The following is a 115343-nucleotide window of genomic DNA, read 5'->3' on the forward strand; positions in this document are numbered from 1 at the left end:
GCGGTATTCGCCAAAGTCGTTGCCGGCACCGACGTCGTCGACAAGATCAAAGGTGTTTCCACCACCATGAAGTCCGGCCACCAGGACGTGCCAGCAGAAGACGTGATCATCGAGAAAGCCGAGATCATTGAGTGATACTGCTGATTTCAGACTTGCATCTGGAAGAGGAGCGCCCGGACATTACCCGGGCGTTTCTGGATTTGCTTGCCGGGCGTGCCCGCTCGGCGAGTGCGTTGTACATCCTGGGCGATTTTTTCGAGGCGTGGATTGGCGACGATGCCATGACCGCCTTCCAGCGTTCCATCTGCCAGGCCCTGCGCGACCTCAGCGACAGCGGCACGGCGATTTTTCTGATGCACGGCAATCGCGACTTCATGCTCGGCCAGGCCTTCTGTAGACAGGCCGGCTGTACGCTGCTGAAGGACCCGAGTGTCGTGCAGCTTGCAGGCGAGCCGGTGCTGTTGATGCACGGCGACAGCCTGTGCACCCGTGACGAAGCCTATATGAAGCTGCGTCGTTATCTGCGCAATCCCGTTACCTTGTTCATCCTGCGGCATCTGCCCTTGGGCACCCGGCAGAAACTGGCGCGCAAGCTGCGCAGTGAAAGCCGTGCGCAGACGCGAATGAAGGCCAACGACATCGTCGATGTCACGCCAGACGAGGTGCCGCGGGTGATGCAGGCCCATGGCGTGAAGACCTTGATCCATGGCCATACCCATCGCCCCGCCATCCACAAGTTGCAGATTGGCGAGCAGGCGGCCAGGCGCATTGTGTTGGGGGATTGGGATCGTCAGGGTTGGGCGTTGCAGGTGGATGAGAATGGGTTTGCGTTGGCGCCGTTCGACTTTGCCCCGCCACCACAATTGGCAGCACCCGCGAACTAACTACCGAACACAGCCCCCCCTGTAGGAGCTCGGCTTGCCAGCGAAGGCGTCTCCATGGGCGATGCATGGCTTGAGGCCGCCTTCGCTGGCAAGCCAGCTCCTACATGATCAGCGGTGTACAGAAGAATGGCCTGTCACCGATGTACAGGCCTATTGCGAAAAACGCCAAACCCTGTAGGAGCCGGCTTGCCGGCGAAGGCGTCTTCATGGGTGATGCATGGCTTGAAGCCGCCTTCGCTGGCAAGCCAGCTCCTACAGTGGGATTGTCGGCAATCCTGGCTTAATGACCGGCGGCCGCAGGCCCCGCCTTCGCCGCAAACGGCGGTTTCGCCAGCCACACCAGCAGGATCAAGCCCATGAACCCCCACCCCAGCAACGTGAAGTAATCCACGGTGGAGAGCATGTACGCCTGGCTGGTCAGCACATGGTCCAGCTGCGCATAGGCCTGATTGCTCGCCCCGCCCAGCGCATTCAACGCATCCCGTGTCGCCGGCTCGTAGGTGCTGATGCTTTCGCTCATATAGGCATGATGCTGGTCCGCCCGGCGAATCCAGATCCAGGTGGTCAGCGACGCTGCAAAACTGCCGCCCAGGGTCCGCAGGAAGGTCGCCAGGCCGGCGCCGTCGGCGATCTGGCTCGGCGGCAGGTCCGACATCAGAATGCTCAAGGTCGGCATGAAGAACAGCGCCACGCCAATGCCCATGAACAGTTGCACCAGGGCGATGTGCTGGAAGTCCACTTCATTGGTGAACCCGGCCCGCATGAAGCAACTCAGGCCGATGCACAGGAACGCGCCGCCGGCCAGCAGCCGCAGGTCGAACTTGTGCGCGTACTTGCCGACAAACGGCGACATCAGCACCGGCAGAATGCCGATCGGTGCCACCGCCAGACCGGCCCAGGTCGCCGTATAGCCCATCTGGGTCTGCAGCCATTGCGGCAGGATCAGGTTGATGCCGAAAAACCCGGCATAGCCGAGCACCAGCACAATGGTGCCGATACGAAAATTGCGATACGCAAACAACCGCAGGTTGACCACCGGGTGCTTGTCGGTCATTTCCCAGATCACGAACACCGCCAGCGCAATCACCGAAATGGCCGCGCCGACGATGATGAAATTCGACTCGAACCAGTCCAGGTCGTTGCCTTTGTCGAGGATCACCTGCAACGCACCGACGCCGATGATCAAGGTGATCAACCCGACGTAATCCATCGGCTGATAACTGGTCACCACCGGCCGCGCCTTGAGTTGCGCACGCACCACCATTACCGCAAAAAACCCGATCGGCACGTTGATGAAGAAGATCCACGGCCAGCTATAGCTGTCGGTGATCCAGCCGCCAAGGATGGGACCTGCAATCGGCGCCACCACCGTGACCATCGCCAGCAGCGCCAGGGCCATGCCGCGCCTGGCGGGCGGATAGACTGCGATCAGCAGCGTCTGGGTCATCGGGTACAACGGACCGGCCACCAGGCCTTGCAGTACCCGAAAGCCGATCAACTCAGGCATGGAAGTCGAAATGCCGCAGAGAAACGAGGCCAGCACAAACAGAATGGTCGCCCAGAGAAACAGCTTCACTTCCCCGAAACGCCGGCTGAGCCAACCGGTCAACGGCAGCGCGATCGCGTTGCTCACCGCGAACGAGGTGATGACCCAGGTGCCCTGCTCCGAACTCACGCCGAGGTTGCCGGAGATCGTCGGCAGCGCCACGTTGGCGATGGTGGTGTCGAGCACCTGCATGAAGGTCGCCAGCGACAGGCCGATGGTGCTGAGCAGCAGGCTGGGCGGCGTGAAAGACGCGTTATTGCTCATCGCGAATCCTTTGAAACCTGATGGGCGCAGCGCCCGTTACGGACGCAGCTGCCCTTGTGGGAGCGGGCTTGCTCGCGAAGGCGGTTCTCTATTCAGCATCTCTGTTGACTGAACCACCGCCTTCGCGAGCAAGCCCGCTCCCACAGGGTAGGGTGTCAGCGTTGCACGGTCTTGCTGACCGCGGCGCTGTTGTCGTGGATCAACTGAGTGATCATCGCGTCGGCCTCGACCAACTGACGGTCGTAGACGCTGGTGCTGAACGAAGCCTTTTGCGGCGGCTGTTGTGCCAATACCGGGCCGCTCTGGTCATGCAGGTTCACATTGACCTGGGTCGACAGGCCGACCCGCAATGGATGTTTTGCGAGCTCTTCGGCGTTGATGTGGATCCGCACCGGCACCCGCTGGACGATCTTGATCCAGTTGCCGGTAGCGTTTTGCGCCGGCAACAGGGCAAAGGCGCTGCCGGTGCCGGCACCGAGGCTGTCGATGGTGCCGCTGTATTTCACGTCGCTGCCGTACAGGTCGGCTTCGATGTCCACCGGCTGGCCGATGCGCATGTCACGCAGCTGGGTCTCCTTGAAGTTGGCGTCGATCCACAGTTGATCCAGTGGAATCACCGCCATCAACGCCGTGCCCGGCTGCACGCGCTGACCGAGTTGCACTGTGCGCTTGGCGACATAACCGGTGACCGGCGCGATCAAGGTGCTGCGTGCATTGTTCAGATAAGCCTGACGCAATTGCGCGGCAGCAGACATCACATCCGGATGCGACGACACCACGGTGTCATCCACCAGGGCGCTGGTGGTTTTCAGCTGCTGCCGGGCGTTGGCCAGGGCGTTTTGCGCCGAGGTCAGGTCGTCGCGAGCGTGGGACAGTTCTTCCTGGGAGATCGCGCCGCCGGCCGCCAGGTTCTTGCGGCGATTGAAGTTGTCCTGGGCCTTTTGCACCTCCGCCTGCTGCGCATTGACCTGGGCTTTCATGCCGTCGACGTTGCTGTACAAGCCGCGCACCTGGCGCACGGTGCGAGCGAGGTTGGCCTGGGCACTCTGCAAACCGACCTGGGCGTCGTTCGGGTCGAAGTTGATCAGCACCTGGCCTTCATGGACCAGGTCGCCATCGTCGGCGCCGATGCTGACGACGGTGCCGGTGACCAGCGGGGTGATTTCCACCACGTTGCCGTTCACATAGGCGTCATCGGTGCTTTCGTTCCAGCGCCCGTAGAGTTCGTGATAACCCCAGACACCCAGAGCGGTGAGTATCACCAGCAGCGCCAGGACCACCAGCATGACTTTGCGCTTGCGCTGATTGCTCGCGTCTTGTGGGGTGTCAGGGGCTTGGGTTGTATCGGCAGTAGCCATGACGAATACCTTGAATTAGTTGTGCTGCGTGGCTGGGATTGGATTGGCTGCGGTCAGGGTGTCGCCCTGAAAACCGCCTCCCAGCGCCTGCATCAGTTGAATCGACAGATCGATCTGCTCGGCATTCAGGCTTGCCAGCTGGCGCTGGGCCTGGAGCAATTGCTGCTCGATGCTGAGCACGTCGAGGTAGTTGCCGATCCCGGAACCGTAGCGCTGGACCACGGTGTCGTATGACTGCTGGGCAATGTCGGTGGCGTGTTGCTGGGCACCGATCTGCCGGCCGATATCGCGCAGCTGGTTAATGGTGTCGCTGACATCGGCCAGGGCATTGACCAGGCTTTTGTTGTACTGCGCCACCGCGAGGTCGTAATCGGCGTCGCGGGCATCGAGGTCGGCACGCAGGCGGCCGCCGTCGAAAATCGGCACGGAAATCGTCGGCGCAATGTTGAAGAAACGACTCGCGGAACCAAACATCGCATCGCCCAGCAACGACTCGGCACCGGCCGCGGCGCTCAGGTTGAGGTTGGGGTAGAAGCGGGTTTTGCCGGCGTCGATGTTCTTGCTCGCCGCCTCGACCCGCCAGCGCGCCGCCACCAGGTCCGGACGCCGCCCGAGCAGCTCGGCCGGCAGCACCGATGGCAGTGCCACGGCACTGGCCTGGAGGATGTTCGGCCGGGCGATGTCATTCCCGCGATCAGGCCCTTTGCCGAGCAACACGGCCAAGGCGATTTTCGCGCTTTGCAGGCGTTTTTCGGCGTCGATCAGGCTGGCTTGGGAGGTGGCCTCCAGGCTTTCGGTCTGCTGGAACTGGTACTGGCTGTCGATCCCCGAACTCAAGCGCCGCTGGCTCAGGTCTAGCATTTGTCGGGTGCGCTTGAGGTCTTCGCTGGCCAGGTCATGGACGATGTGCGCCTGCCCCAGATCGCTGTAGGCGCGGGCGACGTCGGCCGCCAGCGTCAACTGCGCCGCCTGCCGGTCGACTTCGGCGGCACGGGCCTGGCCCAAGGCGGCTTCCCAGGCGTCGCGCTGGCCGCCCCAGAGGTCGAAGTTGTAATTGAAACTGGCGCCGATGTTGCGCACGGTGGAGTAGGCATCACCCTGCCCCTGCGGGTCTTGATCGCGGGCCAGACGCGAACGGCTGACGCCGGCGCTGGCATCCAGCGTCGGCATCCGCTCGGCGTCGGCGGCGTAAGCGGCGGCGCTGGCCTGATGGGCGCGGGCGGCGGCGATTTGCATGTCCGGGCTGTCGTGCAGGGCTTCGCGGATCAGGCCGTCGAGCTGCGGGTCGCCGAGGCTTTTCCACCAGTTGCTTTTCGGCCAGGCCGCCGGCGACAGGATCACGCCGCTGAGGGATTGTCCGGCCTTGAGGTTTTTCGCCTCGAGGCTGACGCCTTCGGTGTCCAGGCCGCTGTAGCTGGCGCAACCGGCCAGGGTCATGGCCAACAGCACCAGGCTGAGGCCGGTGCGCAAGGTTCTACTGTTCATTTGTCACCTACCCGCAGCAGGGTGATCGAGTCACCGGCGGCCACCAGGATTTTCTTGAGGATCTGTTCCAGGGTGTTCAGTTCTTCCGGGGTGATGGCCCCGGCCAGCTCATTCATGGCGTCGGCGCCGATATGTGGCAGGCGGTCGGCGAGCTTCAGCCCCTCTTCAGTCAGCACCAGCTGCACCTGACGGCGGTCCGCCGCGGAGCGTTGGCGGGCGAGGAAGCCTTTCTGTTCCAGACGGTCGAGCATGCGGGTCATCGAACCGCTGTCCAGGGACAGGTGGCGACAGAGCTCGGCCGGGGTATCGACGCCGAACTGGGCCATGATGATCAAGACCTTGAACTGTGCGGACGTGATGCCATGGGGTTCCATATGGGTGTCGATGATCCGGTCCTTGAGCAGCGCCGCGCGCCCGAGCAGGAGGCCGAGATGGCACGTGTGGAATTCGTCCGGGGTGAAATGTTTCATCTGACCACCAATTAGCTGCCTAGGCAGAGAATGTATGTCGAGATGTTACTGCCTAGGCAGCGAATGTCAATGAAATAGTTAGGCTGCTTTCTATTTCACAGATAAATGGAGTTTTGCTGTTGTGTTTGGCGGGGCTGATAAATGGGGTTTTGCAGGTGGGTTGGGGGGGTTGATAGATTGCTTTCGCTGGCAAGCCAGCTCCTACAGGGGATCGTGTCGATCACATGGATCGCGCGACACACACCTGTAGGAGCTGGCTTGCCAGCGAAGGAAGCGACTCGGTATCGAGGGAACGCGGGCCTAGAAATCCCGCTTGTAGAAGATATCCAGCGAACTGGCCACACCACCTGCAGCCTCGAGGTAGACCTTCTTGCTCAGCTTGTAGCGCAAGGCAATGGTGTTGGCCGGCTCAAACACGCCAACCCCGTAACGCAGGCTGAGTTTCTCGGAGATATTGCCGCTGGCCACCACACTGGTTTCGTTGCCGCTGCCCTCGGTATCGAGCTGGAAGTCTTGAATACCCAGGCTCTTGGCCAAGCCGCTGGTCACCCCCGAACTGCCCATCAGGCCCAGCCCGAGCGCCGCTTGAGCCAGCATGTTGTTGTCCTCGCCGGTGGTGCTCAGCGGACGGCCCAGCACCAGATAGGACAACGCCTGTTCCTGGCTCATGGCCGGCTCTGAGAAGATTTGCGTGGTCGGCTGCTCGGCGCTGCCGCTCAGGCGAATCCCGGCGATCACGTCATCGGTCTGGCGAATCGCTTCGATGTCCAGGTAGGGCTGGTCAATGGGCCCGGCAAACAGCAGACGTGCGCGGCGCACTGTCAGCCGCTGGCCGTAGGCGCGGTAACGCCCGTCGTTGAGCCAGAGCTCGCCGCGGGTGTCCATGTTGTCGCCGATGTGCACATGCCCTTGCAGGTTGGCGGTCAGGCCAAACCCGGCAAAGCTGAGTTTTTCTTCGCCGACCACCACATCGATGTCCATCGCCATGGCCATCGGCGGTTTGCCCTCTTCGGTCTGTTGGCCGATGATCACCGTGTCATCGGAGACCTTGACCGTCGACGGCGGCAACTCGCGCACGGTGATTTCACCCTTGGGCACCCGCACTTTGCCGGCAACCGACAGTTTGTCGTCCTTCATCGAGATCTTCAGGTCTGGCGCCATTTCCAGCTTGGCATACGGCTCGACGTTCACCGGCAACTGCGAGCCCTTGAGCACCAGGTCCACCACCAGCGCCTGGCCCCAGGCGATGTCGCCATTCAAGCTGCCCTGTCCGGCCTTGCCGCTTTTCCAGCTGCCCTCCAATTGCACGGTTTCGCCGGCAATCAGCGCCCGCACCTGCAAGGCTTCAAGGTCCATCGGCAGTTCAGCCCCGGAAATCTCACCGTCGCTGAGCAGCACACTGCCATTGACCTGAGGGGCCAGCAGTGCGCCGGAAATCGTGCCGCTGCCATTCAAGCGCCCGGTGATTTTCTCGACCATCGGCACAAACGGCCGGGCCACGGACAGGTCCAGCCCGCTCAAACGGAAAGACCCGGTCAGCGGCTTGTCCTTGGGCAACGGATTGATCTGGGCCTGCACCATCAGTTCGCCGAGCTTGCCGCCCACGAAGTTGAGGTCGGTGTCGATGCGCTTGGGCGTGAGTTTGCTGGTCAGTTTCAGGGTCTGGTACGGGAAGTCCAGCCACTGGTCTTTCTCGCGCACGCGCAGGGTGCCGCCGCTGGCATCGATGCTGATCTGACCGTTCGGGCCGCTGGCGGGCATGTCCAGTTGCAGGTCAGCATTGAGCCGGCCCTTCCAGGCGAAATCCTTGGGCAACCACTGCGCCAGGCTGTCGATCGGGAATTGCTTGAGGTGATAACGCAGCTTCGGCTCCGGCATCAGGCGCTGGTCTTCACCGCACAGGCTGGCCGGGCCGGACATCCAGCAATGGGCGCCGAAGTTGACCTTGCCGTCCGCCAGCCGCTCGAGCTTCGCCGGGCCTTGCAGCTTCCAGTCCTGGCCACCGGCCTGGATATCGCCGCTGGCCAGGCGTCCGCGCCAGTTGCCTTGGTCCAGCGCACCGTCAAAGCCCAGCGCCAGTTTCAGCTGGGGTCCTTGCAGATCCAAGGTCAGCTTCTGCTTCTTGATATCGCCCTGGCCACTGGCGGTCAAGGTCCCCAACGAGGTGTCGCCGGCCTGGATGCCGCGGCCCTTGAGATCGATTTTCGCCCGTTGCGCGCTGTCGAGCGTCGCATCCAGGTTCAGGCTTTGCAGACGATTGTCTTCGAACGCCAGCTGCGTACCTTGCAGCCCGAGCTTGCCTTGCGGTGCCTTGAGCGTGCCGGCGACATCGACCCGGCCGTTGAGCTGCCCGCGCAATTGCGGCCAGAGCTGCGCCAGGCGCGTCAACTTGATGTCGATCTGGCCGGTCAGTTTCTGTTGCAGGCTGCCCTTGCCATTGATGCTGTTGTCGCCCAGGCGAATCTGCAGGGCGCTGAGGTTCCATTGCTCGCCGCCGCCGTCGGCCTTGGCCTGGATCACTGCCGGTTGGCCGCGCAGCTTGCCCTTCAGGTCCAGGTCGGCATTCAGGCTGAGTGTTTCATTCTTCAGCTCGCCTTTGCTGCGTAACGGTCCGGCCAGGGTGCCCGGCAACTCTGCGACCCAGTACGCCGGATTGATGGCCGACAGGTCCAGCGCGGTGTCCCAGGCAATGCCATCGGCGAATTGCAGGTTCAGGTGACCCTGGGCTTTGCCCTGCCCGGCTTCGAGCTGGATTTGTTGCAGGTAGATTTTCGTCAGGTCGCCGGCGAACGGGCTGTTCAGGCTGAAGGCCCCGGCCGGGCCATCCAGCGCGGCCTTGAAGTTGCCGAGGTACTTGCCGTCGGTGTAGGAGACTTCACCGTTGAAACTGCGCAAGGCCACTTCCGGTTCGTCGATCAGCGGATAGAGACGGTGCCAGGGGAAATCCAGCCAGTCGATTTTCGCCTCGGCACTCAGGCCTTTGCTCCAGTCCAGGTGCCCGGTGAGTTTGAGGCTTTGCTTGTCGTTGGCCGTCAGGTCCAGCCCGGCGATCTGCGCGCCATTGGCGTCGACCTTGCCTTGCAGCAACAATGCGACCGGGCCTTGCTCGGCGGGCAGCGTGGCCTTGCCGAGCAGTTGGTAACCCTGTTTCAGGTCGCCGTCGCCGGTGAGCTCCAGCTGGTCGAGTTGCAGGGTGTCCGGCAGGTCGGCGCTGGCCTTGAAGCCATCGGCGGTGATGCGCACCTTGGCCGGCAGGTTTTCCACCAGGGGTTGCAGTTCGCCAGTCAGTTGTCCGTTCAGATAGCCGCTGCTGGCGGCTTTCAGGTTCAGGGTCTTCAGCAGGTCGCCGTCGACCTTCAGCGCCAGCGCCCACGGCTCGGTGCCCGGCGATGGCAGGGTCAGTCTACCCTCGGCCTTGAGCGGCCAGTTGCCGCTGGGTTGCAGCAGGCCGGACAGGTTCAGGCTCAGCTCGTCACGCTGCAACTGCACGGAATCAATCTGCAAACCTTTATCGGTCCAGTGCGCCGCCAGTTGCAGGCCCTTGAGCGCTTCGCTGCCGTTGAACAAAAGGCTGCCGACCTTGATGTCACCCAACTCTATTGCCAGGGGCAATTGCACGTCCGGCAGGGTGATCGGCCCGCTGCTCTCTTCTTCCGCGCCCGGCGGGAATTGCAAGCTGACCTGGTCGGCCTGCAATTGCTCGATGCACAGGGTCATGCGCGTCAGGCACAGCGGCGACCAGGCAAAAATCACTTTGCTCAGCTCGACCTGGCTGCTGTCCTGCTGCCACAACAGATGGTCGGCGCTCCACTGCCCGCCCAGGCGCCCCTGGAAATTCTCCACGGTCAGGCCCGGGACAAACCCGAGAGCCCAGCGACTGCCCGTCACCGTGCCCAATACCGTGGCCAGGGTCAGGACGACCAGCATCAACAGCGCCAGGATCGCCAGCAGCGTTACTTTCAAACCACGCTTCACAGCTCAGGCCCCATGGAAAAGTGCAGTCGAATGCCGCCGTCGTCGTCCATCGCGTGAGCCAGGTCGAGGCGGATCGGCCCCACCGGCGACACCCAGCGCACGCCGATGCCGACGCCGGTCTTGAGGTTCGGCAATTCAAGTGTATTAAAGGAGTTGCCCTGGTCGATGAAGGTCGCCACCCGCCATTTTTCGGCGACGGCGTACTGATACTCGACGCTGCCGGCCACCATGTAACGACCGCCGATGCGGTCGCCGTTGGAGTTTTCCGGGGACAGGCTCTGATAATCGTAACCGCGCACGCTCTGATCGCCACCGGCGAAGAACCGCAACGACGGCGGCACCGATTTGTAGCCGTTGGTCGCGCTGCCGCCGACCTGTACCCGACCGAGCAATCGGTGTTTGTCGAAGACCGTGGTCAAGCCCTTCACCAGTGCCGTGCCATAGAGCAGATTGTTGTCGGACCCCAACCCTTCCTTGGCGACCTTGGTTTCGAAGGCCAGGCGATAACCATTGTGCGGGTCGATACGGTTGTCGCTTTTCAGATAGGAATAACTGACGCCGGGCATGAGCAAGGTGCTGAGCCCCGAGTCGTCGCCGAGTCGGTACTCTTCCCGTTGCCATTTGAGCGACACCACCCGTTGCCAGCCGCTGGGCAACTTGCTGTGCCACTCGGGACCGAGGGTCAACAGCTTGCTCAGGCTGTCCTTATCGGCGATTTCTTCATACTGATAGCCGCCGGCGAAACGCAGTTTGTCGGTCAGCGGCGGGTCCAGCGGAATGTCGTAGAACAGCCCGACGTTTTGCCGTGGCACCGAGACTTCGGTTTCCCAGCCGTAGCTGTGCCCCTGGGGATTGACCCAATGCCGGGTCCAGTTGGCCTTGACCCGTGGGCCGACGTCGGTCGAGTAACCCACGCCCAGGCCCATGGTTCGCGGCTTGCGGGTGTCGAGCTTGACGTCCACCGGGATCACATTGGCCTTGGACGCGGTCGGTGCCGCATCGACCCGCACCCCCTCGAAATAGCCGCTCGATTGCAGCGCCTGGTTGAGTTCGGCGATCAGTTCGGAGTCATAGGGTGCGCCCGCCTTGAACGGCACCATGCGTTGCAACAAGTCTTCGTCGAAGGGCGTGTCGCCTTCAAAGCTGACCTTGCCCAGGGCATAACGCGGGCCGCTGTTGTAGACCAATTCGATGTCGGCCACGCCGGCCCGCGGGTCTACCGCCAGCTTCTGGCTGGTAAAGCGCCCGCTGAAGAAGCCATAGCGCGAGGCCTGGTTCTGGATCAGGCGCTTGGCATCTTCGTAGTGACCATGATTGAGCACCGCGCCGGTCTTGAGTGCGGCGCCCTTGGGCACGCGAAAGGATTTCAGGGAGGCTGCGGGCCCCTCGACGCGAATGGTGACGTTGCGCAAATGCACCGGCTCGCCGGGATCGATATTCAGCACCAGGCGCGGCGTCTTGCCGCCCTTCACGTCGCTGTCGATCTGCGGCTGGTAATAGCCCAGGGCCTGGGCGGCCTTGCGCGCCTGCTCCTCGGCGCCACGACTGAAGCGCAGCAAGGCTTCCTCATCGCGATCGCCGAGGCTGCCGATATAGCCCTCTATATTGGCTTTGAGTTCATCGTTGGACGGTTTGATCCGCACATCCAATTCACTTTGCGCCAGCGCCGCGCAGCTGGTAATCAGCATCAGCATGGCGCTGGTAAATCTTCCTGAAAACTTCATAGGCGCGGATGCTATCACGAGCTTGGGAGCGTGATAGAGCCTCGCTATGAAAGAAAGTTCTACCGTTAAGCCGTTGCTGTTTGTAACACCTGAGGATTGGCGTGGAAAAACACGTGTTCGCGGATCGGTCCTACGGCCACCTCGCCGATTTCCTCATAGCCTTGACGCTTATAGAACTCCAGATAACGAGGATTCCCGGTATCGAGGACCACGCCCTGGGAGTGTTCATCCACCGCGCACCAGTTATGCACCGCTTGCAGCAGCTGTTCGCCGAAGTGCTTGCCTTGAAATTGTGGATGAATTCCCAGCAAAGGCAGCAGGTGCACCTCGTCGGACGGCACGCACGCCATCACCGCATCGTGATATTCGAGGTAGCGGCGGGTGCAGCGAAAGCCGGTGCTGAGCACCATGCGCAGGCGCCAGGCCCAGCTGTCGGTGATGCCCAGACGCCGTTGCGGCGGCGCGATCAGGGCGATGCCGATCAACCGGTCGTTGACCAGCAGGCCGATGGCCGGCAAGTCCTGCAGAAAATGTTGCTTGACCAGTTCGCGCACGGTGGCGCGGACCCGTTGTTCGTAACCGGGGCGTTCCGCTTCGAACAGGTAACCGAAGGTCGGTTCGTGCCGATAAGCCTGGTACAGCAAGGAGCGGGCTTCGCGGGAATAGCCGCTGTCGAGCATGTGGATATCGGCGATGGCGGTCGAGGTTTCGGGCATAACGGCTGATCTCTCCGGGGCGCAGCTCAAAAGGCCGCGTTCTTATGGGTACGAACCTGGCAGCGCAGGCACAGTTCCGTGCTGATCCGAAATCAGTGGCGGTGCATGAGCCGTCTTCGCGAGCAAGCCCGCTCCCACAAGGTATAGACCAGACTGGAGAAATCATTGGGTCCATGTACAAACCCCCTGTGGAGAAACTACTGGGTCCATGCACAAACCCACCGTGAGAGAAAATACTGGATCCATGCACAAACCCACTGTGGGAGCGGGCTTGCTCGCGAAGAGGCCGGAACAGACGACACAGGACAAACAAGGAAGACGAATAGCCTCCCCAAGCTAGCCCCATTCCTCCATGTCAGCTAGCATCGCCCTTTTGCCAGGACTGCCGACCATGAAGATCGTCTCCTTCAACATCAACGGGCTGCGCGCTCGCCCGCATCAGCTGGCGGCGCTGATCGAGAAGCACCAGCCTGACGTGATCGGGCTGCAGGAAACCAAGGTCCACGACGAACAATTCCCCCTGGCCGAGGTTCAGGCCCTGGGCTATCACGTGTATTTCCATGGGCAAAAAGGCCACTACGGTGTCGCCCTGCTCTCGCGCAAAGAACCGCTGGCGCTGCACAAAGGTTTCGCCACCGATGACGAAGACGCCCAGCGCCGCTTCATCTGGGGCACGTTCGCCGACGCCAATGGCGTGCCGGTAACCATCATGAACGGCTATTTCCCCCAGGGCGAAAGCCGTGACCACCCGACCAAATTCCCGGCCAAGGAGCGTTTCTACGGCGACTTGCAGCAGTTGCTGGAAAGTCAGTTCAGCAATGATCAGCCGCTGGTGGTGATGGGCGACGTGAACATTTCGCCGGAAGACTGCGACATCGGCATTGGGGCGGACAACATGAAACGCTGGCTGAAAACCGGCAAATGCAGCTTCCTGCCCGAAGAACGCGAGTGGATGGCGCGCCTGAAGAACTGGGGCCTGGTGGACAGCTTCCGTCACCTGAACCCGGACGTGGCCGACCGCTTCAGCTGGTTCGACTACCGTAGCCGTGGCTTTGAAGACGAGCCCAAGCGCGGGCTGCGGATCGATTTGATCATGGCGTCCCACGGCTTGTTGCCGCGGGTGAAGGATGCGGGCGTGGATTATGAACTGCGCGGGATGGAAAAACCCTCGGACCATGCACCGATCTGGCTGGAGTTGAGCTAAAAGCAAACGACAGCCCAGGAAAAACCGCCGAATGGCGTTTTTTGCGTGCTATCTGCCGCTTTCCGCCTTGCTCTGCGCGCCCGGGTCTACGATTCTTCAAGAACAACGACAACACCTGAGAAACCGCCATGAAAACCGTCGCCCAACTGCTCAAGTTAAAGGCCCAGCAAAATCAGGAAGTCCATACCATTGCGCCTCATCAAATGGTGCTGGAAGCGCTGATGGTCATGGCCGCGAAAAACGTCGGCGCATTGCCGGTGGTGAAGAACGGCGAGGTCATCGGCATCATCAGCGAGCGTGACTATGCGCGCAAACTGGTGCTCAAGGGCCGTTCGTCCGTCGGTACGCCGGTCGAGGACATCATGGTCTCGCCGGTCATCACCGTGGACACCCATCAGACCGTGGAAACCTGCATGGGTATCATGTCCGACAAACGCCTGCGGCACCTGCCGGTGGTGGAAGGCGGTGTGCTGATCGGCTTGCTGTCGATCGGCGACCTGGTCAAGGAAGCCATTGCCGAACAGGCCGAACTGATTCGGCAGCTGGAGCAGTACATTCGCGGGGAATAACTCACTGACACCGCATTCCCCATGTAGGAGCTGGCTTGCCAGCGAAGACGATACATCAGCTAATACATGTGTCGGCTGACACGCCGCCTTCGCTGGCAAGCCAGCTCCTACAGGGGGATAGCAGTGTTCTCAGGCTGGCCAATGCCGGGCGAAGACCGGTGCCAGCGTCGGGTGCCGGTCGATGCGTTCCAGCCACGTGAAAAACCCTGGCCGGGTACTGCGCAAATGCTCCCGGCTGCCCGCCCACCGACTGACCACCGCCGCCAGCACATCCAGGGCTCTGGGGGTTTCATCGCCCAGGTACAACTCGCCCGAGAACTGATCGGCAAACACCTCCCAACTCCAATGCAGGCGCTTGCGCGCGCCGGCCATGAGGTTGTGCCTGGACGCTTCATCCGCCTGGGCCAACCAGCGTTCGGGGTAATCGATGATGCCGATGGCCGCGTAGCAATTGGTGACGATAAACGCCAGGCCGCGGATGGCCTGATCGCGCTCCGCAGCCTTTTCCGGCAGCAGCTTCGAATGGGGAAAGGTGAGCCCCAGGTGAATCAGGATCGCCGCACTCTCGGTGAGAATGCTGCCGTCGGGCAGTTGCAAGGTCGGGATCTGTTTCAGCGGGTTGAGTTTCTCCAGCGCCATGGCGTCCTGCGGGGACGACTCGACATCGATGAAGCGGTAAGGGATCTCGCAAAGTTCGAGTGCTGCTTCGATCGCAGCGGCGCCGGAGTTCTGGTGTCCGTAGAGCTGGTACATGGTGCGGCTCCCCTGGCGAGACAGGAATATAGTCAGTAGAGGCGCGCTCACCCGCCCTCGTTCCACTGCATTGAGCAAACAATGCCCGCTGACAGTGTAGAAGTGCCCGGGGATGCCGGCAATAAACCGGGACTCGGGCGGTGATCCCCTGTAGGAGCTGGCTTGCCAGCGAAGGCGGCCTAAAGCCATCCAGCACCCTTGAAGACGCCTTCGCCAGCAAGCCGGCTCCTACATGGGGATTTGGCGCTGACCACAATTCATCGGTACGCAGGTGATTCCCTGTAGGAGCTGGCTTGCCAGCGAAGGCGGCCTAAAGCCATCCAGCGCCCTTGAAGAAGCCTTCGCCAGCAAGCCGGCGCCTACCGCCGCGCCATACACCGCTGATAACGTTCATCGACCCGTTTGGCGAACCACGCTGTGGTGAGTTTGCGGGTGATCTTCGGGCTCTGCAGCACGATCCCCGGCAACACCGCCCGTGGCAATGAACGCCCCTCGGCCTGTTCGGCCAGTTCGAAGACTCGCCGATAGAGTTCGCTGTCCTCGAACTCGAGGCTTTTACCCTCCTCCAGCTGATTACGGATAGTCGGATTACGCATGCCCAGTTGCTTGCCGAGGGTGCGCACCGCCAGTTCCGTGGTGCCGGGCATGATCGAATCGTAACGGACCAGGTCGCCATCCAGCGCCAGCGGGATGCCCGTGGCACGGCTCACCGCGTTCTGGAACGCGGCATTGCGGCTGGCGTACCACCCGGCATTGAAATCGGCGAAGCGGTACAGCGGCTGCTGGTAGCTCACCGGATAACCGAGCAAGTGCGCGATGCCGAAATACATGCCGCCGCGACGGCTGAACACTTCCCGACGAATCGAACCGTCCACCGGGTATGGATAATCCCGCGCCTGCTCCTGGGCAAAGTCGATGCTGACCTGCATCGGCCCGCCGGTGTGCACCGGGTTGAAACCGGCGAACAACGTGCGGCCCATGGGCACCCTGCCGATGAAATCATCGAAGATCGCGCTGAGCTCTTTTTCGCTGCGGGCGGCTTGCAGGCGGTCGCTGTAGCTTTTGCCATTGCTGGAGCTCACCTGCAGCGCACCGCTCACCAGCAGACCGGGGATGTGGGCCTTGGCGGCGCGGCGGTCGATTTCCTCGCGGGCGATCTTGCCCAGGCCCGGCACCGGTGGGTCCACCTGAAAGGTCGACTCCTGCTCGGTCACCGCCAGTACCGAACACAGGTTTTGCGTGGAGGGGTAGATGTTCTGGGCGGCAAACGCTGCATAAATGTCGGTGGCCCATCCTTGACGGTCGACGGTCTTGGCCGGCAGCAGACGCACGATCTCGGCCCTGACCTCGGCAGGCTTGCGCACCGGTGGCTCCTGGATGCGTTGAGTGCCGCAACCGGCCAGGACCAGCAACGCGGCGATACCCATGATCAATCGATTGGCTTGCATGATGCTCCATCAAATCCGTTGAGCCGGGTTAACCATACGATCAATGGCATGGCGCAGGCTATGACTGCCCGAACGATGCACTGTTCCTTCCACTGGCACAAACCTGCGGGAGCTGACCTGTGTGGGGCCTCCATTGGGCAGCCAGCCTGCCCCCATGCCCGGACTGAACCATACTTGCTCCACACATCGAGGAGCACAGGCCCATGAACCGTAGCGACGTCCTGATCATCGGTGCCGGCCCGACCGGACTGGTACTGGCGCTGTGGCTGAGCAAACTGGGAATCCGCGTGCGGATCATCGACAAGGCGTCGAGCCCCGGCACCACGTCGCGGGCGCTGGCGGTGCAGGCGCGGACGCTGGAGTTGTATCGCCAGCTCGACCTCAGCCAGGCCGTGGTGCAGAACGGTCATCGAGTCGCTGCGGCGAACTTCTGGGTCAAGGGCGAAGCCGTGGCGCGCTTGCCTTTGAGCACGATTGGCGAGGGCCTGACGCCCTATGCATTCCTCGAAATCTATCCCCAGGACGAGCATGAACGGCTGCTGATAGAACGCCTGGAAGCCTTTGGCATCAGGGTCGAACGCACTACCGAGCTGGAGGGTTTCGAGGAAACCGGCGACAGCATCACCGCCCGCCTGCGCTTGCCCGATGGCCAGCTGGAAATCTGCCAGACCTGCTACCTGGCCGGTTGCGACGGTGCCCGGTCGATCGTGCGCAAAACCCTGGACACCGGATTCCCCGGCGGCACTTATCAGCAGATTTTCTACGTGGCCGACGTGCAAGGCAGTGGGCCGACGTTCAATGGCGAACTGCACGTGGATCTCGATGAAGCGGATTTTCTCGCGGTGTTTCCGTTGGCCGGCGAAGGACGTGCCCGGCTGATTGGTACGGTGCGCGATGAACGCGCCGAGCGCGCCGAAACCCTGCGTTTTGAAGACGTCAGCAGCCGGGCCATCGAGCACATGAAGGTGCAGATCGATCAGTTGAACTGGTTCTCGACCTATCGCGTGCACCATCGGGTGGCGGATCACTTCCGCACCGGGCGCGCGTTTCTGTTGGGTGATGCGGCCCACGTCCACAGCCCCGCCGGCGGCCAGGGCATGAATACCGGAATTGGCGATGCGATCAATCTGGCCTGGAAACTCGCAGCGGTATTGAGCGGCGGTGCCCAAGCCCGACTGCTCGACAGCTACGAACCCGAGCGCATCTCGTTTGCCCGCAAACTGGTGGCCACCACCGACCGGGTGTTCAGTTTCGTCACCGCCGAAGGACGCCTGGCCGACTTGCTGCGCACGCGGCTGGCGCCGTTTCTGCTCCCCAAGGTGGCGTCACTGGAAACCAGCCGCGAGTTTCTGTTTCGCACGGTGTCGCAAATGACCCTCGATTATCGCGGGATGCCGCTGAGCAAAGGCGTTGCCGGGCACGTGCATGGCGGCGACCGCTTACCCTGGGCCCACGACGGCGAGGGGGACAATTTCGAATCGCTGAAGTGCCTGACCTGGCAGGTGCATGTGTATGGCGACACCAGCGATGAAATGATTGCCTGGTGCAACGAACATCATTTGCCATTGCATGTGTTTGGCTGGCGTCCGGCGTTTGAAGCGGCGGGCCTGGGGCGTAGCGGGTTTTATCTGTTGCGGCCGGATACTTATGTGGCGGTGGCCGAGACGTGCTCCGATCCGAAGGTGATCGAGCGGTATTTCCGGGATCACGGGATCAGGCCGTTTTTCGGATCGCCCTGATCCACCACAGCCCCCTGCAGGAGCCGGCTTGCCGGCGAAGGCGGAGTCTCAGTCGACACCTATATCGACTGACCCACTGAACCCTGTAGGAGCCGGCTTGCCGGCGAAGGCGGAGTGTCAGTCGAAGCATGTATTGACTGACCCACCGCTTTCGCCGGCAAGCCGGCTCCTACAGGGGTTGTGGTGATGTCAGATCCCGCCTGCGCCAGGTCCATTGCAAATAGTGATCGTCAGATCCCGCCTGCGCCAGGTCCATTGCGAATAGTGATCGTCAGATCCCGGCCAAGGCCAGGTCCATTGCGAAGTAGGTGAAGATCAGATCCGCCCCCGCCCGCTTGATCGCCCCCAGGCTTTCACGCACCACCCGATCCTCGTCGATCGCCCCGGCCTGTGCGCCGAACTTGATCATCGCGTACTCGCCGCTCACCTGATAGGCCGACAGTGGCAGGCGCGACACTTCGCGGATGTCGCGGATGATGTCCAGGTACGCGCCGGCCGGTTTGACCATCAACGCATCGGCGCCTTCCTGCTCGTCCATCAACGATTCGCGCACGGCTTCGCGGCGGTTCATCGGGTTCATCTGATAGCTTTTGCGATCGCCCTTGAGCGCACTGCCACCGGCCTCGCGGAACGGTCCATAGAGCGCCGAAGCGAACTTGGTCGAATAGGCGATGATCGCGACCTGACTGAAACCCGCCTCATCCAGCGCCCGGCGAATGGCCCGGACCTGCCCGTCCATGGCGGCTGACGGGGCAATCACATCGGCCCCGGCCCGGGCGGCGGCCACGGCTTGTTTGCCGAGATTGACCAGCGTCTGGTCATTGTCGACTTCGTGGTTGTGCAACACACCGCAATGACCGTGGTCGGTGTACTCGCAAAAGCAGGTGTCGGACATCAGGATCATTTCCGGCACCGCATCCTTGGCAATCCGCGCCATGCGCGATACCAGGCCGTTATCGCTCCAGGTGTCGCTGCCGCTGGCATCCAGGTGATGGGACACGCCGAAGGTCATCACCGACTTGATCCCGGCCCGGGCATAGCGCTCGATCTCGCCTGCCAGCCTGGATTCCGGAATACGCATCACCCCGGGCATGCTTTTGATCGGCACGAAGTCATCGATTTCTTCCTCGACGAAAATCGGCAACACCAGGTCGTTCAAGCTGAATTCGGTTTCCTGGAACAGGCTGCGCAGGCTCGCATTGCGGCGCAGACGGCGTGGACGTGCTTCGGGGAACTGACTGGACATGGGGCTTCCTGAAAAATCGGCGGGTGAGACAAAAGTCGTAGGGGGCGAGAGCTTAAGCCCTGCGAGGCGCAGCGCACAAACGTCGAACGTTCAAGACTGCGTTACCGGAGCGGCAACAATCATTGGCATCGACACAAAACCCTGTAGGAGCCGGCTTGCCGGCGAAGGCGGAGTGTCAGTCGACACATGTATCGGCTGACCCACCGCCTTCGCCGGCAAGCCGGCTCCTACACAGGTCCGGGATCAATTTGAGATCGGTTTAGGGATTTCCAGCCCGCGTATCACCGCCGGCCGTGCCAGGAAACGCTCCAGCACTCGCGTGACGTTGGCGAAGTCCTTGATGCCCACCAGATCCCCGGCCTCATAGAAGCCGATCAGGTTGCGTACCCAGGGGAACGTCGCAATGTCGGCGATGGTGTAGCGCTCGCCCATGATCCAGTCGCGCCCTTCCAGACGTTGGTCGAGTACCTTGAGCAGGCGTTTGCTTTCTTCAACGTAGCGGTCCCGCGGTCGCTTGTCCTCGTAGTCCTTGCCGGCGAATTTGTTGAAAAAGCCGAGCTGGCCGAACATCGGCCCGATACCACCCATCTGAAACATCAGCCACTGGATCGTCTCGTAACGAGCGGCCGACTCCTGGGCCAGCAATTGCCCGCTCTTGTCGGCCAGGTAGATCAAAATCGCCCCGGACTCGAACAGCGGCAGCGGTCGGTCGTCCGGGCCATGGGGATCGAGGATGGCGGGAATCTTGTTGTTGGGGTTCAGCGAGAGGAATTCGGCGGACAGCTGATCATTGGTATCGAAGCCCACCCGATGCGGCTCGTAGGGCAGCCCGATCTCTTCGAGCATGATCGAGACCTTGACGCCATTGGGGGTCGGCAAGGAGTACAACTGGATCCACTCGGGGAATTGCGCCGGCCATTTGCGGGTGATCGGGAACGCGGACAGATCGGTCATGGGGGGGAATCCACGGCAAAATTGAGACCGTTGATCATAATGCAGGCGCTGGCGAAGGCTACGAACTTTTGGCGTTATCGATATTGCTGATGAGCAAGATCAAAGGATCGCCGCGTTCGCAGCCGCCATCACCTGTACCCTGTCCATAAATCCGCAACATCCTGTTGATAACCTTTGCCCCAATCCGCTCAAGGTTGCCGCTAAAGTGCTGCGCTCGCTCGGATCGAACCAAATGGGCCCGGGAGACTCCAAGGAACCTGCCCCATGACATGGAAAAACACCGCAGCCGGGCTGCTCGCGGTGTAGAGGTTTGTCAGCCTTAACCGAATGCGCCGAAGATCACCTATCCACATGATGAACCCTTTGAAATTCGCCAAACGTTTTAAACATCGCGCGTACATTTTCCTGCCCTCACTGCTGGCAGTGAGCGCGCTGTTCCTGTCCCTGGAATCCAGCGAAAGCCGCGCCCAACCGGCGGATGGCACCCAGACGCTGGTATTTTTGCGCCACGCGGAAAAACCCGCCGGCGGCCTGGGCCAGCTCAATTGCCAGGGCTTGAACCGCGCCATCGATCTGGCCACCTTGCTGCCGGAAAAATTCGGCAAGGCCAATTACGTGTTTGCCGCCAACCCGACGCGCAATGTCGAGGAAGGCGAGCTGGACAATTCCTACAGCTATATCCGCCCCTTGATGACCATCAGCCCCAGCGCCATCAAGCTCGGTTTGCCGGTGAACATCAATTTTTCAGCCAACGATACCAGCGACCTGGCTGATGAACTGCTGCACGACAAGTACCACAACTCGGTCATCTACACCGCCTGGTCCCACGGCTACCTGCCCGAGCTGATCAACAAGGTCGCTGGCGAAGCCGTCGGCAAGAAACAGAACATCACCGATGACTGGGAGTCCAGCGACTTCGACACGTTGTACGTGCTCACGCTGACCTGGCACAACGGCAAGGCCAGTGTGGTGAGCCACAGCTACAAGCAAGGGCTGGATAATGGTCAGGAGACCTGTCCGACCTGAGCATCAGTGAGTCGGGCGGGGCGGTATTGATTCAAGGTTTGTAGCGTCTGCGAGGGCCCCTTCGCGAGCAAGCCCGCTCCCACAGATGATCTGCGTCGTACACAAATTTCGTGTCCATTGAAGATCAAATGTGGGGTGGGCAAAAACACCATCAACCTCGCAAATTCACCCGCTCGCGCAAATACTCAAGCACAGCCCCCCGCTCCCCCGCAAACTCGATCCGCGCGCCCTTCTTCTCCCGCTGAAACGCATACATCGGGTCGTAATACTCGCTCAACAACCCTTCGATCCAGCCCCGGTGCAGATCCACCGCCCCACTGTTCGCCTGCTCCGCCAGGGCATCTTCCATCAAGATCAGCATCCGCCGGTGGCGCTCGCCGCCCAGGCGCTTCTGCACATTATTCAGGCTCGCCAGCAACCGCTCGGAAAACAGCCCGAAGCCTTCGTCGCCATGCACCCCCATGAACTCGGCGCACAGATCCACCACGTAGTCGCGCAGGATCCGCTCCACCCGACCTTCCAGGCTGTCTTCCAGCCACACCATGGGAAACTGCTGCATGCCCTGATACAGCGGCAACGGCAGCGCGCAACTGCCGATCGCGCGGCTCTCGTCTTCCAGCACGAACTGCTCGATACCACGGGCACGCTTCTTCAGCACGTCCACGGCGAGGCGGTTTTCAAAGTCGATGTTGGAAGGTTGACCGGTGGCGCGCTTGCCGAAACTGGAACCGCGATGGTTGGCGTGGCCTTCAAGGTCCAGCCCGTTGCTCAATTGGGTGAGCACCTCGGTCTTGCCGGTGCCGGTCATGCCGCCCAGCAACACGAAATCGCACTGGGCAATGGCTTGATCGACCGTGTCCAACAGGAACGTGCGCATCGCCTTGTAGCCGCCACCGACCCGCGGATAGTCGATCCCCGCCTCGTCCTTGAGCCATTGCTGGACGATCTGCGAGCGCAAGCCGCCACGAAAACAGTACAAATACCCCTCGGGATGCGCCCGGGCAAAATCGGCCCAGGCCCGAATGCGCTCGGCCTTGATATCGCCGGATACCAATTGATGCCCCAACGTAATGGCGGCTTGCTGACCGTGCTGCTTGTAGCAGGTGCCGATCCGCTGCCGCTCGTGGTCATTCATCAGCGGCAGGTTGACCACGCCGGGGAATGAACCCTTGAGGAATTCGACCGGCGCGCGGGCATCCAACATTGGCCGGTCGTTGAGAAAGATGTCGCGGTAATCGGTGCAGTCGAGTGACATCAAAACACCTCGACCGCGTTAGTCTGTCGCTCGATCAATTCGCCGATCGGCTCAAGGTTCAGGCCCAGCCCGGCGGCCACTTCGAGAAATTGTGCGTTGCCTTCAGGGGTGACCGCAACCAGCAGGCCGCCGCTGGTCTGCGGGTCGCAGAGCACGCGTTTGTGCAGCTCCTGCAGGCGTCCGAGCTTGCTGGCGTAGCTGTCGTAGTTGCGCAGGGTGCCACCGGGCACGCAACCCTGTTCAAGGTAGTACTCGACACCCGGCAGGCGCGGTACCCGGTCGTATTCGATGCGCGCGGTCAGCTGGCTGCCATCGGCCATTTCCACCAGATGGCCCAACAGGCCAAAACCGGTGACGTCGGTCATCGCGGTCACGCCATCGAGCTTGCCGAAGCGGCTGCCGGGTTTGTTCAGGGTGCACATCCAGTCACGCGCCAGGCCGATGTCTTCGTGGCGCAACTTGCCCTTCTTCTCCGCGGTGGTGAGGATACCGATGCCCAGGGGCTTGGTCAGGTAGAGCAGGCAACCGGCGGTGGCGGTGTCGTTGCGCTTCATGTGGCGCTTTTGCACCAGCCCGGTCACGGCCAGGCCGAAGATCGGCTCCGGCGCGTCGATGGAATGCCCGCCAGCCAACGGTATCCCCGCCTCATCGCACACCGAGCGTCCGCCGCGGATCACTTCCCGGGCAATCTCCGGCGCCAGTACATTGACCGGCCAGCCGAGGATGGCGATGGCCATCAGCGGATCGCCGCCCATGGCGTAGATATCGCTGATGGCATTGGTCGCAGCGATGCGGCCGAAATCGAACGGATCGTCGACGATCGGCATGAAGAAGTCGGTGGTCGACACCACGCCCCGCTCTTCATCGATGGCATACACCGCCGCGTCATCGCGTGAGGCGTTGCCGACCCAGAGTTTCGGATCAAGGTTCTGCGCGCCGCTGCCGGCCAGGATCACCTCCAGCACCTGGGGCGAAATCTTGCAGCCACAGCCTGCGCCGTGGCTGTATTGGGTCAGACGGATCGGCTCGCTCATGGGGAAATCATCTCGTGAAGTCATAACCCAAGAGTCTACAACAACCCCGATTTTCAGGCGCTGCCACAGCCGTCCGACAATCCGAATGAATTTTCCGCAGCCCCGATGATCCCTCTATTACCACAGGGAGGAATACGGGCTATATGAACAATGCAAAACTTTTCGTCATTGAATACACCCTTCATGGCGCTCCCAAGTCTTTCATTATCCGCCTGGAAAAAATGGATAACGCGGAGGCCTGGCATTGGGCGAGCTGCGACGCCGGCGTGGGTCGGATCCCGCGCTTCGGCCGGGAAAAGGTGCAAAAGACCAGCAAGCCGATGGCGGAGAAATTTGGCGTGGAGAACGTCAAGTGGCGGCCGGCGAGTTGACGGTCGCGCCCCGCTTTGGACATTGAGAGGGGACATTGGGAGGAATCAGTGCATGACCACGACACCACTCACCAGCATGGCTCACATCGACTACGGCCTCGATACGCTGTTCGGGCGGGTCACTAAAAGCGCCGAATGCCTGGTCGCGCTTGAACAAGTCGAAAATGATCCCAGCCGCTTCGCCCTGCGCGTGCAGGCGCCCGTGCCCGAGGATCTGGAACAGGCGAAGACGCTACTGGTGAAAGTTGAAGGACGAAAGCTCAGCGGCGTCGTCCGCAATACTGAACGACTGGACGATGAAAGCCTGAAACTGGAAGTGGAGCCTGACTAGGCTCCACTTTACCGGGATGAGCTATTTGCCGTGGGCACACTTGCAACCTTTGCTGGCGCATTCTTCGCCGTGTTCATGGTGCTTGGCGCAGGCTTCGCAGCAATAGTGCTTGCCGTGACGTGCGATCGGATGTTCGCCTAGCTTGCAGGAGCATTTGGGGCAGTCGCAGATACTTTCACTGTCGATCATGAGTCTGACTCCATAGGTATGGTTGTCCGGCGCTGGACTGCGCACCGTAATACCAGTGTAGGAGCGTCATGCCTGCCGTGTAGTGCTGCGGTACATGAACAGCAAGGCCAGGGCGAGTAGCAGCATCGCCAATACCCGACTGCCGGACAGCTCGATCTGCGGGTTGCCCAGCCAGCCGAAGTGATCGATCAACATCCCCATGCCCAGTTGCCCGACGATCACGGCGACCGTTGCCACCGCTGTGCCCACCCGGGGTACAGCGCCGACCATCACCATCATGTAGACCACGCCGAACAACGCCCCGCCGAGCTGCCATTTCGGCACGTCCAGCAGGCTCATGGCATGGGCCGGTTCGAAAAACAGGATCAACAACCCGGTGAGCACGGCGCCCACCACGAACGTCAGCAAACTGCTGCGCAATACGCCGACCGTTTCGCCCAGTCGCCCGTTGATCGCCGCCTGGATACTCAGCACCGCACCGGCGGCCACGACCACCACCAACAATATAATCAGATTCATCATCAACCCCGAGCGATCAGAACAAGTGCCGCGACAATCAGCAGCAAGGCCAGCCAACGTTCACCGTTGACCTTCTTGCGGGTGGTGCCGAACCAGCCGAAGTGGTCGATCAACACGCTTTTGCCGACCTGGCCGGAGAGGATCGCGATCATGGTCATGGCGATACCAATGTGCGGTGTGGCCAGGGTCAGCACCACCACGTACACCGGCCCGAGGAAACCGCCGAGCAACTGCCAGCGCGGCAACTCGCTGAAAGCCGGCCCCTGTTGCGGGCCGCTGAGCAGCAACAGGAAAAACAGAATCGCCGAGCCGACGCCGAAGATGCTGAAGGTGGCCCACAGGTGACCGACCTGAACCCCGAGCGGCCCGAGCAAGCCGGCCTCCACGGATAGGCCCATGCCGGCGAGGATGACCAGGGGCAGCAGCAATAGCCGCAACCCGGGTTTGGGAGTTGGCGTTGCGACAACATCAACGTTGTCGATTGAAGAAGATTGCATCGGGAGTTCCTGGGTAGTCGATCAAAGCACGAACCCCCTGTAGGAGCTGGCTTGCCAGCGAAGAGGCCATCACATCCAACATCACTTTTGCCTGTGCCACCGCCTTCGCTGGCAAGCCAGCTCCTACAGGGGGTTTGCGTTGTCAGTGGGATAGGCGCGCATTATCGGCTGGCGATGCTTTGCGATAAATGGGAGCATCCCGACAACACTTTTGCGTAAAGCGCACAGCAGGATTGATCATGCACGGCCTCAACGAACTGGGATTCAAGGCACTTCGATTGTTTGTCGCCGTTCTCGACCACGGCAGCTTTTCCGAGGTGGCTCGCCGTGAGGGCCTGGCGCCCTCTTCGATTTCCCGGCAGATCCAATTGATGGAGCAGGCGCTGAGTCAGCAACTGCTCTACCGCCACACCCGCGCCGTATCGCCCACTGAAGCCGGGCGTATGCTCGGCCATCACGCGCGCCTGGTGCTGGTGCAACTGGAAGAAGCCGAACAAGCCTTGCAGGAACAGCAAAGCGAACCCGGCGGGCTGGTACGGATCAATGCGCCGGTGGTGTTTGGTCAACGGCATTTGACGCCGTGGCTAGGGCAACTCTGTGAGCGCTACCCGAAACTGCAACTGGATATCCAGCAGACCGACAGCTACATCGACCCGTTGCAGGAAGGCGCCGATCTGTTGTTTCGCATCGGCCCGCTGCACGATTCGAGCATGCAGGCGCGCATCCTGGCGCCCCAGCGTTTTCAGGTGGCGGCGAGCCCGGCCTACCTGAAACGGCACGGCACACCGCAGCATCCCGACGAGCTCGCGGCGCATCAGTGCCTCGCCTACAAGGGCGTGGCCGGTCAGCAGCGCTGGTTCTTTCGCCAGGGTCAGCAGGACTGGACGCCTTACTCGGTCAAGGGGCCGATCACCGGCAACCATGCCGACACCCTGACCCAGGCTGCCGAGCAGGGCCTGGGGTTGGTGATGTTTCCATCGTGGCTGATTGGCGAAGCGGTGCGCAACGGCACGCTGGTGCCGGTGCTGAAGGACTATGAGGTGTCCAACAGCCTCGAACCGCAACAGATCGCCGTGCTCTGGCCAGGCAGTCGACGGTTGTCGGTGAAGGTCAGGACGGTGATCGATTTTTTCGTCGAGTGTTTTGGTGCGGTGCCTTACTGGGACAGGCCGTAAAGCCTCTAAACACCGTAATCCTTGTGGGAGCGGGTGTCAGGGAGGGACGGGTTACAAAACCATCGCGGCCACCCAGCCAAACCCCAGCAACGGCAGGTTGTAGTGCAGGAAAGTCGGGACCACGGTGTCCCAGACATGGTGATGCTGGCCATCGATATTCAGGCCGGAGGTCGGGCCCAGGGTCGAGTCCGAGGCGGGCGAACCGGCGTCACCCAGGGCGCCGGCCGTGCCGACGATGCTGACGATCGCCAGCGGGCTGAAGCCCAGTTGCACGCACAGCGGCACGAAAATCACCGCCAGGATCGGCACGGTGGAAAACGACGAGCCGATACCCATGGTCACCAACAGGCCCACCAGCAACATCAGCAACGCGCCGATAGCCTTGCTGTGGCCGATCCACGAGGCCGAGGTTTCGACCAGCGTCTGCACCTCTCCGGTGGCTTTGATCACTTCGCCAAAACCGGAGGCGGCGATCATGATGAAGCCGATCATCGCCATCATCTTCATGCCTTCGGTGAACAGGTCGTCGGTGTCGCGCCATTTGACGATGCCCGATGCCGAAAAAATCAGAAACCCTGCCAACGCACCGATGATCATCGAGTCCAGCAGCAACTGAACGATGAACGCCGCGGCGATGGCCAGGCCGGCCACCATCAGGCTCAGCGGGTTGTACTGCACCGCGACCTGCTCGACCTGTTCGATTTTTTCCAGGTTGTAGACCCGCTTCTTGCGGTAGCTGATAAACGCAGCGCCAAGGCCAAACGCCATGCCCAACGCCGGAATGCCCATGGCATGGGTGACGTTGATACCGCTGATATCGACGCCGCTGCGGGCAACGTTGGCCAGCAGGATTTCATTCAGGAAGATGTTGCCGAAGCCCACGGGCAGGAACATGTACGGCGTGATCAGGCCAAAGGTAATGACACAGGCGATCAACCGCCGGTCCAGTTGCAGCTTGGTCAGCACATATAACAGCGGCGGTACCAGCAGCGGAATGAAGGCGATATGTATCGGCAAGATATTCTGAGAAGCAATGGCCACCACCCACAGCAAGCCAATCAGCAGCCACTTGACCTGTCCGCCACCGCTGGCGTGCTGGCGATCGACCATCGCCAAGGCCTTGTCGGCCAGGGCATGGGCCAGGCCGGACTTGGCAATGGCCACCGCGAACGCACCCAGCAAGGCGTAGGACAACGCGACCGTCGCCCCGCCGCCGAGGCCGCTGTTGAACGCCTTGAGCGTCGCGTCGATGCCCAGGCCACCGGTCAGGCCACCGACCAGCGCGCCGACGATCAGCGCGATCACCACATGCACGCGGGACAGGCTGAGTATCAGCATGACGCCGACCGCGGCAATTACTGCATTCATTATCAAGACCTCAAGACAAACGGAATGAGTCCGGCCGGCAGTCTGCGTGAGCCGCCAGCGGGTTGAAGAATGGGTTTTATTAGAGGGCGCGCACTGTGCCGGACCGTCGCGGCCTTGTCAAAGCCAATGCCCTCCATGCAGACGGGCCGCCACTCCCTGTAGGAGCGAGCTTGCTCGCGAAGGACGTTAACGATAATGCGTTCTTTCTGAGTGAATGCGTCGTCCTTGAGACCATCGCGAGCAAGCTCGCTCCTACAGGGGGGGGCTGTGCAAGGCATCAATTTCACACTGGTCTCTTATTCGCCGGACGGCATAAAGAAAGCCGAAACCCTGCCGCTACAGTGCCGAGTCTCAGATAATTATCGAATAAAGGACGTCTCCATGCCGCTCAGACAACTGTCCATTCAATGGAAGATCACCCTGCTCGCCGGGCTCTGCCTGGCCGGTATCGTGACCCTGCTGGTGGGTCTTTCGCTGTATCGCATGGAGCACAGCGCCGCGCTGGTGAAAGCCTCGAGCATGGAGATGCTCACCGAAGCCGCCCAGGCCCGGATCGAATCCCAGGGTGAAAACCAGGCGTTGGAGATTCGCCAGCAGTTCATGGACGCCTATCAATACGGCCACGGATTTTCCCGCCAGGTGCTGTTCCTGCGCGACCAGGCCGAGAAGCGCTTTCTCGACGCCTTCGACCTGCGTGAAGACCTGACCCGCCAGGTCAAGTCGGCGCTGCAAGCCAACCCGGAACTGCTTGGCCTGTCGCTGGTGTTCGAAGCCAATGCGCTGGACGGCAAGGACGATCTGTTTGCCGGCCAGGCGGAGCTGGGCAGCAACGACAAGGGCCGTTTCGCCCTGTATTGGTCGCAACCGACGCCAGGCAAGGTGACCTCCATGGCACTGCCCGAAAGCGACATGACCGACACCGCCACCGGCCCCAGCGGCGAGCCGGCGAACGCCTGGTTCACCTGCCCGCGCACCACGCTCAAGCCCTGCGTGATCGAGCCCTACTTCTATGTGATCGACGGGCAGAAGGTGCTGATGACCAGCATCGTTTTCCCGCTGATGGTCAATGGCAAGGTCATCGCGTCGCTGTCGGCGGACATCAACCTTAACAGCCTGCAAGCGGTCAGCCGGGGCGCAAGCCAGAAGCTGTATGACGGCCAGACCCACGTCAGCATCATCAGCCCGGTCGGTTTGCTCGCCGGCTACAGCCCGGACGCCAGCAAACTCAGCCAGCGCCTGGATACCGTGGACCCGACCGACGGTGCCGAACTGATCCGCATGCTGGCCACCAGCAGCCAGACCGAAAGCCTGCACAGCAAACAACAGCTGAAAGTGCTGGCGCCGTTCCAGCCGATTCCCGGTGGCAAGCCTTGGGGCGTGTTGCTCGAGGTGCCGGAAAAAGTGCTGGTGGGCCCTGCCGAAGCCCTGAAGAAACAACTCGATGACAGCAACACCGCCGGCACGCTGATGGAACTCGGCCTCGGCGCACTGGCGGCGTTGATCGGCCTGTTGCTGGTATGGCTGATGGCCCGCAGCGTGACCAAACCGATTCTCGGCGTGGCGCACATGCTCGAAGACATCGCCAGCGGCGAAGGCGACCTGACCCGTCGCCTGGCCTATGACAAACAGGACGAATTGGGCCAGTTGGCCGGCTGGTTCAATCGCTTCCTCGACAAGCTGCAACCGATCATTGCCGAGGTCAAACGCTCGGTGCAGGACGCGCGCAGCACGGCGGATCAGTCCTCCGCCATCGCCACCCAGACCAGTGCCGGCATGGAACAGCAATACCGCCAGGTGGATCAGGTCGCGACCGCCTCCCACGAAATGAGCGCCACCGCCCAGGATGTCGCCCGCAGCGCCGCACAAGCGGCACAAGCGGCGCGGGATGCTGATCACGCCACCCGTCGTGGCCTGACCGTAATCGACCAGACCACCACCAGCATCGACAACCTCGCCGCCGACATGAGCGCGGCCATGGTCCAGGTCGAAGGCCTGGCGGCCAACAGCGAGAAAATCGGTTCGGTGCTGGAAGTGATTCGCGCCATCGCCGAACAGACCAACCTGCTGGCCCTCAACGCCGCGATCGAAGCGGCCCGCGCCGGTGAGGCCGGACGCGGTTTTGCCGTGGTGGCCGATGAAGTGCGCAACCTGGCACGCCGGACCCAGGAGTCAGTCGAAGAAACGCGCTTGGTGATCGAGCAGTTGCAGAGCGGCACCCAGGAGGTGGTGGGATCGATGAGCAATAGCCATCGACAGGCTCAAGGCAGCGTCGAGCAGGTGGGTCAAGCAGTGACGGCGCTGCGCCAGATTGGCGAAGCAGTGACGGTGATCAGCGACATGAACCTGCAGATCGCCAGTGCCGCGGAAGAGCAAAGCGCGGTGGCCGAAGAGATCAACAACAACGTGGCGACGATTCGGGATGTGACCGAGTCGCTGTCGGGGCAGGCCAATGAATCGGCGCGGGTGAGTCAGTCGCTGAACAGCCTGGCCAATCAGCAGCAGAGTTTGATGGATCAGTTCCGCGTCTGACCTGGTTTTTACTGACGACACACCCCCCCTGTAGGAGCTGGCTTGCCAGCGAAAGCGGTAGCACATCCAACACATATGTTGGCTGTCAGGACGCCTTCGCTGGCAAGCCAGCTCCTACAGGGGACCGTGTGAACATTAAGATCTGGGTCAGCGCCTGGGCAATTCGATCACCACCTTCAACCCGCCCCACTCACTCTCCTCCAACCTCATCAACCCGCCCCACGTATCAACGATGTCGCGCACAATTCCCAAGCCCAACCCGTGCCCATCCATCTGCTCATCCAGCCGCGTACCGCGACTGAGCACCTGCTCGCGGCGGTCCTCGGGAATCCCCGGGCCATCGTCTTCCACGCTCAGCTCAAACCCTTGCGCCGTCTCGACCACGCTCAAGCGCACCTCGGCATCCGTCCACTTGCAGGCGTTGTCCAGCAGGTTGCCGAGCAACTCCAGCACATCCTCCCGATCCCACGGCAACAGCAAGCCCTTGGGCGCTACATAGCTGAGATCCAGGTGTTCACCGTGGATCATGTTCAACGTCGCCAGCAACCCCGGCAGTTCCGCATCGCAATCAAACAGCGCCCCCGGTAAGGCGTCGCCGGACAACCGGGCGCGGTTGAGTTCGCGGTTAAGCCGCTGCTGCACGTGCTCAAGCTGCTGCTGAATCACTTTGCGCAGTTCCGGCTGAGCGTCGAATTTTTCGCTGGAGGCCAGGCTCAACAACACTGCCAGCGGGGTTTTCAAGGCATGCCCGAGGTTGCCCAAGGCATTGCGCGAACGCTTGAGGCTGTCTTCGGTGTGGGCCAGCAAATGGTTGATCTGCGCCACCAGCGGCTCCAGCTCCACCGGCACCTGATCATCGAGTTGCGAGCGCTGGCCCTGCTGCAACTGGGCGATTTGTTCACGGGCCTTTTCCAGCGGCCGCAAGGCGCGGCGCACGGTGATCCGCTGCAGCAACAGAATCAACAGCAACCCCGCCAGGCCCAGGCCGAGTCCGACCTGTTGCATGCGCAAAAAACTGTCGCGCACCGGGGTGTAGTCCTGGGCGACGCTGATGGAAATCGACTGGCCGAGGCGGCGATAGTCCGAGCGCAATATCAGCAGCTGCTGCCCTTCCGGCCCCAGCTGCAGGTTGCTGTGCAGCCCGGGATGGTCCAGGCGCGGCAGTTCCTGATCCCACAGCGAACGGGAGCGCCAATGGCTGTCGGCAAAGTCGATGCGGAAATAGTGCCCGGAAAACGGGCGCTGATACGCCGGCGACAGGTGTCGTTCATCCAGCTGCAACCCCTGAGGCCCGCGCACCAGTGCTACCAGCAGGCTTTCACTGTCGTTGCGCAACCCGGCTTCGAGGTAGCGCTGCAAACCCATTTCGAACAGCCACAGGCTGGTCTGCGCCAGCACCAGGCCGACGATCACCATCACGCTGATCAGGCCCAGGCTCAAGCGGCGCTGGATCGACCTCACCGGGCTTGCCCGCCGAACAGGTAACCCTGGCCGCGACGGGTTTCGATCACGCTGCGCCCGAGTTTGCGTCGCAGGTGGTTGACGTGGACTTCCAGCACATTGGAATCGCGCTCGGTTTCACCGTCGTAGAGGTGTTCGGCGAGGTGGCTTTTGGACAGGATCTGTTCGGGGTGCAGCATGAAATAGCGCAGCAGTCGGAACTCGGCGGCGGTGAGCTGGATGTCGGCGCCGTCGCGGCTCACGCACTGGCGGCCTTCATCCAGATGCAAACCCGCCGCCTTGAGCGTCGGCTGGTTGGCCTGCCCATGGGAGCGGCGCAACAGCGCCTGGACCCGCAGGTGCAATTCTTCAGGGTGGAACGGTTTGGTCAGGTAATCGTCGGCGCCGGCCTTGAGGCCCTCGATGCGTTCGGCCCAGGAGCCGCGGGCGGTCAGGATCAGCACCGGTGTGGCCAGGCCGCCGGCCCGCCATTGAGTCAACACTTCCAGGCCCGATAGCCCCGGCAGGCCGAGGTCGAGAATGATCAGGTCGTAGGGCTCGCTGCTGCCCTGATACACCGCATCGCGACCGTCCGCCAGCCAGTCCACGGCGTAGCCCTGGCGGTTGAGGCCGGCCATCAGTTCATCGGCCAGGGGCACGTGGTCTTCCACCAGGAGCAAACGCATGGGTCAATCTTCCTTGTCTTTCAGTAACTCGCCAGTGCTGGCATCGAGGTCCAGCTCACGGACCACACCGTCGGTGGTCAGCAGCTCGACTTCATAAATGTAGACGTCATGTTTTTCCTCGAGCTCGGCTTCCAGCAGCTTGGCCCCGGGATAACGGTCCAGCGCCTGCTGCAACAGTTGCTCCAGCGGCAGGATCACCCCTTGTTGGCGCAGGCGCAGGGCTTCGTCCTGATCCAGGTCCCGGGCCATCGCCATCGAGCAAAAAACCAGCAGCGCCAGGGCCAGCCGGCTGCCGGCGCGCCGATTTGCAATACAAAGCACCTTCATTACGTATCCTGATGATCCTTGAGCACCTGCCCGCTGACAGCGTCCAGTTCCAGGTCCCAATCGATCCCTTGTGGGTCACGCATTTCCACCTGATAGATGTACTTGCCGTACTCTTCTTCCAGTTCGGTTTCGGTGATGGTGGAACCTGGGTGTTTGGTCAATGCGGTGGCGTTGAGCTTCTCGAAAGACACAATGGTACCAGCGTCGCGCAACCTCAGGGCTTCATCGGGGCCGAGGTCGCGAGCCTGGGCAATGCCGGCGGTCAGGGTGATGAGGGTGGCGGTGAACAGGGCAGTCAAGGTTTTCATGGGTGTCTCCGTATTTTTATGTGTTGCTTACGGCGGCCACTGTAGCGATATCAACTTAACTGAAACTGAATTGCCATCATTGACCCTTTAGTCAGTGTTTTCCCGCAAGCCCAAACGCAAACTGTTAAACTCGCCCCCTGCCCACATCGCCGCGGCGATCGCCACCTGACAGAGCTCAAACCACTGTGGAAATCTTCAAAGAATTTACCTTCGAATCCGCCCATCGCCTGCCCCACGTCCCGGACGGGCACAAGTGCGGCCGCCTGCACGGTCACTCGTTCAAGGTGGCGATTCATTTGAGTGGCGATCTTGATCCGCATACCGGCTGGATTCGCGATTTTTCGGAGATCAAGGCGATCTTCAAGCCGCTGTATGAGCGGCTGGATCATAACTATTTGAATGACATTCCGGGGTTGGAGAATCCGACCAGTGAAGTGCTGGCCAAATTCATCTGGAAAGAATTGAAGCCCCTGCTGCCGGAACTCAGCGCGATCCGCATCCACGAAACCTGCACCAGCGGCTGCATCTATCACGGCGAATAAACCAGACAACACATTTCCTGTGCAGGAGCTGGCTTGCCAGCGAAGGTCGTTAACGATAACGCGTACATTCAGGATAAACGCGGCGCCTGGGAGTCCTTCGCTGGCAAGCCAGCTCCTACACGGGGCATGCGTTTCGTCAGTGAATGATCAAACCACCTTTAGCGGTGGTTTTTTTATGCCTATGCTTTTTCGCTCGCACACGCAAGAGGACGCACCCATGACTGACTGGCCGCTGGCTCAGACCTTTCGTTTCAACGGGCACTCCGTGCGCTTCGCCGTCCGGGGCGACGGCCCGCCGCTGGTGTTCGTGCATGGCACGCCCTTCTCTTCTTACGTGTGGCACCGGATTGCGCCGCATTTCATCACCACGCACCGGGTGCATTACTTCGACCTGCTGGGGTATGGGCTGTCCGATAAAGTCGAGGGCGACGTGTCCCTGGGTGTGCAGAACGAACTGCTGGCCCGGCTGCTGGAGCATTGGGGCCTGGATTGCCCGGATGTGGTGGCCCACGATTTCGGTGGCGCTACCGTGTTGCGTGCGCATCTGCTCAATGGCAAGGATTACCGCAGCCTGACGCTGATCGACCCGGTGGCGCTGACGCCCTGGGGGTCGCCGTTCGTGCAGCATGTGCGCCAACATGAGGCAGCGTTCAGCGCACTGCCCGATTACATTCAACAGGCGATCGTACCGGCCTATATCCGCGGGGCGATCAAACGTGACATCCCGGACGAAGAGCTCGCCCCTTATGTACAGCCTTGGCTGGGTGATCCGGGGCAAGCGGCGTTTTATCGGCAGATCGCGCAGATGGATGAGCGTTATACCCGCGAAGTCGAGGGGCAGTACCCGACCGTTCGCTGCCCGGTGCAGATTCTTTGGGGCGAGGACGATCAGTGGATTCCCGTCGAGCGTGGGCGGGCGTTGCACCGGATGATGCCGGGGTCGCAGTTTCATCCGATTGCGAATGCCGGGCATCTGGTTCAGGAAGATGCGCCTGAAGCCATCGTCGCGGCGTTGCTGCGGTTTTTGCCACTACACAAATCCCCCTGAAGAAACCCATTATCCCCCGTAGGAGCTGGCTTGCCAGCGAAGGCGGTGGCTCAGTGAACACTTGTATTGGCTGACACACCGCCTTCGCTGGCAAGCCAGCTCCTACAGGGTTATGCGTTCCTTCAGATAGTTCGCGCCCTCTGCCGAACCAAACGCCCGCTCTCGTCTATAAATAACAACACCTGCCCCGCTTGGCACGACCGCTGCAACACCCTCGCGTCCTCCCATCCCGCAAGGAACGCCCCATGACGCAGAACGCTCCCGGCAACGACTACCCCCTCAGCGAAGTGCCGATGCATGCCCGCAAAGGCCTGGCCTCCACAGCCATGGTGCTGCTGGGTTTCACCTTTTTTACCGCGACCATGTTTGCCGGCGGCAAGCTCGGGGTGGCGTTCGGTTTCGGCGAGATGATGGCGGTGATTGTCGTCGGCAATCTGCTGTTGGGGATCTACGCCGCAAGCCTGGGCTACATTGCGTTCAAGAGTGGCCTCAATTCGGTGCTGATGGGACGTTTCTGCTTTGGTGAAATCGGCAGCCGGCTCAGCGACCTGATCCTCGGCTTCACCCAGATCGGCTGGTACGCCTGGGGCACGGCGACTGCGGCCGTGGTGTTGGGCAAGTATTTCGAATTGAGCGAAGGCCCAGTACAGGGCCTGATGGTGCTGTTCGGCCTGATGTTTTGCGCCACGGCCTATGTCGGTTATCGCGGGCTGGAAATCCTGTCGTACATCGCGGTGCCCGCCATGATGGTGTTGCTGATGCTGTCGATGTGGGTCGCCACGACCAAGGTCGGCGGGCTCGATGGCTTGCTGGCGGTCGTGCCGACGGCCACCCTAGATTGGTCGACCGCCATCACGCTGGTGTTCGGCACCTTTGTCAGTGGCGCGACCCAGGCGACCAACTGGACGCGCTTTTCGCGCTCGGCCAGGGTCGCCGTGCTGGCAAGCCTGATCGGTTTTTTTATCGGCAACGGCCTGATGGTGTTGATCGGCGCCTACGGCGCCATCGTCTACCAGCAACCGGACGTGGTCGAAGTGTTGCTGTTGCAAGGCTTCGCCATGGCCGCGATGGCGATGTTGCTGCTCAACATCTGGAGCACCCAGGACAACACCATCTACAACTTCGCCGTCGCCGGCTGCAACCTGTTGCGCACCGGCCGGCGCAAAACCGTGACCCTGGCCGGCGCGGTGATCGGCACGCTGCTGGCGCTGCTGGGCATGTACGACTATCTGGTGCCCTACCTGATTCTGCTGGGCACGGTGATTCCGCCGATCGGGGGCGTGATCATGGCGGACTTTTTTTATCGCTACCGCGGTCAATATCCACGCCTGGCCGATGCCCGGTTGCCGGCGTTCAATGGCTCAGGCCTGAGTGCTTATGCGGTCGGCACCGTTGCTGCGTTCAGCTCGCCATGGGTCGCGCCGCTGGCAGGGATTGCCGCTGCCGCGCTAACGTATGTGATATTGACCGGGGTACTCGGCACCCGTACCGCCAACGCGCCACTAGAAGATCTATAAAAGGATTCGCCCGATGCACATCATCAACGCCCGCCTGCGCAACCAAGAAGGGTTGCATGAGTTGCACCTGGAAAACGGTCTGATCAGCAATATCGGCCGACAGACCGAGGCGCCAACCCTGGGGCCCGATGATCTGGACGCCGGCGGCAATCTGGTGATTCCACCCTTCGTCGAGCCGCATATCCACCTTGATGCGACACTGACCGCCGGCGAGCCGCGCTGGAACATGAGCGGCACGCTGTTCGAGGGCATCGAGTGCTGGAGCGAGCGCAAGGTGACGATCACCGCGGAAGACACCAGGAACCGCGTCAGGAAAACCCTCCAGAGCCTCGCCGCCCATGGCATCCAGCATGTGCGCACCCACGTCGACGTCACCGACCCGCAACTGACGGCGCTGAAGGCGATGCTCGAACTGCGCGAAGAAAGCCGACACCTGGTCGACATGCAGATCGTCGCCTTCCCCCAGGAAGGCATCGAGTCATACCGCAATGGTCGGGAGCTGATGGAAGAAGCGATTCGCATGGGCGCCGATGTGGTCGGCGGCATTCCGCATTTCGAGTACACCCGGGACCAGGGGGTGAGTTCGGTGAAGTTTCTCATGGACCTGGCCGAGCGCACCGGCTGCCTGGTAGACGTGCACTGCGATGAAACCGACGATCCGCATTCACGCTTTCTCGAGGTGCTGGCCGAAGAAGCCCGCAGCCGCGACATGGGCTCTCGGGTCACCGCCAGCCATACCACGGCCATGGGCTCCTATGACAACGCCTACTGCGCCAAGCTGTTTCGCCTGCTCGGGCATTCCGGGATCAGTTTTGTCTCCTGCCCCACCGAAAGCATCCATCTGCAAGGGCGCTACGACAACTTCCCGAAACGCCGCGGCGTGACCCGCGTCAACGAGTTGCTCGAAGCGGGCATGAACGTGTGTTTCGGCCAGGACTCGATCGTCGACCCGTGGTACCCGCTGGGTAACGGCAACATCTTGCGGGTGCTCGAAGCCGGCTTGCACATCTGCCACATGCTCGGTTACCGCAACCTGCAAAGCGCGCTGGACTTGGTGACCGACAACAGCGCCAAGGCCATGGCCCTGGGTGATCGATATGGACTGGAACGGGGGCGGCCGGCGAATTTGCTGATTCTGTCGGCGGACAGCGATTACGAGGTGATTCGCAGCCAGGGTTTGCCGTTGTATTCGGTGCGGGCGGGCAAGGTATTGATGAAGCGGCAGATGCCGGTGGTGGAGCTTTTCGGCGATCAGGGCTGAATCTTGCGTTGACTGGGCTGACGCCATCGCGAGCAAGCTCGCTGCCACAGGTTTTGCGTCGTGTACAAGTGTTGTGAACGACATGAATCCTGTGGGAACGAGCTTGCTCGCGATGGCGATCTATCAATCAACCAATCAATCGAGCCGTACCGAACAAGCTGACCCGACTCAACGCCCCCTGCTCTTCTTCCAGCAAAATCGGCGCCGTGCCGCCAGGCATGACGACTTTCACTTCACCCGCCGCAACCCACCCCACCCGCCATGCCGCACACGCCACCGCACTGGCGCTGGTCCCCGACGACGCCGTCGGCCCTTCGCCCCGTTCGAACACCCGGGCCACGATCCGCCCCTCGGACTCAAGCATCGCCCATTGCAAATTGACCCCGGCCGGACACGGCACGCCTGCCCCGGTCGGCATGGCATAGGCGATCCGCGTCAGCCCTTCGGACAACTCCGGTTGACGCATCTGCTCATTGCTCGGCAAGGCCGCAGCAGCATCCACAAGGGTCACGCAGTGCGGATTGCCAACCCGCGCGAACTGGCTTCGCGACCATGCGGCATTGAGTGACGACAACGGCTGCACATGGCTGAGTTCGCGTCCCTTGAAGGCCACGCTCTCAACCCCCTGGGCACTGACCGCCCCCGGCCCGAACGATGGTTTGCCCAGGTCCAGCCAGAACCCGCGCACATCTTCGACCTGCGCCGCTTTCACCGAGGTCTCCCCTGGTGAATCCACGTCGGCCTTATCGTGATGAACCCTGAGCAGACACGCCTGGCCTGCAGGCCAAAGCCCCTGGTCGCTCAACGCCTGGGAAAAAATCGTCAGCCCGTTGCCACTGCGCTCGGCCAGGGTGCCGTCGGTGTTGACGATCAGCAGATCAAAAGGCTGCGATGACTGGAACGGGCCGACCAGCAAACCATCGCTGCGATGGTCCTTGCTGCCGGAGGGTTGTGTGCCGGGGGCCCATCCACAGTAAGCCTCGATGGCTGCCAACGCCCATGCCTCGCGGGTTTGCACGGCCTGGTCGGCCTGATCGGGCAAGTCGATACCGTCGCGGCGCATCTCCTCAGGCGCCACCACTACGTAAATATTGCCGCGTGCATCGTACATCCGCGCCATGGCGCCCCCCTCTGAAGGAATCGATTCGGGCACAACATATCGCGAAACAGCACTTGGCTGTGCAAGGATGTCACCCTGCCTGAACGCGATTGCATCGAGACGCTGATAGAACCCCACCGGTGCGTCACTGTCCCTTGCAGACGCGACGTTTTTTGCCAAGGATTGATATGACCAACCTCAACACCCGGGCCTCATTCGTTCCCGGTCGCCTCGAACAGATGTCCACGCGCATCGCCTTTTTCATCGCCGGGGCAGGCATCGCCGCGTGGGCGCCGCTGGTGCCTTACGCCAAGACCCGGGCCGGGCTGGATGAAGGCACCCTCGGTTTGCTGTTGTTGTGCCTGGGGGTGGGCTCGATTCTGGCGATGCCGCTGGCGGGGATCCTGGCCACACGCTTCGGCTGTCGCCGGGTGGCGGTCGGCGGAACGTTGCTGATCTGCCTGGCCCTGCCGTTGTTGGCGACGGTGTCCTCGATTCCGGCGCTGATCGCCGCGTTATTTCTGTTCGGCGCCGGGCTGGGCACGGTGGATTCGACGGTGAACCTGCAAGCGGTGATCGTCGAGCGGGCCAGCGGCAAGACCATGATGTCGGGTTTTCATGGCCTGTTCAGCCTTGGCGGAATCGTCGGGGCGGCGGGCGTCAGCGCCTTGCTGGGCTTGGGCGTGTCTCCACTGGGGGCGACGCTGGTGGTGAACGTGATGCTGCTGATCGCGCTGTGCAAGGCCGCGCCGCACCTGTTGCCCTACGGCAGCGAAAGTTCGGGACCGGCATTTGCCGTGCCCCACGGCATCGTGCTGTTCATTGGCGGGATGTGTTTCATCGTCTTCCTCGCCGAAGGCGCGGCCCTGGACTGGAGCGCGGTGTTCCTGGCGCAGGAACGCGGGATCGACACCGCCTATGCAGGGCTGGGTTATGCGGCGTTTGCACTGACCATGACTGTCGGCCGCCTGACCGGGGACGCGATCGTGCGGCGCCTGGGCGCCACCCGGGTGATTGTGTTCGGTGGGCTGACGGCCGCTGCGGGGCTGTTCCTGGCGACGTTCGCGCCAAACTGGGAGATGGCGCTGGTGGGGTATGCGCTGCTCGGGGCGGGTTGTTCGAACATTGTCCCGGTGCTGTACACCGCGGTGGGAAAACAGACGGTCATGCCCGAAAGCATCGCGGTGCCAGCCATTACCACCCTGGGTTATGCCGGGATTCTTGCGGGGCCTGCGTTGATCGGGTTCATCGCCCATGGCAGCAGTTTGAGTTTTGCCTTTGGGTTGATGGCGATGTTGCTGGTGGCGGTGGCGATTGGCGGGAAGGTGTTAAAAGTTTAAAAGCTTCGCGAGCAGCTCCCGCGAAGGCTGCTTTCCTGCCGATAAAGATGCCGCCTGATACACCGCTTTCGCCAGCAAGCCGGCGCCTACAGTTGATCCGTGTCGTGCACAGATGTTGTGTCCGCTGGAGATCCCAGTAGGAGCAAGCTTGCTCGCGAAGGCTGCTTTCCTGCCGATAACGTTGGCGCCTGATACACCGCTTTCGCCAGCAAGCCGGCGCCTACAGTTGATCCGTGTCGTGCACAGATGTTGTGTCCGCTGGAGATCCCAGTAGGAGCAAGCTTGCTCGCGAAGGCTGCTTTCCTGCCGATAACGTTGGCGCCTGATACACCGCTTTCGCCAGCAAGCCGGCGCCTACAGTTGATCCGTGTCGTGCACAGATGTTGTGTCCGCTGGAGATCCCAGTAGGAGCAAGCTTGCTCGCGAAGGCTGCTTTCCTGCCGATAACGTTGGCGCCTGATACACCGCTTTCGCCAGCAAGCCGGCGCCTACAGTTGATCCGTGTCGTGCACAGATGTTGTGTCCGCTGGAGATCCCAGTAGGAGCAAGCTTGCTCGCGAAGGCTGCTTTCCTGCCGATAAAGTTGGCGCCTGATACACCGCTTTCGCCAGCAAGCCGGCTCCTACAGTTGATCCATGTCGTGCACAGATGTTGTGTCCGCCGGAGATCCCTGTAGGAGCAAGCTTGCTCGCGATGGATTCACCGCGGTCTGGTCTATCAGAACCCCACACTGGCCTGCACAAAGAACGTGCGTGGCGCGCCGACGTACATGCCCGAGTTGTTGTCGCTGGAGCGGGTGAAGTACTGCTTGTCGAAGATATTCTTCACCCCGGCCCCGACTTTCAGGTTCGACAGGGTCGGGCCGAAGTCATAACCGCCGCGCACGTTCCAGGTGACGTAACCCGGGATATCGCCGTACTGGCCATCTGCGGTGCCTTCGGTGATGTAATTGCCGCTGAAGCTGCCATCGGCGTTCACCGCAACGCCCGGCGAGCGCTGTTTGGACTGGGCGAAGGCATCGAGGTTGTAGGTCCAGCGGTTGATGTCATACCGCAGGCCGGCGGTCGCTACCTGGCGCGAATAGAACGGCAGGTCACGGCCCTTGAACCCTGGAATCTCCCCTTCATAGACCGCGCGGGTGTAGGTGAACCCGGCGTTGGCGGTCAGGCCATCAAGGCGTGGGTCCAGCGCTGCCATGTCGTAGTGCACCGACGCCTCGATGCCCTGGTGCGTGGTCGCGCCGAGGTTGGTCCAGCCCGCGTCGTTGCTGATGTACTGCAATTCTTTATCGAAGTCGATGTAGAACAGCGTCACTTCACCGCCCCACACATCATCGTTGTAGCGCGTGCCGACCTCATAGGTCTTGGCCTTTTCCGGCTCCAGGCCATTGGCGGTTTCGTCACCCGCGCCCCCCTGGCCGAGCTGGAAATACTGCAGGCTGCCGAACGAGGTTTCGTAATTGGCGAACAGCTTCCAGGCATCGGACAGGTGATACATCACGCTCAGGGCCGGCAGCGGCTCGTTGCTTTCGATGCTGCGGCGCTTTTCCGGCACCGGCCGGCCTGCGGTGTCGAGCACGGGGCGATCGTGCCAGTCGGTGCTGATGTGTTCAAAGCGGATGCCCGGGGTGATGGTCCAGTTACCGACATCGATCTTGTTGTCGACATACACCGAATTGGCTTCAGTGCCGCCGGTACGATCCTGGTACACGTGCCCGTCCGAACCCGGACGCACCATCGGCTCGTTGTTGACCAGCGCCAGGCGGCTGGCCTCTTCGTGCATGGCTTCCTTGAGGTAGCGATAGCCGACACTGACTTCCTGGGTGGTCGGGCCGACGTCGAACACACGGGACACCCGCGGCTCGATGCCAAAGGTGTAGTAGGTGCGCGGGAACGAGCCCAGGGTCTTCTGGTCGCGAGCGGCGATGTTGCTGCCCCGGAAGCTGTCGGTGTAATAGGTCAGCACTTCGGCCTGGGTGCGGTCGTCGATCTGCCGGGTCCATTTGAACGACACGTCCTTGCGGCGCCCGCTGAAATTGTCATTGTTGCGGTCCGACTGAAACGGATTGGCGTCGTACTGCGCCTGGGTCAGGCCGCCGGGCATGTCGGCGCTGGCGTCGTAGTAGTGAAAGTTGAGGCTGAAATCGTCGACATCGGTGGGCGCCCAGTGGGTCTTGAGCAGCACGTCGTCGATGTCGTTGCCGTGGTTGCGTTCGCGGTAACCGTTGCCGTTCACGCCCGAGTACAACAGCGCCATGCCGATGCCATTGTCCGCGGTGCCGCCGACGAAGGCCGTGTCGATATGCTTCCAGCCACCGTGCTGCGAGGTTTCCAGGGTGCTGCCGATTTCAGCGGAGGCTTTCTCCGGGATCGCGCGGGTCACGAAGTTGATCACGCCACCGACGTTCTGCGGTCCGTAACGCACGGAACCGGCTCCGCGAACCACGTCGATGCTGTCGAGGTTGCCGGAGGAAATCGGCGCCATCGACAGTTGTGGCTGGCCGTAGGGGGCGAACGCTGCCGGCACGCCATCGATCAGCACGGTGGAGCGTGGCGACAGGCGCGAGGTCAGGCCCCGCACGCCGACGTTCAGGGAAATATCGCTGCCGCCGGTGCCGTTGGCTTCCTGCACTTGCACACCGGGCACGCGCGTCAACACGTCGCCGACATTCATCGCGCCTTGCTCGACCATCGCCTCGCGGCGGATCACCGTACGGGCGCCAGGGTGGTTTTGCACCACCGCGGCATCCGCGTCACCGAGCCAGTCGCCGACCACCTTGATGTCCGTCACGCCCAGTTCCAGCGGACCATTGGCAGCGGCACCGGGTGCAGGCAGCAAAGTCACCGAACCTTCGTCGATCTGGTAATGCAGACCGCTGCCTTGCAGCAGCTGGCGCAGCGCGTCCTCGGGCGAGAGGTTGCCGTCCACCGCCGGGGCCTGTTTGCCGGCGACCAGCTCAGGGCTGAAAAACACCTGCAGCGAGGTTTGCTGGCCCAGTTCACTCAGGGCCTGACCCAGGGGTTGCGCCGGAATGTGAATAGCCTCGGCGGCAAAGGCCTGGGGCAGCGCAACGTTGACCGCCAGTGCGAGGACCAGGGGCAACCAAGGGAGTTTGTTGTTGTTAGCGGTGGTTTTTTTCACGTCGAACCTAGTCCTGTGGATCGCAAGAGTGTGCGTTTGTTAATGCAAACCAGTTGCAGTTGGACTAGAAGACGATGAACTCGAAAAAAACCTGAATCTATTTTGAAATTATTTGCTGGCTGCCGTCATCGAGGGTCCGCACGGCCACCGGCAGAATGCTCGGCAAGGCCTTGAGCAGTGCGTCGGTGTTGTCGGATTTGAACACGCTGGTCAGGCGCAGATTGCCCACTTTATCGTTGCCGACGGTCAGCGGTTGCTCCCGATAGCGCGACACTTCTTCGGCGACGTCGCGCAGGCTGGCGTTGTTGAACACCAGTTTGCCGCTGCGCCAGGCGGTCAGTTCCGCAGGATTGACCGCATAGGCGGCGGCCACTTTGCCCTGGGCATCGACCCGCGTCCCCAGGCCCGCGGTGAGGCTGATGAATTCACTGTCGCCAGCCTCGCGGCCTTGAACCTTGACGGTGCCCTGCTCGACCACGACCCGGGTTTCAGTGGCGCCGCGACGCACGTCGAAGCGGGTGCCGGTGACCGTGACCTTGCCACTACCGGCCTCGACCACGAACGGCCGGCGGGTATCGTGTTCGACGCTGAACATCGCTTCGCCCTGCAGCAACTCGATGCGGCGCCGGTCCTGTTCATAGTGCACCTGGACGCGGCTACGGCCGTTCAGGTCGATCACCGAACCGTCCGGCAATGCCACCTGCTGTCGCTCGCCCAGGGCCGTGGAAAACTCGGCGGTGTAGATCGCCGGCTGATGCAACTGGCTGAACACGCCCAACCCGACCGCCACGGCCATCACACCGGCGGCCACCGCATAACGCACCAGCGGGCGACGTTTGCCGCGGGCCGGCGGGCTCTCGCACAAGGCCTGCAGACGCGCCGCAGGCAGCAGATCAGCCGCCGTCCACAGTCCCTCGAGCAATTGAAACTCGTCGCGATGCTGGGGATGCTCGTGCAGCCAGCGCTCGAAGCGTCGACGCTCTTCGACGTCCACCGCCGGCTCCTGCAAACGCACAAACCAGCGCGCCGCCTCGTCGCGAACCGTCGTTTGCCCGCACGCGCAATCACGAGTATCCATCATGGAAGTTCCTGTCTGGCCGGGGATGAGAAGGCGCGGCCGATCATGGTTGCAACCCGTCCAGACGGTCGCGCAAATGCCGCAGGGTGCGGATCATATACTTTTCCACCATGTTCTTGGACAGCCCCAGGCGTTCGGCGATTTCGGCCTGGGTCAGGCCTTCGATCTTCTGCCAGACGAACACCTTGCGGCAGTTGACCGGCAGTTCGCTGAGCGCCCGCTCGATGGAATCAGCCAACTGGATCGCATGCATGAAATGCTCCGGGTCGCCGGACGACGACACACTGTGATCGATCGCCTCCGACTCCATGGCGCCCCGCCGATCCTCACGCCGGTAACCATCCACCGCGATATTGCGCGCGGTCTGGTGCAAGTACGCCCGGGGTTGCTCCACCGCGGCCGAATCGGACTCAAGCACCCGCACGAAGGTGTCGTGGGCCAGGTCCTCGGCCTGCTGACGATTTCTCAGGCGACGGGTCCAGGTGCCAACCAACTCTTCGTAATGCTCGAAAAAGCCGTGTCTGCGGGGCAGCTTGGGGGTCATTGCGGCGTGCTGTGAAGACGGGGCGTGAATAGTAATGCTTCCTATTAACTGGAAGCAATGGATTCCAGACAGGTGCTGGTAAGGCCAATTCCGGTTATCCGCAAAAAATGACGGGCAGCGAGTTGTGGCTCGTCTGCCCGCCCAAGGGGTTACACGGTGCTGACTTATCCCTTGTTCTCGTCAATCCCCGATTGCAACGTTTGCCTGTCGAAACGACCACCAAGGTTCCCGGGGCCGAATTTGATACCAAGCTCATCGACAATCGAGATCTCGGGTTTGCTGCCCTCGGTCCCCGGTTTTTGCGGCAGGTCGAATCCGCCCTTGACGCTGTAATCCAGGTTGCTCAAGGTCGTTGTACCAACCCCCGAGTCACCCAAACCGACACGGCCTTCGGCTGATGCAATCCGTGCTCCCGTCAGTTGCGTCGTGCCGCCGACGTTGAGATTCACTCCCTGTGTACCGCTGATGCCGGAAGCCTGGCCCACGCTGTCCTTGTACGCATAGGCGCCATCGAACTTGAGGGTAGGCTTGTAATCGAGCGCTTTGAATCCGCTGTTTTGCGCCAGTTTGTCCTGCTCGACCGGCGTTGCTTTTTTGCCGGTCAGCCCCAGGTCAAGATCAGCCTTGGTCGTGGTCTGGTGGTCCTGACGGCTTTCGACGCTCAGATTGCCGGCGACCGTGCCACCGACCTTCCCGGCATCGATCCGCGCCCCCGCCAATTGCACATCGCCTGCGCTGTTGAGCTCGACACTGTCCGCGGTGATCCGGCTGTTCTGCTCAGTCGTGCGGTTGAGCTGATCCACCCCGAGCTTGGCGCCGGCGTTCAACCCATAGTCAGTGGTCGCGACGCCTTCGGTGGCAGTGGCGGTGGGGGTGCTGCTGCCAAGGTTGCCCCCGGCCTTGAGTTCAAGACTCCTGTTGTTGCGGTTCTGCGTGGATTGGGCGGATTGCGCCTGGATCCCGCCCCCCCGTGCATCGAGACGCACATGCGGGGCGTCCGCCCGGGTGCCTTGCAGGTAGATCGAATCGCCGCCGAGACCGATCCTGTCCTGGCTCTTGAGCTGGACGCCCGTCAAGGTCTGCGCCGACTCATCAACCCGACCGGCATTGAAGTTGATGCCGAGGGTGCCGGTCTTGGCGACGCTGTTTTCGGTGCTGGTTTTGCTGCCGCCCAGATCCAGGCCGCCGCCCAGATTGCTGCCCTTGACCAGGTGGGTGTCGCTGGCCGCTTGCAGACCGAGTTTGCCGCCGGCCTTGAGGTCTATCGCACCCGGTGTGTCGATCCGGGTCCCTTGCAGCAGCAGATCGCCACCGCTGCTCAGTTCTACCGGGCCTTGACCCTGGATATCGGCGACACGGGCCTGGCTGTCCCGGACCTGACTGCCTTTATGATCGAGCTGCACACCGGCACCGACAGTCGCATTGGTGGCGTTGGTGCCCGGCAGAGTGCCGACGTTCAGCGAGGCCTTGCCGCGCAGGCTGGATGTGTCACTGTCCTGACGGTCGTTGGCCTGATTCAGCGCCAGTTCGCCCCCGGTCTTGATCGTCACGCCGCCCTCCCCGCCATCGAACCGGCTGCCCTCGAACTGCCCGTCGCGCCCCAGGTTAATGTTCACCCCCTGGCTTCCGGCGTAACTGCCGACCACCGCGGTGGACGTGTTCTTCTGTGTCTGACGGCTGCCACCCTCACCGCTGCCCGCAACGTTCACATCCTGGCCGGTCTTGGTGTAGACCCGCACGTCAACCTTGGCGTCCAGCGCCCGATCGATGCTGCCTTCGGTGATGCTGGCGGCGTTGGCGATCAACCGGTCGGCGCTGATATTGACCTTGCCGGCGCTGGCTTCGTACCGGGTGCCCTGGTCTTGCAACGTGCCGGCGACCTTGACGTCTACCGTGCCGCCCTTGAACTGGCTGACCACATCGCTGCCGCTGCGCACCTGGCGGTCGGCATTTTGATGACCGATGGCGGCGCTGACCCCGACATCAGGCTGACCGAGCTTGCCCAATGCGCCCACGTCCGGGATTTTTGCATCGATGGCGCTTTTGGCGGCGTCGGCGATGGGACGGGCGATGTCCTTGTACGCGAGATCGATGCCGACGCCTGCCTGCCAGTTGCTTTCCTTGTGTGTACTGCTGTCCGTGTCCTGCGCCACCCGGTTGTCGATTTCACCGGCGTCGACCGCCAGGCCTTTGCCGGCACTGACTTGCGCCCCTTCAGTGATCAGTTTGTCGGCAGTGATGTTCAGGTTGCCGTTGCTCTGGACCTTGCTGGTTTGGGCAGTGGTGGTGTCGCGGGTGTCCCGGACCGTCGAATTCGCGAAGTCCAGGCCACTGCCTATCCGATCAAGGCCGCCGGTGTAGTTGAAACCGCCGCTGGTGTTGCGCCGGTCCGTCGAGGTGTGTTGACTGTCCTGTTCGGCCAGCAGTGCCACGGTTTTGCCCGTCAGCGACGTATCGCCCGCGGTGGCCGTGACCTCGGCACCCTTGAGCGTCAGGTCGCCACCTGCCGTCAATTGCACGTCAGACCCGGCGAGGCTGGAGCCTTGCTGGCGCACTGCGTTGTCGGTCAGGGTTTGCGTCTTGTCTTCATAACGCACACCTGCGCTGTACTGGCCGGCCGCCGGCGTATTCTCCCTGGCGTAGGCATCCAGGCCGCGGCTGGCCGTGGTATTGCTGCTGTCGACGGAGTCCTGCGCCGAATGCACATTCAGATCGCCCGCCGCATCTGCCTTGAGCGCACCACCCGCCTTGACCGTGGAGCCCGCCACTTCGATGTCCCTGGCGCTCTTGAGGGTGAGGTTGGTGTCCGACGCCAACTCGCTGCGCACCGTGGTGTTGTCCCGGGTGTTTTCGCGAGTTTCATTGTTGCTGATGCCGAAGAATTTGCTGTCCTTGTTGTGGCTGTTGAGATGGGAAGTGTCCTGCACCCCATCGATGATCAGCGAACCCTTGTCGCTGATGACGCTGGCCTCTGTGCCGCCGCGCACCTGGCTACCGCTGACGCGAACGTCGTCGGCCTTGACGATCAATTTGCCGGCGGCATTGATCGCGCTGCCCTCGTGCCGGGTGTTGCCCTGATCCGTATCGCCGGTCTTGCCAAAGAACCCGCCGCCGACCAGATCGCCGGAATAATTCTTTTTACGTATGAGTCCGATGCTGGGGACACCGGTGACTTCCACCTGTTTGGCGGCGATGTGGATATCCTGCTCGGCGGTCACTTGTGCGCCTTCAGTGCGCAGCAACCCGGCTGTGGTCAATGCGACGGTGTCGCCCTTCAACTGGGTGGTGACGTTACGTTGCTCTTCAGTGCGGTTATCCCAGCTTTCTTTCCACAGGTGTTTGCGGCGTTTGCCCTGCTCGGATTTCGTTGGGGTTTCGATGGCTGCGGTGAGGTGCAGATCGCCGCCGCTCTGCACCCGCAGGTCTTTCGCCGCCTCGACCCGGGCGCCTTTGAGTTCGGTGTCGCCGCCCGAGGACAGATCAACGTCACGGCGGGCAATAATCTGGCTGCCGTGCTGCTGCGAATCGCTCTCGCTCTGGGCCTGCTCGTAGGTTTCCCAGGTAATGCCCAGGGTCTTTTTTCTCCAGTCGTCGCGTTTTTCCTGGAGCTTGCGGCTTTCGACGGTGGTCAACCTCAGGTTGCGGCCGGCGCCGACCTTGACGTCACGGCCACTGACATCGGCCGCCGCCAGAATCAGGTCCTTGCCGCTGTGCAAGCTGACATCGCCCTGGCTGCTGTGCACGCCAGCGCGCACCACCTCGAGGCTGTCCGGCACGGCATCGCCGCTGATGACGAGATCGCCGGCCGAACGAATCCGCACGCCGTCCCGACCGGCCACCTGCACCGGGCCGATTCGCACGCCCGCGCCTTCTGCGGTGCTGATAATGTTGATGCGCCCGGCCTGCATGGCGCCGAACAGGCGGGCGTCAATGCGGCCGTCGCCGCTGTCGCCGCTCGGGTCGACGTACCGCACCTGCCCGCTGGCGAAGTCCACGGAGTTGCGCCCGACCGTGAGGTTCAAGTCATCGCGGGCGCCAATTTTGCCCTCGCTGTCGATACGCGGAGCAATCAGGTTGATCGAGCCTTCACTGTTCTGAAGACCCGCGCCCCGGATGCTCAGCTCCCCCGTGGCCTCACGGGTGCTCAGGGCGAGCAGCTTGCCCTCGTTCAGCTCGGGGCGCCCGACCAGGAGATGGGCGTTCGGGGTGTTGATGAAACCGGCGCCATTGAGCGATATGCCATTGGGGTTGGCCAGCACATAGTCGGCGCCACGGCCGAAGATTTCCTGGACACCATTGATGGCCGAGGCGTTGCGGCTGATCACTTCGTTGAGGATCACGCTCGCCGCCTGTCCCTGGAACTGCGGGTTGGCGGCCAGTTGCCCGGCGAGTTGCGACTGCCCGGCTTCCAGGGCGTTGTTCAGGACCAGGCCCTGGCGGTCGACGTTGTAGTCGAGGAACTGGTTATGGGACAGGCCGGAGCCGTTGGGCGCAACGATATTGACGATGGGCACGCCGTCCCGGGTTTGCAATTGCGCGGTGCCCCCGGGCCCGGGAGCGACCACGACGCCCGTCGCCAGGGCATTTGGCACAGGTGCAAGGAGAAACAGGCTGGCAATCGCCCAGCGCAATTTGCCACCGGGGGCGAGATGGAACACCAAGGGTTTTGCTGACATAAGAACCTCAAAATTCAAGTGCGATATCACGGCGCGCGGGAAGGACTGCCGTGGCTGGCGCGCACAGCACCCTCGGCAGTTTTGTTGGGTTCATAGTTGCAATCCCACGCGCATCAGCCAGGTCGGTGGCTCGTGCTTGAACTGGCTGGGCAGGCTGAAGCTGCGTTGGTAATCGAGGTCGACTTGCAGGCTTTTCCAGCTGAGGTTGACCCCGACGCTGCCCCCGCTCAGGCGTTGACTCGGGGCACCGCGATCGGCCTGGACCACACCGCTGTCCAGCCCCAGGCGCGGGGTGATCTGCACCGGCAAGTCGCTGCGCAACGGCAGGCGAAGGGTGTTGCGCCAGACCGCCCCGCTGGCGCCGGACGCGCCGTTGATACGAAATCCGCGCACCGCCGAATCGTCGGTGACCAGCAGTTGCTCGATGGCCGGCAATGGGTCAGGGCTGTATTGCACATTGAGTTGGCTTTGCCATTGCCAGGCCTGCTGGCCCAACCGGCCGTTGCGCCACTGACCGAGGCCGGCGCGGTACTTGCGAAACTGCGCCTTGGGCTCGCGGTAGAGCCGGCGCTCGGCATCATCGTCCGCGCCAAACCACCGCAGGCCCTGGGCGTAATTGACGTCCAGGTTCCACACCGCACTGTCGAGCCAGAACAGATTCAGCCCGGCTTCGGCCACGGTCAGGGTCGGGCTCTGAATTCTCAGATGCGAGCCCCCCAGGTGGCTGTCGACCTCTTTGTGGGCCAGTTGCAGATTGGCGCTGAGTTGATGGCCCTGGCCGCGCCATAACACCCGATCGGCGCGCAGGCTGAGCTGATCGGTCGTGCCGATACTTTGTAACGCCAGGTAGCCCAGCTTGAATGGCGCCCGATATTCCCCGTGGCTGGCAAAGACACTCCAGGTCCAGTAGCCGTAAGGAATGCTGTAATACAGGCTGGCGCTGCGGCTGTAGCGATCGCCCTGGTTGAGGGTGTCGCTGACGCTGACATTGAACACATCATTGATTTGCAGCGGCGAATCGAGTCCTAGATTGAGCGTATGACGATTGCGCCCGGTGATGGCGCTGCCGAGATTGTCCAGCCCCAGGTTCAACGCCCAGCGCGATTGATCGCGGGTGCGCGAGCGCAAGATGATCCGCGAGGCGCCAGGCTCGCTGCCGGGTGCGATGTCGGCGCTCAGGTCCACGGAGCGCAGGCGGTTCAATTGATCCAGACCTTGCTCCAGGTCCCGCAGGTTCAGCGCCTTGCCGAGCATCCCGGGAAATGCTCCGCCGAGGGCAACGGGCAGGCTCGGGTCGGCCAGTTCGATGGACTCGACGTAGCCTTCATCCACCAGGATATCCAGCGACTGCCCGGCCTCTGGTGTCGTACCGAGGTAGGGCCGACTGGCGATGTAACCCGCCTGCACATAGAGCTCGGTGATGGTCGCCAGCGCTTGGTTGATCTGGTTTACGCCCATGCACGGCGACAATGTCGGGTTGAGGCGCAGGTCGAGTGTCTTGCGGCTGATCAGCGTGACGCCACCGACGCGCACCTCGCTGACGGCCCAGCAGCGCTCATCGACAGCCAGTGTGTCGGCTGCCGCTGGCGCGGTCGCCGCGCCACTGAAACTGCCGCGTTCAAGTTGTCGGCGGCGTTGTTCCAGTTGCATCTGCTGCAGGTCGCGTTGTTGCTGTTGTTGCTGGCGTAACACTTCTTGCCCTGGGGCGGAAGACTCGGCGGCATAGAGCGGTGAAATACTCAAACCCAGCAATAAAGCCGGCAACGGTGAGCAAATTAGGGGACGACGAGATACAACACGAACAGTATTCGGCACCTGGCTTCCTGGCGGTTTTGAAAGGGCGCGATGCCGTTTCGTCTATGCCACCGATCATTGGAAAGTTGCCGACTTCTTGCAATAGGGTGATGACAACTACTTCAACGCCTTGATCCTGTTAGTGCAACTAGCGGCTTACTTTTACTTGATCTTTCTTACTTCCAACTACTTGCTTCCTACCTCTTTATTCAACTGACCAGGTTTCGTTTCCTACTTGCTGCTGAGTTTTTTCTGACTTTTCCTACAAGGCCGCGTGGCCCTTCCGACACTCCTTGCTTTTTCCGCAGTTCGGCTTCCTACATCCAACCTGACGACTGGCAGCAAAAAAGATTTGCAACGAAATATTACATGCATCATATTACGATCGTAATAACAAATTTACGACAGGCCCTCCACCATGACCAGCATGCCCAGCCTTGACTCCGACCTTGCGCTCCCCGTGAAATCCCCCAGGCCTGCCCTGCTCAAGCGTCTGTTACTGTTGAGTGCCGCCATTGCCGGCCTGGTAATCGCCGGGCTGTACGCGACTCACTGGTGGGCCGCCGGCCGTTTCATCGAAGAAACCGACGATGCCTACATTGGCGGCGACGTGACGGTGATCGGGCCAAAGGTCGCGGGTTATATCGAAGAAGTGCTGGTCACCGACAACCAGCAGGTCAAGGCCGGCGACGTATTGATACGGCTCGATTCCCGTGACTACCGCGCCCACCTGGCCAAGGCCGAAGGTGCGGTGGCTGCCGAGCAAGCGTTACTCGCCAACCTCGACGCCACCGAACAACTGCAACACGCGGTGATCGGCCAGGCCCGTGCCGGAATCGATGCCGCCGGCGCCGAAACCGCGCGGTCACGGGACGACAATGCGCGCTACAAACGCCTGGTGAGCAGCAATGCCGTCTCGGTGGAAAGTGCCCAGCGCGCCGACGCCACCTTCAAGACGGCCCAGGCATTGAGCGCCCGGGCCCAGGCCGAACTGCTGGCCGCACAACGCCAGCTGGCCGTGATAGACACCCAAAAACAACAAGCCCGCGCCGCGTTGATGCAGGCCCGGGCCGAGCGTGACCTGGCGCAACTGAATGTCGGCTACACCGAGCTGCGGGCGCCGATCGATGGCGTGATCGGCAATCGTCGCGCGCGCGCCGGCGCTTATGCCCAGGCCGGTTCACAACAACTGTCGGTCGTGCCGGCCCGCGGGCTGTGGGTCGACGCCAACTTCAAGGAAGATCAACTGGCACGCATGACGCCAGGTCAGCGGGTGATCATTCATGCCGATGTGCTCTCGGGACAGGAATTCCACGGCCACCTGGACAGCCTCGCCCCGGCCAGCGGCTCGCAATTCAGCGTGCTGCCACCGGAAAACGCCACCGGCAACTTCACCAAGATCGTGCAGCGGGTGCCGGTGCGGATCCTGCTCGACCCGGCCGACGGCGTGCTTGGCCATCTTCGTCCGGGCCTGTCGGTGACCGCTGAAGTGGACACCCGCCAAGGGCCTGAAACCCCGGCCGTGGCCAGCGCACCATGAGCCGCGCCCTCGCCGCCCCCGCAGCACCCTTCGATGCCGCGAGCATGGCGACGGCGACCAAGGTCTTCGCCTTCGCCAGCATGTGCATCGGCATGTTCATCGCCCTGCTGGATATCCAGATCGTCTCCGCCTCGTTGCGCGACATCGGCGGCGGACTTTCGGCCGGCACCGACGAAACCGCGTGGGTGCAGACCAGTTACCTGATCGCCGAAATCATCGTGATCCCGCTGTCCGGCTGGCTGTCCCGGGTGTTCTCGACCCGCTGGCTGTTCTGCGCCTCGGCGGTGGGTTTCACCCTGGCCAGCCTGTTGTGCGGCGTGGCCTGGAACATCCAGAGCATGATCGCCTTCCGTGCCCTGCAGGGGTTTCTCGGTGGCTCGATGATCCCGCTGGTGTTCACCACCGCGTTTATCTTCTTCAGCGGCAAACAACGGGTGATCGCTGCTGCAACCATCGGCGCGGTGGCCTCGCTGGCACCGACCCTCGGGCCGGTGATCGGTGGCTGGATCACCGACATTTCGTCCTGGCACTGGTTGTTCTACATCAATTTGATCCCGGGGATTTTCGTCGCGGTGGCGGTGCCGATGCTGGTGAAGATCGACCAGCCGGAACTGTCGTTGCTCAAAGGCGCCGACTACCTGAGCATGCTGTTCCTCGCGCTGTTCCTCGGCTGCCTGGAATACACCCTCGAAGAAGGCCCGCGCTGGAACTGGTTCAGCGACAGCACGATCCTGACCACCGCCTGGATCAGCGGCCTGGCCGGCCTCGCCTTCATCGGCCGCACCCTGCACGTGGCCAACCCGATCGTCGACCTGCGCGCCTTGAAAGACCGTAACTTCGCCCTCGGCTGCTTCTTTTCGTTCGTCACCGGGATAGGCCTGTTCGCCACTATTTACCTGACGCCACTGTTTCTCGGCCGGGTGCGTGGATATGGCGCGCTGGACATTGGCCTGGCGGTGTTCTCCACCGGCGTGTTCCAGATCATGGCGATTCCGCTGTACGCCTTCCTGGCCAACCGCATCGACCTGCGCTGGATCATGATGACCGGCCTTGGGCTGTTCGCCTTGTCGATGTGGGATTTCAGCCCGATCACCCACGACTGGGGGGCCAAAGAATTGATGCTGCCCCAAGCCTTGCGCGGGATTGCCCAGCAACTGGCGGTGCCGCCCGCCGTCACCCTGACCCTCGGCGGCCTGGCACCCTCGCGGCTCAAGCATGCTTCGGGATTGTTCAACCTGATGCGCAACCTGGGGGGCGCCATCGGCATCGCTGCGTGCGCGACCATTCTCAATGACCGCACCAACCTGCACTTCACCCGGCTGGCCGAAAACCTCAACAGCAGCAACGAAGCCTTGAACCAGTGGCTGACCCAGGTCGGCACCAACTTCGCCGCCCTGGGCCAGAGCGGCGACGTCGGCGTCACCGCCAGCCTGCGTCAACTCTGGCTGCTGACCTACCGCGAAGCCCAGACGCAAACCTACGGCGACGCGTTCCTGATGATCATGGTCGGCTTCATCATCGCCACGGCGATGGTGCCCTTGATGCGCAAGGTGCAACCACCGGCCGCGCCGAGTGTGGATGCTCATTGAGCGCGCCCGTGGGTCTACACGTCAGATCAATATCACTGGAGGCTGCGCGGCCTCCAATCAACCAGTCAATAACGACGCACCCTCTTGAACCGGCCCTGTTGTGACACCTGGAACCCGACAACCCTATTGAACCTGAACCACGATCTGTGATTTCAAATCGCTCACCATCGAACCAATCACTGAACTCATGCCTTTGAAATCATCAGGACTGCACAACGCACTGGGGTTGTAAAACTTTAAGTATCGACGAACGACCACTGCGCCTGGCTCTTTTGAGTAATTGGAGATGTACTCAAACTTTTGATGGCGCAAGGTCATCGACTTAGGCACCGCGACAATACTGACCTCTTTTGCAAACTCAAAACGCGCCTGCTCTTCAGTCTCTCCCGAGATGCAGGTAAAGGCCTGACCACGATCGCTCTCCGCTGCGAACGTAAAAACGTTCTGCGCAATACCTCCAGCGAAGCTGCTCATAGTGAAAACGCCCGTAGGCCCGGGAAAGCCAACCAGATTCTCCGCCAGACCGACCACTTTTATTGAAAGTTCGTTAGTGCCAGCCTCAAGTTGGGTGGCGCTGAACTCTCCTTTACCCGTCTGTCCGTAGCTCGCCAGGACTTGTTGCACCCACTGGTTTCTATCAACGGCGCTCATGGAGTTAATAGCGTAACGATTGGGTTCTGCTGCCCAACCTGTGATTTGGGATGAGTGAGTAAAGTCGGCGTCACCGTTTTCGCGAACCTTGAACACCGTGGTGCTCTCAATCTTTCCGTCCTGTGTGGAAGGTGTACGTCCCAGCGCTCCTGACTTGCTGAAAACGACAGGTTTATCCAGATTGAAAATAGGCAGATAACCGCCCGCAACTCCTTCTGCGGTCGAGTCCAGATAAAGGTCCAAGGTCGGAATATAGGTAATTACATGATTGATCACACCCAGGGTTGGCACCTTGGGCAAGGTATAGGCATTCTCGGCGTTAAGCAGCGCAGGCGTGCTCTCTATAGCCACTGCCGCGAGCAATGACTCCAACAACACTACGTGATCTTTGCAGTCGCCATAGCGATTGGCCAGAATCGTTTCGACCGGATTAGGCACGACACTGCCCGCCCCCACATAGACTGCGACATAGCGGATATTTTTTCGTACCCAATCATTCAGGGCAATCGCTTTGTCCCGAGGGTCAACCAGATGGGCGGTTATCGTTTGTGCCAACTGACTGATGTCTGCTGTTACACGACTCTTCGCCCGGGCATCGTAAGCCTGGGCAAAGGCCTGGAAGTCAGGAAATGTAGAAACTGCCAAATACTGACCGTAATCCTAGTAAGCGACAGAGCCATGTTCGATACGAGCTTTTTTGTCAGGGATATTGTCCCACCGGTAAATTGTCCGTCCCGCCATAGTGACAGGATCGCTGGCCTTGAAGCCTCGAGCATCGGCGTACAATGGCATGCTCTGCGGCAAGTCATAAACAAGCGTGTACCGCTCGGTTGGGTGAAATGTGGGATGCGATAACGACTCGAAGTGCTGCGGGAACAATGCAGTGTTGCGATGAGTTTTGTATCGAATGGAAAGACGGTCACCCACGGCGACGTCGGGAAAGATGACCACCTTGACCAATGTATCCTGAAACATTGGTGCGTCCGCTGAACCGCGCTCTTGCTGCTCTTTGATCTGGTCAGGCTTGACCACAAACTTTCGACCATCCGGCTTTTGTGTGAATGCCTCGACGACCTCCAGGCTTTCCAAGGTGCGGTTGTAGCTCAAATGATGCTGTGCATAAACGTTAATGGCGCGTTCTTCGTTAATCAAGATCACTATGTCATTGGTAGCCATGAAGCTGCCGTCTGCGTTAATGACATGCTTGCGAATATCTTTTTCGATGGTGATCGAGGTGTCTGTGCCATCGTTGTTGGCCAACGCGGACGTTACTGCCATAAGACAGCAGGCGATAAAACCAAGTAATCGCACACACTGGAAGATATAAAGTCGCATATGAACACACTTGATAAATTAGATGTGTTCGCAATATACCGCAGCATTACATCGAAAAGTGCGCCCCCTCGACGCTGAAAGCAGAATCAGAACACTCCTACATAGGTCCTACAGAAACGTCCTTCAGAGGTCCGTAGTCCGTTTCATCCTCGCCACGGCGATGATGCCCTTTACAAGTAAGATGCAACTACGGGCCGTGGCGAGTGTTCATTGAACGTTGCGTGTTACTCCTGAGGCATCTTGCGAAAACCAACCGCCAACCGGTTCCAGCTATTGATGGTGGAAATCGCCACGGTCAGGTCGACCATTTCCTTGGGCGTGAACTGGGCCGAGACCAATTCATAGTCTTCATCCGGCGCGCGGGTCAGGCTCAGTTGAGTCAGGGATTCGGTCCAGGCCAGGGCGGCGCGCTCGCGGGGGCTGAAGAACGGCGTCTCGCGCCAGGCGGTCACGGCGAACAGGCGACGCGGGGTTTCACCTCCCTTGATTGCATCGGCGGTGTGCATGTCGATGCAGAAGGCGCAGCCGTTGATCTGCGAGGCGCGCAGCTTGACCAGTTCGATCAGCGACTGTTCCAGCGGCAGCTTCGACACTGCGGTCTCCAGGGCGATCATGGCTTTGAGGGCGTCGGGGGAAGCCGTGTAGAAATCGATACGAGGTTGCATGGTGGGCTCCGGTAACAAAGGATGTGGCGCTACGTTAATCCCGCACCGGCATGCAGCAAATAGCCAATTATTGGGAAGTCGAGGATGCCAATGGCGGCCTACTCGATTGCAGCCGCCAGCGTGATCTTCGAACCCCTACGTCCGATTGCGCAACCATTGCAGGAAACCCCTCTTCGCCTCGACCTTAGGCACTTCCTGGGTGAGCGTGCGCGCCTTGTTCAAGCGGAAATCCAGCAGCGCTTTCATCGCCTCGCTGATGTCATGCCGCGCATCCAGGCAGGGTTTGAGGTATTCCTTCTCGATCCGGTACAGGCTGCAGAAGGTCTTGGCGGTGAATTGCGCCGGGAGCGCCGTATCGGACACTATCCCGCCCTCGCCGATCACCTCGCCCGGCCCCATGCGTCCGGACTCGAACATCACGCCGCCACGGCTCAGCTCCACCGAGACCACGCCGGATTCGATGATCAACAGATGATCGCTGACCTCCCCTGCCGCCAGGATCAGTTCCCCGGCGCGGAAGGTTTGCAGGGTCATGTTCTGGCTGAAGGTTTCCTTCTCTTCCTGACGCAGGGTCGAGAAGATGGTCGAGGTATCCAGCAATGCCCGTGGCCGTGACAGGTTGACCGGGGCATTCGATTCGACGCTCGACAACAGGCTGACGCCGCAGGCATGCAAGTGCCGGAACGCCAGGTCGAACAGCTGGTTGCGCACCATGCGTTTCTGATCCATGGACTCGACGAAACCGCTGATTTCGTATTCCATCCCGGCGCTGCTGGCGCTTTTCAACGAGACGCTGGGCGCCGGTTTGCTCAACAACTGGCGGCAGCCCTGCATGGCCCGTTCCAGGGCTTCGATCACCGTGTTCGGTCGCGCATGGGGGCTCAGTTGCAGGCTGATCGAGACGCCGAAAATGTCGCTCGGGCGGCTGAAGTTGATGATCTTGGCCTTGGCCGCCAGCGAATTGGGGATCACCGCCATGCTGCCCTGGGCGGTTTGCAGGCGCGTGGCGCGCCAGTCGATATCGGTGACCCGGCCTTCGGTGCCGTCGATGGAGATCCAGTCATCCAGTTGATAGGGTTTGGTGGTGTTGAGGACGATGCCGGAGAACACGTCACTGAGGGTGCTTTGCAGGGCCAGGCCGACGATGATCGCCAACGCGCCGGACGTGGCCAGGACGCCCTTGACCGGGAGTTCGAGCACGTAGGCCAGGGCGGCGATGACGGCGATCAGAAAGATCACCGCGCCGAGTAAATCCTGCAACAGCCGCCCGGTGTGCCCGACCCGCTGCATCATCGCCGCGCCGATCAGCACCGTCAGGGTTCGCGCGGCGAACAGCCACCAACCGATCTGCAAACCGACCGCTGCCAGGTGCAGCGGGATGTTGTCAGCCCAGGGGGCCGGCTCCAGCGGGTTCAGGCCTTCGTTGAACAGCACGACGCTGAACAGCGAGAAAATCACCAGGCGCACCACCAGTTTCCAATGACTGCCATTGGCACTGATCAACCGCCACAGGCCAAGATCGATCAGGACCAGGGCCAAGGCGCAGAGCAAGGGGTGATCGGTGAGCAGGGACAACATCGAGCGACTCCAGACACGTGCGGATGGGCACAGTGTAGGAGGATTTGATGCCTTCAGAACAACACAAAACACTGTAGGAGCAAGCTTGCTCGCGATGGCGGTCTGACAGTCACTGATTCGGTGACTGCTCTACCGCTATCGCCAGCAAGCCGGCTCCTGCAGAGGGCGATGTGTGTCAGGGGTTACTTGCTGTTGGTCAGCGCGTTATAGCTGGTAAACAGGTTGCGATAGTCCGGGATGTGGTTGGAGAACAAGGTGCCCAGGCCTTCCACGTCGTTGCGCCAGTCGCGATGCAGCTCGCACGCCAGGCCGAACCAGGTCATCAATTGCGCACCCGAGGACGACATGCGGTCCCAGGCCGATTGCCGGGTCAGTTCGTTGAACGTACCGGAAGCGTCCGTCACCACAAACACGTCGAAGCCTTCAGCCAACGCCGAGAGTGCCGGGAACGCCACGCACACCTCGGTCACTACGCCCGCGATGATCAGTTGTTTCTTGCCGGTGGCCTTGATCGCCTTGACGAAGTCTTCGTTGTCCCAGGCGTTGATCTGGCCAGGACGGGCGATGTACGGCGCATCCGGAAACAGCGCCTTGAGCTCGGGCACCAGCGGGCCGTTGGGGCCGGTTTCGAAACTGGTGGTGAGGATGGTCGGCAACTTGAAGTACTTGGCCAGGTCGGCCAGGGCCAGCACGTTGTTCTTGAAACGGTCCGGTTCGATGTCGCGCACCAGAGACAGCAGGCCCGCCTGATGATCCACCAACAGAACGGCGGCGTTATCCTTGTCGAGACGTTTGTAAGAAGTAGTCATGGGGAAATCCTCGCTTTTTAATCGATGCCTGAAGTGCAGGCGTGAGTGAACTCTGTTTTTTCGTCAAATGCGGTCCGGCAAGCGTAGTCAGCCAAACCTGGCCCGCCACAGCGATGTCGCATTGATTCAACCGTGCATCTGGCCGAAGCGGCCGGATTGGAAGTCGGCGAACGCCTGGTGAATCTCCTGCTCGCTGTTCATCACGAACGGACCGTGACCGACGATCGGCTCGTCGATCGGTTCGCCACTGAGCAACAACACCACGGCGTCGTTGTTGTTGGCTTCCAGGCTGAGCTGATGGCCGTCGCGTTCGAACAACGCCAACTGCCCTTCCCGCACCGGCTCCCGCCCGTTGACCTGAACCGTGCCGCGCAGCACCACCACGGCGGTGTTGCGCCCTTCGTGCAGGTCCAGGGTCAGCAACTTGCCGGCGTTCAAGCGAAGGTCCCAGACATCGATCGGCGTGAAGGTCCGCGCCGGGCCGGTGTGGCCGTCGAACTCGCCGGCGATCAAGCGCAGGCTGCCGGCGTTGTCTTTGAGCGGGATGCTCGGGATGTCGCCATCGAGGATCGTCTGGTAGCCGGCGTCGGCCATTTTGTCCCTGGCCGGCAGGTTGACCCACAGCTGCACCATTTCCAGGGTGCCGCCGGTTTTGGCGAATCCTTCGGAATGGAACTCTTCGTGGAGAATCCCCGACGCCGCGGTCATCCACTGCACGTCGCCTGGGCCGATCTTGCCGCCGCTGCCGGTGGAGTCGCGGTGCTCCAGCTCGCCCTTATAAACGATAGTCACGGTTTCGAAGCCGCGGTGCGGATGCTGACCAACGCCACGACGTTCGGTGGTCGGGGTGAAATCAGCGGGGCCAGCGTGATCGAGCAGCAAAAACGGGCTGATGTGTTTGCCCAGGTTGTCGTAGGAAAACAGCGTACGGACCGGGAAGCCGTCGCCGACCCAATGGGGGCGTGGGCTGGTGTAGATACCGATGATGTTTTTCATCTTGCCTCCGAAATCTGTGGTGTGATGCGATGGATAAAGCTTAAATCCAGCGCCTTTGATGCACTAGACTGCAAAAATCAGCCTTAGCGTTCTATCTGGAGAACGATGGTGGAAGACCTCAACACCCTCTACTACTTCACCCGAGTGGTGGAACACGGCGGTTTCGCCCCGGCCGGACGGGCGCTGGACATGCCCAAGTCCAAGCTCAGCCGGCGCATCGCCGAGCTCGAAGAGCGCCTCGGGGTGCGCCTGCTGCACCGCACCAGTCGGCAATGTTCGCTGACCGAAATCGGCCAGGCCTATTACCAGCGCTGCCTGGCCATGCGCGTGGAAGCGGAAAGCGCCGCCGAACTGATCGAACGCAACCGCTCCGAACCCCAGGGGCTGGTGCGCATCAGTTGCCCCACCGCGCTGCTCAATTCCTGGGTCGGGCCGATGTTGACCCGCTATATGCTCAAGTACCCCTTGGTGGAATTGTTCATCGAAAGCACCAACCGCCGGGTCGACCTGATCCACGAAGGGTTCGACATCGCCCTGCGGGTGCGCTTTCCGCCGCTGGAAAACACCGACATGGTGATGAAGGTCCTGGGCAACAGCACCCAGAGCCTGGTGGGCAGCCCGGCGTTTTGCGAACGCCTGTCGGCACCCGCGGCCCCGGCCGACCTCAGCGGTCTGCCAAGCCTGCATTGGGGCGCGGCGCAGCGCGAGTATCAATGGGAACTGTTTGGCACCGACGGCGCCAGTGCGGTGATTCGGCATGCGCCGCGGATGGTCACCGATGACCTGTTGGCGCTGCGTCACGCGGTGCTCGCGGGGATCGGCATCGCCCACCTGCCCAACGTGGTGGTGCGCGATGACATCGCCGCCGGACGCCTGGTGAAGCTGGTGCCGGGCTGGGCGCCCAGGTGCGGGATCGTGCATGCGATATTCCCGTCGCGCCGCGGGTTGCTGCCGTCAGTGCGGGCGTTGATCGACTTTTTGGGGGAGGAGTTCAGTCATAGCGATATTGCTTAGGGCTGCGGGGGGAGAGCTTAAGATCTTTTGATCTTGATTCGTGACTTGCGGTAAACATTGCTTTGCCGATCCAGCGGTTTTTCTCAAGGATGCAGCCGGGGATACTCGTGTCCATTCCCACTGCAACCCCTGGAGTCATTGATGTCTATTCCCGCATTCGGTCTGGGTACGTTTCGCTTGCAAGGCCAGGTGGTCATCGATTCGGTGAGCACTGGCCTCGAGCTCGGTTATCGAGCCATCGATACCGCGCAAATCTACGAGAACGAAGCCGAGGTCGGCCAAGCCATTGCCGCCAGCGGCGTTGCCCGTGAAGACCTGTTCATCACCAGCAAGATCTGGGTCGCCAATTTCGCCAGGGACCGCCTGATCGACAGCCTCAAGGAGAGTCTGCAGAAACTGCAGACCGATTACCTGGACCTGACCCTGATCCACTGGCCGTCGCCGGAAGACCAGGTGCCGGTGGCAGAATTCATGGGCGCCCTGCTCGAAGCCAAAAAACTTGGCCTGACCCGGCAGATCGGCGTGTCCAACTTCACCGTCGACCTGATGCAACAAGCGATCGCTGCAGTCGGTGCCGAGAACATCGCCACCAACCAGATCGAACTGCACCCGTACCTGCAAAACCGCAAGGTCGTCGAGTTCGCGCAGAGCCAGGGCATCCGCATCACCTCGTACATGACCCTCGCTTACGGTGAAGTCCTCAAGGACCCGGTCATCCGGCAGATCGCCGATCGCCTGCAGGCGACACCGGCACAGGTCACCCTGGCCTGGGCCGCACAAATGGGTTACGCGGTGATTCCCTCGTCCACCCAACGCGCCAATCTGGCGAGCAATCTGAAAGCCAGTGCGATGAAATTGAGCGACGCCGACATGGCCTTGATCGCGGGCCTGGATCGCGGCCAACGCTTGACCAGTCCCAAAGGTATTGCCCCGGACTGGGACTGAACGTCAGCCCTGGGCAAGGCTTCGATCCAGGCGCGTCATGGCCTGTTGCAACTGATCGACGGCCTCGTCGATCAGTGCCACGCGGCCGTCGCCACAGGCCCGCTCCAGTTGCTCGCAACACTGGGTCAGCCGGGCCGCGCGAACCATCAGCGCGCCGCCCTTGATCCGGTGCGCCAGGATCGGCAAGTTATGGAGATTGCCACTGGTGTGCAGCTGCAACAGAAGCTCGCGGTCATCGCGGTTGCTCACGGCCAGATCGCGCAGCAATTGTTCGATCAGCTCACGGTCCGCGCCGACGTAGAGTTCCAGGCCGCTCAGGTCGATCTCGGCCGTCGCAGGTGCTGCAGATGCTGCAGATGCTGCAATCACCTTGGGCCCCTCACCCGCAAACCTCGATGCCAACCATGCACTCAGATCGGCCAGCCGGATGGGTTTGAACAGGCAATCGTCCATCCCCGCTTCGATGCAGCGGATCTTTTCCTCGGGCTGCGCATTGGCGGTGAACCCCAGTATCCGCGTCGGTTGCAATCCCTGGGCCCGCTCGTCATCACGAATCGCCCCCGCCAATTCATAGCCACTGCTCACTGGCATGTTGCAGTCGGTAATGATCAGATCGAACTCATGTTCGCGCCATTGCGCCAAGCCGCGCGCGCCGTCCTCGGCCTCGAGCACCTGGTGCCCCAGAAAGCTCAGCTGCCGTGACAGCAACAATCGATTGGCCGGGTAATCGTCTACCACCAGGATCAGCAGCGCCCGGGTGGGCACCTGAACTTCACTGGCGCACGACTCGCGCGAAGGCAACGGCTGCAACGCCTCCAGTTCCAGGCTGACGTCGATCCGGGTGCCCTGCCCGAGGACGCTGTCGAGCTGCAAGCGACCGCCCATCATTTCACACAAGGAACGGCTGATCACCAACCCCAGGCCGGAACCACTGCGGCCGGACTGCTGGCTGTTGCCGGCCTGAACGAACGGACTGAACAACCGCAGCTGATCCACGGTGCCGATGCCGATGCCACTGTCTTCGATGCACACACTGACCGCCAGATGCCCCGACAGGACAGGCTCGACCCGCAGCGTCAGGCTCACTTCACCTTGGTGGGTGAACTTGATGGCGTTGCTCAACAGATTGGACAGCACCTGCTTGAAGCGCGTGGGGTCGATCAACACGTCGCAGTCGCTGTGCCGGTCCAGATCGACGCGCCACTCCAGGTGCTTCTGCCGTGCCAGGCCCTCGAAAACCCGACACACCGATTCCACCAGTGTCCGCAAGTTGGCTCGCTCAGGGGTCAACGACAAATGCCCGGATTCGATGCGGGCGATGTCCAGGATGTCGCCGATCAACGCCAGCAATTGTTGCCCGGCATTCGACGCCACCTCGATGGCCGAACGGTCGGCAATACCTTCATCGGCACGTTTCTGCGCCAGTTCGAGCATCCCGAGCAGGGCATTCATCGGCGTACGGATCTCATGGCTCATGTTGGCCAGAAACGTGGTCTTGGCTCGATTGGCCTCGTCGGCGGCGTCCTTGGCGTCCTGTAGCTGGCTGAGCAACAGCTGGCGCTGGCGGATCTGCCGGCGCTGATAACCGATCCAGACCAGGGCGAGCACCAACAAGGCGCCAGCGCCGGCAAATGCCTGAATAATGGCCTGGCGATGACGCAGCCAAAAGCTTTGCTCCACCATCAGGTCATTGCGCCAATAGAGCGTCAGGTCATCGATTTCTTCAGGGGCGATACTGAGCAGCGCCTTGTCCAGGATCGAATGCAGTTCAAACGCTTCGCGACGGGTGGCCAGGGTACTGCGGGCGGGATCGGTGCCGACGGTGCTGGTTACCCGCAGCTGCCCCCGATAACGCCGGGAAATCATGTAGCGGGCAGCGATCAACGAGTTGATACCGCCGTCAGCCTTGCCCCGGGCGACCATGTCCATCGCATCCGCGGTCAGGGGGGCATTGACCAGCCTGATCTGCGGGAAATGCTGACGAATGAATTCACCGGCACTGTTGCCCTGGGTGACCGCCAGGGTTTTGCCGGCCATTTCATCCAGGGTCGTGGGGTTGTTCGGCCCCGAGCGAGTCACCAGCACATTCGGGCTGGTGAGAAACGGCCGGGTGAAGCGCAAATCGGCCTCGCGCTCGAGACTGGGACTGATCCCCGCCACCAGATCGACTTCTCCGGTCTTGAGCGCCTCCAACATCTCGGCGATCGATCTGGCAGGCCGTATATCGAACTGCAGGCCGGTGCGCAGACTGATTTTGTCCAGTACATCCGCGCTGATGCCGCGGAACTTGCCATCGCTGTCGATAAACGAAATCGGCAGGATGTTTTCGTTCATCGCCACCCTGGCTCGCGGATGTCCATCCAGCCACCGCTGCTCGGCCTCGCTCAATTGCAGCGCTTGCGTGCCCGGGATGGACGTCCCGCTGGCGCCCCATCGACGCAGGATGTTCATCCGTTCATTGGTGCTCACCGCCGCCAGCGCGCTGTTGACGATGCGATGCAAGGGTTGATTGTCGCAGGTCATCGCGAATGCAAAGAGACCGGGCTCCATGGGCGAAAAATCGGCCAACTGCACGTTGTTCAGATAGTTCTTGCTGATCAGGTAATGAGCGCTGATCGCGTCGCCCAGATAAACGTCCGCTTGCCCGAAGGCTACGGCCCCCACCGCACTCAGGGTAGAGGGAAACAATTGGACGCTGGCCTCGGGGTAGAACGCCTGCACGTCATGCGCAGGTAAATAGTGGTACAGCGTCGCGAGCCGTTTGCCGGCCAGGTCCGGGTCCAGCGGCGGCGATGACTCAGTGTGCGTCACCAGCACCGGCTGGTCGACGGCATAGGCACTGGACATGCGCAGCGCTGTGTTTTCGGCCTCATATCTGTTGGCCGTGCCGAGCAAGTCCGCGCTACCTTGCTTGATGGCTTGCACCGCGTCCTCTCGCGATTCGTACCGCTGCACGTCGATCTCTACGTGCAGCAGCTGCTGCAACAGACCGGCATAGTCAGCGGTCAATCCCTCGTAATCAGTGCCGGTGGTCGTGATGTCGAAGGGCGGATAATCCGGTGCGGAGACGGCGAGCACCAATCGGCCCTTTTGCCGCAGCCAGCGTGAATCGGAGTCTGACAGTTTGGCGACTTGCCCCTCGGCACTGGAGCGCCCCAGCAACGTCAGTGTCTGTGGCTGCGCACAGACACTCGAGATCCAGAAGCATCCCGGTAGCAGCAGGCATGCCAGGCTGCGCCAACGCCGCAAGGTGCTCATTCAGATCAAGTGATTGCGCATGGCGAAATCCCTCAGGTGCACCGGGGATTCCACATTGAGTTTTTCTATGGTCCGGGTCTTGTAGGTGCTGACCGTCTTGTGGCTCAGGTTCATGATTTCGGCGATGGCCTTGTTACTCAGGCCACGGGCCAGATACTGGAAGATCGTCAATTCCCGGTCGGAGAGTTTGTCGATCAACTCTTTTTCGCTACGTTGCAAGCTGTTCAACAACACCGAGCTTGAAGGTAGCCTCGCGAAATAACTATAACCGGCCATGACCGCCTGCACGGCCTTGTGCAAATGTTCCAGATCATTGGCCTTGGACACATACGCCACCGCACCGGCACACATGCAACGCCCCTGATAAAACAAGCCTTCCTGGGAGGTGAACACCACGACCCGGCACGGCACGTCACCGGACTGGATCCGCGCCAGCACCTCAAGCCCGTCCAGCGAGGGCATGATCAGATCCAGTATCACCAGCTCCGGTTTATGTTCGCGGATCATCGGCAAGACTTCGTTACCGTTGGACACCTCGTAGATCTGTTTGAACCCCTCCTGTCCGAGCAAGATTTTCACTGCAGCGCGAACCACCGGATGATCGTCCGCTATCAGCGCTGACTTCGCTGACTTCATGGCAACTCCCTGTGCAAAGGCACTACGAATGGGCAATCACTGCCCTTGGGCCGGGCCCGGGTTAACACAACGGCTGCGCAGAGACTGTTGCATGGAATTTCAGGTGAATCTACCTGACAGAAATGACAGTGCCGACGAACGGTTCGGGGCAATCGACGATTGCCATCAACCGTTCAATGGACGCCAGATCGGGCAGCGAACCATGGCTCACTTGAACCTTCTGCTGCCCGCAGGCCGGAATCGGCGGCAATTGCGCCTGTTGGCCGTCGTAGATCAAGGCGTAATGGACCTGCGGGTGATCGCGGAAAAAATCGAGCAAGTCCAGCGCGCCGCCGGCCAACGAGGCATTGATGACCACCACATCGAATGGCGTGGTGCTGTATTCGACCAGCGTCAGCAGCTCCGGCAGGTGTTGCACAGGTGCCACCCGGTGGTAGCCAAGCTGGTTGAACAGGCGCTCGATTCTCATCCGCTGAAAATGTTGCTCGTCGGCAATCAGGATACGTAACGCTTTGTTCGACAACAGAGGCCCCCGGCAGGGTGTGAGTTCGCGAGGGCACAAGACTACGCAAGAGCTGGCAAGCTTTCTGTAGGACTATTCCGAAATTCAGGAACGGCTGATCTGGTGTCGTGTAGGGATGTCAGGTGGCGAGCGAGTAACTGCTGCACTGGGGGTGGGGAAATTGCGAGGTTCGTAAGGTAGGGGGCTGGGTGCAGAATTTGTATTGTTCTTTCGGGCCTCTTCGCGGGCAAGCCCGCTCCCACAGGGGATCCCGGTCGTACACAAAATTTGTGTTCACTGGTGATCCAGTGTGGGAGCGGGCTTGCTCGCGAAGGCGGCTTGATAGGCGCTACATATTTAGCTGGCAGTCGCGAGCAGCAAATCCATCACCGACCGCCCCTCCCCCCGCGCCCTGCCATGGTCATACAACGAACTGGCAATCTCATCCGCACGAATCGGCAGGATCGACAGCAAGGTGTCGCTCAAGCCGTGACTGGCCTGGCAGCGCTCGTCGGTGATGAGTTTGTAGTTGCGATCCACTTCGAAATCGCCCAGGTATTGTTCCAGTGGCGCCAGCAGCTTGCGGTGCATCTGCCGCTCGTAACCGGTGGCGAGCACCACGGCATCGTAATGTCGCACCGTCACTTCACCGGTCGCATTGTTGCGCACGGCCAGTTCGATGCCGCGTTCGGTGGCGGTGGCTTTTTCGATACGCTCAGATCATAAGGCATCAAACGATCTGACTAATGGCGCAAGACAAATACCACTCCCAAAACCCACGCCGTAATTCAGAGTTCCCGTTCTCTTCCAAACCACCCGCAAACGCTGATGCTATTAAATAACTTGGTTCAAAAGCATTGGGATCTAGATCGCGATCATTACGAAGATCAGATGGATCGTATATAAAATCGGCGGTTGCAGTGGCAATCGTATTTGCAGCAGCATGCCCGACAAACATTATCGGATACTCGTCAACTTGGTAATCCTGATCTTCAACAATTTCGACATAAAATTCATCACGCTTGTTTAGCGCCGTGACTTCTGCGATCTTACCATTCGCAGCATCAAGCGCTATCGATAACATCGTCGCGATATCCTGAGATTCCTTAAACTTTTGCGACCACATAAATGAGGCATGATTTACACAAGCGACATCCAAGCTTGTGAGAGTTAGCTTCTGCATCAAGCCGGACTCTTCTTCAGTAATTGTCTTCCACAAAAGCTTCCTTAGAGGGAGAACTAAATCACCGGAGGGTGACCGCCTGACTTCATTGAGAAGCTTACTAATAAGCACTTTAGTTTTCTTGTTCATTCAGGCCTCAAAATTGTCTCAACGGTACCATCTGACTTAAAAATCCGAACAGCCTTAGGATCGGCGACTATCTGATCCGCATTATTGTATTGTGCTAATTTTGAAAAATAGCCTTTACAGTCACTACACATAGGTTTGGAAACACCAATCGGATGATTTGGACTAATTATAGACATTTGTTTTTCCGCATGCGACGAAAAATATTGCCCATCATAATCTCTATCATAAGGATGTGCTTTAACTTCATGCCCGATTGCTTCGGATTTCGCCTTTACTTGCTCCGCAGGGACCTTTTCATACCCTTCAGGCTTTTTATTGCCCCATCCACTTAACGTTTTTTTGTCATTCGACGATACGGTTTTTACGTTGTATTCCTTATTTGGAGGGAGCTCAAGTTTTGCTAGATGGGCCCTACCTAAAGCTGCCTCCGATTCCGCAATACTAGCGACCGTACCAGCATTTCTTGGGACGATAGTAACATTCCCAAAAAAAGACCCAACTCCCTGAAGTTTTATCTCATACCGCGCGTCAAACCACTTGCCTCCTTTGGCCCCTAAACTACCACCCAGCAACGCCCCACCGAAGGCCATCAATTTCTGCTGGTCGGAGCCCTCACCAAATAACTCCCCTCCAGCCCAGTTTCCCGCCAACCCGCCAGCAACACCTCCGGCAAACCCTGCAATGACGATCACCGGGCTTGCCAGCACGAATGCACTCGCCAAACCAACGACAAGTATTGCTCGCTCAAGCCATACAGGAACTTCAGGATTTATCGGGTCGGTCGTATCGGTGCCTCCACCGATGAAAACGTTGCCAGACCCCGAACTGATTTTTGCATCGCATACGGTGCGATCGCCTACACGGGCGGCAGGCTGACCGTTGATATGAACGGTACCGCTCCCTTGTGCAACGATTTGCGGCGCAGAACCATGCTCATTACAGCCTGCCTTGTCCAAGTGAGCTCTGGCGGCGGATTTTCCATTAATGTAGACATTGCCGGAACCACTGACTATCTGGCCGGTACCGTGGTTGAAATAGGAAAAACTTCCGATCAGTTGTCCGATACCGGCGCCCGCAGCGGCAGTGGCGCCAACTATCGCGACGGCTGCCAATCCTCCCGTTCCTACGATCAATGCAGCAGCAATTGCTCCAACGGCAAGCCCTGCGAGCAGCCCCGTAAGCGACCCGGTGTGCTCGATAGGATCAGCCAAACGCGCAGCCGCACTCATGCCGGCCCTACCGGCAGGTCAGTCCCTCGGATTTGCCGTAGTTCAAGGGTATTTAGAAATGCGTAAAATACGCTTCTTTGGTCAGGCGTCATGCCTTTCGGGTTGTTGCTGGTTCCTGTGATCTGTATCAAAAGCGGCTGCAGATGTTCATCCTGATGTAGAAACATCAACTGGAGTTGGTGCACCGGTTGACCTTGTTGCCTCCATTTGAACTCGACACGTCGTGCTTCTACACCTGCGACTTCGGCAGGGCCCAGATGCTCCACCCACTCCAGATGGGATAGTGCTTTCTTTAGATCGGCCAATAACTGTTGCGCCATGGTTTCAAGGTCACCGTCTTCCTCGATTGGTGTTCGACCTATCACCACGGACAAGGGACTTGGCCCTATATCTGTTAGCGTGAATACATGAAACGTCTTGTCCTTGAAATTGGCCGGCCGAACAAAACTCAGCTCGTTGGTTTGAAAGCGCTTGGGCGGCGGAGGTAGCGCCTCTTGTCTCAAACGCTCTTCCTCGAGGCGTTTTTCCTCACGAATTCGTTTCTCTGAAATACGATCGTAAATACTGGTTCGCATGCGGCAGTCCTTTATCCGTCAGCTTGCTTTGTTCAGGTTGATGATGGTTGTTCCTTCCACGTCAACCGCTATGCCAGCCAAAGTAATAGTCCCGTCGTGGTTCATGACCAGCTTGCTGGCGCCCACTTCCAGAGTGATGGAAGTTGCGGCCTTGATCTTCACTTCGCCTTTATCGACAGTGACGTAGTACGACCCATCCTCAACGGCAATGCTGGTCTCGAGCTTGATCGTTTCCGAGTGCTTGCCTTCCACTTTGATCTGGCGATTTCCACCGACCTTGTGGCTTTCATCAGCCTCGATTTCGGTGTCCATGTTGCGCTCGGCGTGGACAATCACTTGCTCGGCACCGGCCTTGTCTTCGAAGCGGAAAAAGTTAGCGTTGCTACCCCTCCCCTTCATCGACCGCGTCAAAAACCCGCTCTGGGTCTTGCTCGCCGGCAACGACCACGGCGGCATGTTCTGGCTGTTGTAGAGGCTGCCCATGACCAGCGGGCGGTCGGGGTTGCCGTCGAGGAACACCACCACCACTTCATCGCCGACCCGCGGAATGAGGATGCTGCCGAAGCCACCGCTGGCACCGGATTGGGCGACGCGGATCCAGCAGGAGCTTTTATCGTTGAAATCGCCGTAACGGTCCCAGTGGAACTGCACTTTTACCCGGCCGAGTTCGTCGGTGTAGATCTCTTCGCCTGGAGGCCCCACGATGCTGGCGGTTTGAGGACCGCTAATTGAGGGCGTCCGCGTGTTGAGTTGAGGGCGAAATTTTATTTTTTTGCGCACGCAGTTAATCTTGTTGGCATAACCAGCCTGTTTACCAGATAGGTAATTGTTACTGCCTCCATGCTCAATGCTCATCAAAAGAAACTTTCGGTTCTCAGAAGAACCATTATCGTGTTCATAGTGCTGCGTGAGCTCGAACGAATAACCAGGACGCATCGCTCGGCAGTTGCTCTCCCCCAGAAACTCCTTGCCTCTAAGTTCTAGAGCTTCAACTCTGTTTCTCACCAACACTTCGCCATCATCGTAAGAGCCATGGGTATATTGGCCCATGAAGTCGTAGATCTCGTACGCAGCAACATCGCCCTGTTGACTGATACTTTTCATACTCACTGGAAGTCGGTTTCCAGGCTGGCGATAATCAAAGGTCTGGATAGAAATTATGCTGGACTGCAGTTCCCGCTCAGCGCTCCAATGGGTGATTGAATCAGCTGTTTCAGTAACTGAAGCTGTGTGAAAGCGCACTTGAGGCTGTTCTGGCAGAGGGGGCAATAGCGTTGAGTCATCCATGATGATCATCGTGTGACTATCAGCGGTGTGCTCGAAATAAAAAAAAAGCCCTTCGCCTTCCAGCAATCGCATCACGAAATGTCGATCGCTTTCCCGATACTGTGTGATATAGCTATATTTTTTAAGTGAACGATCAATGCGAAATTGAAATTTGGCAACTCCTTCATAACGGCCAAACACCTCTGAAACAACTTGTTCTACCGTTTGCTCCTGATAAATCCGAGAGTCAAACCGCTGCTCAAGCAAGCTGAGCCAAGAACCGATTAGCGCCGAATAGCGACACATACCGCCGTCGCTACCATTACTGCCGAAACGCAATACATGGCCGTTGATGTATCGACTCGATCCTGTAGCCAATTCGATCTCGATCGTCGCTGACTGCCCCATCGCTGTTTTCAATTTTACGCCAGCATCGTCGGATAGCAGATCCAACTGAAAACCAAAGTCTGTCGACAGCCCTTCATGCCCTGTAAAGGACTCCAGCAATAGCGCTTGCCCGCCTTTCAGTCCCAGCGTCAATTTGAATAAACGGCGGTTCTGCGCCGTAAGCAGAGATAAAAACTCCATTGTCATGCGCAACTCCTTGTTTTTATTCAGACATGTAGCCATCTTTCGCGGTATGCAAACGCTGAAGTAATATGCGCAAAAATTGCGCCCGCTCCTGCTCTTCAGTTGGCGTTATAACCGCTTCAGCCGAAGCCGTTTCATGGATCACCGTAACGAAACGACACAAAAGTTGATGTAGGAAACGTCCTTGAATCCTGTCCGACGTCTCCGCATTTCAAAATTACGCTAATACGAAGCGGCCCCAATATCGCAGTCTGCGCCGCTCCCTGCATTTGGCAGCATCACTACCGGCGAAACTAAAACCCCCTCACCGCTTGGGTCAGCGTTAGGCACGCAGCAGCAGAACCACTGGCAACAACACGAACTACGGCAACAGCAATCCTTGCAATTTGCAGTAATGCGCCAACGGCCCTATTGGCAGGAAGATGTCCATGGCCATGATGATTCCGGTCATCACCAGCTGAGGTATGGGCTCGACTTCGTTGAGGCCGTACTGCGCGGGAGCACAGGTAACCGCCGAAGCACTCCTTGAGTAGAGTCAGGTTCATGACAGTTTCCCCAAGGTCGGCCGGGAAACCGCCGAGCAGGCCTGTCTTTGCGCCGCGATGACGACAAGGGGGTCGAATATCACGCACGATTCAGTGTGAATGAGAGGATGTCGGAATGCAGACCAGGACTGGGCGCGTTCGGGAGTTTGCTCGCTTTGCAGCGAGACAACGGCACAAAAAGTTGCGCGTTAACTTGCGGGGTAAAAGGGGAGAATTGCGGGGGGGTCTTCAGGAAGGGGGCAGGATTGTAGATATGTGGTGTTTTTCAGGGCCTCTTCGCGAGCAGGGGATCGTCTGTCGTACACAACTTCTGTGTTCACAGATGATCCCCTGTGGGAGCGAGACCGGCTTGCCGGCGAAGGCGGTTTAACAGGCGCTACATATTTTAGCTGGCAGTCGCGAGCAGCAAATCCATCACCGACCGCCCCTGCCCCCGCGCCCTGCCATGGTCATACAACGAACTGGCAATCTCATCCGCACGAATCGGCAGGATCGACAGCAAGGTGTCGCTCAAGCCATGACTGGCCTGGCAGAAGCCCTGCATATAGATGCCGGCCTTGCAGCGCTCGTCGGTGATGAGTTTGTAGTTGCGATCCACTTCGAAATCGCCCAGGTATTGTTCCAGAGGGGCCAGCAGCTTGCGGTGCATCTGCCGCTCGTAACCGGTGGCGAGCACCACGGCATCGTAATGCCGCACCGTGAGTTCGCCGGTGGCGTTGTTGCGCACGGCCAGTTCGATGCCGCGCTCGGTGGCGGTGGCTTTTTCCAGGGTGGTCAGGGTGCGGAAGGCATGACGGGCGATGCCCGAGACTTTCTGTCGGTAGAAAATGCCGTAGATGCGTTCGATCAGGTCGATGTCGACCACCGAATAATTGGTGTTGTGGTACTCGTTGACCAAACGCTCGCGCTCGCTGCTCGCCTGCTGGAACACCAGATCGGTGAACTCCGGCGAGAACACTTCATTGACGAACGGGCTGTCATCGGCCGGTTTCAGTGCCGAGCCGCGCAGGATCATGTCCACCTGCACCGACGGGAAGCTGTCGTTCAAGTCGATGAAGGCTTCCGCCGCGCTCTGCCCGCCGCCGATGATCGCAATGCTCATCGGTTGGTTGTTCACGCACGGCTGTTTGGCCATCTGTGCCAGGTACTGGGAGTGATGGAACACGCGACTGTCATTCTTCAGCGCCTTGAACACTTCGGGAATGCGCGGGGTGCCGCCGGCGCTGACCACCACCGAACGGGTGGTGCGAACGTGCTGCTGACCCTGGGTATCGCGGGAGATCACCCGCAGCGCTTCGACCTGCTGGTTGTGCAACACCGGCTCGATCGTCAGCACTTCTTCACCGTAACGGCTCTGCGCTTCGAACTGCGCGGCGACCCAACGCAGGTAATCGTTGTACTCCATGCGGCACGGATAAAAGGTGCCGAGGTTGATGAAGTCCACCAGACGACCGTGGTGCTTGAGGTAATTGACGAACGAGTAAGGGCTGGTCGGGTTGCGCAGGGTCACCAGGTCCTTGAGGAAGGAAATCTGCAGCTCGCTCTGGGTCACCAGGGTGTTGCCGTGCCAGCGATAATTGGCCTGCTTGTCGAGAAACACGACATCCAGTTCGCCCTGGCTCGGCCCGCGCTCTTGCAGAGCGATGGCCAGCGCCAGGTTCGAAGGGCCGAAACCGACGCCGATCAGGTCGTGAACGATGGGCGATGCAATTGCCTGTGTCATTTCCAGTGTCCTCTGGATGATCCCCCCAGCAGCGGGGCGTAAGCCTGAATGACCTGACCGGCCTGGAGCAGGACAGCAGATCGTCTGTTGATAGGGAACGAGGACAATGAAACAAAATTTAATATAGTTTTTTCACGGGCCCGACGCGGTCAATGGGCATCCCACTGCCGCATCCGTACGCGGCAATGCTTCATGGCATTGACGATGTGCTTCTCCACCAGGGCCCGGGAAATCCCCAACTGTTCGGCGATCTCGGGGTGGGACAAACCCTCGATCTTGCGCAGCAGGAAACTCTCGCGGCATAGCCGCGGCAGTTCCGCCAGGGCGCGCTGGAGCATGTCCAGGCGCTGGCCGTGATCGAGACTGTTGTGCGGCGAGGGGGTGAAGTAGCGTTCTTCGTTGTCGAGCACTTCCAGCGACTCGACCTGACGCAGGGCATTGCGCCGATGGTCATCGATCACCAGATTCAGCGCGGTGCGATACAGGAAAGCCCTGGGCTGCTCGATCGGCGTGTCGCTGGAACGCTCCAGAATCCGCAAATAAGCGTCATGCACCACATCTTCGGCCACCTGACGGTTGCCCAGCTTGGCGTTCAGGAAACACACCAGCTCGCGATAGTAGTTTTCCAACATGACTCCCGGCCGCACCCGTGCGGTTTCTATCCTTGAGCCACCGCGACAACCACCAAAAAAGGCAGCGGCACGATAGTGGCAATTTGAGTCGCGTAATTTATAGTAATTCTCATATAGATTTAAAGCGTTGCTTTGTCCTGCCCGATAAATAGTAAGTGTTACACCATATGTCTTTAGCTAAATTGCCCGCCGCTTTCCTCGTTTACAGGACAGCTCCCCGTCCCTGCCGGCTCCCCGGCAGTGTTCAACCGAACGACGGGCCGATACTCATTGGCCGGAACCCTGCATGAAACGTCCCCGACAGACCCGACGCGCCCTGCTAGTAGCCCTGTGTCTGCTCCCCGTTATCGCCGTCGCCGCCTGGCAGATCATTCCCCCCGGTCGTGATCAGTTCGCCACCGTCCCCGTGACCCGGGGCGACATCGAAAGCAGCGTCACGGCCCTGGGCACCTTGCAGCCGCGACGTTATGTCGACGTGGGCGCCCAGGCGTCGGGGCAGATCCAGAAGATCCACGTGGAAGTCGGCGACCGGGTCAAGGAAGGCCAACTGCTGGTGGAAATCGATCCCTCCACCCAGCAGGCCAAACTCGACGCCGGGCGTTTTTCCATCGAAAACCTCGAGGCGCAGCTGCAGGAACAACGGGCGCAGCACGATCTGGCCCGACAGAAATACCAGCGGCAGCAGCACCTCAAGGCCGGCGGCGCCACCCGCGAAGAAGATGTGCAGACCGCCGAGGCCGAACTGCGCGCCACCCAGGCCCGCATCGACATGTACCAGGCGCAGATCCGCCAGGCCCAGGCCAGCTTGCGCAGCGATCAGGCCGAACTCGGTTACACCCGAATCTATGCCCCCATGGGCGGCACCGTGGTCGCACTCGATGCCCGGGTTGGCCAGACCCTCAACGCCCAGCAACAGACGCCGCTGATTCTGCGCATCGCCAAGCTGTCGCCGATGACCGTCTGGGCCGAGGTGTCGGAAGCCGACATCGGTCACGTCAAACCCGGCATGACGGCGTGGTTCACCACCCTCAGCGGCGGCCAGCGTCGCTGGAACAGCACCGTGCGGCAAATCCTGCCGGTGCCGCCCAAGCCGCTGGACCAGACCGCCCAGGGCGGCGGCAGCCCGGCCAGTTCGAGCAAAAGCGGGAGCGCGCGCGTGGTGCTGTACACCGTGTTGCTCGACGTCGATAACGCCGACAACGCACTGATGGCGGAAATGACCACCCAAGTGTTCTTTGTCGCGGACCAGGCGAAAAATGTCCTCACCGCGCCGATTGCGGCCCTGCAAACCGGCACGCAAGCGCACAGCCAGACCGCCCGGGTCGTCGCCAAAAACGGTCGCATCGAGCAACTCGACGTGCGCACCGGCATCAGCGACCGCCTGCGGGTACAGATCCTCGACGGCTTGCAGGAAGGCGATCACTTGCTGATCGGTCCGGCCGATGGGAGTGGCGGCTGAATGCTCACGCCCCTGATCGAACTGCAGGACATCCGCAAAGCCTACGGCGGTGGCGATTCACCTGAAGTTCACGTATTGCGCGGCATCGACCTGTCGATCCATGCCGGGGAGTTCGTGGCGATTGTCGGTGCCTCCGGCTCCGGCAAGTCGACGCTGATGAACATCCTCGGCTGCCTCGACCGCCCCACATCGGGCGAGTACCGCTTCGCCGGGGAAAATGTCGCCGCCCTCGACAGCGACGAACTGGCCTGGCTGCGCCGCGAAGCCTTTGGCTTTGTGTTCCAGGGTTATCACCTGATTCCCTCCGGCTCGGCCCAGGAAAACGTCGAGATGCCGGCGATCTATGCCGGTATTCCGGCGGCCGAACGCCACGCCCGCGCCGCCGCCCTGCTCGACCGCCTCGGGCTGGCCTCGCGCACCGGCAACCGCCCGCATCAACTCTCCGGCGGCCAGCAGCAACGGGTGTCCATCGCCCGCGCCTTGATGAACGGCGGGCACATCATCCTCGCCGATGAACCCACCGGCGCCCTCGACAGCCACAGCGGCGCCGAGGTCATGACCCTGCTCGACGAACTGGCGAGCCAGGGCCATGTGGTGATTCTCATCACCCACGACCGCGAAGTCGCGGCCCGGGCCAAACGCATCATCGAAATTCGCGACGGGCTGATCATCAGCGACAGCGCCGTGGACCACCCTGAAGCACAGATGTCCGCCAATCCCGGCGCGTTGCAGGCAGTGGACCTGCGCAAGCGCCTCAGCGAAGGCGCCGAAGCCACCGGTGCCTGGAAAGGCGAGCTGGTGGATGCGGTGCAGGCGGCCTGGCGGGTGATGTGGATCAACCGCTTTCGCACCGCGCTGACGTTGCTCGGGATCATCATCGGCGTCGCGTCGGTGGTGGTGATGCTGGCGGTCGGTGAAGGCAGCAAGCGCCAGGTGATGGCGCAGATGGGCGCGTTCGGTTCCAACATCATATATCTCAGCGGCTCGTCACCGAACCCACGCACGCCATTGGGCATCGTCACCCTGGACGACGTTGCCGCCGTGGCCAGCCTGCCGCAGGTGACACGGATCATGCCGGTCAACGGCCAGGAAGCCGGGGTGCGCTTCGGCAACCTCGACCACTTGAGCTACGTCGGCGGCAACGACACCAACTTCCCGGCGATCTTCAACTGGCCGGTGGTCGAAGGCAGCTATTTCACCCAGGAAGATGAACGCAATGCTGCAGCGGTCGCGGTGATCGGGCACAAGGTCCGCACCAAGCTGCTCAAGGATGTGGCCAACCCTATCGGTCAGTACATCCTGATCGAGAACGTGCCGTTCCAGGTGGTCGGGGTGCTCGCCGAAAAAGGCGCCAGTTCCGGCGACTCCGACAGCGACGACCGCATCGCCATCCCCTACTCCGCCGCCAGCGTGCGGCTGTTCGGCACCTACAACCCGGAATACGTGGCCGTCGCCGCCGCCGACGCGCGCAAGGTCAAGGAGACGGAACACGCCATCGAGCAGTTGATGCTGCGCCTGCACAACGGCAAAAAGGATTTCGAACTGACCAACAATGCGGCGATGATCCAGGCCGAAGCGCGCACGCAAAATACCCTGTCGTTGATGCTCGGCTCGATTGCCGCGATATCCCTGCTGGTGGGTGGCATCGGGGTGATGAACATCATGTTGATGACCGTGCGCGAACGCACCCGCGAGATCGGCATTCGCATGGCCACCGGCGCCCGCCAGCGGGACATCCTGCGCCAGTTCCTCACCGAAGCGGTGATGCTCTCGGTGGTCGGCGGCCTCGCCGGGATCGCCCTGGCGCTGATCGTCGGCGGCGTGCTGATCTTGAGCGAAGTCGCGGTCGCGTTCTCCTTGATAGCGGTGCTCGGCGCCTTCGGCTGCGCCCTGGTCACCGGTGTTGTCTTCGGCTTCATGCCGGCCCGCAAAGCTGCCCGGCTCGACCCGGTCACGGCCCTTACCAGTGAATGATCTCTTGATGAAGCCGCACTTAAGTTTGCTGAGCCTTTGCCTGTTGCTTGGCGCCTGTGGCAGCCCCGCCCAGCGTCCGGACAGCGGCATCCAGCCGCCTTCGTCCTGGCAATCGCCCCACTCGCAACAGGCCACGCACAGTAACCTGCAATGGTGGACGCAATTCGGCAGCCCGGCGCTTGATCGCCTGATCGAACAAGCCCGGGTCGGTAGCTACGACCTGGCCGCCGCCATCGCCCGGGTACGCCAGGCCCAGGCCGATACGGTGATTGCCGGCGGCTCACTGCTGCCGGAAGTCACTGCCGCGCTGAATGCCAATCGGCAAAAATTGCTGCGAGGCAATGGCTACAGCCAACTCGACGCCGACAGCAGCAACAAGGCGGTGGATTACTTCGACGCCAACCTCAGCGCCAGTTACGAGATCGATTTCTGGGGCGGCCAACGGGCCTCCCGCGACAGCGCGCAATTCGGTTTGCGGGCGAGCGAATTCGATCAGGCGACGGTGGAGTTGACGCTGCTCAGCGGTGTTGCCAACAGCTACGCGCAAGCCTTGTCATTGCGCGAGCAACACCGCATTGCCGGGTTGAACCTGGCCAACGCGCAGAATGTCCTGAAACTGGTGCAGACCCGTTTTGACTCGGGCTCGGCAACGGCGCTGGAACTGGCCCAGCAGAAGAGCCTGGTCGCCACGCAACAACGGCAATTGCCGCTGGTGCAGCAACAGGCCCAGGATGCCTTGATCAGCCTCGCCGCGCTGCTCGGTCGACCGGTTCAGCAATTGATCCTGGGTGCGGAACGCTTCGATCAACTGTCATGGCCGACCATCGCCGCCGGTGTGCCCAGCGAGTTGCTCACCCGTCGCCCGGACATCGCCCGGACCGAAGCACAACTGGCCGCCGCGCAAGCCGATGTCACCGTCGCCCGCGCCGCCATGCTGCCGGCCATGACCTTGAGTGCCGAACTGGGCTCCGGCGCCGACCGCGCCGCCGACATCCTGCGCAGTCCGTTCTATAACCTCACGGCCGGATTGCTGGCACCGGTGTTCAACAACGGCCGCCTGAGCGCCGAGCGCGACAAGGCCACGGCGCGCCAGGAAGAACTGCTGGAGAACTACCGCGGAGCGATCATCAACGGTTTCGCCGACGTGGAAAAAGCGCTTAACAGCATTCGCGGGCTGGATGAACAGCGACAGTGGCAGGGGGAAGAACTGAACCAGGCACAGACCGCGTTCAACATCGCCCAGAGCCGCTACGAGGCCGGGGCCGAGGATTTGCTGACGGTGCTGGAGACACAGCGCACCTTGTACGCGGCGCAGGATTTGAATGTGCAGCTGCGGTTGTCGCGGTTGCAGGCGAGCATTGCGTTGTACAAGGCGCTTGGGGGCGGGTGGCAGGCGTTATAAATTTGCGGGGGCTGATCAGCCGCCATCGCGGGCAAGCCCGCTCCCACAGGGATTTTCAGTGAACACAATATTTGTGTACCGCCGAGATCATGTGGGAGCGAGCCTGCTCGCGAAGAACGATAACGCGGTGTTCCTGCTTAACTGGTCATCGGCTTGGCCTTCAAATGCCGCGCATACCAAGGCCGCTGCGGCACTTTACGGAACAGGTCCGCCAGCTTCTTCTCATCCTCGCCAAAGGTAATGCGCAACGCCAGCTTCATGGTTTCCGGGTCCATTTCCACCGATTTTCCCGCCTGCAACCCCGGCGTAGTGCTGCAGCCGTGGGTGCTCGGGCCCAGCCACGGGTCGTCGATCTCGACCCAGCGCCCCGGCGCGAACCACGCCACGCCATTGACCTCCAACCGGCTGACCTCCCCCGGGTGAAAGCGCTCATGGGCGCGGAACCAGTCTTCCAGGCGATCGTCGATCCAGCCGTGGAAATGCCAGAACACCGGGCTCACATGGGACGAAAACGGATCGCCGAGGAAGTCGTTTTCCGGGGCAAACCAGCGCGCCGAAAAGTCCGACGGATCCCGGGCAAACGGTACCGGCTGGCCGTTGGACGGATCGCGGGGCACCGAGGCCCAGCGCATGTGCAGCCAGTCGTGCAGCCCCAGCTCCACCTCCGAGCCAAACTGACCCAAGGTCAGCTTCGACAGATAGCGCGGGTCACGGTAGCGCGACTCCCAGACCTGGAAATTGCTGTGGTAGGTCTCGGCGGTCTTGATGTCGGCGACCCATTGCGAGTACTCGGCATCGTCGTCCGCCCGCCAGGTCGGCGGCAGCGCGGTGCCGTCGTGGTTGTCGCAATAATTGGCGAAACCGATGCGATCCCGCGCCAGCTCCGGCTGGGGCAACGGGAAATGTGGCCACGACGGCAAGTCCTGCAGGGAGCGCGCCGTGCCCAGCATGTGCCGGTGCATGAAGAAAAAATCCACCCCCGAGCCGTTGCGATCCTTGCGCGCGCCACGGGCATCACGCTCCTTGTCGCGCGGGCCAGGCTGCCAGCCGATACCGCGCAGGGCGCCGCGTTTGTCTTCGGACAAGCTGTGCCATTTGTCCCGAGAGGCATGCCAGAGCTGGTGAAACAGCCGATGCTCCGGGGACACCAGCCAGGCCAGCAGCACCGGGTTGAGGCCGGTTCGCTCCCGGGCTTCGGGGAACACGCGCTTGACCGCGATGAAGCGGTTGTCCTGGGCGGTCATCATCAACGGCCGATCGAGGTTCAACACCCGACCACTGAGGGTGCCGCTGCCAGCGTTGCCGAAACTGGCCCAGACTTCGTCCAGCGCCATGCTGAATTCGTAATCCGGCGTGCCGTTGGCCGCGTCAGCGCTGACCAGCCGCCAGCTCAATGCGGCGGGTTTGGCTTCGGCCAGGTCGCCAAGCACCCGGTAGCGGGGTTCTTCACTCGAGCGCAAACGCTCGGCGGTGTCGAGGAAGCCGATCACACCGCGTCCTTTATGACCGACGTCGAGGAACACTTCCAGCTCGTCCCGGGGCAGGCCCTCGATGCCGGCGTCACGGCCTTCGAAACGAATCTGCCAGACCCCGCGCAAGGTGTTTGCCAGGTGCTGGCCGGCGACATCCGCGACATCGAACGACGCTTCGCCGGGGGTGATCGTCGGATCCGGTTTCGTCCATTCACGATGCCCATAAAACGCCGCAGGCACGGCGGCGCCGGTCAGCGCCAGGCCTGCCATGAACCATCGTCGAGAAATCGTCATTGCCCTACCTGTGTCAGCCATGAAGCAGGCTTTATCCAAGCTAGAACGGTTGCTCCTGCCGAAAATTTAAGAGCTTCGCTGGCAAGCCAGCGCCTACAGGGGATTGTGTGAACACTGAAAATCCCCTGTAGGAGATTCTATGTTTGGGGGGAAGCCCCAAAAACTGGATTTGGCTGATATTCGCTCTGGTTCTTCATCAGGGCGAATGCCACCCGTGCCAGCTTGCGAGCCAGGATGACCAGCACTTGAGTCGTCTTTAATCCCCGCTCCAGATAGCGTTCGTAAAACGGCTTCCAGGTCTTTGAGCGACTGGCAGCCATCGCCGCGTTATGCAGCAGGCGCCGTATCTCTGAGTCACCTTTCTTGGTCAGCTTTCGACGTCCGTTCATCTGCCCCGAATCAGAGACTCTCAAATCCATTCCAAGAAACGCGATATAGGCGTCACCACTGGCGAAATCGCCGCGTTGAAATGCCATCGTCAGTGCGGTGGCGGTAAGAAAACCGACCCCCTCTACGGCCTGGCAGCGTTTGACTTGCTCGAGCAGACCCGCCTCTTTTACGACGTCCAACAGCTTCTTCTGGATGAGTAAATCCAATCGGCCCATGGCAGCGATCTGTTGTTTGAATGCCGCTTTCAGCAGCGGTTCGTCGTTCCAGCTTTGAGTCAAACTGACACGCGCCTGGACCAATGTCGCTCGTCTTCGAAGCAGGCTTTGAAGCTTGGTATAGACCTTCGGCGGCGGGCTCCAAGGACGTAGCTCTTCCTCTTCGTTCTTCAAGTAACGCGCCAGTAAACGGGCGTCGCTGGCATCTGTTTTGGCGCGGCCACCCACTCCTTTGCGGTAATTACTCAAACGGAAGCCGTCGATGACATAGACGGTATGTCCCATTGCATGAGCCAGCTCAACCGTATCCAGGTGATAGATATTGGTGGCTTCAATAGCGATGGCGCTGTTTGCAGGTAACGTTTTCAGCCACTTTGTAAGAGACGGTTTATCGTTTGACACGGCCAACAGCAGATCCGTGTCGGCCTGATAGACCACCACTTCGGCCTTGGCGACATCCACTCCGACTACAGAACGCGAGACACTCATTGCCACAAAGAAAGCTCCGGGTTAGGGTTTAAAGGCTTGTCGGGGCTTCACCATTGCGCTGGCTTGCTTCTATCGTCGGTCATGGCCGATGCATTCCTTATCGGCGCTTTGGTGAAGGGGTGGGGCGAAGTCTCCCACGGTCTGTACTGGCTAGAGTCAGATGCTGGCTTTTAGTCCCACCACCCCTACAAGTCTAAACATACAAGCTGGCTTGCCAGCGAAGAGGCCGGCACAAACACCTAAATTCTCCGCCCGGTCACTCGTTCCTCCCAGATAGCAAAGCCCCCACTCACGCACCGGGGCAGCGAACCCGACTGAGACGGCAATGACCAAACCACGTTCGAAAAAAGCGCTCTACATCGGCCTGCCGCTGGCCCTGGCGATCTGCGCCGGTGCGGGCTATGCGGCCTGGGATTACTGGTTCAAGGACAACCCCGGTTACCCGGTCAAGGTGATGAAACAGGCCGATGACCTGCAAGCGCGCATGCTCTCGTTCGACAGCCACATCACCGTGCCCATGGATTTCGGCACCGCCGGCAACGAAGCCGACAAAGACGGCACTGGCCAATTCGACCTGGTCAAAAGCGGGCGCGGACGACTGTCCGGTGCAGCCCTGACCATCTTTGGCTGGCCGGAAATCTGGAACGGCGACAACGCCCCGCACCGCCCCACCGCCGGTTTCGTCGACGAGGCACGCTTCGAACAGGAAACCCGCTACAAGATCATCAGCACCCTGGTGCGCGACTTCCCCAACCAGGTCGCCATGGCCTACACCCCCGACGATTTCCGCCGCCTGCACGGCGAAGGCAAGTTCGCGATCTTCCTGAGCATGCTCAATGCCTACCCCCTGGGTAACGACCTCAACGCCCTGGACAAGTGGGCGGCCCGCGGCATGCGCATGTTCGGCTTCAGTTATGTCGGCAACAACGCCTGGGCCGACTCCTCGCGACCCCTGCCGTTTTTCAACGATTCCCGGGACGCCCTCGGCGGCCTGTCGGACATCGGCAAACAAGCCGTGCACCGCCTCAACGACCTCGGCGTGATCATCGATGTGTCGCAGATGTCGACCAAGGCCCTGGAGCAAGTCGCCCAATTGAGCCGCACCCCGATGGTCGCGTCCCACTCGGCGCCACGGGCGCTGGTGGACATCCCGCGCAACCTCAGCGACCAGGAAATGCAGTTGATCAAGAACAGCGGCGGCGTGGTGCAGATTGTCGGCTTCCCGACTTACATCCGTCCGCTGAGCCAGGCCACCCAGGACAAGCTCAACGCCCTGCGCGCGCGGTTCGACCTGCAACCGCTGCAAGGGCTGGAGATGGCGCTGATGCCGGGCGATCCGGTGATCACCGTCTGGTCCGAGCAACGCTTCGGCGAGTACGCCAGCCAGCTCTACGCAATAGTCGACGAAGAACCCAAGGCCACCCTCAAGGACTACGGCGACGCCATCGATTATGCGGTAAAGAAAATCGGCATCGACCACGTCGGCATCAGTTCCGACTTCAACGACGGTGGCGGCCTCGATGGCTGGAAGGACGTCAGCGAAGGGCGCAACGTGACAGCCGAACTGCTCAGCCGCGGCTACAGCGAAGCCGATATCGCCAAGCTCTGGGGCGGCAATTTCCTGCGGGTCTGGGACCAGGTGCAGCAGTCCTCCAGGCCCGTGGCCAAACACTGATCCCACTTTTTGCACAAGCGAACCGAGCTCATGACCAACCGTCGTTCATTCCTCAAGCAGGCCGGCATTCTCGCGGCGGGCCTGCCCCTGGGTGCCGCCGTAAACCTGCCGGCGCTGGCCGCCAGCCCGGCACCGCTGGCCACGGACAAATGGACGCAGTTGCGCCAGCTGTTCAATCAGGACCCGAACTACCTGCACTTCGCCAATTTTCTGGTGACCTCACACCCAAGCCCCGTGCGCGAGGCGATCGAGATGCACCGCGCCAACCTCGACCGCAACCCCGGCCTGGCGATGGATTGGGACCTGGGAGAAACCGAAAAACGCGAGCACCAGGTGCGGGTCTGGGCCGGTCGTTATCTCAAGGCCGCACCGGAACAGATCGCCCTCACCGGCAGCACCACTGAAGGCCTGTCGCTGATCTACGGTGGCATCCATGTGCGCCCCGACCAGGAAATCCTCACCAGCGAACACGAACACTACGCGACCAATTATGCCCTGGCCTACCGCCAGCAAAAGGATGGGGTCAAGGTGCGCAAGCTCACGCTGTTCGAGCACAGCCACAGCGTTTCGGTGGATGAAGTGGTCGGCACCATTGCCCAAGGGATTCGCCCCGAGACCCGGGTGCTGGGCATGACCTGGGTGCAATCGGGCAGCGGCGTGAAGTTGCCGATCGGCGAGATCGGCAAACTGGTGGTGGAACAGAACCGCAATCGCGAGGAAAAGGACCGCATCCTGTATGTGGTCGACGGCGTGCACGGCTTCGGCGTCGAGGACCTCGATTTCCCCGACATGCACTGCGACTTCTTCATTGCCGGCACCCACAAATGGATGTTCGGCCCGCGCGGCACCGGGATCATCTGCGCCCGTTCGGCCGAGCTCAAGGACGTGACGCCGACCATCCCGACCTTCTCCGAGTCCACCACCTTTTCGACCATCATGACCCCTGGCGGCTACCACAGCTTTGAACATCGCTGGGCGCTGGACGAAGCCTTCAAGCTGCACCTGGAACTGGGCAAGGCCGAGGTCCGGACACGCATCCATGCGCTCAATACCTACGCGAAAAATCGCCTGTTGGAGCAGCCGCGGATCGAATTGGTCACCCCGAAAAATCCGGCAATGTCCGCCGGTTTCACCTTCATCCGGATCAAGGATCGGGACTGCGAAAAAGTCGCGCTGCAGCTGATGCAGAACCGCGTGGTCTGCGACTCGGTGGACCGCGACGTCGGCCCGGTGATCCGCATCGCCCCCGGCCTGCTTAACACTGAAAACGACATCGACCGGTTCATGGCGTTGCTGAGCAAGACCACATGACACCTCCCCTACTGTAGGAGCTGGCTTGCCAGCGAAGGGGCCGGCACAGGCAACAAAGATGTTGAATGTGACGGACCCTTCGCTGGCAAGCCAGCTCCTACAGGGGTTCGTTATCGCGCCGTTATTCTTTGATCGAGATGCCTCATGAACCGAAATCTGCTGACCATGGCCCTGACCGCACTCCTCGCCGGCCTCCTGCCCGCCACCGCCCAAGCCGCTGCCGCCCCGCAACCCGGCAAGGTATTCAAGGACTGCCGCGATTGCCCGGAGATGGTAGTACTGCCCGCCGGCACCTTCACCATGGGCACCCCTGACGATGAAGTCGGGCGCGAACCCGATGAGGGGCCGATGCACGAGGTGACCTTTGCCCAGCCGTTCGCCATGAGCCGCTTCCAGGTGACCGCCGGCGAATGGGACAGCTACGTGCGCGAGAGTGGCGTGACCATCGCCAATGGCGACCCCCGGCCGGGTCGCGAATGCGTCGCCAGCAAGCCACGTTATCCGCAAAGCCCGCGCCAGCCAGCGGTGTGCATGAACTTCGATGACGTGAAGGATTACGTCGCCTGGCTGTCGAAAAAGACCGGGCAGCAGTACCGCATGGTCAGCGAAGCGCAACGCGAATACGCGGCACGCGGCGGCACCAAGGGCCCGTTCCCCTTCCCGTTCGATGAAGGCAAGGCATACAGCATCGCCAGGCACGCCAACACCTATGGCCCGGCCGACGGCTTCAGCTACAGCTCGCCGGTGGGCAGCTACCCGCCCAACGCGTTCGGCCTGTATGACATGCACGGCAATGTGTACGAGTGGGTCGAAGACTGCGAACACCCGGACTACGTCGGCGCCCCCACCGATGGCAGCGCCTGGGTCGAGGCCAATTGCGAAGCGGTGCGCATACGCGGCAACGACTGGGGTGAAGCCCCGGTGTTCTCGCGCTCGGGCAACCGCAACAGCCAGTACCCGCACGAGCGCGGCGACTGGATGGGCTTTCGCATAGTGCGCGACCTTTAACCCCACACGCGATCCCCTGTAGGAGCTGGCTTGCCAGCGAAGAGGCCGTCACATCCAACATCAATGTGGCCTGTGACACCGCCTTCACCGACACGCGATCCCCTGTAGGAGCTGGCTTGCCAGCGAAGAGGCCACCACATCCAACATCAATGTTGCCTGTGACACCGCCTTCACCGACACGCGATCCCCTGTAGGAGCTGGCTTGCCAGCGAAGAGGCCGTCACATCCAACATCAATGTTGCCTGTGACACCGCCTTCACCGACACGCGATCCCCTGTAGGAGCTGGCTTGCCAGCGAAGAGGCCGTCACATCCAACATCAATGTTGCCTGTGACACCGCCTTCACCGACACGCGATCCCCTGTAGGAGCTGGCTTGCCAGCGAAGAGGCCGTCACATCCAACATCAATGTTGCCTGTGACACCGCCTTCACCGACACGCGATCCCCTGTAGGAGCTGGCTTGCCAGCGAAGAGGCCGTCACATCCAACATCGTCGTTGCCTGTGACGCCGCCTTCGCTGGCAAGCCAGCTCCTACAGGGGCCAGCGTCGATCAGGGGTCGTGTTGATCAGTCCTGCCGCCAGTCGGCGCCCTTGTAAATTAACCCTCCCACCAGACGTTCTACTGGGTATCTGCCTTCACGACCCAAGGAACCGTCTTCCATGACCCAGCCAACCCGTGGCGCCATCGGCGAATTGTTCGCCCTGTTGAAACCCTTTCGGCTGATTGTCGCGGCCTCCATTTTCCTGGGCATGGTCGGCGGCCTGAGCGTCACGGTATTGCTGGCGACCATCAACAACGCCCTGCATTCGGAAACCGGCCTGAGCCAAGGCGTCGTCGCGCTGTTCGCCGGCCTGTGCCTGCTGGCGCTGGCCAGCTCGATCTGCTCGGACATCGGCACCAACTATGTCGGCCAGCACATCATCGCCACGCTGCGCAAACAGTTGGGGGAAAAGGTCCTGTCGGCGCCGATCGAACAGATCGAACGCTATCGCAGCCACCGCCTGATCCCGGTGCTGACCCACGACGTCGACACCATCAGCGACTTCGCCTTCGCCTTCGCGCCGCTGGCGATTTCGCTCACGGTGACCCTGGGCTGCATGGGCTACCTGGCGATCCTGTCGTGGCCGATGTTCCTGATCATGGTCGCCGCGATCCTGATCGGCACGGCGATCCAGGCCTATGCCCAAAGCAAGGGCGTGCAAGGTTTCATGGCCGCCCGCGACGCCGAAGACGAATTGCAAAAACACTACAACGCCATTGCCGAAGGCGCCAAGGAACTGCGCATCCACCGCCCTCGCCGCCAGCGCATGTTCGTCTCGGGCATCAAGGCCACCGCCGAGTTCATCTGCAACACCCAGGTGCGCTCGATCAACACCTTCGTCATCGCCAAGACCTTCGGCTCGATGCTGTTCTTTGTCGTCATCGGCCTGGCCCTGGCGCTGCAAACCTTCTGGCCGAGCGCCGACAAAACCGTGATGAGCGGCTTCGTGCTGGTGCTGCTGTACATGAAAGGCCCGCTGGAGCATTTGATCAGCACCCTGCCTATCGTCAGCCGTGCGCAGATCGCCTTTCGCCGGATCGCCGAGTTGTCCGAGCAATTCTCCACCCCTGAACCGCACTTGCTGCTCAGCGACCAAGGCCACGTCCAGCCCGTGGTGTACGAACTGAAACTGGCCGATGTGCGTTTCGCTTTCCCGGCAGCCGAAGGGGCCGCGCCATTCCAGCTCGGGCCGGTCAACCTGACCATCAAGCAAGGCGACATCACCTTCATCGTCGGCGAGAACGGCTGCGGCAAGACCACGCTGATCAAGTTGCTGCTGGGGCTGTACACGCCGCAGCAGGGTGAAATCCGCGTCAACGGCGTGGGCATCGACGCGCAGAACCGCGACGACTATCGCCAGTTGTTCACCACCATCTTTGCCGACTACTACCTGTTCGATGACGTGGTCCAGGGCGATACGCACATCCCCGAAGACGCCAACAAATACCTGCAACGCCTGGAGATCGCGCACAAGGTCAGCGTCAAGGACGGCAATTTCACCACCACCGACCTCTCCACCGGCCAGCGCAAACGCCTGGCCCTGGTCAATGCCTGGCTCGAGGAACGTCCGGTGCTGGTGTTCGACGAATGGGCGGCCGATCAGGACCCGACCTTCCGGCGGATCTTCTACACCGAGCTGCTGCCGGACCTCAAGCGCCTGGGCAAGACCATCATCGTGATCTCCCACGATGACCGCTATTTCGACGTGGCGGATCAATTGGTGCGCATGGAAAGCGGCAAGGTCATCACCGAAATGGCCCCTGCCTGATCGGGTGCTCGTGGCCATGCGCGGACCTGTGGGAGCGGGCTTGCTCGCGAAGGCGGCGGCCCGGTCAATTTTGATGTCGTCTGACACACCGCTTTCGCGAGCAAGTCGAATCGTCGCACCGCCGCTCCCACAGGTTCTGCGCGGTTTTCACCCTCCAGAAATTTATTTTCCCGGTTTCTTTCCGGTTTTCCGTTCGTGCTGCGTCTAATAATCATTCCTATTAACAAAAAACTCTGCACAACACTTTTTCAGGAGCTCAGGTAAGTAATGCGACCTCAAACCCGCCGCACACCTCTCGCGCTGGCCGTACAGCGTCCGACTCTGCATCGCACCCTGTTCACCAGCGTACTGCTGACCGCCACCTTGCTGGGGAGCTCGATGGCCAATGCAGCACCTGTAAAAGTAAGTATCCCGGTCCAGCCGCTGTCCAGCGCGCTGACTGAACTGGGCATGCAGACCAACCTGCAGATCCTCTACAGCCCGGACCAGGTTGCCGGAATCAGGTCCCGCGCGGTATCCGGTTCCCTGGAGCCTTCCCAGGCCCTGGCGGAACTGCTCAAGGGCACCGGCATTTCGTTCCAGATCAACGGCAACAGCGTCACCCTGGTGTCCGGCGGCGGCTCGAGCCTGCAACTGGGTGCGACCACCATTTCCGGCCAGGCCCTGGGCCTGAACACCGAAGACACCGGTTCCTACACCACCGGCGCAACCACCACCGCCACCAAGCTGCCGCTGACCCTGCGTGAAACGCCGCAATCGGTGACCGTGGTGACTCGTCAGCAGATGGATGACCGCGGCGTACAGAGCGTGGGCGATGCGCTGAAGAATACCCCCGGTATCACGTCCCAGAAGTACGACAGCGACCGTACCGAGTTTTCCGCACGGGGCTTTGCCATCACCAACTTTCAGTACGATGGCGTCAACATCCCCTACGACGGCGTGTACGGTGAAAACCCGAACAACACCGACGACGCTGCCAACCTGGACCGCGTCGAAGTCATCAAAGGCGCAACCGGCCTGATGACCGGTGCCGGCGACCCGTCCGCCACCGTCAACCTTGTGCGTAAAAAGCCGACCAAGGAGTTCAAGGCTTCGGTCAGCGCCACCGCGGGTTACTGGGACAGCTACCGCACCGAAGGCGATATCTCTGGCTCGCTGACCGACTCAGGCAACGTGCGCGGCCGCTTTGTCGGCGCCATGCAGGACAAAGATTCGTACATCGACCACTACAGCCAGAAGAGAGACCTGTACTACGGAGTTCTCGAAGCCGACCTGACCGACGATACCCTGCTGACCCTGGGCGTCGACAAATCCAGCGCCACCCCGCGCGGCAGTTCCTGGACCGGTAACACGGTTTACTACGCCGACGGCGGCAAAACCAACTTCTCCCGCGGCTTCAACCCGGGCGCCGACTGGAGCCGTCGTGATTTCGACAGCACCACCTACTTCGCAAACCTGGAACAAGCGCTTGCCAACGACTGGAAACTCAAGGTCAGCCTCGACCAGAAAACGACCGATCACGATACTCAACTGGCCTCGGCCAGCGGTGGTTTCCCGGACCGCGACACCGGCGAAGGCATGTTCTTTTACCAGGGGCACTGGGAAGGCCATCGCGTGCAGTACACCGGTGACGTGAACGTCTCCGGCCCTTTTAGCCTGGGCGGTCGCGAGCATGAACTGGTGGCTGGTTTCATGGCGGCCCACTCCACTCAGACTGGCGCAAACTTTGGCTCTCCCACCGATTCCGATGGACTGGTACCGGGCAACATCTTTGACTGGGCAGGCCATATCGCGAAACCGGACTTCCCGAAAATCGGCAAGTACGAGCGCACCCAGAGCCAGAACGGCGCTTACCTGGCCACGCGCCTGCGCCCAACCGACGACCTGTCGTTCATCCTCGGTGGCCGTGTCAGCACCTACAAGTACAACGAGGATTACACCTACTACCCGGGCGCCGGCCTGGCCGACACCCACGCCAGCTACAAGGAACACGGGGTCGTCACGCCTTACGCCGGTGTGGTCTATGACCTGAACGATACCTACTCGGTCTACGCCAGCTACACCAGCATTTACCAGCCACAAATCAACAAAGACATCAATGGCAAGACCCTGGACCCGGTTGAAGGTGACGCCTACGAAACCGGTCTGAAAGCGGCCTACTTCGAAGGCAAACTCAACGCAAGCCTGGCCTTCTTCCGCATCGAGCAGGACAACGTCGCTGAGTCGGTCGGCACCAATGAGATCACCGGCGACGGCATTTTCCAAGCCGTCGACGGTGCCACCACCAACGGCGTTGAACTGGAACTGGCCGGTGAACTGGCCCAGGACTGGAACGTATCGGCCGGCTACACCTATGCCCGTACCCGCGACGAGGATCACCAACGCATCTACGGTTTCCCTCTGGCCACCAGCAAACCGGAACACGTGGTCCGCACCTTCACCACCTACCGTTTGCCCGGCGCGCTGGACCAGGTCACCGTCGGTGGCGGTGTCAGCTGGCAAAGCGCGTTTTACGGCCAGAGCTTTAGCCCTACCGATGGCAGCACCTCGCTCAAGCAAGGTGGCTACACCCTCGTCGACCTGATGACCCGGTATGAATACGACGATCACCTGAGCTTCACCGTGAACGCCAACAACGTCTTCGACAAGCGCTACCTGACCGGCCTTGGCAACTTCGGCACCACCTTCTACGGCGAGCCGCGCAACATGCAAGTCACCGCGAAGTATGATTTCTGAGCGCTGAACTGAACTGAAAAATGCCCGTGTCGTGAGACGCGGGCATTTTTTTTGGCTTGAGAATTTCGCTGATTGTGATGCCGTCTTCGCGAGCAAGCCCGCTCCCACAGGGAATCTTCAGTGAACACAGAATTCAATGTTCACATCGAGCAACTGTGGGAGCGGGCTTGCTCGCGAAGGCGATAGCCGCCCTGCTACAAATCCCGGCACCAGACATCATGCACAAGGGCAGTGACCACTAAGGCGGGTCGAGTCGATCCAGCGCCCGATTCACCGCCAACTCCCCCAGCATGATGACCTGCGCAATCCCCAGCAGTGAATTACGACCCGGCCCCTCCATATGATCCGCCAGGTCCATGGCCATGACATTGGCCGATGCCAGCGACTCGCAGGCATGGGCCAGCAGCGTTTCGGTATCGAGCTCGGGGTTGACGGTGAACATGGTGCCGGGTTTGCGTGGCGTGGCCATGATGTTGGCGGCCGGATTGAGGTGATGGTCGAGCGCGCGTTCGGCGGCTTCGTGGAGTTGTCTTGAATCGAGGTTTTCGCAGGGGGATGCCGGATCGGTATCTGGCGGGTTGGGTGTGACCTTGAACATAGATGAAACTCCTAACGCGAATAACAAAGGAACCATCACCCTCGCTACCAAACGAAAGGTGGCGGCCATACGCGGGTTGGTAGACCGGTCGCATTAGGAACCCGGCGCCCCTGAAGGAGCCCTGCGCATGGCCACCATAAAACAGAGTCCGGAGAAAGCGACTGCGTAAGGTGGCGCTATGCGCCTAATACGAAACGGGCTACCAAACCCGATCGCTGTTTTTCAGCGACCGACAAACGATAGAGCCCGCACCCAAGGCGCACAAGCCGGCGGATTCTGGCGTAACTGTAGGCAATGGCGCAAGGTGTTGTAGCTTGTAGGAAGTCATCTTGCGGGGGATTAAACAAGCGCAATTAAACACTGTTTAATGACGGGTAACGGTACTTACACGCGAAGTACATAAACGGAAAAAACAGTGCCTGCATTGTTAGTACGCGCATTTGTTGGAGCTATAGATTTGTATTGACTGTCAGGCAGTCTTCGCGAGCAAGCCCGCTCCCACATTTGATCTTCAGAGGCGCAAAATTTGTGTACGACATAGATCAAAATGTGGGAGCGGGCTTGCTCGCGAAGGCGATGGTAGATCTACCAAAAATCTTCCTGCTTAATGTAAAAAACCGCTACCCCCTATCCAGGAATGGCGGCGTTTTGCATTTCAATTCAAAGCTGCGAACGCACCCACCCCGCCACCTCCGCATGAATCCCTTCCACTTCACTCAGCAACCCACCCATGCGCATGAAGTCATGGGTCATGCCCGGCTGCTCCAGCAGCGTCACGTCATTACCGGCAGCGCGCAGACACTCGGTGTAGGCCAACCCTTCGTCATGCAACGGGTCATGGCCGGCCAGGTACACCAGTGCCGGCGCAACGCCTGACAGATCGTCAGCCAGCAACGGCGAGCAGCGCCAGTCCGCCAGGTCCTGGGTTGTGCGGGCGTAATGGGCGTAGAACCAGTCCAGCGTCGGCGTCTCCAGCAGGTAGCCTTCGGCGAAGTCGCGATGCGAGGCGCGTTTGATGGTGGCATCTGTCACGGGGTACACCAGCACTTGTGCCTTGGGTTTCAACAGTAATTCTGCAGGTTCGCGCACGGCCATGATCGACAACACCGTGGCCAGGGTCGCGCCGACGCTGTCACCAGCCAATGCCACCCGTGTGGCATCCAGGCCATGGGCCGCGCCTTCGCGGACCAGCCAGTTGCCGGCATCGCAGGCGTCCTGTACCGGGGTGGGGAAACGCCATTCCGGTGCCAGGCGGTAATCCACCGTCAGCAGGGCGAAACCACCCTGGGCGGCCAGGCGACGGCACAGTGCGTCGTGGGAATCGAGGCTGCCGACCACGTAGCCGCCGCCGTGGAAATACAGGACCACGGGCTGCAGTCCGTCGACCGGTTTGCCATCGCGATACAGGCGCGCCGACAAACTATGGCCATCCCGCGCGGCAATGGTGAAGTCCTCGCAGGCAACGCTGTCCAGCGGCACGTCGAGAAAGCCTGAGGACGCTTCGAAGTCGATCCGTGCCTGTTGCGGCGACTGTTCGTGCATGGCGCGGCTTTTGCCGGTCAGGCGGCCGAATTCGGCGAGTTCGAGAAATGCTTCAAGTTCTGGCAAGACGGCCATGGGATGAATCCTTTTACACAATGGGGTCAGTAATCGGGCGGAACACAATATTGAATCGAGCGAAGATCCCTTGTAGGAGCTGGCTTGCCAGCGAAGGACTCAAGTACGCCGCGTTTAGTCAGGAAACACGCGTTATCGTTGACGACCTTCGCTGGCAAGCCAGCTCCTACATGAGCGGGGATCCCTGTAGGAGCCGGCTTGCTGGCGAAGGACTCAAGTGCGCCGCGTTTAGTCAGGAAACACGCGTTATCGTTGACGTCCTTCGCTGGCAAGCCAGCTCCTACATGAGCGGGGATCCCTGTAGGAGCCGGCTTGCTGGCGAAGGACTCAAGTGCGCCGCGTTTAGTCAGGAAACACGCGTTATCGTTGACGACCTTCGCTGGCAAGCCAGCTCCTACATGAGCGGGGATCCCTGTAGGAGCCGGCTTGCTGGCGAAGGACTCAAGTGCGCCGCGTTTAGTCAGGAAACACGCGTTATCGTTGACGTCCTTCGCTGGCAAGCCAGCTCCTACAGGGGGGCTTTGTTTTATGCGGTGGCCATGCGGCGCTCCAGCAGGTGTTCGAGTTCGTCGAGCAATTCGTCACGGCGCAGCAGTTCGTAGTGTCCACCGGCCAATAGGCGATCAACGCCATGGGCGCCAACCTGGGCTTCGAACACCCGGCGTTCGTCGTCGCGCCCGACGACCCACCAGCGATGGGCCGTGGCCTGGATCGCGGGCAGTTGTCGTTGCGCCAGTGACAGATGCTTGAGCGATGAGCCGGTGGCGAAGATCTGCGTCAGTTCACTGGCGCCCAACGCCGCGTGGTCATTGGAACCATGCATGGCCGCTTCGATCACTGTGGCGGCGCCTTCGCGTTCGTTCAGGCCTGCGGCTTTCGCGGCAATCAACGCCTGTGCTTCTTCAGACGGCTGACCGAGGACAAACTTCAGGAAATCCGCCAAATCTTCTCGCCAGTCCGACGCTTGCGCTGTGCCCGCCACATAACTGTCGACCAGCCCGGCAAACGCCACCGTCTGCCCCTGGGATTCCAGTTCATGGACAACCAGTTGCGTCAACGCGCCACCCAGCGACCAACCGAGCAAGTAGTACGGGCCGTCGGGCTGTTGCGTGCGAATTCGCTGCGTGTAGGCCTGGGCCATGGCCAGCAGTGACGCGTCCTGCCATTGCGGATCGAGCAGCATCCGGCATTGCAGGCCGTACACCGTGCGCCGTCCATCAAGGCGCCGCGCCAGCGGTTCGTAGTCGAACACCGTGCCGAAGCCGGCGTGCAGGCAGAACAGCGCCGGCACGTTGGGGATTCGTGCATTCAGCGCCAGCAGCGGATCCGGCGCAGACGTCGGCTCGGCAGCCTGATAACCACTGAGTTCGGCGATGCACGGCTTCTGCATCAAGTCGCGCAGTTTCAATTCAAAGCCCAATTGCGGCTGGCTGCGCACCCGCGAGATGACCTTGAGCACCTGCAACGAGTCGCCACCCAGTTCGAAGAAGTTGTCGTCGATGCCCACTTGCGGCATGCCCAGCACTTCCTGCCAGATCGCCGTAAGCGCTGTTTCCAGCGCATTGCGCGGTGCGCGGTAACCGCCGAGGGCCCATTCCGGCACAGGCAGTGCGCGGCGATCGAGCTTGCCGTTGGCCGACAGCGGGAAGCGTTCCAGCACCAGGATCCGTGCCGGCACCATGTAGTCCGGCAATTGCGCTTGCAGTTCAGACTTCAAGCGGCGGTCCAGTCCAACAGCACCGCCAGCCACCACGTAGCCCACCAACTGCTTGCCAGTCGGCGTGTCGTGCACCACCACGGCGGCATCCTGCACCCCGGCGCAATCGCGCAGGCGGGCTTCGATTTCGCCCAGTTCGATGCGGAAACCACGGATCTTCACTTGCTGGTCAAGCCGCCCCAGGTAATCGATCAACCCGCACTCGCGCTGGCGCACCAGGTCGCCGGTGCGGTACATGCGGCCGCCGGCCTCGAACGGATCGGGGATAAAGCGTTCGGCACTCATGCCCGGACGCTGGTGATACCCACGCGCCAGGCATTCGCCGCCCAGGTACAGCTCACCGCTGACACCGACCGGCAATGGATTAAGATCCGCATCGAGTACATACAGTCCACGCCCTGCTACGCCACGCCCGATTGGGGCATAGGCCGCGTCGCAGGTTTCGCTGACTTCGGCGCGCCACAACAGTGGCGTGACCACGGTCTCGGTCGGGCCGTAGCCATTGACCAGACGCTGCGGACGCAAGGCCCGTTTGACCTGTTCGAAACTGGCTTGCGGCACCGCGTCACCACCAAAGCAATACACCTCGACTGCCGGCGGATTGCCCAGGCGCTCGGCCACTTCGGCCATTTGTTGCAGATACGCCGGCGGAAAGCAGGCCACGGTAACGCTGTGGCGATGCAGCACGTCCAGGGTTTGTTCCGGGGTCCACAGGCTGTCGTCGCGGATCACCAGGCTGCCGCCGGCCAACATCACACTCAGCCAGCGCTCCTGGGCGCCGTCGAACGCGAAGGACATGAAGTGCAACTCGCGGCTGCGCGGTGCCAGTTCATAGAGGTCGATGATGCCGCGGCAATGCCGGGCAATCGGCCCGCGCGCCACCGCCACGCCTTTCGGTTGGCCAGTGGAACCGGAGGTGTAGATCAGGTACGCCAGGTGCCCCGGCAACGGATGGGCAACCGGGCACGCAACGTCGTCGGCAACACTCAGTTGATCCAGCAACAGGCGTGGCGGGCTGTCGGCCAGGGTCAGTCGAGCACCCAGATCGCTGTCGCACAGCAACAGGCTGGCCGCAGAATCGCTCAACATGTAGGCCAGTCGCTCGGCTGGGTACGCCAGGTCCAAAGGCAGATAAGCAGCCCCGGCCTTGAGCACCGCAAGGAATGCGACGATGGTGCGTTCGGAGCGCGGCAACGCCACTGCCACGAGACTTTCCGCACCGATACCGCGACCGATCAACTGCTGTGCCAGCCCATTGGCCCGGGCCTCGAGCTCGGCATAGCTGACTTGCCGATCTTCACAGATCAAGGCGATTTTCTGCGGTTGGCTGCGCACATGTTGATTGAAAGCGTGCAGCAGATCGGCAGGGTCATCGCTCGCTTGCGGCAGGCTGATAACCGCTTCAGGCAAACCGATATTGCCCAGCAGACAAGTAGCATCCTCAGGCAACGCACGCAGCAAGCCCTCAAGCTGCGCACGAATCCGCTCAACTTCCAGTTCACTGAAGCGATCCCGCAGGAACAGGTATTCGACTTCCAGCCCTTCCTCGTTGGCGCTGACCATCAAGTCCATCGGGAAGTTGGTGACCCCGCCGCTGCCGACTTCGGCAAAGCGCAGCTCACCCTCCTCGCCCCCTTTCAAGGCACGGTCCACCGGATGGTTTTCGAACACGATGATGCTGTCGAACAAGCCCTGGCCACCCTGCCCGGCCCAGCGCTGGATGTCCGACAACGGCGTGTGCTCGTAGTCGCGGACCATCAGGTTGTAGTCCTGCAACGCACGCAACCACTCGCCCAGCGGTTGTTGCGGATCGAGGGTCTGGATCACCGGCAAGGTGTTGATGAACAGGCCGAGCATGTCCTGCGCGCCGGCCAGCCCGGTCGGACGCCCCGCCACCGTGGCGCCGAACGCGACGCTGCGTTGGCCGCTGTGACGTTGCAACAGCAGCAGCCAGGCGCCTTGCACCAGCGTGTTCAGTGTCACCCGCTGACGCTTGGCGAAGGTGTGCAGTTTGCGCGTCGCTTCGGCATCGAGGTTGCTGTACATCACGCCGTGGCCGGAACCTGCGGCACCCGAAGCCTTGGCCAGGATGGTCGGTGCTTCGAGCAGCGCCAGACGCTCGCGCCAGAAGCCTTCGGCCTGCGCACCGTCCTGACGTTGCAGCCAGGCGATGTAGTCGGCGTAGCGACCGGTCAGGGCCGGCAGGCTGTCGTTGTGGTACAGGCGCAGCATGTCGGCCAACAGTCGCGAGGCACTCCAGCCGTCCAGCAGCAGGTGATGGTAGATCCAGATCATCTGGTAGCGATCATCGCCCAGGCGCACCAGGATAAAGCGCATCAGCGGCGGGCAGCTCAGGTCGAAGCCTTTGGCTTGCTCTGCTGCCGCCAGTTCGCCCAACGCCTGCTCGGTGTCGGTGCGCTCGCGCCAGTCGAGCGATTCGATCGGCAACTCGACGTCGGCGAACACCGCTTGCAGCGGATCGGCCAAACCATCGCGCCAGCGGAACGCCGCGCGCAGCACTTCATGACGTTCGACCAGGGTCTGCCAGGCCGCACGGAAACGCGGCACCTGCAAACCGTCCACCGCCACGCTCAACTGGTTGACGTAGGGGTTCAGCTCCGGTGAATCGAGGCAATGGAACAGCATGCCTTGTTGCATCGGCGACAGCGGATACAGGTCTTGCAGACCTACGCGGGCGGCGATGTCGATGTGCGCCACCAACGAGAAAGCTTCGACTTTCGACGCTTCAACCAACGCAGCTGCACGGCTGGTCGCCACCGCTGCGAGGGCTCGAATGGTCTGTTGTTCGAACAGTTGCTTGGGACTGAACACCAGCCCGCGCTGCCCGGCACGACTCACGGCTTGCAGCGAGATGATCGAGTCCCCGCCGAGCTCGAAGAAGTTCTCGGTGACCCCCACCGAGTCCAGCCCCAGCAGTTCCTGCCAGATCTCCACCAGCAAGGCTTCGGCCGGTGAGGCGGCGGCCACTTGATCGTGGGTTTCACGGCAGGCTTCGGGCGCCGGTAGACCCTGGCGATCGAGCTTGCCGTTCGGCGTCAGCGGCAACGCGGCCAGGCACATCAAATGCGCCGGCAACATGTGCGCCGGTAGACGGCTGCGCAGGTGCGCCGTCAGCGCTTCACGCAAATCCCGCTCATCGGCGAGCGGATCGCGCGGCACCACGTAACCGACCAACTGGCGGCTCACCGGGCCTTCGCGGTCGATCACGAAGGCTTCACGCACGCCCTCATGCTCCAGCAGGCAGGCTTCGATTTCACCGAGTTCGATGCGGAACCCGCGAATCTTCACTTGCTGGTCGATACGGCCGAGGTACTCGACCACGCCATCGGCGCGGAACCGCGCGAGGTCGCCACTGCGATACAAGCGGCCCCCCGGCACGAACGGGTCCGGCACGAAACGCTCGGCGGTCAGGTCCGGACGCTGGTGGTAACCCCGGGCGACGCCTTCGCCACCCAGGTACAACTCCCCCGCCACGCCGACCGGCAACGGCTGCAAGCCGCCGTCCAGGATATAGGCGCTGCGGTTGCCGACCGGCCGGCCGATGGGCATGAACGCCGAGTCGAATTCGGTATCCGGGTACGCCAGCCAGATCAGCGGCGTGATCACCGTCTCGGTCGGGCCATAGCCGTTGATCAGGCGCTTGGGCTGCAGCACTTGCTGGACTTCATCGAATGCGTGCTTGGCCATGCCTTCGCCGCACGGGGTGTAGGAACGGATCGGCAGATCACGCCCCGCTTCGCCCATGAAGTCGGCAATCTGCGCCAGGTATGTCGGGGTGAAGCAGGCGATGGTGATGCCGTGTTTTTCGATCTCGGCGCAGGTGCGCTCCACGCTCCACAACTCGTCGTCCCGCGGCATCACTGCCGAACCGAATACCAGCGGCGTCAACCAGCGCTCGTGGGCGCCGTCGAAACTGATCGAGGCGAATTGCAGCTCGCGATCGTCCGGGGTCATGCCGTACAACTCGCCGATCGACAGGCAATGCATGGCCAGCGGACCGTGGGCCACGCTCACGCCTTTGGGCCGGCCGGTGGAACCCGAGGTGTAGATCAGGTAGGCCAGGTTCTCGCCGCAGGTCAGGTTGACCGGGGTGCTTTCCGACATCAGGTCCAGTGGTTCGCGGTCGACTTCCAGCACCGACAAGCCTTCGGGTAATGGCAACTTTTCCCGCAGCCACGATTGGCTGATCAGCAGTGAAATCCCACTGTCTTCCATCAGATAACGCAGGCGCTCGGCCGGGTACGCCGGGTCCAGCGGCACGTAGGCGCCGCCGGCCTTGAGGATCGCCAGCAGGCCGATGATCATCTCCGGGGTTCGCTGCATCGCCAGGCCGACCCGCACTTCCGGGCCGATGCCCAGCTCGCGCAGGCGATGGGCCAATTGGTTGGCGCGGCGGTTGAGCTGGTCGAAGCTCAATTCCAGTTCGTTGAAGATCAGCGCGGTGGCGTCCGGGCGGATGACGGCCTGGGCTTCGATCAATTGATGCACGCAGAGCGGGTTTTCCTGCGCGGTGAACGCCGGGTTCCACTCGACCAACTGTTGCGCACGTTCCGGTGCGGTCAGCAGGCCCAGTTCACTCAATGCCGCCTGTGGCGCGGCGACCATAGCCGCCAGCAGCGCGGCCAGGTGCTCGCTCATGCGGGCAATGGCGTCGCGGCTGAAGTGCGCGCACTGGTAGCTCCAGTTCAGGCTGAGCTGGCTTTCGGCGGTGGCCGCCAGCGTCAGCGGGAAGTTGGTGCGCTCATGGTTCTGCGCAATCGAGAAGCTCAACCCGGCCGGCGCGCCCTGTTGCAGCGCTTCGGCGACCGGGAAGTTTTCGAACACCAGCAGGCTGTCGAACAGCGGCTCGCCGGCACGTCCGGCCCAACGCTGAATGTCGCCGAGGGCAGTGAACTCATGCTCGCGTAATTCGAGGTTCTGCGCCTGCAGGCGAGTCAGCCACTGCTCGACGCTTTCCACCGCATCCGGGCTGCTGATCACCGGCAAGGTATTGATGAACAGCCCGAGCTGGCTTTCAGCCCCCGGCAAGTCCACCGGCCGTCCCGCCACGGTCGCGCCAAACGCAACGCTGCGCTGGCCGCTGTAACGTTGCAGCAGCAGGACCCAGGCGCCTTGCACCAGGGTGTTGAGGGTGACTTTTTGCTGGCGGGCAAAGTCGCTGAAGCGCTTGCTGGTGGCGACATCGAAGGTCTGGCGATGGTCGGCAAACTCCGCCGTCGACAGGTTTTTACTGTTGCCATTCGCCAGGCTTTGGGCCAGCAGGGTCGGGTTGTCCAGCGTCGCCAGTTGCCCGCGCCAGAACAGCTCGTCGGCCTGGGCGTCCTGGCGTTGCAGCCAGCCGATGTAGTCAGCGAAACGCCCGGTGGTTGCCTGCACTTCTTGCCCGGCATAACGCTGCAGCACTTCGCTCAACAGCAGCGAATTACTCCAGCCATCGAGCAACAGGTGATGGTGGGTGTAGATCAGTTGCTGGCGCTCGTCGTCGAGGCGCACCAGGGTCAGGCGCATCAACGGCGCCCGGGTCGAATCGAGTTGCAGGCGTTCGTTGTCGATCAGTTGTGCCAGCGCTTCGGCCTGGTCACTGCGGTCGCGCCAGTCGAGGCAGGTCAGCGGCAAGTGCAGGTGACGATGCACCAGTTGCACCGGCGCTTCGAAGCCGTCCGGGAAGTGGAAGCTGCTGCGCAGGATCGGATGGGTGTCGAGCACCGCTTGCCAGGCGCGGCCCAAGCGCTCGGCATCGAGCCCGCGGGCTTCGACGCTGAGCTGATTGACGTAGGCACCGGACTCCGACTCGTACAAGCTGTGGAACAGCAGACCGGCCTGCATCGGCGACAGTGGATACAGGTCTTCGATCTGCGCCGGCGGCACCGGCAGGTCATCGAGTTGCGCCTGGGTCAGGCGCGCCAACGGGAAGTCCGCCGGGGTCACGCCGCCCGCGCCATCGCTCAGGCAGTGGGCAATCAGCGCCAGCAACTCGCTTTGGTAATCCGCAGCCAGCGCTTCGATGTCAGTTTGGTCGAAGCATTCACGGCTGAAGGTCCAGTCCAGTTTCAGTTCGCCGCCATAGACCTGGCCGTCCACCGACAGCCAGTTTGGCAACGGTGCGTCGGCCGATTGTGCGGCACCGCTGGACTCGCGCGCCGGGGTGAACAACGCGTCGTCGGCAAAGCTCTGGTCGAACTGCCCGAGGTAATTGAAAGTGACCCGCGCTTGCGGCAACGCAGCCAGCGCCGCCTGGGTCGTGGTATCGCCCGGGTAGCGCAACAGGCCGTAGCCCATGCCTTTGCCGGGGATCTCGCGCAGTTGCTGCTTGATCGCCTTGATCGAACCGGCAAGGTCGGCGGTTGGGGTCAGGCACACCGGGAACAGGCTGGAGAACCAGCCGACGGTGCGGGTCAGGTCGATGTCGTCGAACAGCGCTTCGCGGCCATGGCCTTCGAGCTGGATCAGCACCGATTCGTGGCCGGTCCAGCGGCTGAGGGTGCGGGCCAGGGCGGTCAGCAGCAGGTCGTTGACCTGGGTGCGGTAGATCGCTGGCGCCTGTTGCAGCAGCTGGCGGGTCTGTTCGCGATTGAGGCCGATGCTGACGCCCTGGCGCAAATGCCCGGCTTGACTGGCTTGGGCATTGGCCGCTGGCAGCGAATCGTTCGCCAGACTCAGCTGCGCTTGCCACCAATCCAGTTCGCCAGCGGTGGCTTCGGAGCGCGCATAGGCATCGAGCTTGTCCGCCCAGGCCTGGAACGAGCTGGTCTTCGGTGGCAGGTCCTGGCCCTGATAAGCCGCCTGCAAATCCTCCAGCAACACCCGCCAGGACACACCGTCCACCGCCAGGTGATGGATCACCAACAGCAACCGTTGCGAGCCATCGGCCTGAGCGATCAATGCCACGCGCAACAACGGCCCGTCTTGCAGGCTGAGGCTGCGCTGGGCTTCGTCGCACACCGATTCCAGCGAGGCATCGCTGGCCACGCGGGCGGTCCAGAGCATATCGATCACATCGGCGCTGTCGGCCCCGACATAACGCGCCGACCATTGCCCATGGACCTGACTGAAGCGCAGACGCAGGGCATCGTGCTGCTTGAGCAGACGTTGCAGAGCGGCTTGCAGGCGCGGCAATTCGAGGGTTTCCCGCGGGGTCAGCAGCACGGCCTGGTTCCAGTGCGCGCGTTGCGGGATCGGTTCGTCGAAGAACCAGCGCTGGATCGGCGTGAGCTTCTGCACGCCGTCCACCGGCCCTTGTTGCGCCAGCGGCGCCGCCTGTTCTTTCACCACTGCCGCCAATGCTTGCAAGGTTTGCTGCTGGAACAGATCCCGCGGTTGCAGGCTCAAGCCGGCGCGACGGGCACGGCTGACCACCTGGATCGAAATGATCGAGTCGCCGCCCAGTTCGAAGAAGTTGTCCTGACGCCCTACCTGTTCCACACCCAGCACGTCCTGCCAGATCTGCGCCAGCACCTGTTCGTGTTCGCTGCGCGGCGCTTCGAAGGCGCGTTGGCTGACCTGCGCGGTCGGCGCAGGCAGGCGCTTGCGGTCCAGTTTGCCGTTGGGGCTCAGCGGCATCTGCTCGATCAGTACGGTCTGTGCCGGCACCATGTAATCCGGCAGGCTCGCCAGCAGATGGCTTTTCAGGGTTTCGCGCCAGGCGCCTTGCTGCTCGGCATCGGCGCCGATCAAGGCGCGATCCTGCGGCACGATGTACGCAACCAGTTGCTTGCCGCTCGGGCCATCGAGGGCCAGCACCACGGCTTCCTGCACGTCGGCATGTTCTTGCAGGCGCGCTTCGATTTCCCCCAGCTCGATGCGCAAACCGCGAATCTTCACTTGATGGTCGATACGCCCGCAGTAGTCGATGGCGCCGTCGGCGCGGTAGCGCGCCAGGTCTCCGGTGCGGTACAGGCGCTCGCCGCTGCCGAACGGATCGACCACGAAACGCTCGGCGGTCAGCGCGCCACGACGGTGATAACCGCGCGCCAGGCCGACACCGCCCAGGTACAACTCGCCCACCGCGCCCAGCGGCAAGGGTTGCAACTCGCTGTCGAGGATGCAGGTGCGCAGGTTGGCGATCGGCCGGCCGATCGGCACGCTGTCACGGCCTTCTTCGACGCAGGTCCAGTGGGTGACGTCGATGGCCGCTTCGGTCGGACCGTAGAGGTTGTAGAGATTGGCTTGGGGCAGGCTGCGCAAGGTCTGGCGTTGCAGCGCCATCGGCAGCGCTTCGCCGCTGCAGATGATCCGCTGCAGCGAGGTGCAGGCCAGCGACTCATCGGCGCTGATAAACGCGGAAAGCATCGATGGCACGAAGTGCAGTGTGGTGATCGCCTGTTCGACGATCAACGCCGCGAGGCGTTGCGGATCGCGGTGCTCGCCCGGCGCGGCGATGACCAGGGTAGCGCCCTTCATCAGCGGCCAGAAAAACTCCCACACCGACACGTCGAAACTGAACGGCGTCTTTTGCAGCACGCGGTCCGCAGGCTGCAGGTTATAGGCTTGCTGCATCCATTCCAGCCGGTTGTGCAGCGCCACATGACGGTTGCCTGCGCCCTTGGGTTTACCGGTGGAGCCGGAGGTGTAAATCACGTAGGCGAGATTTTCCGCGACCGCCCGGCTCTTTAAATCAGAAGCAGGCAGATCGGTGCCCGGCAGATCGCTCAGCCAATCGGCTTCGGCGCGCAGGCACAGGGTGCGTACATTGTCCGGGGTCGGCAATTGCGCCAGCAGATGTTCCTGGGTCAGCAACAGCGCAATGCCGCTGTCTTCGATCATGTAGCCCAGGCGATCGAGCGGGTATTCCGGATCCAGCGGCACAAAGGCGCCACCGGCCTTGAGGATCGCCAGCAGGCCGACGACCATTTCCAATGAGCGGTCGCAGGCAATCCCCACCAGCACTTCCGGGCCGACGCCCTGGGCGCGCAAGTGATGGGCCAGGCTGTTGGCGCGCAGGTTCAGCTCGGCGTAACTCAAGGACTGGCCCTGGAACACCAGCGCGGTCGCTTCACCGTCTTCAATCACGCGCTCTTCGAAATGGCGCTGCACGCAGACTTCACCCGGATAACTTTGCGCGGTGTCGTTGAGCTCGTCGAGGATGCGCAGGCGTTCGTCGGCATCCAGCAGCGGCAATTCGGCCAGCGGGGTGTGCGGGTTCGCCAATACACCGGCCAGCAGGTTGCGCCAATGGCGAGCCAGATGCTCGATGCGCTCGGCGTCGAACAGGTCGGTAGCATAGGTCAGGCTGGCGAACAGTTTGTCGCCCTCTTCCTGGGTGTCCAATTGCAGGTCGAATTGCGTGGTGTGCGCCGTAGCGTTCAGCGCCTCGACCCGCAGCCCGGCGAGCAAGCCGCTGACCGCTGCCGGCTTGGCTTGCTGGTGGTTGAACATCACCTGGAACAACGGGCTGTGGCTGAGGCTGCGTTCACCTTGCAGCGCCTGCACCAGACGCTCGAATGGCAGGTCCTGATAATCCTGGGCATCCAGTGAAGCGGCTCGGACCTGGTCGAGCAACTGGCTGAACGGCAGGCGCCCGTCCAGCTCTGCACGCATCACCTGGGTGTTGACGAAGAAGCCGATCAGGCCCCGGGTTTCCGCGCGATTGCGGTTGGCAATCGGCACGCCAACGCGCACGTCGGACTGACCGCTGTAGCGATAGAGCAAGGCCTGGAAGCTCGCCAGCAACAGCATGAACGGCGTGACGCCGCGCTGTTTGGCCAGGCTCATCAGGCCGCTGGCCAGGTTCGCGTCGAGGGCGAAATCCAGACGCGCGCCGCGCTGGCTCGGTTGCGCCGGGCGCGAGCGATCCGTCGGCAATTCCAGCAGCGGTTGTTCGCTGCCCAGGGTGTCGCGCCACCAGTTGAGCTGACGCTCGAGCTCGCCCGCTTCCATCCAGCGGCGTTGCCACAGGGCGTAGTCGGAGTACTGGATCGGCAGTGCTTGCAATGCCGCATGCTGCCCTTGGCAATGGGCGGCGTAGAGTCGGGAAAACTCCTCCACCAACACGCCCATCGACCAGCCATCGGTGACGATGTGGTGCAGGGTCAGCAACAGCACATGGTCTTCGGTATCGAGTTGCAACAGGCTGACCCGCAACAGCGGACCGTGCTGCAGATCGAACGGCCGGGCAATCTCTTGCTCGACGGTTTTCATCGCCCGTTCGAGACGCTGATCCTGGGGTTCGCCGCGCAGGTCGATCTGTTCGATCGGCAACGAAGTGAACCCGGCCAGCGTCTGCACTACCTGGCCGTCATCCTCGACGAAACGGCTACGCAAGCTCTGATGCCGCTCCAGCAGTACATCGAAGCTCTGCTGCAACGCCGCGCCATTTAGCGGCCCGTGCAACCGCAGGGCTGCAGGAATGTTGTACGCCGAGCTCTGTGGATCGAGCTGCCAGAGGAACCATTGGCGCTGCTGCGCATAGGACAGTTCGAAGCTCGCCTGCGGCTCGGCGGCGGGCGGAATCGGCAACTGGCCGAAGCTCACGCCCTGCTCTTGCATGCGTTGCAGAAATTCGCGGCGCTTGTCCGCAGACAGGCCGGCGAAGCGGCTGCCGATACGCTGGGCAGTGGTGTGTTCCATCAGTTGATCTCCATCTCGTCCAGAAGCGACTCGAGCGCATCAAGACGTGCATCGTTGTCAGCCGGGGCGTGTTGCCCGGCCATGGCGGCATAAGCCTGCAGGTCGGTGGATTCGAACAGCGCGCGCAGCGGCAGCTCGATGCCCAATTCCAGTTCCACGCGGGCACTGGCCTGGGCGGCGAGCAGCGAGTGCCCACCCAGTTCAAAGAAGTTCTCGCGCCGGCCGATCTGCGCCACGCCCAGCACCTCGGCCCAGATCGCCGCCAGTTGCCGTTCGAGGTCGCCTTCAGGGGCTTCGAAGGGTCGTTGCCAGTCGTCGGTATCGGGCAGCGGCAAGGCCTTGCGGTCGAGCTTGCCGTTGCCGGTGAGCGGCAAGGCCTCCAGCAGCAGCCAGTGGCTCGGCACCATGTAGTCCGGCAGGTCGACCTTGAGCGCGGCGCGCAGGGTGTCGCGCCAGGCGATCGGGTCGTGCGGGGTGTGTTCGGCGACCACGTAGGCGCACAGCTGCGGCCCGGCGTCGCCCGCGTGCACGCTCAGCACCGCCTGGCGCACGCCCGGCTGTGCCAGCAACGCGGCCTCGATTTCCCCCAGTTCGATGCGGAAGCCGCGAATCTTCACTTGCTGGTCGATGCGGCCGAGGTAATCGATGCTGCCATCGGCCCGCTGACGCGCCAGGTCGCCGCTGCGATACAGCCGTTGTGCGGCATCGAACGGGCTCGGCACGAAGCGCTCGGCGGTCAGGCCGAAACGCCCGTGATACCCCCGGGCCAGGCCGGCACCGGCGATGTACAACTCCCCCGCCACACCCACCGGCACCGGTTGCAACTGGCTGTCGAGCAAGTACCAGCGCAGGTCGCGGATCGGCAGGCCGATCGGGCTCTGCGCCTTGCCGTCGAGGTCGGCCTGGCGGATGGCGCGGTAGGTGACGTGCACCGTGGTTTCGGTGATGCCGTACATGTTGACCAGGGTCGGCTGCTGGTCGCCGAAGCGTTCGAACCAGGGACGCAGGCTCGCGACTTCGAGGGCTTCGCCACCGAAAATCACCTGGCGCAGCGCCATGTTCCGTTCGCTGGCGCAGGCCACTGGCAACAGTTGGCGGAAGGCGGTCGGGGTCTGGTTCAACACGGTCACGCCCTCATCACAGAGCAGGCGGTGGAACGCCTGCGGCTCGCGGCTGATGTAATACGGCACGATCACCAGGCGCCCGCCGGTGCACAGCGAACCGAACAGCTCCCACACCGAGAAGTCGAAAGCGTAGGAATGGAACAGGGTCCAGACATCGTCCGGGCCGAAGTTGAACTGCGCCGCGGTGGCCGTGAGCAGACGCCCGACGTTGCCATGGCTGAGCAACGCACCTTTAGGCCGACCGGTGGAACCGGAGGTGTAGATGACGTAGGCGAGGTTTTCCCGGGACGCCAGCGCTGGCAGGTTGTCGGCGCTGTAGGCGTCCAGTTGCAACGACTCCAGGCTCAGCACCTGCACGCCGTCACGGGCCGGCAACCCGTCGATCAGATGGCGTTGAGTCAGCAGCAGGCTGATGCCGCTGTCGTCGATCATGTAGCTCAGGCGCTCGGCCGGGTATTGCGGGTCCAGGGGCACGTAGGCGCCGCCGGCCTTGAGAATCGCCAGCAAGCCGACCACCAGCGGCATCGCCCGCTCGGTGGCGATGCCGACCCGCACCTCGGGACCGACGCCCTGCTCGCGCAGTTTGCGCGCCAGGCGGTTGGTCTGGGCATTGAGTGCGGCGTAGGTCAGGTGTTCGCCTTCGTAGACCAGCGCGATGGCGTTCGGCTGTTGCGCAGCCTGGGCCTCGAACAACTGGTGCAAGGTGGGCGACAGCGGTTGCGCCTCGAACGCCGGGTTCCAGTGCTGGATCAGCGCATCGCAGTGCGGCGCTTGCAGCAACGGCAGTTCGGCAACGCGCTGCTGCGGATCCTTGACCACCGCGCGCAACAGGTTCAGCCACTGCTCGGCGAGGCGCTTTATCGACGCCTCGTCGTACAGATCCGTGGCGTAGGTCAGGCTGGCGTCGAGGCTTTCGCCCTGCTCCTGGGTGTCGAGCACCAGATCGAACTGGGTGGTGTGCTGTTGCCACCGCAGGCGCTCGACCCGCAAGTCTGCGACAGTGCGCTCGACACTCGCGCCCAACTGCTGCTGATGGTTGTAGAGCACCTGGAACAAGGGGCTGTGATTGAGGCTGCGGTCCGGCTGCAAGGCGTCGACCAACTGCTCGAACGGCAAGTCCTGATGGGCCTGGGCACCCAGTGCAACCTGCTTGACCTGTTGCAGCAAGGTACTGAACGGTTGCTGCCCGTCGATCTCGGCACGCAGTACCTGGGTATTGATGAAGAAGCCGATCAGGCCTTCGGTTTCGAGGCGCGAACGCCCGGCGCTCGGTACGCCGACGCTGATGCCCGACTGCCCGCTCTGGCGATGCAGCAAGGTCTGGAAGCTTGCCAGCAACAGCATGAACAAGGTCACCTGGTGTGCCTGGGCGAGTTGGCGCAAACCGGCCAGCAACTCGCGATCAACGTTCAATGCCAGGCTGGCGCCGCGCTCGGTGCGACGGGCCGGACGGGTCAGTTCGCTCGGCAGTTCAAGCGGTGCCTGGCTGCCTGCCAGTTGCTCGCGCCACCAGCTCAATTGCCGGGCGCCCTCGCCGGCTTGCAGCCAGTCGCGCTGCCATCGGGCGTAGTCGCTGTAGTTCACCGGCAGGCTCTTGAGGTTCGCCGCACGGCCTTCGACTGCGGCCTGATACAGCGCGCTGAACTCGTCGACCATGACCTGCATCGACCAGCCATCGGCGGCGATGTGGTGCACGGTGAGCACCAGCACATGCTCGTTGGCATTGACTTGCAGCAGCAATACGCGCCACAGCGGGCCATTGCGCAGGTCGAACGGCCGGGCGATTTCTTCGGCGACGGCGTTGTCGAGCGACGCTTGATCGAGTGGGCGTTCAATCAGTTGCAGGGCCAGTGTGTCATGCAACACCGCACGCGCCTGCAGGCCGTCCTGTTCAAAGGTGGTGCGCAAGGTCTGGTGACGAGCCTGCAATTGCGCGAAGGCTGCGCGCAGGGCGTCGCGGTCCAGCGGGCCCTTGAGGCGCAGCGCGGCCGGGATGTTGTAGGCCGGGCTTTGTGGGTCCAGTTGCCAGAGAATCCATTGACGCTGCTGGGCGTATGACAGGATCTGAGGCTGATCGGCCGTTGCACGCTGCAGGACCGGTTGCCCGCTGATGTTCGCCCGTGCAGCACGCTCGGCAAATTGCGCCAGATTCGCGGCAGAGAACAGGCTGCTCACGGAGAGTTCAAGCTGCAGCTGCTGACGTACGCGGGAGATCACTTGCAGCACCAGCAACGAGTGCCCGCCCAGCTCGAAGAAGTTGTCGTCGCGGCCCACGCGCTCGACCTGCAACACCTCCTGCCAGATCAGCGCCAGCTGCGTTTCCAGCCCTTCGGCCGGGGCTATGAAATCGTGCTGAGCATTGCCGGCTTCAACGCGTGGCAAGGCTTTGCGGTCGAGCTTGCCGTTGTTGTTGAGCGGCAATTCGGCCAGCAGGATCAGATGGTTCGGCACCATGTAGTCCGGCAGCGACTGACGCAGAACGGTGTTGAGCCCTTGCAGATAATCCGCCCGGGAAACCACCACGCCGCTGGCGACGACATACGCCACCAGGTGCGTCCCGTCCTGGGCAATGACGGCCGCTTCGCGCACTTCCTCACGGGCTTGCAGGCAGGCTTCGATCTCGCCCATTTCAATGCGCAAACCGCGAATCTTCACTTGATGATCGATGCGGCCGACGTATTCCAGATTGCCTTCAGCGTTATAACGCGCCAGGTCACCGCTGCGGTACAGGCGAGCGCCCGGCTCGCGGGCGAACGGGTCCGGCAGGAAACGTTCGGCGGTCAGCGCCGGACGATCGAAGTAACTTTGGGCGAGGCTGGCATTTGCACCGATGCACAATTCGCCCACGCCGCCGGTTGGCAGCAACTGACCCGCCGCGTCCAGCACGTACAGCGCCCGACCAGCGATGGCACGACCGATCGGGATGCCAAACGCGTCGCTGGCATCTTCGAGACGGCATGCATGAACGCTGGATACCACGGTCGCCTCGGTCGGACCATAGGTGTTGAGCAACCGTACAGGGCTCAAACCGGCCTGATGCCACAAGCGCAAACCTTCCACCGACATCGCTTCGCCGCCGACGTGCACCTGGCGCAAATCGCCCAGGTTGCTCACCACGCCGCTGGCACATTCGCGCGCCAGCAAGTACCAATAGGCCGCTGGCAAATCGGCGACCGTCACGCCGTGCCGGACGATTTCGGCGGCCAGTCGGCCGGCGTCCCAAACATCATCGCCACGCATGATCAACGCCGCGCCGACGCACAACGCCGGGAAGCACTGCTCGACGAATCCATCAAAACTGAAGGTCGCGAATTGCAGCACGCGATCCGCGGCCGACAACCCTGAATAACCGGCGGCGGTCTGGCAGAACTCGCGCAGCGCCGCATGGGCGATGGCGACGCCCTTGGGTTGGCCGGTGGAGCCGGAGGTGTAGATGATGTAGGCCAGATCTTCGGCGACCCCATGGTCTTGCGGATCGCTGTCCGGGTAACCGACGTTGTCTTCAAGGCGCAGACGCCGCACACCGGGCACAGCTTCCAGCAGACCGGATTCGCACAGCAGCACATCGAGACGGCTGTCGTCGATCATGTAGGCCAGGCGCTCGGCCGGATATTTCGGGTCCAGTGGCACATAGGCCGCGCCGCTTTTGAGCACCGCCAACAGGCTGACGATCAGTTGCGGGCCGCGATGCAAGGCCAGGCCGACGCGCTTGCCAGGGCCGGCACCGGTTTCGATCAGACGATGGGCCAGGCGATTGGCCTGAGTGTTCAACTGACCGTAGCTCAGGCTCTGACCGTCGACCCGCAATGCCAGGGCATCTGGCGTGGCGGCGGCTTGCGCAGCGATTTGTTCGTGCACCAGGCGGGTTGTGGATAACTCGACCGCCGCCGGTTGGCTGAGCGCGATCACCGCCGCTTTGCCGTCGGCATCGAGCAGCTCCAGCGCGCCAAGCGCCGCGTTCGGCAGCGCCACCAATTGCCTCAGCAGGTGCTGCAGATTGGCCGACAATTCGGCGACCTGCGCCGCACTGAACCGCGCCGTGTCATAGCTGAAATCCAGGCTCAGACCTTCGCCCAGTTCAATGCCCAGCGTCAGCGGATAGTGGGTGCGCTCGTGGTTGTGCAGGTTGGCGAACGACAACCCGGCCGGTGCGCCCTGCTTCAGCGCTTCGGCCACCGGGAAGTTTTCGAACACCAGCAGGCTGTCGAACAGTGCGGCACCCTGCTGCCCTGCCCAACCCTGAATGTCGTACAGCGGCACATGCTCGAACTCGCGCATCGCCAGGTTCAGCCCTTGCAGCTCGCCCAGCCATTGGCTGACGGTCTGATCCGGCTTCATCGCGCACACCAGCGGCAGCGTGTTGATGAACAACCCGAGCTGTTCTTCAATCCCCGGCAGCGGCGCCGAACGCCCGGCCACGGTGGCGCCGAACACCACGCAGTCCTGGCCGGTGTAGCGTTGCAGCAACAGGCTCCAGGCCCCTTGCAGCACGGTGTTGAGGGTGACTTTCTGCTGACGGGCGAACTCGGCCAGACGCTGGGTGGCGCGGCTGTCGAGGGCGATGCGGTACGCTTCGCTACCCTCGGCGCCCACCGGTGGACGCAGGGCTTCGGCCAGCAAGGTCGGGGCATCCAGCGGCGCCAATGTCGCCTTCCAGAACTGCTCGCCAGCCACGGCCGATTGCTGCTGCAACCAGCCGAGGTAGTCGCGGTATTGTCCCGTCGGCGCCGGCAGCGACTGCCCGGCGGCGTAATGCTGGATCACTTCGGCGAGCAACTGCGCGTTGCTCCAGCCGTCCATCAAAATGTGGTGGCTGGTGTAGATCAGGTGCCAGTCATTGATGCCCGTCTGGATCAGCTTCAGGCGGAACAGCGGCGCGCGGCCCAATTCAAAACCCTGGGCGCGCTCGGCGTCGGCCAGCGCATCGGTGTCAGTCGCTTCAAGCACTTCCAGCGGCAATGCGACTTGACGGACAATCGCCTGGTGCGCGGTGTCGAGGCCTTGCCAGTGGAAGCTGCTGCGCAGAATGTCGTGACGCTCCAGCGCGGTCTGCCAGGCCTCGGCGAAGCGCTGCGGATCGAGGCCTTGAATGTCCAGGCGCAGCTGACTGATGTAGGCGCCGACTGCGGGCTCATGCAAGGTGTGAAACAGCATGCCTTGCTGCATCGGCGACAGTGGGTAAAGGTCTTCAAGTGTCGAGATGTCGATCGGCAGCACGTCGAGTTGTGCCTGACCGAGCCGCGCCAAAGGGAAGTCCGACGGCGTGGCTTGCGGTGCCTCAACGGTGCAGCAATGTTCGATCAGCGCGTTGAGTTCCAGCGCGTAATCGTCGGCCAGGCGCTGGATGGTCGCGGTGTCGAACATCTCACGGCTGAAGCCCCAACTCAGTGACAGCTCGCCACCGTAGACCTGGCCCTCGACCGTCAGCCAGTTGCCCAATGGCGCCAGGGGATCCTGCGCTACGCCGCTGCCTTCGGTGGACGGGACAAACATCGCGCCGTCGTCGAACTGACGATCGAACTGTCCCAGATAGTTGAAGGTGATGCGCGGTTGCGGTAATGCGGCCAGTTCCGCACGAAGCGCCGGTGTGCCGAGGTAGCGCAACGCGCCGTACCCCAGGCCTTTGTCCGGCACGGCGCGCAGTTGTTCCTTGATGGTTTTGATTGAAGCGCCGAGGTCGCTGGCAGGCATCAGGTTGACCGGGAACAGGCTGGTGAACCAGCCGACGGTGCGGGTCAGGTCGATGTCGTCGAACAGGTCTTCGCGGCCATGGCCTTCCAGCTGGATCAGCGTGCTGCCCTGCCCGCTCCAGTGGCACACCGCCCGCGCCAATGCGGTCAGCAGCAGGTCGTTGACCTGGGTACGATAGGCCGCCGGCGCTTGCTGCAGCAGTTTGCGGGTTTGCCCGGCGTCGAACCTGAGCTCGAGCTTGTGCTCGAAACGGTGTTCCAGGGCACCGTGCGCACGATCGCAGGGCAGATCGGTGGGTGCGCCTTGCAGTTGGGTCTGCCATTGGCCGAGGCTGTTTTCAAAGGCTGGCAAATGCTCCTGCAGACGGGCGACCCAGCGCTGGTAGGTGCTGGTTTTCGCCATTGCAGCGTGGCCACTGTAGAACTGCTGCAGATCTTCCAGCAGTACGCGCCAGGAAACACCGTCCACCGCCAGGTGATGAATGACCAACAGCAACCGCTCGCTGCCGTCAGCCATCGCCACCAGCAGCGCCCGCAGCAACGGGCCGTTGTACAGGTCGAGGCTGCGTTGGGCTTCGTCGCACAGCGCGTTGAGTGCCTCCACCGACTGCGCCTGACGCTGCCACAGCAGCGATTCGGTGGTCGGCGCGGCGTAAGCCTGCTGCCAGCCGTTTGCGGTCTGCTGGTAGCGCAGGCGCAAGCTGTCGTGATGGATCAGCAGTTGCGCCAAGGCGCGATCCAGCGCCTCGACGTTCAACGCCGCGCGCGGCACCAGCAGCAGCGACTGGTTCCAGTGCTGACGCTCGGGGATGGCTTGCTCGAAGAACCACTGTTGCACCGGCGCCAACGCCACCGCGCCAGTGGCCGGACCCTGATCGATCGATTGCTGCTCGCCACTGCGAGTGGCCTGGGCCAGGCTGCGGATGGTCTGGTGCTGGAACAGATCCTTGGGGCTCAACAGGATCCCGGCCTGACGCGCGCGACTGACCACTTGCATGGAAACGATGGAATCGCCGCCCAGTTCGAAGAAGTTGTCTTCCAGGCCGACGTTGTCGATCGCCAGCACGTCCTGCCAAATCGCCGCCAGGGCCTTCTCCAGCCTGCTGCGTGGCGCGACGTGTTGCCGTGGTTGTTGAGTGCCGTCGATGGCCGGCAAGGCCTTGCGGTCGAGCTTGCCGTTGGGGGTCAGCGGCAGTTGGGCGAGGAACAGCAGGAACGCCGGGACCATGTAGTCCGGCAGATGCTGGCGCAGCGCCGCTTTCAGGGTTTCCCGCAGGTGCGCTTGAGCGTCGATCTCAGCCAGCAACGCTGGATCGGTCGGTACGATGTAGGCGACCAGTTGCTGACCATTGATGCCGTCCTGCGCCAGCACCGCCAATTCGCCGACCGCGTCTTGCTGCAACAGCCGCGCTTCGATCTCCCCCAGCTCGATGCGAAAGCCACGGACCTTGACCTGATGGTCGATGCGACCGACGTACTGCAGCGCGCCGTCGGCCTGATAACGGGTCAGGTCGCCAGTGCGGTACAGGCGCTCGCCGTTGCTGGCGAACGGGTTCGGCACGTACTTTTCGGCGGTCATGCCCGGCCGTGCCAGGTAACCGCGGGTGATGCCGGCACCGGCCAGATACAGTTCAGCCGACACGCCCTGAGGCACCGGTTGCAGCTCGGCATCGAGGACATAGCCGGCGGTGTGCTTGAGCGGTCGGCCAATGTTCGCGCGGCCACCGGCCTCGCGGCGGGTCCAGGTCGAATAGGTGGTGTCTTCCGAGGGGCCGTACAGGTCGTAGACATGTTCGACGGTGGGCTGCTGATACAGCGCGTCCACCAGGCTCTGCTTCAGCGGTTCGCCGGCGAGGTTGATGATGCGCACGCCCGGCGGAATCTGCCCGTCGCGCTGCAAGGCGTTGATCGCCGAGGGCACGGTGTTGATCAGGCGCACCTGGTCCCGGGCCGGCAGTTGCGGCAATTCCAGGGCATTGCGGGCGATGATCACCGAGCCGCCATTGGCCAGGGTGACGAACAGCTCCCACACCGACAGGTCGAAGCAGACCGAGGTCGAGGCCAGCACGCCTTGGATGTCTTCGCGGCGGTAGACCGAGGTCGACCAGTCGATCAGCGCCAGCACGTTGCGGTGGGCGATGGCCACACCTTTGGGTTTGCCCGTGGAGCCGGAGGTGTAGATCACGTAGGCGAGGTTGTCCGGCGTGACAGGGGTCACCGGGGCGCTGCCGGGGTAATCGGCCCATGGCCCGTCTTCCATCAGCACCACTTGGGTGTCGGCTGTCACATTCAGTGTCGCCGCGACGGATTGCTCGGTCAGCAGCACCAGGGCGAGGCTGTCTTCAAGCATGTAGGCGACCCGCTCGGCCGGGTAATCCGGGTCCAGGGGCACGTACGCGCCACCGGCCTTGAGTACCGCGAGCAGCGCCACCAGCAGCGTGTCGGAACGCTGC

Annotated in this window: 75 protein-coding genes and 1 pseudogene (2 of these 76 only partly in view); 27 read left to right on the top strand and 49 right to left on the bottom strand. The window is 61.6% G+C overall.

Annotated elements, in window-relative coordinates:
- Positions 1–135: the 3' end of a peptidylprolyl isomerase gene (locus tag ELQ88_RS23995; RefSeq protein ID WP_128869400.1), read on the top strand. Its footprint begins 369 nt before the window's first position; the window shows 135 of its 504 coding nt (coding positions 370–504); the start codon falls outside the window, past its left edge; it ends in the stop codon at positions 133–135.
- Positions 132–884, top strand: coding sequence for a UDP-2,3-diacylglucosamine diphosphatase (lpxH, locus tag ELQ88_RS24000; RefSeq protein ID WP_138968217.1), 753 nt, complete (start codon positions 132–134; stop codon positions 882–884). The genes ELQ88_RS23995 and lpxH overlap by 4 nt, the downstream gene beginning before the upstream one ends.
- Positions 885–1164: 280 nt before the next feature.
- Here lpxH and ELQ88_RS24005 read toward each other — a convergent pair whose 3' ends face one another.
- From ELQ88_RS24005 to ELQ88_RS24040, 7 genes are all read right to left on the bottom strand, one after another.
- Entirely contained in the window at positions 1165–2694 is a 1530-nt protein-coding gene (locus tag ELQ88_RS24005) for a DHA2 family efflux MFS transporter permease subunit (RefSeq protein ID WP_128869490.1), read from the bottom strand.
- A gap of 155 nt (positions 2695–2849) precedes the next feature.
- Positions 2850–4052 (bottom strand): HlyD family efflux transporter periplasmic adaptor subunit, encoded by a 1203-nt coding sequence (locus ELQ88_RS24015; protein WP_138968219.1) that lies wholly within the window; start codon positions 4050–4052, stop codon positions 2850–2852.
- Positions 4053–4067: 15 nt separating this feature from the next.
- Positions 4068–5537, bottom strand: coding sequence for an efflux transporter outer membrane subunit (locus ELQ88_RS24020; RefSeq protein WP_138968221.1), 1470 nt, complete (start codon positions 5535–5537; stop codon positions 4068–4070).
- The gene (locus tag ELQ88_RS24025) at positions 5534–6007 is read right to left on the bottom strand and encodes a MarR family transcriptional regulator (RefSeq protein WP_138968223.1); all 474 of its coding nucleotides are present in this window, start codon (positions 6005–6007) and stop codon (positions 5534–5536) included. The genes ELQ88_RS24020 and ELQ88_RS24025 overlap by 4 nt, the downstream gene beginning before the upstream one ends.
- A gap of 300 nt (positions 6008–6307) precedes the next feature.
- Positions 6308–9982, bottom strand: a complete 3675-nt coding sequence (locus tag ELQ88_RS24030; RefSeq protein ID WP_138968225.1) for a translocation/assembly module TamB domain-containing protein — start codon at positions 9980–9982, stop codon at positions 6308–6310.
- The gene (locus ELQ88_RS24035) at positions 9979–11706 is read right to left on the bottom strand and encodes an autotransporter assembly complex family protein (protein ID WP_138968227.1); all 1728 of its coding nucleotides are present in this window, start codon (positions 11704–11706) and stop codon (positions 9979–9981) included. The genes ELQ88_RS24030 and ELQ88_RS24035 overlap by 4 nt, the downstream gene beginning before the upstream one ends.
- A 65-nt stretch (positions 11707–11771) precedes the next feature.
- Complete coding sequence (locus tag ELQ88_RS24040; RefSeq protein ID WP_128869564.1) at positions 11772–12422, bottom strand: GNAT family N-acetyltransferase; 651 nt, start codon at positions 12420–12422, stop codon at positions 11772–11774.
- 391 nt (positions 12423–12813) lie between these two features.
- On the opposite strand from ELQ88_RS24040, the gene xthA reads away from it, so the two are divergent.
- Both xthA and ELQ88_RS24050 read left to right on the top strand, forming a co-directional pair.
- On the top strand, positions 12814–13626 hold the full coding sequence (gene xthA / locus ELQ88_RS24045; RefSeq protein WP_128869565.1) for an exodeoxyribonuclease III: 813 nt from the start codon (positions 12814–12816) through the stop codon (positions 13624–13626).
- Positions 13627–13754: 128 nt separating this feature from the next.
- Entirely contained in the window at positions 13755–14195 is a 441-nt protein-coding gene (locus ELQ88_RS24050) for a CBS domain-containing protein (RefSeq protein WP_128869566.1), read from the top strand.
- Between the two features lie 129 nt (positions 14196–14324).
- Here ELQ88_RS24050 and ELQ88_RS24055 read toward each other — a convergent pair whose 3' ends face one another.
- Positions 14325–14948, bottom strand: coding sequence for a glutathione S-transferase (locus ELQ88_RS24055; protein WP_138968229.1), 624 nt, complete (start codon positions 14946–14948; stop codon positions 14325–14327).
- A gap of 359 nt (positions 14949–15307) precedes the next feature.
- Positions 15308–16396, bottom strand: a complete 1089-nt coding sequence (locus ELQ88_RS24060; RefSeq protein WP_138968231.1) for a DUF1615 domain-containing protein — start codon at positions 16394–16396, stop codon at positions 15308–15310.
- A 203-nt stretch (positions 16397–16599) separates the two neighbouring features.
- Here ELQ88_RS24060 and ELQ88_RS24065 point away from each other — a divergent pair, with 203 nt between their 5' ends.
- Entirely contained in the window at positions 16600–18135 is a 1536-nt protein-coding gene (locus ELQ88_RS24065) for an FAD-dependent oxidoreductase (protein WP_128869569.1), read from the top strand.
- A 271-nt stretch (positions 18136–18406) separates the two neighbouring features.
- On the opposite strand, the gene hemB is transcribed toward ELQ88_RS24065, so the two are convergent.
- Together hemB and ELQ88_RS24075 are read right to left on the bottom strand one after the other, a co-directional pair.
- The gene (hemB, locus tag ELQ88_RS24070; protein ID WP_128869317.1) at positions 18407–19381 is read right to left on the bottom strand and encodes a porphobilinogen synthase; all 975 of its coding nucleotides are present in this window, start codon (positions 19379–19381) and stop codon (positions 18407–18409) included.
- A 243-nt stretch (positions 19382–19624) separates the two neighbouring features.
- Positions 19625–20335 carry a glutathione binding-like protein gene (locus ELQ88_RS24075; protein WP_138968233.1) on the bottom strand — a complete coding sequence of 237 codons (711 nt, stop codon included), beginning with the start codon at positions 20333–20335 and terminating at the stop codon, positions 19625–19627.
- Positions 20336–20686: 351 nt separating this feature from the next.
- Here ELQ88_RS24075 and ELQ88_RS24080 point away from each other — a divergent pair, with 351 nt between their 5' ends.
- Positions 20687–21361, top strand: a complete 675-nt coding sequence (locus tag ELQ88_RS24080) for a histidine phosphatase family protein (protein WP_128871253.1) — start codon at positions 20687–20689, stop codon at positions 21359–21361.
- Between the two features lie 151 nt (positions 21362–21512).
- Here ELQ88_RS24080 and mnmH read toward each other — a convergent pair whose 3' ends face one another.
- On the bottom strand, positions 21513–22616 hold the full coding sequence (gene mnmH, locus ELQ88_RS24085) for a tRNA 2-selenouridine(34) synthase MnmH (protein WP_128871252.1): 1104 nt from the start codon (positions 22614–22616) through the stop codon (positions 21513–21515).
- Positions 22616–23650: a selenide, water dikinase SelD gene (gene selD / locus ELQ88_RS24090; protein ID WP_138968235.1), complete on the bottom strand. Its 1035-nt coding sequence runs from the start codon at positions 23648–23650 to the stop codon at positions 22616–22618. The genes mnmH and selD overlap by 1 nt, the downstream gene beginning before the upstream one ends.
- Before the next feature lie 143 nt (positions 23651–23793).
- On the opposite strand from selD, the gene ELQ88_RS24095 reads away from it, so the two are divergent.
- Together ELQ88_RS24095 and ELQ88_RS24100 are read left to right on the top strand one after the other, a co-directional pair.
- Complete coding sequence (locus ELQ88_RS24095) at positions 23794–24021, top strand: DUF6555 family protein (protein WP_128871250.1); 228 nt, start codon at positions 23794–23796, stop codon at positions 24019–24021.
- Between the two features lie 52 nt (positions 24022–24073).
- Complete coding sequence (locus ELQ88_RS24100) at positions 24074–24352, top strand: hypothetical protein (RefSeq protein WP_138968237.1); 279 nt, start codon at positions 24074–24076, stop codon at positions 24350–24352.
- Between the two features lie 21 nt (positions 24353–24373).
- Here ELQ88_RS24100 and ELQ88_RS24105 read toward each other — a convergent pair whose 3' ends face one another.
- The 3 genes from ELQ88_RS24105 to ELQ88_RS24115 all read right to left on the bottom strand — a co-directional run bounded on the left by ELQ88_RS24105 (position 24374) and on the right by ELQ88_RS24115 (position 25557).
- The gene (locus ELQ88_RS24105; RefSeq protein ID WP_064678787.1) at positions 24374–24541 is read right to left on the bottom strand and encodes a metallothionein; all 168 of its coding nucleotides are present in this window, start codon (positions 24539–24541) and stop codon (positions 24374–24376) included.
- Between the two features lie 66 nt (positions 24542–24607).
- Positions 24608–25060: a DMT family transporter gene (locus ELQ88_RS24110; protein ID WP_128871248.1), complete on the bottom strand. Its 453-nt coding sequence runs from the start codon at positions 25058–25060 to the stop codon at positions 24608–24610.
- A gap of 2 nt (positions 25061–25062) precedes the next feature.
- Entirely contained in the window at positions 25063–25557 is a 495-nt protein-coding gene (locus ELQ88_RS24115; protein WP_128871247.1) for a DMT family transporter, read from the bottom strand.
- A 239-nt stretch (positions 25558–25796) separates the two neighbouring features.
- On the opposite strand from ELQ88_RS24115, the gene ELQ88_RS24125 reads away from it, so the two are divergent.
- Complete coding sequence (locus tag ELQ88_RS24125) at positions 25797–26732, top strand: LysR family transcriptional regulator (RefSeq protein WP_138968239.1); 936 nt, start codon at positions 25797–25799, stop codon at positions 26730–26732.
- Positions 26733–26783: 51 nt separating this feature from the next.
- Here ELQ88_RS24125 and ELQ88_RS24130 read toward each other — a convergent pair whose 3' ends face one another.
- Entirely contained in the window at positions 26784–28100 is a 1317-nt protein-coding gene (locus tag ELQ88_RS24130; protein ID WP_138968241.1) for a Na+/H+ antiporter NhaC family protein, read from the bottom strand.
- 381 nt (positions 28101–28481) lie between these two features.
- Here ELQ88_RS24130 and ELQ88_RS24140 point away from each other — a divergent pair, with 381 nt between their 5' ends.
- Positions 28482–30629 (top strand): methyl-accepting chemotaxis protein, encoded by a 2148-nt coding sequence (locus ELQ88_RS24140; RefSeq protein ID WP_138968245.1) that lies wholly within the window; start codon positions 28482–28484, stop codon positions 30627–30629.
- A gap of 147 nt (positions 30630–30776) precedes the next feature.
- Here ELQ88_RS24140 and ELQ88_RS24145 read toward each other — a convergent pair whose 3' ends face one another.
- The 4 genes from ELQ88_RS24145 to ELQ88_RS24160 are packed head-to-tail and all read right to left on the bottom strand — an operon-like array spanning position 30777 to position 33390.
- Entirely contained in the window at positions 30777–32090 is a 1314-nt protein-coding gene (locus tag ELQ88_RS24145) for a sensor histidine kinase (protein WP_138968247.1), read from the bottom strand.
- Positions 32087–32755 (bottom strand): response regulator transcription factor, encoded by a 669-nt coding sequence (locus tag ELQ88_RS24150; RefSeq protein ID WP_138968249.1) that lies wholly within the window; start codon positions 32753–32755, stop codon positions 32087–32089. Before ELQ88_RS24150 ends, ELQ88_RS24145 begins: the two co-directional genes overlap by 4 nt.
- A gap of 3 nt (positions 32756–32758) precedes the next feature.
- Positions 32759–33082 (bottom strand): PepSY domain-containing protein, encoded by a 324-nt coding sequence (locus tag ELQ88_RS24155; protein WP_128871242.1) that lies wholly within the window; start codon positions 33080–33082, stop codon positions 32759–32761.
- The gene (locus ELQ88_RS24160) at positions 33082–33390 is read right to left on the bottom strand and encodes a PepSY domain-containing protein (protein ID WP_138968251.1); all 309 of its coding nucleotides are present in this window, start codon (positions 33388–33390) and stop codon (positions 33082–33084) included. The genes ELQ88_RS24155 and ELQ88_RS24160 overlap by 1 nt, the downstream gene beginning before the upstream one ends.
- 185 nt (positions 33391–33575) lie before the next feature.
- Here ELQ88_RS24160 and queD point away from each other — a divergent pair, with 185 nt between their 5' ends.
- The 4 genes from queD to codA all read left to right on the top strand — a co-directional run bounded on the left by queD (position 33576) and on the right by codA (position 37758).
- The gene (gene queD / locus ELQ88_RS24165) at positions 33576–33932 is read left to right on the top strand and encodes a 6-carboxytetrahydropterin synthase QueD (RefSeq protein ID WP_059405420.1); all 357 of its coding nucleotides are present in this window, start codon (positions 33576–33578) and stop codon (positions 33930–33932) included.
- 217 nt (positions 33933–34149) lie between these two features.
- Positions 34150–34980 carry an alpha/beta hydrolase gene (locus ELQ88_RS24170; protein ID WP_128871240.1) on the top strand — a complete coding sequence of 277 codons (831 nt, stop codon included), beginning with the start codon at positions 34150–34152 and terminating at the stop codon, positions 34978–34980.
- Positions 34981–35225: 245 nt separating this feature from the next.
- Entirely contained in the window at positions 35226–36497 is a 1272-nt protein-coding gene (gene codB / locus ELQ88_RS24175) for a cytosine permease (RefSeq protein WP_128871239.1), read from the top strand.
- A 13-nt stretch (positions 36498–36510) separates the two neighbouring features.
- A complete protein-coding gene (gene codA / locus ELQ88_RS24180) occupies positions 36511–37758 on the top strand; it encodes a cytosine deaminase (protein ID WP_138968253.1) in 1248 nt (415 codons plus the stop codon).
- A gap of 127 nt (positions 37759–37885) precedes the next feature.
- Here the strand turns inward: codA and ELQ88_RS24185 are convergent, their stop codons facing one another.
- Positions 37886–38878, bottom strand: a complete 993-nt coding sequence (locus ELQ88_RS24185; RefSeq protein ID WP_138968255.1) for a diaminopimelate epimerase — start codon at positions 38876–38878, stop codon at positions 37886–37888.
- Positions 38879–39045: 167 nt separating this feature from the next.
- Here ELQ88_RS24185 and ELQ88_RS24190 point away from each other — a divergent pair, with 167 nt between their 5' ends.
- Positions 39046–40197, top strand: a complete 1152-nt coding sequence (locus ELQ88_RS24190; RefSeq protein WP_128871236.1) for an MFS transporter — start codon at positions 39046–39048, stop codon at positions 40195–40197.
- Positions 40198–40914: 717 nt separating this feature from the next.
- Here ELQ88_RS24190 and ELQ88_RS24195 read toward each other — a convergent pair.
- The 5 genes from ELQ88_RS24195 to ELQ88_RS24215 all read right to left on the bottom strand — a co-directional run bounded on the left by ELQ88_RS24195 (position 40915) and on the right by ELQ88_RS24215 (position 51451).
- Complete coding sequence (locus ELQ88_RS24195) at positions 40915–43338, bottom strand: TonB-dependent receptor (protein ID WP_138968257.1); 2424 nt, start codon at positions 43336–43338, stop codon at positions 40915–40917.
- A gap of 97 nt (positions 43339–43435) precedes the next feature.
- Positions 43436–44419: a FecR family protein gene (locus tag ELQ88_RS24200; protein ID WP_138968259.1), complete on the bottom strand. Its 984-nt coding sequence runs from the start codon at positions 44417–44419 to the stop codon at positions 43436–43438.
- A gap of 40 nt (positions 44420–44459) precedes the next feature.
- Positions 44460–44960, bottom strand: coding sequence for a sigma-70 family RNA polymerase sigma factor (locus tag ELQ88_RS24205; protein ID WP_128871233.1), 501 nt, complete (start codon positions 44958–44960; stop codon positions 44460–44462).
- A gap of 164 nt (positions 44961–45124) precedes the next feature.
- Positions 45125–49636 carry a hemagglutinin repeat-containing protein gene (locus ELQ88_RS24210; protein ID WP_138968261.1) on the bottom strand — a complete coding sequence of 1504 codons (4512 nt, stop codon included), beginning with the start codon at positions 49634–49636 and terminating at the stop codon, positions 45125–45127.
- 90 nt (positions 49637–49726) lie between these two features.
- Positions 49727–51451: a ShlB/FhaC/HecB family hemolysin secretion/activation protein gene (locus ELQ88_RS24215; protein WP_138968263.1), complete on the bottom strand. Its 1725-nt coding sequence runs from the start codon at positions 51449–51451 to the stop codon at positions 49727–49729.
- 397 nt (positions 51452–51848) lie between these two features.
- On the opposite strand from ELQ88_RS24215, the gene ELQ88_RS24220 reads away from it, so the two are divergent.
- Both ELQ88_RS24220 and ELQ88_RS24225 read left to right on the top strand, forming a co-directional pair.
- Positions 51849–52970, top strand: coding sequence for an HlyD family secretion protein (locus ELQ88_RS24220; protein ID WP_138968265.1), 1122 nt, complete (start codon positions 51849–51851; stop codon positions 52968–52970).
- Entirely contained in the window at positions 52967–54559 is a 1593-nt protein-coding gene (locus ELQ88_RS24225; protein ID WP_138968267.1) for a DHA2 family efflux MFS transporter permease subunit, read from the top strand. The genes ELQ88_RS24220 and ELQ88_RS24225 overlap by 4 nt, the downstream gene beginning before the upstream one ends.
- A 123-nt stretch (positions 54560–54682) precedes the next feature.
- Here the strand turns inward: ELQ88_RS24225 and ELQ88_RS34805 are convergent, their stop codons facing one another.
- The 6 genes from ELQ88_RS34805 to ELQ88_RS24250 all read right to left on the bottom strand — a co-directional run bounded on the left by ELQ88_RS34805 (position 54683) and on the right by ELQ88_RS24250 (position 60593).
- The gene (locus ELQ88_RS34805) at positions 54683–55855 is read right to left on the bottom strand and encodes a transglutaminase-like domain-containing protein (RefSeq protein ID WP_228761560.1); all 1173 of its coding nucleotides are present in this window, start codon (positions 55853–55855) and stop codon (positions 54683–54685) included.
- Positions 55856–55870: 15 nt separating this feature from the next.
- A complete protein-coding gene (locus tag ELQ88_RS34810; protein WP_228761561.1) occupies positions 55871–56545 on the bottom strand; it encodes a DUF3857 domain-containing protein in 675 nt (224 codons plus the stop codon).
- A gap of 224 nt (positions 56546–56769) precedes the next feature.
- Entirely contained in the window at positions 56770–57210 is a 441-nt protein-coding gene (locus ELQ88_RS24235) for a carboxymuconolactone decarboxylase family protein (RefSeq protein WP_128871227.1), read from the bottom strand.
- Between the two features lie 135 nt (positions 57211–57345).
- The gene (locus ELQ88_RS24240) at positions 57346–58788 is read right to left on the bottom strand and encodes a mechanosensitive ion channel family protein (RefSeq protein ID WP_128871226.1); all 1443 of its coding nucleotides are present in this window, start codon (positions 58786–58788) and stop codon (positions 57346–57348) included.
- Between the two features lie 182 nt (positions 58789–58970).
- Positions 58971–59597, bottom strand: coding sequence for an isochorismate family cysteine hydrolase YcaC (gene ycaC / locus ELQ88_RS24245; RefSeq protein ID WP_138968269.1), 627 nt, complete (start codon positions 59595–59597; stop codon positions 58971–58973).
- A 126-nt stretch (positions 59598–59723) separates the two neighbouring features.
- Positions 59724–60593: a pirin family protein gene (locus ELQ88_RS24250; protein ID WP_138968270.1), complete on the bottom strand. Its 870-nt coding sequence runs from the start codon at positions 60591–60593 to the stop codon at positions 59724–59726.
- A 105-nt stretch (positions 60594–60698) separates the two neighbouring features.
- Between ELQ88_RS24250 and ELQ88_RS24255 the strand changes: the two genes are divergently transcribed.
- On the top strand, positions 60699–61607 hold the full coding sequence (locus tag ELQ88_RS24255) for a LysR family transcriptional regulator (RefSeq protein WP_138968272.1): 909 nt from the start codon (positions 60699–60701) through the stop codon (positions 61605–61607).
- 141 nt (positions 61608–61748) lie between these two features.
- Positions 61749–62552 carry a 2,5-didehydrogluconate reductase DkgB gene (gene dkgB, locus ELQ88_RS24260; RefSeq protein ID WP_128871222.1) on the top strand — a complete coding sequence of 268 codons (804 nt, stop codon included), beginning with the start codon at positions 61749–61751 and terminating at the stop codon, positions 62550–62552.
- Positions 62553–62555: 3 nt separating this feature from the next.
- Here dkgB and ELQ88_RS24265 read toward each other — a convergent pair whose 3' ends face one another.
- The 10 genes and pseudogenes from ELQ88_RS24265 to ELQ88_RS24310 all read right to left on the bottom strand — a co-directional run bounded on the left by ELQ88_RS24265 (position 62556) and on the right by ELQ88_RS24310 (position 74821).
- Entirely contained in the window at positions 62556–65810 is a 3255-nt protein-coding gene (locus tag ELQ88_RS24265) for a transporter substrate-binding domain-containing protein (protein WP_138968274.1), read from the bottom strand.
- Positions 65811–66446, bottom strand: coding sequence for a response regulator transcription factor (locus ELQ88_RS24270; protein WP_128871220.1), 636 nt, complete (start codon positions 66444–66446; stop codon positions 65811–65813). It abuts the gene before it with no gap.
- Between the two features lie 109 nt (positions 66447–66555).
- Positions 66556–66969 (bottom strand): response regulator, encoded by a 414-nt coding sequence (locus ELQ88_RS24275; RefSeq protein WP_138968276.1) that lies wholly within the window; start codon positions 66967–66969, stop codon positions 66556–66558.
- Between the two features lie 336 nt (positions 66970–67305).
- A pseudogene (locus tag ELQ88_RS24280) lies at positions 67306–67659 on the bottom strand (ornithine monooxygenase); the annotation flags it as partial.
- A 19-nt stretch (positions 67660–67678) separates the two neighbouring features.
- Positions 67679–68260, bottom strand: a complete 582-nt coding sequence (locus tag ELQ88_RS24285) for an Imm5 family immunity protein (RefSeq protein ID WP_138968278.1) — start codon at positions 68258–68260, stop codon at positions 67679–67681.
- Positions 68257–69489 carry a PAAR domain-containing protein gene (locus tag ELQ88_RS24290; protein WP_138968280.1) on the bottom strand — a complete coding sequence of 411 codons (1233 nt, stop codon included), beginning with the start codon at positions 69487–69489 and terminating at the stop codon, positions 68257–68259. Before ELQ88_RS24290 ends, ELQ88_RS24285 begins: the two co-directional genes overlap by 4 nt.
- On the bottom strand, positions 69486–70064 hold the full coding sequence (locus ELQ88_RS24295) for a DcrB-related protein (RefSeq protein WP_138968282.1): 579 nt from the start codon (positions 70062–70064) through the stop codon (positions 69486–69488). Before ELQ88_RS24295 ends, ELQ88_RS24290 begins: the two co-directional genes overlap by 4 nt.
- Before the next feature lie 18 nt (positions 70065–70082).
- Positions 70083–71924, bottom strand: coding sequence for a type VI secretion system tip protein TssI/VgrG (gene tssI / locus ELQ88_RS24300; RefSeq protein ID WP_138968284.1), 1842 nt, complete (start codon positions 71922–71924; stop codon positions 70083–70085).
- Between the two features lie 927 nt (positions 71925–72851).
- Positions 72852–74189, bottom strand: coding sequence for a SidA/IucD/PvdA family monooxygenase (locus ELQ88_RS24305; RefSeq protein ID WP_138968286.1), 1338 nt, complete (start codon positions 74187–74189; stop codon positions 72852–72854).
- Positions 74190–74338: 149 nt separating this feature from the next.
- Positions 74339–74821: a sigma-70 family RNA polymerase sigma factor gene (locus ELQ88_RS24310; protein ID WP_128871217.1), complete on the bottom strand. Its 483-nt coding sequence runs from the start codon at positions 74819–74821 to the stop codon at positions 74339–74341.
- A 286-nt stretch (positions 74822–75107) separates the two neighbouring features.
- On the opposite strand from ELQ88_RS24310, the gene ELQ88_RS24315 reads away from it, so the two are divergent.
- Genes ELQ88_RS24315 through ELQ88_RS24325 form a run of 3 tightly spaced genes read left to right on the top strand, consistent with a single transcriptional unit; the run spans position 75108 to position 79656 of the window.
- Positions 75108–76280, top strand: coding sequence for an efflux RND transporter periplasmic adaptor subunit (locus ELQ88_RS24315; RefSeq protein ID WP_138968288.1), 1173 nt, complete (start codon positions 75108–75110; stop codon positions 76278–76280).
- On the top strand, positions 76281–78254 hold the full coding sequence (locus ELQ88_RS24320) for a MacB family efflux pump subunit (RefSeq protein ID WP_138968290.1): 1974 nt from the start codon (positions 76281–76283) through the stop codon (positions 78252–78254).
- Between the two features lie 7 nt (positions 78255–78261).
- On the top strand, positions 78262–79656 hold the full coding sequence (locus ELQ88_RS24325; protein WP_138968292.1) for an efflux transporter outer membrane subunit: 1395 nt from the start codon (positions 78262–78264) through the stop codon (positions 79654–79656).
- Between the two features lie 137 nt (positions 79657–79793).
- Here ELQ88_RS24325 and ELQ88_RS24330 read toward each other — a convergent pair whose 3' ends face one another.
- Entirely contained in the window at positions 79794–81422 is a 1629-nt protein-coding gene (locus ELQ88_RS24330; protein ID WP_138968294.1) for a PvdJ/PvdD/PvdP-like protein, read from the bottom strand.
- Between the two features lie 137 nt (positions 81423–81559).
- Positions 81560–82522, bottom strand: coding sequence for an IS110 family transposase (locus ELQ88_RS24335; RefSeq protein ID WP_138963519.1), 963 nt, complete (start codon positions 82520–82522; stop codon positions 81560–81562).
- 319 nt (positions 82523–82841) lie between these two features.
- On the opposite strand from ELQ88_RS24335, the gene pvdM reads away from it, so the two are divergent.
- From pvdM to ELQ88_RS24365, 5 genes are all read left to right on the top strand, one after another.
- On the top strand, positions 82842–84191 hold the full coding sequence (gene pvdM, locus ELQ88_RS24340; RefSeq protein ID WP_138968296.1) for a pyoverdine-tailoring dipeptidase-like protein PvdM: 1350 nt from the start codon (positions 82842–82844) through the stop codon (positions 84189–84191).
- 30 nt (positions 84192–84221) lie between these two features.
- A complete protein-coding gene (locus tag ELQ88_RS24345; RefSeq protein ID WP_138968298.1) occupies positions 84222–85502 on the top strand; it encodes an aminotransferase class V-fold PLP-dependent enzyme in 1281 nt (426 codons plus the stop codon).
- Between the two features lie 144 nt (positions 85503–85646).
- Complete coding sequence (locus tag ELQ88_RS24350; RefSeq protein ID WP_138968300.1) at positions 85647–86510, top strand: formylglycine-generating enzyme family protein; 864 nt, start codon at positions 85647–85649, stop codon at positions 86508–86510.
- A 661-nt stretch (positions 86511–87171) separates the two neighbouring features.
- Positions 87172–88821 (top strand): cyclic peptide export ABC transporter, encoded by a 1650-nt coding sequence (locus ELQ88_RS24355; RefSeq protein ID WP_138968302.1) that lies wholly within the window; start codon positions 87172–87174, stop codon positions 88819–88821.
- Positions 88822–89088: 267 nt separating this feature from the next.
- A complete protein-coding gene (locus ELQ88_RS24365) occupies positions 89089–91557 on the top strand; it encodes a TonB-dependent siderophore receptor (protein ID WP_138968304.1) in 2469 nt (822 codons plus the stop codon).
- A 238-nt stretch (positions 91558–91795) separates the two neighbouring features.
- Here ELQ88_RS24365 and ELQ88_RS24370 read toward each other — a convergent pair whose 3' ends face one another.
- The 4 genes from ELQ88_RS24370 to ELQ88_RS24395 all read right to left on the bottom strand — a co-directional run.
- Positions 91796–92155 (bottom strand): DUF6124 family protein, encoded by a 360-nt coding sequence (locus tag ELQ88_RS24370; RefSeq protein WP_138968306.1) that lies wholly within the window; start codon positions 92153–92155, stop codon positions 91796–91798.
- Positions 92156–92815: 660 nt separating this feature from the next.
- Entirely contained in the window at positions 92816–93772 is a 957-nt protein-coding gene (locus ELQ88_RS24375) for an alpha/beta hydrolase (protein WP_138968308.1), read from the bottom strand.
- A gap of 526 nt (positions 93773–94298) precedes the next feature.
- The gene (locus tag ELQ88_RS24390) at positions 94299–106076 is read right to left on the bottom strand and encodes a non-ribosomal peptide synthetase (protein WP_138968310.1); all 11778 of its coding nucleotides are present in this window, start codon (positions 106074–106076) and stop codon (positions 94299–94301) included.
- Positions 106076–115343, bottom strand: the 3' portion of a protein-coding gene (locus ELQ88_RS24395) for a non-ribosomal peptide synthetase (RefSeq protein WP_138968312.1). It continues 1703 nt past the right edge of the window; only the last 9268 of its 10971 coding nucleotides appear in the window; its start codon lies beyond the right edge, outside the window; the stop codon is at positions 106076–106078. Before ELQ88_RS24395 ends, ELQ88_RS24390 begins: the two co-directional genes overlap by 1 nt.

Origin of the sequence: Pseudomonas sp. MPC6 (genome assembly GCF_006094435.1) — a bacterium.
In the GTDB taxonomy this organism is placed as follows: Bacteria; Pseudomonadota; Gammaproteobacteria; order Pseudomonadales; family Pseudomonadaceae; genus Aquipseudomonas.

Excerpts from the sequence above, each read along its gene's own strand:
- ELQ88_RS24155 (WP_128871242.1), bottom strand. The coding sequence starts at position 33,082 with ATGAAGGTGCTTTGTATTGCAAATCGGCGCGCCGGCAGCCGGCTGGCC.
- ELQ88_RS24235 (WP_128871227.1), bottom strand. The coding sequence starts at position 57,210 with ATGCAACCTCGTATCGATTTCTACACGGCTTCCCCCGACGCCCTCAAA.
- codA (WP_138968253.1), top strand. The coding sequence starts at position 36,511 with ATGCACATCATCAACGCCCGCCTGCGCAACCAAGAAGGGTTGCATGAG.
- ELQ88_RS24185 (WP_138968255.1), bottom strand. The coding sequence starts at position 38,878 with ATGGCGCGGATGTACGATGCACGCGGCAATATTTACGTAGTGGTGGCG.
- ELQ88_RS24330 (WP_138968294.1), bottom strand. The coding sequence starts at position 81,422 with ATGACGATTTCTCGACGATGGTTCATGGCAGGCCTGGCGCTGACCGGC.
- ELQ88_RS24255 (WP_138968272.1), top strand. The coding sequence starts at position 60,699 with ATGGTGGAAGACCTCAACACCCTCTACTACTTCACCCGAGTGGTGGAA.
- ELQ88_RS24105 (WP_064678787.1), bottom strand. The coding sequence starts at position 24,541 with ATGATCGACAGTGAAAGTATCTGCGACTGCCCCAAATGCTCCTGCAAG.
- ELQ88_RS24040 (WP_128869564.1), bottom strand. The coding sequence starts at position 12,422 with ATGCCCGAAACCTCGACCGCCATCGCCGATATCCACATGCTCGACAGC.
- ELQ88_RS24050 (WP_128869566.1), top strand. The coding sequence starts at position 13,755 with ATGAAAACCGTCGCCCAACTGCTCAAGTTAAAGGCCCAGCAAAATCAG.
- ELQ88_RS24065 (WP_128869569.1), top strand. The coding sequence starts at position 16,600 with ATGAACCGTAGCGACGTCCTGATCATCGGTGCCGGCCCGACCGGACTG.
- ELQ88_RS24055 (WP_138968229.1), bottom strand. The coding sequence starts at position 14,948 with ATGTACCAGCTCTACGGACACCAGAACTCCGGCGCCGCTGCGATCGAA.
- ELQ88_RS24035 (WP_138968227.1), bottom strand. The coding sequence starts at position 11,706 with ATGAAGTTTTCAGGAAGATTTACCAGCGCCATGCTGATGCTGATTACC.
- ELQ88_RS24205 (WP_128871233.1), bottom strand. The coding sequence starts at position 44,960 with ATGACCCCCAAGCTGCCCCGCAGACACGGCTTTTTCGAGCATTACGAA.
- ELQ88_RS24025 (WP_138968223.1), bottom strand. The coding sequence starts at position 6,007 with ATGAAACATTTCACCCCGGACGAATTCCACACGTGCCATCTCGGCCTC.
- ELQ88_RS24220 (WP_138968265.1), top strand. The coding sequence starts at position 51,849 with ATGACCAGCATGCCCAGCCTTGACTCCGACCTTGCGCTCCCCGTGAAA.
- ELQ88_RS24370 (WP_138968306.1), bottom strand. The coding sequence starts at position 92,155 with ATGTTCAAGGTCACACCCAACCCGCCAGATACCGATCCGGCATCCCCC.
- selD (WP_138968235.1), bottom strand. The coding sequence starts at position 23,650 with ATGAGCGAGCCGATCCGTCTGACCCAATACAGCCACGGCGCAGGCTGT.
- ELQ88_RS24170 (WP_128871240.1), top strand. The coding sequence starts at position 34,150 with ATGACTGACTGGCCGCTGGCTCAGACCTTTCGTTTCAACGGGCACTCC.
- ELQ88_RS24315 (WP_138968288.1), top strand. The coding sequence starts at position 75,108 with ATGAAACGTCCCCGACAGACCCGACGCGCCCTGCTAGTAGCCCTGTGT.
- pvdM (WP_138968296.1), top strand. The coding sequence starts at position 82,842 with ATGACCAAACCACGTTCGAAAAAAGCGCTCTACATCGGCCTGCCGCTG.
- ELQ88_RS24200 (WP_138968259.1), bottom strand. The coding sequence starts at position 44,419 with ATGATGGATACTCGTGATTGCGCGTGCGGGCAAACGACGGTTCGCGAC.
- ELQ88_RS24290 (WP_138968280.1), bottom strand. The coding sequence starts at position 69,489 with ATGAGTGCGGCTGCGCGTTTGGCTGATCCTATCGAGCACACCGGGTCG.
- ELQ88_RS24020 (WP_138968221.1), bottom strand. The coding sequence starts at position 5,537 with ATGAACAGTAGAACCTTGCGCACCGGCCTCAGCCTGGTGCTGTTGGCC.
- ELQ88_RS24130 (WP_138968241.1), bottom strand. The coding sequence starts at position 28,100 with ATGAATGCAGTAATTGCCGCGGTCGGCGTCATGCTGATACTCAGCCTG.
- ELQ88_RS24325 (WP_138968292.1), top strand. The coding sequence starts at position 78,262 with ATGAAGCCGCACTTAAGTTTGCTGAGCCTTTGCCTGTTGCTTGGCGCC.
- ELQ88_RS24075 (WP_138968233.1), bottom strand. The coding sequence starts at position 20,335 with ATGACCGATCTGTCCGCGTTCCCGATCACCCGCAAATGGCCGGCGCAA.
- tssI (WP_138968284.1), bottom strand. The coding sequence starts at position 71,924 with ATGACAATGGAGTTTTTATCTCTGCTTACGGCGCAGAACCGCCGTTTA.
- ELQ88_RS24160 (WP_138968251.1), bottom strand. The coding sequence starts at position 33,390 with ATGAAAACCTTGACTGCCCTGTTCACCGCCACCCTCATCACCCTGACC.
- ELQ88_RS24390 (WP_138968310.1), bottom strand. The coding sequence starts at position 106,076 with ATGGAACACACCACTGCCCAGCGTATCGGCAGCCGCTTCGCCGGCCTG.
- ELQ88_RS24345 (WP_138968298.1), top strand. The coding sequence starts at position 84,222 with ATGACCAACCGTCGTTCATTCCTCAAGCAGGCCGGCATTCTCGCGGCG.
- ELQ88_RS24210 (WP_138968261.1), bottom strand. The coding sequence starts at position 49,636 with ATGTCAGCAAAACCCTTGGTGTTCCATCTCGCCCCCGGTGGCAAATTG.
- ELQ88_RS24350 (WP_138968300.1), top strand. The coding sequence starts at position 85,647 with ATGAACCGAAATCTGCTGACCATGGCCCTGACCGCACTCCTCGCCGGC.
- mnmH (WP_128871252.1), bottom strand. The coding sequence starts at position 22,616 with ATGTCACTCGACTGCACCGATTACCGCGACATCTTTCTCAACGACCGG.
- xthA (WP_128869565.1), top strand. The coding sequence starts at position 12,814 with ATGAAGATCGTCTCCTTCAACATCAACGGGCTGCGCGCTCGCCCGCAT.
- ELQ88_RS24080 (WP_128871253.1), top strand. The coding sequence starts at position 20,687 with ATGATGAACCCTTTGAAATTCGCCAAACGTTTTAAACATCGCGCGTAC.
- ELQ88_RS24240 (WP_128871226.1), bottom strand. The coding sequence starts at position 58,788 with ATGTTGTCCCTGCTCACCGATCACCCCTTGCTCTGCGCCTTGGCCCTG.
- hemB (WP_128869317.1), bottom strand. The coding sequence starts at position 19,381 with ATGTCCAGTCAGTTCCCCGAAGCACGTCCACGCCGTCTGCGCCGCAAT.
- ycaC (WP_138968269.1), bottom strand. The coding sequence starts at position 59,597 with ATGACTACTTCTTACAAACGTCTCGACAAGGATAACGCCGCCGTTCTG.
- ELQ88_RS24110 (WP_128871248.1), bottom strand. The coding sequence starts at position 25,060 with ATGAATCTGATTATATTGTTGGTGGTGGTCGTGGCCGCCGGTGCGGTG.
- ELQ88_RS24060 (WP_138968231.1), bottom strand. The coding sequence starts at position 16,396 with ATGCAAGCCAATCGATTGATCATGGGTATCGCCGCGTTGCTGGTCCTG.
- ELQ88_RS24305 (WP_138968286.1), bottom strand. The coding sequence starts at position 74,189 with ATGACACAGGCAATTGCATCGCCCATCGTTCACGACCTGATCGGCGTC.
- ELQ88_RS24365 (WP_138968304.1), top strand. The coding sequence starts at position 89,089 with ATGCGACCTCAAACCCGCCGCACACCTCTCGCGCTGGCCGTACAGCGT.
- ELQ88_RS24265 (WP_138968274.1), bottom strand. The coding sequence starts at position 65,810 with ATGAGCACCTTGCGGCGTTGGCGCAGCCTGGCATGCCTGCTGCTACCG.
- ELQ88_RS24270 (WP_128871220.1), bottom strand. The coding sequence starts at position 66,446 with ATGAAGTCAGCGAAGTCAGCGCTGATAGCGGACGATCATCCGGTGGTT.
- ELQ88_RS24125 (WP_138968239.1), top strand. The coding sequence starts at position 25,797 with ATGCACGGCCTCAACGAACTGGGATTCAAGGCACTTCGATTGTTTGTC.
- ELQ88_RS24375 (WP_138968308.1), bottom strand. The coding sequence starts at position 93,772 with ATGGCCGTCTTGCCAGAACTTGAAGCATTTCTCGAACTCGCCGAATTC.
- dkgB (WP_128871222.1), top strand. The coding sequence starts at position 61,749 with ATGTCTATTCCCGCATTCGGTCTGGGTACGTTTCGCTTGCAAGGCCAG.
- ELQ88_RS24095 (WP_128871250.1), top strand. The coding sequence starts at position 23,794 with ATGAACAATGCAAAACTTTTCGTCATTGAATACACCCTTCATGGCGCT.
- codB (WP_128871239.1), top strand. The coding sequence starts at position 35,226 with ATGACGCAGAACGCTCCCGGCAACGACTACCCCCTCAGCGAAGTGCCG.
- ELQ88_RS24225 (WP_138968267.1), top strand. The coding sequence starts at position 52,967 with ATGAGCCGCGCCCTCGCCGCCCCCGCAGCACCCTTCGATGCCGCGAGC.
- ELQ88_RS24115 (WP_128871247.1), bottom strand. The coding sequence starts at position 25,557 with ATGCAATCTTCTTCAATCGACAACGTTGATGTTGTCGCAACGCCAACT.
- ELQ88_RS24190 (WP_128871236.1), top strand. The coding sequence starts at position 39,046 with ATGACCAACCTCAACACCCGGGCCTCATTCGTTCCCGGTCGCCTCGAA.
- ELQ88_RS34810 (WP_228761561.1), bottom strand. The coding sequence starts at position 56,545 with ATGCGACTTTATATCTTCCAGTGTGTGCGATTACTTGGTTTTATCGCC.
- ELQ88_RS24150 (WP_138968249.1), bottom strand. The coding sequence starts at position 32,755 with ATGCGTTTGCTCCTGGTGGAAGACCACGTGCCCCTGGCCGATGAACTG.
- ELQ88_RS24250 (WP_138968270.1), bottom strand. The coding sequence starts at position 60,593 with ATGAAAAACATCATCGGTATCTACACCAGCCCACGCCCCCATTGGGTC.
- ELQ88_RS24015 (WP_138968219.1), bottom strand. The coding sequence starts at position 4,052 with ATGGCTACTGCCGATACAACCCAAGCCCCTGACACCCCACAAGACGCG.
- ELQ88_RS24310 (WP_128871217.1), bottom strand. The coding sequence starts at position 74,821 with ATGTTGGAAAACTACTATCGCGAGCTGGTGTGTTTCCTGAACGCCAAG.
- ELQ88_RS24005 (WP_128869490.1), bottom strand. The coding sequence starts at position 2,694 with ATGAGCAATAACGCGTCTTTCACGCCGCCCAGCCTGCTGCTCAGCACC.
- ELQ88_RS24100 (WP_138968237.1), top strand. The coding sequence starts at position 24,074 with ATGACCACGACACCACTCACCAGCATGGCTCACATCGACTACGGCCTC.
- ELQ88_RS24295 (WP_138968282.1), bottom strand. The coding sequence starts at position 70,064 with ATGCGAACCAGTATTTACGATCGTATTTCAGAGAAACGAATTCGTGAG.
- ELQ88_RS24320 (WP_138968290.1), top strand. The coding sequence starts at position 76,281 with ATGCTCACGCCCCTGATCGAACTGCAGGACATCCGCAAAGCCTACGGC.
- ELQ88_RS24355 (WP_138968302.1), top strand. The coding sequence starts at position 87,172 with ATGACCCAGCCAACCCGTGGCGCCATCGGCGAATTGTTCGCCCTGTTG.
- ELQ88_RS24140 (WP_138968245.1), top strand. The coding sequence starts at position 28,482 with ATGCCGCTCAGACAACTGTCCATTCAATGGAAGATCACCCTGCTCGCC.
- ELQ88_RS24285 (WP_138968278.1), bottom strand. The coding sequence starts at position 68,260 with ATGAACAAGAAAACTAAAGTGCTTATTAGTAAGCTTCTCAATGAAGTC.